The sequence below is a fragment of the Burkholderia crassaminum genome, assembly GCF_964265005.1.
Lineage (GTDB): Bacteria > Pseudomonadota > Gammaproteobacteria > Burkholderiales > Burkholderiaceae > Burkholderia.
This window is the reverse complement of the sequence record NZ_OZ183800.1, coordinates 3066840-3182182: the sequence shown is the minus strand read 5'-3', so window position 1 is coordinate 3182182 and position 115343 is coordinate 3066840. Positions and strand designations below refer to the sequence as shown.

Here is a 115343-nt window from a genome sequence, read left to right as displayed (position 1 = left end):
GCCGTCGCGATTCGCGACGGTGCCTTCGGCGCCAGGGTTCGGGTTCCCGATGTGGCCGAACAACGCGTGGGAATTCCACATGGCACGCGATATCGCGCGCGAGTAGCGCGGTCGTCACGCAGCGGGCGGCGCGTGCTGGTCGTGCGATGCCCGCTGACGGTGCGGCACACCCGACAGCCCTTTCACGCGCACATTCTTCCGATGACAGCCCTTCCCGACGTAACCCTTCGACTGACCGACACCGAGCAGCCTGCCGCACGCGACTTCATCAGCCGCAAACTCGGCGAATTCAATCACGCGATGACGGGGCGCGCCGACGCGGCCACGCTCGACGTGTACGTCACCGATCCCGCGACCGGCGAGATCGTGGGCGGCCTGACGGGGCGCACGTCGCTCGGTCTCTTCTTCATCGATCTGTTCTACCTGCCGGAATCGCTGCGCGGCGGCGGATTCGGCAGCCGGCTGCTGCGCGAGGCCGAAGCGGAAGCGAAACGACGCGGATGCGCGCGTGCGGTGCTCTACACGATCTCGTTCCAGGCGCCGGATTTCTACCGGAAGCAGGGTTACGAAGCATTCGGCGAAGTGCCGTGCGAACCGGAAGGGACGTCGCGCGTGTTCATGGTGAAGGTGCTTTGAACCGGTTCAGCCGGCTCGCGTCGCGCGGTCAGATTCTCTTGGCGATCGCCTTGGGCGCATAGCCGGCGTGAGTGGCCGGATCCACGAACCGGCCTCTGAAATGTCCTTCGCCGTTCTCGTCGGACTCGAACGTCAGGTTGGCCGGATCCAGCATGCGGCGCCAGAATCCGTTCCGGCGTTCGAGGTTGTCGATCGTTTGCTGCTTTCCGAGAATGGTGCCGGTCATCGTTGCATCCTTGTCGCTGAGCCTGCCGGTAAGCAGGAGCGAGAAGCCCGACGGAAGGGGAAGCGTTCGATGGATCTCCGACCAGCACAGCGTGCCGATGCCCCGGCAGCACAATTCCGGCGGCAGGATGAAGTCGCCGATGTGCATCTTGAACGACGATTCGTCCAGCGGAAACCATCTTCCGTCGAACGGGAATATCTTCACCCGAGTGGTCGATCCAAATCGCGATCCCGGGTATTCGAGTTCGACGGACACGCGACCGGAGCAGTAGCGATCGGGCAACTCGTCCAGCTTTTCGATTTCCTGCACGATCGTCATGGTCGCGATCGGTGCGCCTTGCAGATCGGTGATCCGGTACGGATGCCGTATGGTGCTCATGCTGTTGATCCTTGTGCGAGCACGTTTATGTGGCTCAAACGCCGGCATCCGGGCGCGGGTGGTGTCACTGAATGCCCGCTCCGCGCCGCGGCGGGAACTCCCCCCGTGCGACCGGCACGGGGCGCACGCCCCCCCGCGTCAGCAATGCTCCAGCGCGTACGACAGGTCGGCGATCAGGTCGTCCGGATGTTCGAGCCCGACCGACACGCGAATCAACCCTTCCGACACACCGGCCGCCGCGCGCGCATCGGCCGGCACGCCTGAATGCGTCGTCGACGCCGGATGGCAGATCAGAGACTCCGTGCCGCCGAGACTGACCGCGGACTTGAAGAGCGTCAGGTGGTTGATGAACCTGAACGCCTGCTCGCGGCCGCCGTCGAGGATGAACGCGAACGTCGAGCCGGGCCCGCTGCACTGGCGCTGGTAGACGGCCTGGTAGACCGGATCGTCGATGAGTTCGGGGTGCAGCACGCGCACCGGCCGATGCGGATTGCCGGCGAGCCAGCGGGCGACGTCGCTGCCGCTGCGCGCGGCCTGCTGCATGCGCAGCACGAGCGTTTCCATCGAGCGCGTGATCATCCACGACGAATGCGGATCGAGCTGCGAGCCGAGCGAGCTGCGGATCGAGCGGATCTTCGTGATCAGGTCGCGGGCGCCCGTGACGCCGCCGGCGACGAGGTCGCTATGTCCGCCGATGTATTTCGTCAGCGAGTACACGCTCAGGTCGATGCCTTGCCGCGACGGTTTCTGATACAGCGGCCCGAGCAGCGTGTTGTCGCAGACCGACAGCGGGCGATAGCCGTGGCGTGCCTCGAACGCATCGATCTCGCTGCGCAGCCCGTCGAGGTCGAACAGCGCGTTGGTCGGGTTCGCGGGCGTCTCGATGTAGCACATCCGCACGCGGCCCTTTTGCGCGGCCGCCTCGAGCGCGGCGCGGATTGCAACGGTGGACAGCCCGTCGGCGATGGCTTCGGAGCGAATGCCCCACTCGGGCAGGAACTTCGAGATCAGCGTTTCGGTGCCGCCATACAGCGGCACGGACTGGACGACGCAGTCGCCCGGCCGCAGGAACGTCAGCAGGATCGCCGCGATCGCGGACATGCCGCTCGATGTCACGACGGCGGCTTCGGAATCGTCGAGCAGCGCGAGGCGATCCTCGACGATCTCCAGGTTCGGGTGATTGAAACGGCTGTAGACGAGGCCCGCGCCTTCGCCTTCGGGCGCAGGCTTGCGTCCGGCCACGACGTCGAAGAATTCGGCGCCGTCCTCGGCCGTGCGGAACGCGAACGTCGACGTGAGGAACACGGGCGGCTTCACCGATCCTTCCGACAGGAAAGGATCGTAGCCGTACGACATCATCTGGGTTTCGGGATGGAGTTCCCGGTCTGCAATCTTGCGCTTGTGGTAGGTGCGATAGGCCATGCAGTGCTCCGTGCTGGGGTGGTGAGGAACAGCCGTTGCAGCGGTGGCGTGACGGGTGCGGCGCCGGGTAGGCACCGGCCGTCGCGACCGCGTGTGGCGATACTACCCCGAAGGCGCTGCTGCGTGACCCACCCCCTGACACTATCGTCAGGGTGCGGCCTGTTCGACGATCATGTCGTACAGCGCACGGGCGGCCGGCGACAGTTGCGCGCTCCTGCGCGTGACGAGCACGAGCGTGCGCGACACCGCCGGCTCGACGAGCTCGATCGTGCGGATCATCGGATACGCGTTCTTCTGGATCGCGAGCTTCGGCACCACGGCCGCGCCGAGCCCCTCCGCGACGAGCCCGAGCGCCGTCGAGCTGCGCTGCACTTCGTAGAACGAATGCAGCGACACGCCGCTCGTCTTCAGCGCGCCGTCGAGCAGCCCGCGATTGCCGCTCACTTCGCCGGCGAAGATCAGCGGATGCGGCTGCAGTGCGGCCCAGCGAATGCGCCGCCGCTTCGCGAGCGGATGATCGTCGCGGCACACCAGCACGTACGGATCGCTCGTCAGCGGGACGTTGACCAGTTCGGGATGCTGGTCGCCGGCGATGCCGATGCCGAACTCGGCCTCGCGATGCAGCACGGCCTGCAGCACCGACGCCGACGCATGATCGAGGATCTTCACGCGATCATGCGGCCGGTGCGCGGAGAATGCGCGCAGGATGCGGGGCAGGTATTGCACGCCGACCGTCGGCACGCACGCGATCGTGACGTCGCCGCGCTGGCTCAGGCCGGTCTCGCGAATTTCGGTGAGCGCGTCGGACAGCTCGTTCAGCAACCGGCGCGCTTGCGGCAGGAAGCGCCGGCCGATTTCGGTGAGTGTGGTGCGGCGCGTGGTGCGCTCGACGAGCGCGACGCCGAGAAAGGTTTCGAGCTTGCGCAGCCGCTGCGTGATGGCCGTCTGCGTGACGTGCAGCGTATCGGCTGCCTGCCGGAAGCTGCCGCCGTCGGCGATCGCGACGAAAGCCTGGACACCGAGCGTATCGATCTTCATCAGAATTTTGAATCAATCACGATATTAAATTCATTTTACTGAACTTCGTGACGATCGCAGAATGCTTCGCATCGACGGCCCCCCCGCATCGTGCACGCAGGCAGCTGCACGGCCGTCCACGCCGACCAGGAGGAACGACATGACGACCCCACTCGATCGATACGCCGCCCAGTACGTGCAATTCGAGGACGAACGCACGCGCCCGATCCGCGATCTGCTGGCCGCGGTGCCGCATACGCCGATCCATACCGCGATCGACATCGGCTGCGGGCCCGGCAATTCCACGGAGGCGCTGATCGCGCGTGCGCCGGACGCAACGGTCCACGGGATCGATGCATCGGCGGACATGATCGACGCCGCGCGCAAGCGCCTGCCGGACCTGCGTTTCGATGTCGTGGATATTTCCACATGGGCCGATCCCGGCGGCTACGACCTGATTCTCGCGAACGCGGTGCTGCAATGGGTGCCCGCGCACGCCACGCTGTTTCCGGCGCTCGTCGGCAGGCTTGCGCCGGGCGGCCATCTGGCGGTGCAGATGCCCGACAACCTCGACGAACCCGCGCATCGGCTGATGCGCGAGGTCGCCGCGGCCGGGCCGTGGGCGGACAAGCTGAAAGGCGCGGCACGCACCGAGCGGTTCGATGCGCGTTATTACCACGCGCTGCTGTCGCCACTGTGCTCGCGCGTGGACGTGTGGCGCACGACCTACTACCACCCGTTGCGCGGCGGTGCCGATGCGGTCGTCGAATGGTTCAAGGGTAGCGCGCTGCGGCCGTTCCTCGCGGCGCTCGACGACGGCGAACGCGCGGCGTTTCTCGCGCGGTATCGCGATGCGATCGCGGGCCCGGGTGGTTATCCGGCGCTTGCCGACGGCACCGTGCTGCTGCCGTTCCCGCGTCTGTTCATCGTGGCGACGCGGGCCTGACGCGGCAAAGACGCGCGCTCGGCGGCGCGTCAGCGCACCGGCCGCATCGATGCCGGGTCGACCGTGCGGATCCGCGCGGTCTGCCCGTCGCGCAGGTCCTTGTACCAGAACAGCGCGACTTCACCGGCGTTCTCGTCGTCCGCGTACAGCAGGCGATCGTGTCCGCCCAGCACGAAGCCCGAACGGGCATAGGTGCTGCACGCGGCGACATTGTTCGACTGCGTTTCAAGCCGCATGAAGCCGAACCCGTGGCTGCGCGCCCAGGATTCGGCGGCCGCCAGCAGCAACTGCCCGATGCCTTGCCGCCGGCTGTGGCGATCGACGGCCAGCTCCGCGATCTCTGCCATCCCGTTCCAGCTCTGCCCGATCGCCACGAACCCGGCGAGCCGGCTGCCGGCCGTCGCGCGAAAGAGCGCCGTCTTGCCGGTCGCCTCGTCCGCCCAGCCGGCCGGATCGAAGCCGTAATTCTTGCGGCGCGCCGGCAGCGCGCGCAGATCGAGCAAGTCCTGATACGGCGCGTTCAATTCCCACGCGATGTCGAACGAGAAGTCGCATCGATCCAGTTCGTCGGCGGGAAGCCCGCTCGTCTGTTCGATGCTGATGTGTTCGGCTCGGTCCATGTGTCGGTGTCCTGTCTTCTGCGGGATGGCGTGGTGTGGTCCGTGATGCGATCGGCGGCGTCGTGAGGTGCGCCGCATCGCGTTTGTGCTTGCTTCGATTTTTTGCCCCGGCACAATCCAGCGCGCGCGAGACCGGCACAGACTGGCTCCTTCCGTAACGGCGGAACGCGGGCAAGCCGTGAACCGGACGGCGACGCAAACGTGTGCGGGATTCGCACGCCGGCTACGACGCCTGTTCAACCGCCCGATTATGCTGGATTTCGGCGATAGCCCGTCGCCGGCATCGGTGCGATGCCGGACGCCGTACGTCGCGACGTCGATCCAGTCGACCGTCGTCCGCATGTGGATGAAAGACGACAGGAACCCGAATAATTGTTTACCGTTTCGTGACAACTCGATATATTTCGAAAAATATATCGAAAGTCGTGGCGTCGTCAGGCGCCACGTCGCCACCTGCTCCACGAAAGCCGGAAGAGATTCTGACCTGCATCGCCGGAGCAACGCGTCGTCGCAGCATGCGCAATCGGTGCGCACGCTTGCCGGCGCTGCAACATGAGCGGTCGCCCCGCGGCATGCCGCTTCAGCAAGCCCACACAGGCATCGAAACGGAACATCGTGCACGCGCATGAGGCAGGCGTGTGTGCGGCGATCCTGTGGCTTGCGCTCGTTCATCAGTCGGTTCGTCGTCAACACGCCGCGCGTCACGCTGCGACACAGGCGCGCGCGTCAACAACAAAAGGAAGGGAACATGAAAAAGACCATCGTGGCCGCGGCCGCACTCGGGATGTTCGGCACCGCCGCGCACGCGCAAAGCAGCGTCACGCTCTACGGGCTGATCGATGCGGGTATCACGTATTCGAACAAGGTCGCGACGTCGGGCGGGCACGGCAAGCTCGTCAAGTACGGTGACGGCGTTGCTTCGGGCAGCCGCTGGGGCATTCGCGGGACCGAGGATCTCGGCGGCGGGCTGAAGGCGCTGTTCGTGCTGGAAAACGGCTTCAGCAGCGGTGACGGCTCGATCGGCCAGGGCGGTGCGCTGTTCGGCCGGCAGGCGTTCGTCGGGCTGTCGAAGAACGGGATCGGCTCGCTGACGTTCGGCCGCCAGTACTCGTTCTCGACCGACTACATCGGCGCGAACTACACGATGGGCAGCCAGACGCCGGCCGGCAACTACGCGTATCACATCAACGATCTCGACCAGCTGACGTCAAGCCGCATCAACAACGCCGTGAAGTTCCAGAGCGCGAACTTTGCGGGCCTCACGTTCGGCGCGATGTACGGCTTCTCGAACTCGACGCAGTTCGCAGGTACGCCGACCACGACCGGCACGAACGGCTCGCAGGGTTCGTCGAGCGCGTACAGCTTCGGCGCGAACTATGCGCAGGGGCCGTTCGGCATCGGTGCCGCGTACACGAACATCCGCTTCCCGAACGGCGCGACGCCCGCGTTCGGCGTGAGCATCGCGAACATCAACACGCAGGGGCTGCGCGATCTTGAGACGGTCGGCGTCGGCGCGCGCTATGCGATCTCGGCGGCCCTCGTGTGGGCGAACTGGACGCATACGAAGTTCGTGCCGCTGTCGGGCGAATCGTCGAAGCTGAACAACTACGAAATCGGCGGCCGCTACGCGTTCACGCCGGCCCTGAGCGGCGGTCTCGGTTATACGTTCTCGAAGCTCGACGGCCGCTTCGACGGCAAGTGGCACCAGGTCAACGCCGCGGTCGACTATGCGCTGTCGAAGCGCACGGACGTCTATGTGAGCGCGGCCTACCAGAAGGCGTCGGGCAGCAACACGATGGGCGGCCGCGCGGTGCCGGTACAGGCAGAGATCGGCTCGTCGGGGTCGTTCATCGGCAACGCGGGCGCGAACACGCAGCTCGTCACGCGGATCGGCCTGCGTCACAAGTTCTGATCGACGAAGGAGGGCGGGCGTTGCCGATGCCGGCAGCACCCGTCGCGACGTCCGGAACCTGAGCCGGCACGACAACGGGCACTCCATCGGAGTGCCCGTTTTGCTGTGGGCGACACGATGACCCGGCAACGCGTCGGCCCGGAAAGCGATATATTCGATCATGCATATCGAAGCGACGGTCGATCGCGTCGCCCCACATTCACCCTCACGGGAGCCCCATCTTGAACTCGACGCAACGCGAAGCCGTCGGCGAAGCCTTTTCGCTCGACGCGATGCAGCACGCAAGAACCATGACATGGCAGGCCGTCGACGCGATCGCCGACGGCATCCGCCCCGGCATGCGGGAATCGGAGGCCAACGCGCTGGGGCTGAGTGTGCTGCAGGCGCTCGGGATGGACCGGATCTGGCATCCGGTGCTCGTCCGCTTCGGGGAAAACACGCTGCGCACGTTCAAGGAGCGCTCGGTGGCGGACCCGGTGCTCGCCGACGACGACATCTTCTTCATCGACCTGGGCGCGGTGTGGGCGAAGCATGAGGGCGACGCGGGTGCGACGTTCGTGTGCGGCGACGATCCGGACATGCATGCGTGTGCGCACGCGGCGCGCGTGATCTACGACGAAGTCGAGCATCACTGGCGCACCACCGGTTGCGCGGGCATCGCGCTGTACGAATTCGCCGCGCAACGCGCCGACGCACACGGCTTCCGGCTGAACGTCGACATCAAGGGGCACCGCGTCAGCGATTTTCCGCACGCGATCTACAAGGCCGGCAACCTCGGCGACTTCGATGCCGCGCCGGCCGCCGGGCTGTGGATCCTCGAAATCCAGATCGCGCATCCGACGCGGCCGTTCGGCGCGTTCTACGAGGATTTGCTTGTGTAGTGCTTGTCGTGCCCATAGCGCGTGCAGGCCGGCTGGAAAAACATTCGAGCGCAACGCGGCACGTCGCGCCCGAATGCGTGCCGGCCCCATACAGGCGGCCGGCACGGTCTGGCCATGCCGTCAGATGTTGATCGTGACGGGGCCCGCGAGCGGCGTGTAGCCGTCGTCGAACAGGTACCACGCATCGTACTGCCCCGACGCCAGCGTGCTGTTGGCCGTGGACGAGAACAGCAGCGAGCCGGTGCTCTTCGGCAGGTACGCCCACGACTTGTAGCTGCCCTTGGTCGGCTGCGCGCCATGCGCAAAGATGCCCACCCAGTTCTTCGGGCTGTGGCTCCACGGCGGCGCGACGTAGTCGAACCGCAGCGTGCCGAACGTCGAGCCCTGCGAAGCGAGCGACGCGACGAACTTCTTGCCGGTATTGCCGATCGCCGAATCCGTGAGCAGGAGGCCGGATTGCGTCTGCACGCAGCCGGCCACCCGGCGCAGGAAGTTCGGATCGTTCGCATCGCGGATGCTGGCGTCGTACCAGCCGCCGTCGCCGTACCACGTGACGGCTTGCGTCGCGCCGGCGGCGACGGTGACCGATTGCCGCGTGTTCATCCCGTATGCGTTGTCGGTGAGCTGGAACGTCGTCGCGCCGGAGCCGGCGGAGTTGTCGAGCGTGATCTGCACGTTGCCGTTGGCCACGTCGTAGCACAGGCTGATTTCGGCGGCCGATCCCGTGTTGCCGGACGAACCGACGCTGCCGCGGAACGTCTGCAGGAAGCCGTTCGGGCCGTAGACGGAATAGTCGTAGCTGCCGCCGGCATTCAGTGCGAGCGAATCCGACAGGTTCGCGCACTGGCTTGTGCCGGCCGCGATCGTGTAATGCCGGGGGATCGTGCTCGTGCCGTCGACCCACGCCTGCAGGTGTACGCCGGCGGTGCCGGTGTTGGTCATCGTCAGCGACAGCGCGTTGCCGGCGCGGTTGACCTTGCCTTGCACGAAGAACTCGTAGGGCAGGCGGCAGGCGGTGCTGCGGCCGGCCGTCTGCGCCGGCACCGCGGTGGTGGTCGGGTAGGGGATCAGGACGGCCGGGCCATTCGGGTTCATGTTGCTCGCCGGCGGCTGGATCGCGGGAACGGTCTGGTCGGCGTTCGAGAAATCGAAGGCCGACGTCAGGTCGCCGCAGACCGCGCGCCGCCACGGCGAGATATTGGTTTCCTGAAACCCGAAGCGCGCCTCCAGGAAGCGGACCACCGACGTGTGATCGAACACCTGCGAATTCACCTTGCCGCCCTTCGACCACGGCGAGATCACGAACATCGGCACGCGCGGCCCGAGCCCGATCGGCACGTCGCCGCTGGCCGAACCATCCGATGCGCTGCCGCTGCTGGCGACGAATTCCGCGGCCGTCGAGACGGTCGACTGCCCGGTGCCGGCCGCGGAGCTGGCCGGGACGGCGGGCGGGACGTGATCGAACAGGCCGTCGTTCTCGTCGTACATCACGAGCAGGACGGTGCTCGCCCAGACCTTCGGATTCGAGGTCAGCGCATTCAGCACGTTGCTCACGTACCATTCGCCGCCGCTCGCGGCCCACGACGGATGCTCGCAGTACGCGTAAGGCGCGGCAATCCACGACACTTGCGGCAAGGTGTCGTTCGCGACGTCGGCTTGCAGCTGGCTGAACAGGTTCGTGTCGTATTCCTTGCCGCCGCCGCTCGGGTCGATCTGCGTGCCGTTGATCGCGGGCGCCAGCGGATCGTTGGCGCCGAGGTTCTGGTACTGCTTGAAGTTGAGAACGATGTTGTCGCCGTAGTTCCCGTTCCACCAGAGCGTGCTGCCGGCGCTGTTGGAATTGCCGTACGCGTGGCCGGCATCCAGGCCGTTGCCTTTGTCCTGGTAGAACTTCCACGTGACGCCGGCCGCGTTCAGCCGTTCCGGCAAGGTCGTCCAGCCGGTGCCGGTCATCGTGTTGTCCGTGTACGGCGAATAGCCCGGCACGTTGCCGCAGCACCCGGTCCACAGATACAGCCGGTTCGGGTCGGTCGGGCCGAGCATCGAGCAGTGGTAGTCGTCGCACACCGTGAACGCGCTCGCCAGCGCGTAGTAGAACGGGATGTCTTTCTGCGTGAAGTAGTACATCGTGCCGCTGGTCTTCGCGTCGGCCCAGTTGTCGTAGCGGCCGTTGTTCCAGGCGCTGTGCGTGCCGGTCCAGCTGTGGTCCAGGTCGCCGTAGTACGTGTCGCCGTTCGCCATGCCGGAGGGCGGGGACGGGTTGAACGGAAACACGTAGGACAGCAGCCAGGGCTGGCGCCATACCGGATACCCGCTCGAAATCACGACCGGCCGCGGATCGCCGAAGCCGCGTGCGCCGCCGAGCGTGCCGAGATAGTGGTCGAACGAGCGGTTTTCCTGCATCAGGATCACGACGTGCTTCACGTCCTGGATCGTGCCGGTCACGGTGGCCGCCGGAATGGCCTGGGCGCGCGCGATGCTTTCGGGCAGCATGCCCGTGATCGCGGTCGCACCGGCGAGCTTCAACGCATCGGCGAGGAACTGGCGTCGTGTTGTGGGTTTGTTTTGCATGATCGCTCTCTGTCGTGGATGGCTGGCCTTGCGGCCTGCGTCGGTCAGTGGCACGCGCTCGCGCAGTGCAGGACGGGCGTGGACGCCGAACCCGGTGCGGCCGCGCGCGCGGCCGCCACGTTGGCCGCGGTGCCCGAGTCGCCATCGCCGCAAGCGGCCAGCGTGCACATCAGTGCGATCATGAAAACGCCGCGCCAGTGCGGAAAACGGCTTTCCGGCGGGCGCGACATGACGACATGCTTTCTATCCGATTCGAATCGGATTCCTGAACGATCGGGATTGTTGCTGCGTGCTCCGTATTTCATTACCCCTCCAGACATGAAAATGGACAGCAGAGAATATCGCCCGAATCAGAACAACTTCATGACAGGCCACCCGCGCGTGCCTGCCACTTGCAACAGCTTCGAGTCGGGATTGGTGGCGACCGGATGCGTGACGTAGTCCAGCAGCGGCACGTCGTTGATCGAATCGCTGTAGAAGTAGGTGCGTTCGAAATCGACCGGAGCGTAGCCGAGCGACTCCAGCCATGCGGTCGTGCGCACGATCTTCCCTTCGCGGAAGCTCGGCACGCCGGTGCTGCGCCCGGTAAACGCGCCGCCCGGCGTGCCGTCGTCGGTATCGAGTTCGATACCGAGCAGGTGCTCTATGCCGAATTCGGCCGCGATCGGCCGCGTGACGAACACGTTGGTCGCCGTCACGATGCAGCAGAGATCGCCGTTTTCCCGATGCCGGTCGACCAGGTCGCGCGCTTGCGGCGTAATCGCCGGACGGATCACCTCGTCCATGAACCGCGCATGCCAGCGTTCGAGCACCTTGCGCGGATAGCGGGTGAGCGGCGCAAGCGTCACCGCGAGATACGCGTTCATGTCGAGCGTGCCGGCCGCGTAATGACCGTAGTGCTCGTCGATCAGCGCGGCGTGCGCGTCGTCCTCGCGCCAGCCGACCCGCGAGATGAAGCGGGCCCAGGCCTGGTCGCTGTCGAGCGGCAGCAGCGTGTGGTCGAGATCGAACAGCGCGAGATTCTTGTACATGCGGGGTTCCTTGTCTTGCGGGCTTACGCGCCGATCAGCTTCTCGATCGCGTCTTTCGCGTTCTTTCCATCGATGGTCGTCACGCCGTCGAGCCACTTCGACAGCTCGCCGGGATGCTTCTTCGCCCATTCCCTGGCAACCGCGACCGGGTCCGCGTGATTCATGATCGGCACCATCAGCTGGTTCTCTTCGTCGGTCGTGAACTTCAGGTTGGTCAGCAGCCGGCCGACGTTCGGGCAGCGTTCGAGATAGCCGGGCGTGACGAGCGTGTAGACCTTCGCCGAGCCGTAGTTCGGGCCGAACACGGTGTCGCCGCCGTCGAGATAGGCGATCTTGTAGTTGATGTTCATCGGATGCGGCTCCCATGCAAGGAACACGATCATCCGGTGCTCCTGCACGGCGCGCGTCACCTGCACGAGCATCCCGGCCTCGCTCGATTCGACCAGCTTGAAGCCGCCGAGCCCGAATTCGTTCCTGTCGATCATCCGCTGGATCAGCGCGTTGCCGTTGTTGCCGGCGCCGATCCCGTAGATCTTGCCGTCGAGCTGGTCGCGGAATCTGGCGATATCGGCGAAGCTCTTGAGTCCCTTGTCGGACACGTATTGCGGCACGGCCAGCGTGTAGCGCGCGCCGACCAGGTTGGGCTGCGGTAATTGATGCACGGCGCCGGCGTCCACGAACGGCTTCACCGTCGGCGTCATGCTCGGATCCCAGTAGCCGAGGAACGCGTCGATCTGCGCCTTCTTCACGCCGGCCAGCACGATCGGCGGCGACGCGATCGTCTTGGTCGCCTCGTAGCCGAGCCCGTCGAGCAGCATCATCGCGACGCCGGTGGTGGCCGCGATGTCGCTCCAGCCGACATCGCCGAGCGTCACCTTTTTACAGACTTCGCCTTCCGATGCGTGAGCGGGGGCCGTCGCCAGCGCCGCCAGCAGCGTTGCTGCCAGCATCCATGCCTTCTTCATCATGTGGGTCTCCTAAGCAAGTGTTCCGGATCGTGTTGCCTGAATGGTCTGACGATTGATCGTGCTGATCGGATGAAACAAACGAACTTGGGTCTGGCTTTGTAGTTTTTCGTACCGTATATTAGAACGCACAAAATCGCAAGATCGCACAAAAATACAACTCGCCGGAAGCCGGATGCGGTTTCCGGCGGGGGAAGGCAGGAAGAATCGGGTGGTGGCCCGTGCGGGCCGCGCTTCACCAGGTGGATCAGGCAAAGCAAGGAGACCTCGAATGATCAGTCAGCTGGAAATCGTGTCCCGCCTGTTGCTGGCGGCATTGCTCGGCAGCATCGTGGGCATCGAGCGCGAACGCCTGTCGTGGGCGGCCGGATTGCGCACCCACATGCTGGTGGCCGTGGGCGCCGCGCTAGTGATGGTCGTGTCGGCGTTCGGCTTCGCGGATATCCAGAGCGCGAAGAACGTGTCGCTGGACCCGTCGCGCGTCGCTGCGCAGGTGGTGTCGGGCATCGGCTTCCTCGGCGCCGGTTCGATCATGCTGCGTGGCGAGATCATCCGCGGCCTGACGACCGCGGCGAGCCTGTGGGTCGTGGCGGCGGTCGGGTTGGCGGTGGGCGGCGGCATGTACGTGGCCGCGATTGCCGCGACGGCGATCGTGCTCGCGATCCTGGCCGGCCTGAAGCCGATCGAGAAGCGTTTCTTCGCCGCACGGCAGCGCTGGGGCGTGCGCATCCTCGCGAGCCGCGGCGCGGTGAAGCTGACGTCGTTGCAGGCGATGCCCGGCATCGACCAGGCGCGCATCGTCCAGTTCATCATCGAACAGGACGATGCCGCGCCGGACGACGACCGCATCCACGTGGTGTTTTCAAAGATGACGAGCAGCGAGGTCCAGGCGGTGCGTCAATCCCTGCAGACCCTCGTCGGCGTCAAAAAGATGGAGGAGAGCGCTGCGTAGTTCGTCGTTCGAATAATATTGACGTTCACTCCGAGGACATTCCATGTGGCAAGAAGAGCGATACCAGAGGATCCGGCTTCTGTTATCGAAGATGCAGCGCGTTTCCACCGACCGGATCATGGCCGACCTGAACGTGTCGCGGGAAACCGTGCGTCGCGATCTCGTCGATCTCGAAGCGCTCGGTGAACTGAAGCGCGTGCACGGCGGCGCGGTGCAGGTCGGCGACGAAGCGCCGATCGCCGAGCGCGCGCAGACCCACGTGAAGGCGAAGCTGGCGATCGCCCGCGCGGCGGCCAGGCTGGTCACGGGCTCGCAGACGCTGTTCATCGACGCGGGCACGACCACGACACTGCTGGCCGAAGAACTGGCGAAGCTGTCGGGCCTCACGATCGTCACGAACTCGATCGACGTCGCGCTGAAGATGCGGTCGGGCGATCCGGGGCAGGCGAGGAACGAGACGATCCTGCTTGGCGGGATGATCGGCAGCCGCGCGGCCGCGACCGTCGGCGACGGCACGGTCGCCGAAATCTTCCGCTATCGCGCCGACCTCGCGCTGCTGTCGCCGGTGGGCGTCGATGCCGTCCGCGGCGCGACCAACTACGACCGGATGGAAACCGAAGTGGCGCGCGCGATGGTGAGCAACGCGGCGGACGTCGCGATCCTGGCCGATTTCAGCAAGCTCGGCACGAACAGCCGGATCAGCTTCTGCGAGCCGGCGCGGATCGGCGCACTGGTGACGGACGCCAAGGCGGAATCGGTCGACAGCTTCAAGAGCCTGAAGAAGGCCATCAAGCACATCGTGCTGGCGTAGCGCCGGGCGGCGGGGGCACGATCGGCCGCCGTTATGCCGCCCATGCGGCGTGCATTCTGCCGGCCGGGCTTTTCCCGGCGTAATATATCCGCCGATACAGCGCAGGCACGCCCACCGGCGGGCCGTCATGGAGGCGGGCGATGGAGATGGCAGGGACGGCGGCGCCTTCGGCGCAACAGGAGCATCAGGCGCATCAGGCGCATCAGGCGGTGGCAGGCTCGATCGCGCTGACGGGCGCATTCGTGCGGCCGATGACGGTGACGCTCGATGATCTGCGCCGGCATGCGAGCGCGACGGCCGAGCCGTTCGACCTGCGCTGCTTCACGACGAACCGCTTCATCCGCTCGGTCGCGCCGTATCGCGGCGCGCGGCTGAAGGACCTGCTCGACGCGGCCGGGCTGCGCAACGACGCACCGGGCGACTTCAAGCGCATGGTGTTCATCGCGCATGCGCACGACGGCTACGCGGTCACGTTTTCCTGGCATGAACTGTTCAACACGCCCATCGGCGAACACGTGATCGTCGCGTTCGAATGCGGCGACGCGCCGCTGTCGATCGACGACGGCGCGCCGCTGCTGTTCTCCGGCGCCGACCTCCTGCCCGCGCCGCGCCACGTGAAGCGGCTGGCCGGCATCGTCGCCCGCGTGCTCGAGGTCTGAACGGGCGCGCAGGCGGCCGGCATGCGTCGCACCGGCCATCGTGTATGCTTGCCCGCATCGTTCAAAGGGCAGGACAACATGAAGACACCGGCACACCCCAAGCCTGAGGTGCGGTTCAGGATGCGGATCCAGCAGGCCGACACGATCGCGCTCGGCCCGGGCAAGGTCGCGCTGCTCGAAGCCGTGCGCGAGCACGGTTCGATTTCGGCGGCGGCGCGCAGCCTGAAGATGTCGTACCGGCGTGCGTGGTTGCTGATGGACGAACTGAACCGCTCGCTGAAGTCGCCGGCGACGGTGTCCGAGCATGGCGGGCAGAGTGGCGGCGGCAGCGTGCTCACGCCGGTCGGCGAGGAGATCATCCGTCTCTATCGCGGGATCGAGGCGCGTGCCTACGCCGCGTGCGCCGACGAAATCGCCGCGCTGACGAAAATGGTGCGGCGCTGAAAGGTGCGCTGCGCGAACGCTTGCCCGTGGCCTGCTCTTGCTGACGACGGGCTTGCACTGGCCTGCTGAAGGGCCGCGCGTAGAGAACGCGTCGAAGCGAATCGGGCCCTAGCCGTGCCGCAGGCAGAAACGCGGCGTGCCGCCCGCGGCGGCATCCGGCGCCATGACATCGCGTGCCTGCGCATCGAGCCGCCCGATCAGTTCGACGAAGCTGGCGACGCTGGCGGTCCGCAGCGGGTAGTACGCGATGTGGTGGCGTTCGCAGATGCGCTTGAGCAGGTTCATCGAATCGTGGTCGATACAGTCGACCGGGAACACGACCATGTGCGCGCCCGGTAGCGCAGCGGCCAACAGGCCCTTGCGATCCTCGATGCCGCCGTCGTGCAGCGTCACGTCACCGCCCGCCGCTTCGACGATCCGCCTGATCGCGCGGTTCGAGCCCGGGCGCCCGCCGACATACACCAGACGCATGCCCTGAAGGATCGACAGCGGATCGGCCACGTGTTCGGCAGGATCGTCGGCCGACGCCTGCACCGCCTGTTCGATCGCGCTCGCTTCGGCGCGCAGCGTCTTCACCATCGCCATCAGGTCGTCGAGCCGCGCGCGCATCGCGCGGGCGCTCGCCTGTTCCGCGGCGATCCGCTGCTCGGCCGCCTCGCGGCGGCTCGTGTGCAGCGCGAGTCGTTCGTCGCGCGCGGCCAGCGCTTCGCGCAGTTCGTGGACTTCGTCGCGCAAGACGCTTTCAGCCGCCAGCGGCTGCGCGTTCTGGCGCGCGGCGAGGGCATCCCGTTCCTGCAGCGCCGCATCGCGCTGCGCGCTCATTTCTTGCAGGCGCGCCTGCTGCCGGTCGATCTTCGCGTGCAGCGCCGCATTCTCTTCCTCCAGCGCGACCAGCCGACGGATATCGGCGCGATTGGCCGCGCCGACCAGGTGCGACAGCATGTGCAGGTCGCCGAACGCGGCCTGGCGCACGACCATCGTCGTGCGCGGATGCGTCATCAGCGCCCAGTAGGCAGGCGGGATGTCGCCGCTTTTCAGCGCTTCCTTCCAGCGCGCGAGGAGTTCGTCCGCGTCCTGTGCGCTGTCGAATGCGCGGATCGCGCCGGCGTAACGCTCGTCGAGCGCCTTGTGCAATGCCTTGGCGCCGGCCGTGCCGTCGATCGCGAGCTCGACGGCAGCGTGATGGATGTCGAGGTCGGTTGCGTGCTGGCGGTCGAGGTCGGTGAATTTCGGCACGAGCCTGCGCAGTTCGTGCGTTGTCAGGCAGGTGCCGATGATCGAGCAGTGCAGGTTCGCATCGAGCTCGGACAGGCGCGTGCGGCGCTTCAGCTCGGTCAGTTGCGCGCGCGACGGCGCGCAGCATGCGTCGACTCGCGTGCCGGTTGCCGCAGGCAGATTACCGCCGGGCGACGAGAGATCCGCCGTGCGGGCAAGGCGAAAGGGCGGAGCGTGCATGTTGACCTCTGTCCGGCGTGGTCGAGCCGGGGACGGATGCGCGAAAGATTCGCGAAATATACCACGGAATATAACGCGCGAAATTCCGGGGAAATCACGGAGTAACGCGGTGTGGCGCGGTCAGCAGAGTGCGGTCGAGCGGTCGGTATGCGGCAGTGCGGGCGGGGCCGATGCCGATGCAGATGCAGATGCCGCGGGCGAAACAGGGAGCGATGCCGGGGTGTGCCGTTCCATCACGTACTCGACGCACAATCCGACGAACAGCACGTCGACGCGCTCCAGCGCGGCGACCGCGTCGCGCATCGCGGCCGGGTCGTTGCTGAACGAATCGGAGAACACGTCGTCGCGTGTGCGTTCGAGACGGCGCGCATGGCCGATCGCCCGTTCGAGTTCGGGCAGGCGCGTGAAGCGGGCGGTGCGTGCGTCGTCTTCGAGCGTGGACAGCAGTTCACGAAAGCCCATCGCGGACAGCGCATCGTCCGGCGCGTCTTCAGCGTGCGTAGCCGAGAACATCCGGATGAAGCGCACGACGCTGCCGCGCAGGCGCCGGAACGCGTCGACGACATCCGTGACCTGCTGCGCGCGCGCGTCGCTCGACAGCGGCCTGAGCGCGCTGATCTTGCGCGCGAGCGGCTGTTCCCGTGCGACGCGCTGCGAGGCGCGATCCGTCGGCGTACGGGGCATGGTGAATCTCCGGAAGTGCAGGTATCGATATATTCTACGGAATATATCGAGTGCGCAGAAAAAACGGCACCGTGCGTGAGACATGGTGCCGTTAGCGGCCTGAACAACGGCCTGAACAACGGCTCGAACAACGGCTCGAACAACAGCTCGAACAACAGCTCGAACAACAGCTCGAACAACAGCTCGAACAACAGCTCGAACAACAGCTCGAACAACAGCTCGAACAACAGCTCGAACAACGGCCCGAACAACAGCTCGAACAACGGCTCGAACAACAGCTCGAACAACCGCCCAAACAACCACGCAAACAACCACCCGAACAACCACCCGAACAACCACCCGAACAACCACCCGAACAACCGCCTAAATAACCGCACGAGTCAGTCGATGTCGCGCCCGCCCGTCCCGAACGCGACCGTGAAGCCGAGGAAAACGCTGTCGCGCACGAGCATGCGCGAGGCGGCCGGGCACATCGCACACACCCCGCCCACGTTCGCGAATGCGCTCGCGCCTAATGCTGCCGCGTGAGCGCCGCCGGCAGCACGGCGGCCCGGGTGCCGGCCGATTCGTCCACGGGCGTCCTGCCGCCGTCCCGAAAGAACGCCTGCTCGGCGGCATTGTTCATCACGAGGATGCTGATGCGGCGATTGGTCGGCTCGTCCGCGACGTTCCTGTCGAGCGGCAGGACATCCGCGAGCCCGCGCACCTGGAGCAGCTTTTCTTCCCGCAATCCGCCCGCGACCAGCGCGCGCCGCGCGGCGTTCGCGCGATCGCTGGAGAGCTCCCAGTTCGAATAACCCGTGGGGCCGTCGGGATACGGCGTCGAATCGGTATGGCCTGCAATCGACACGCGGTTTTCGACATCGTCGAGTGCCGTACCGATCTGGGTGAGGATGGCGGTGGCATAACCTTCGGGTTGCGAACTGCCCGACGCGAACATCGGTCGCTTGAGCGAATCCACGATCTCGATGCGCAAGCCCTCGTGAGTGATCGCGATCCGGATCTGGTCCTGGTACGCGCGCAATGACGGGCTTTGTGCAATCGCCGCGCTCAGCTTCGCCTTCAGGCGTTCGAGCTTTTGCGTATCGACGATGTCGGCAAGTGCCGCGGGCGAGCTGGCCGGCACCGGTTGCGCTTTCTCGTCGATGGCCGGCGCCGGGTTCGACAGGTCGCGGCCGCCGCCTTGCACGACGCTCGGACGCGGCGCCTGGGCGTCTTTCCCGCCGGACAGCAGCGTCGACAGCGGCGTGTTGAAGTAATCCTCGATCCCTTGCTTGTCGTACTTGGACACCGAGCCGAGCAGCCACATCAGCAGGAAGAACGCCATCATCGCCGTGACGAAATCGGCGTAGGCGATTTTCCATGCGCCGCCGTGGTGGGCATCGTGGTCCTCGCCTTTCTTGCGGCGCACGACGACGCGCGATGCCGATGCGGACTGTTTCGACGGGTTGGAGCGACTGTCGGCCATGGCGCCTCCGTTACGCTGGCTTGGGCGACTTCGTCGCGCGGACGGCCTCGTCGAGCTCCTTGAAGCTCGGGCGATCGGCCGTGAACAGCACCTTGCGGCCGAATTCCACCGCCACCGCCGGCGCGTAGCCGCTCATCGACGCGAGCAGCACGGCCTTCACGCACTGGAACGGCTTGGCCGCGGCGCGGCCCTTCGCATTGAGCAGATCCGCGAGCGGACCGACGAAGCCATACGCGAGCAGGATGCCGAGGAACGTGCCGACGAGCGCGCCGGCGATCATCTTGCCGAGCACGGCCGGCGGCGCGCCGACCGAGCCCATCGTATGCACGACACCCATCACCGCCGCGACGATGCCGAACGCAGGCAGGCCGTCCGCCATCTTCTGGATCGCGTTGGCCGCGACCGACGCCTCCGCATGGTGCATATGCAGTTCTTCATCCATCAGGTCTTGCATTTCCAGCACGTTCACGTTGCCGCCCGACATCATCCGCAGATAATCGACGATGAAGTCGAGCAGGTGATGCTCTTCGAGCACATGCGAATACTTCTGGAACAGCGGGCTTTGCTCGGGCGCATCGACATCGGCCTCGAGCGCCATCATGCCGTCCTTGCGCGCCTTCTGCAGCAGCTCGTACAGCAGTGCGATCAGTTCTACGTATTGCTGTTTCGTATAGCTGCCGCCCTTGAAACAGGTCGGCAGGCTCTTGATCGTCTTCTTCAACGTCGTGACCGGATTGCTGACGACGAAGGCGCCCAGCGCGGCGCCGAAAATGCAAAGGAGTTCGAATGGTTGCAGCAAGGCCGGCAAATGGCCGCCCACGCCGACAAAGCTGCCGATCACCGACCCGATCACGACGATCCACCCGATGGCTACAAACATGATTACCTCTTGCGCGACTTGCGCTGCTGCATCTGTTGTCGAAAGGCGAGCGGGACATCCGGCCATACCGCTCCATGCCCGCGACGGCGCCGGATCGTTGTATGTGGGGTGCGATCCGGGCAGCCGTCCCGATGCGTCGCGACGCGATGCCGGTCGGCGGGTGTTGATGCAATAACGGCGATCGCCCGGACGACTGAACCCGTGATTCCACGTATCAAGCGGGATTCACGCCCGGCACACGTTTGCGAGCGCCGAGGTGCGCGATTTTCTTGATCGAAGTCAAAAAGTGCGCGGCCTTCGCGTTGATTTCCGTAGGGATGCGAACCGGAAACGGGGCGGCGCATGACGTAACCTTCCCCATGAAAGCTTCATCGCAGGATGCCGGGAACCGCGGCGCGCATCGTCGCCGAACGGCCGGGGCCGCGTGCCGGCAGGGTTTTCATCAGGACATACGGGGCGCCGCACGATCCATCATGGAGAAAGTACTGTTGCAGCCAACCGCAGGAGGGTGCACCGTGACGTCCGATTCCACTCCCTCGACCGCCTTCGTGTTCGCCGGCGGCGGCAGTCTTGGCGCGATCGAGGTCGGCATGCTCCGCGAACTGGTCGCGAGCGGCGAACGGCCCGATTGCGTCGTCGGTGCATCGGCCGGCGCGATCAATGCCGCCTATTTCGCCGGCCGGCCGGATGCGGACGGCGTCGCGATGCTCGCCGCGCTGTGGTGCAGGATCCGCCGCCAGGACGTCATGCCGTTCTCGATGCGCAGCATCGTCGCGATGCTGCTGCGCAACCGGCCGCATCTGGTCGAAGCCGACGCGCTGCGCCTGCTGCTGGAAAGGAACCTGCCGTACCGGCGGATCGAGCAGGCCGCGTTGCCGCTCCACATCGTCGCGACCGACGTGCTGAGCGGCCAGGAAGTCGTGCTGTCCGCCGGCCCGGTGGTGGATGCCGTGCAGGCCAGCGCGGCGATTCCCGGCGTGTTTCCGTCGGTCAGCATCGGCGGTGTGGAGCTGGTCGACGGCGGCGTCGCGAACAATACGCCGATCTCCGTGGCGATTGCGCTCGGCGTCAAGCGGATCGTCGTGCTGCCGGCCGGGTTTGCCTGTGCGTTGCGCGTACCGCCGCGCAGCGCGATCGCGCATGCGACGCACGCATTGACGCTCGTGATCGCGCGGCAACTGGTGCGCGATCTGGAGCTGTACGCGGCACGCGCGCAAATCCATGTCGTGCCGCCGCTTTGCCCGCTCGACGTGTCGTCATACGATTACTCGCAGTGTGCGCAACTGATCGACAAGGCCGCGGAACGTACGCGCACGTGGATCGACGCGGGCGGGCTCGCGGAGTGCGCGATTCCTGGCCCGCTGCGCGAGCACGATCATGCAGCGGCGTTGTCGCATTGAGGGTTGCTCGCGTGCCGTGCAAACTCATGAACGCCGAACGCCGAACGCCGAACGCCGAACGCCGAACGCCGAACGCCGAACGCCGAACGCCGAACGCCGAACGCCGAACGCCGACCGCCGACCGCCGACCGCCGACGGCAGAACGCGGAACGCCACGCTGCCTGCCCCTCTCCTCGAGAAAAAAAACGGCACCGTGCACGAGACACGGTGCCGCCAACGGCCTGAACGGCCGCACTGGTCAGTCGATCGCGCGCATCGCGTGGCGCAGTTCCTGATAGCTGCGCAGCCCCGCGACGCCGAGTTCGCGGCCGATCCCGCTGAGCCCGAACCCGCCCCAGCACACGTGCGGATAGATGAGCTGCGGTGCATTGATCCACACGAGCCCCGCGCGCACGCGCTGCTGGAATTGCTTTGCGATATCCGCATCGCGCGTCACGACGGTCGCGACGAGCCCGTAGCGCGTGTCGTTCGCGAGGGCAATCGCTTCGTCGTCGGTGCGGAACGATTTCACGCACGCGACGGGGCCGAACACTTCGTCGGTCCACAGCGGGTTGTCTGCCGCCGGCTCGGCGATCACGACGGGCGCCATGAAGAAGCCTGCACCGCCGGCATCCGTCACCCGGCCGCTGAAGGCGACGCGTGCGCCCGCATCGATGCCATGCTGGAGCATCGCTTCGACGCGGCTACGCTGCGCGGCCGAGATCAGCGGCCCCATCGCGACCTGCTCCGTGGCGGGCGGCGCGACGACGAGCGCACGCACGGCCGTCTCGAACGCGGCCATGAAGCTGCGGTACACGCTGTCGTGCACGAGGATGCGCGCGGTGGCCGAGCACATCTGGCCCGCGTTCGTGAACGCGCCCGCGACCGCGAGCGACACCGCGACGTCGAGATCGGCGTCGTCGCGCACGATCAGCGACGACTTGCCGCCGAGTTCGAGCGTCACGCGTTTCATGTCGACGGCGGCGGCCTGCATGACCTTGCGGCCGGCCGCCGTACTGCCGGTAAACGAAATCTTGTCGATCAGCGGATGCGCGGTCAGCGCCGCGCCGACCTCGGCGCCGCCGTTCACGACGTTGACGACGCCGGCCGGCACACCGGCCTCGACGATGATGTCGAGCAGCGCGTGCTCGGTCGGCGACGTGAGTTCGGACGGCTTCAGCACGACCGCGCAGCCGGCCGCGAGCGCGGGCGCGAGCTTCCACGCGGTCGTGACCATCGGGAAGTTCCACGGCATGACGAGTGCCGCGACGCCGACCGCGTCGTAAAACCGTTCGGCCGTGACCGCGTCACTCGGCAGCGCGACCGGTTCGGCCGCGAACAGCGCCGGGTCTTCGCACAGCTTCGCGTAGTACGCGAACGTCGCGGCGACGTCGCCGACATCGGCCTCGGCCTCGAACGGCGGCTTGCCGCTCACTTGCATCTGCAGCGCCGCAAGGCGATCGCGCGACGCTTCGACGCGCTCGGCGATCTTCGCGAGCACGCGGCCGCGTTCGGCCGGCGGCGTGTCGCGCCAGCCGGCGAATGCGTCGCGTGCGGCACGCACCGCGGCGTCGACATGCGCGGCCGTCGCGAATTCCTGCCAGCCGATCGCGTTACCGGTCGACGCATCGAAGATCGGCGCGCCAGCCGTGTCGGAATGCGTGTGCACGGGCTGGCCGGCGATGCGCGCGGCGGGCAGCACGAACGTCGCGGCGGAAGGGGAAAGCTCGGCGGTAGACATGAGGTTCATCCTGTCGAGGTCGGTCGGGTTAGCGGTAGGCGACGCCCGGCATCACGCAGAGCATCTCGAACGCGAGGTTCGCGCCCGTGAGCGCGGTGGTGCCGGTCGGATCGTACGGCGGCGCGACTTCGACGAGGTCCGCCCCGACGATGTTCAGGCCCTTCATCCCGCGGATGATTTCCAGGCCCTGCTGCACGGTGAGGCCGCCGATTTCCGGCGTGCCGGTGCCGGGCGCGAACGACGGATCGAGGCCGTCGATGTCGAAGCTCAGGTAGACCGGCGTGTCGCCGACGCGTTCGCGCACTTGCGCCATCAGCGGCACGAGCGACTTGTTCCAGCATTCCTCCGCCTGCACGACCGTGAAGCCCTGCTGGCGGCACCAGTCGAAATCGTCCGCGTGGTAGCCGGTGCCGCGCAGGCCGATCTGCGTGACCTTGTCGCATTGCAGCAGCCCGTCTTCCACCGCGCGGCGGAACGGCGTGCCGTGCGCGATCTTCTCGCCGAACATCGTGTCGTTCACGTCCGCATGCGCGTCGACGTGGACGACGGCGACCTTGCCGTACTTCTTGTGCAGCGCGCGCAGGATCGGCCACGCGATCGTGTGGTCGCCGCCGAGCGTGATCGGCCGGCAGCCGTTCGCGACGATCTCGTCGTACGCCTCTTCGATGCGGCGCACCGAGTCCTTCAGGTCGTACGGGTTGGTCGCGACGTCGCCGATGTCGGCCACCTGCAGCGAATCGAACGGTGCGGCGCGCGTGGCCATGTTGTACGGGCGCAGCAGCACGGATTCGGTGCGGATCTGGCGCGGGCCGAAGCGCGAGCCCGAGCGGTTCGACGTGCCGAGATCGAGCGGCACGCCGACGAAGCACACGTCGAGGCCGTCGGTCGTCAGGGCTTGCGGCAGGCGCATCATCGTGGCGATGCCGCCAAAGCGCGGCATCTCGTTGCCGCCCATCGGTTGATTCAGTTCGCGGGGCATGGGCCGTCTCCTTTTTTCTGAGGTAAAGCGATCGGCCGATGGTAGAGGAGAACGCCCGCGCGAAGATTTTGAAGTCGCAACGTTTACATCGACGGGTCTCGATGCGAGTGGCGCCGCCGCATCGACGAGGCGCAACCGAACGCGGCGGTGCGGCGAGGCCGGATCAGGTCAGCGCGAGAGGGACGGCGGCGTGGCGCCGTCGTGCGAACCCGAGGAAGGGAATGCGGTGGTTGCCGAACCCCATGCGGCGAGTTCGCGCTTCGTGCGCACGCCGAGCTTCGCGAACGCGCGCTTCACGTACGACTCGGCCGACGCGACGCGCACGCCGAGGATCTCGGCGGTTTCGGGCACGGTCTTGCCGGAGAGCAGGTGCTTGCAGGTTTCGTACTCGCGCTTCGACAGCTTCACGCCGTCGGCAGCGATGCGCGCGTCGAACTGCGCGAGCGGGTGGACTTCGGGTGTCGGATGCGCGACGCGCCGCACGGCCGTGGTCGACGCGTGCAGTTCGAGCAACGGGAACAGCACGTCGCTGATGCTGCGAAAGCGGTTCATCTCGGCGAGCGTGAACGGCGGCCGGTCGCGGCCGCGCTCCAGCGCGATCGAATGCTGCGAATAGCGCGTGCCGCGCGCGAGCACGCACTCGTGCCCGATCTGCACGTCGTCGAATATCCGCTGGCGGAATTCGCCGGGCGGGATCGCCGCGATGTCGCGCACGACGAGCATCGTGCCCGTCTTGCCGCGCAGCCCCGCGAACAGCGGGTCGCTGTCGAGAAAGCGCTCGTAGTAGAGCGTCATCACGTCGGAGACGTCGGCGCTCGCCGCGCCGATGCCGCTGCTGCCGATCCATTCGCATCGGTAGCCGGTGGGCATCGAGCCGTCGACGCGCGAGCGTTCGACATGCGCGACGTCGAGCGGCACCACTTCATTGAGCAGTTGCGTGAGGCGCGGCACGAAGTGCGGCGTGCCGACCGTCTCGATCAGCTCGCCCAGCGCCTTGAACGACACGTTGAAATGGTCGTTGTCGCGGTGGAAGGGGTTCACGTTGAGCAGCATGCGGTTCCCCGGTGAGAAGCGGGCGGATTGTAGCGTCGGCAACGAAAAACGTCATTAGGGGGAAATACCGGCAGGTGTCCTTGCGACCTGCCCGGCCCCGGAAAACACCGCTTGTCCCCCCCGGAGGGGGGCATACCGGGGCAGTGTAAATGAGTAACTTTGTCTCTGCTTTTTTCAATCAAGAGACGAAAGATTCTGATGACCAAACTGATCAAGGACATCCTGCCGCTCGGCGCAGGCATTGGCGAATTCACGAAGCTCGACTTCGGAATGGACGAAAGCGACTGGCGCGCGGCGGAAGGCAAGAGCGGCAACTACATCATCGGCTGGTGGGAAGGCAAGGTCGGCTCGGTGGAGTTTCCGGAAACCGCGGCCGACGAAGCGGTGTGGCTCGTCGAGGGCCGGATCGCGCTGACCGACGTCGAAGGCAACCGCAAGGAATTCACGTCGGGCCAGGGCTACCTGCTGCCGGCCGGCTTCGCGGGCCGCTGGGAGACGATCGAGGACGCGAAGAAGTTCTACGTGCTGCTCGAGAAGTCGTGATGGCCGAAGCCGCCGCCGTGGTGTCGTCGTCCGTGTGACGCGCACCCGGCGGCGGTTTCGTTTTTCGCGTGTGATGGCTGGGATCATGGAAATGGAAGTCAACGAAGCAAAACAGACCGCGCCGATGCAGGCGCACGCGCAGCGTGGCGCGCCGGTCGCACTGGGCGTCGAAGCGGCGCTCGCGAATACGAAGCTGTTCCCGTACTGGCTCGACAATCCGGCCGCGCCGGCCACCGAGCCGGAACTCGTCGGCGACGTGAGCGCCGATCTGCTGATCGTCGGCGGCGGCTTCACGGGGCTGTGGTCGGCCGTGCAGGCGAAGGAACAGATGCCGCACCTGAACGTGGTGCTGATCGAGGCCGGCAAGGTGGCGCACGGTGCATCGGGCCGCGCGGGCGGGATCATCTCGACGTCGGTGATGCACGGGCTGCCGAACGCGGTGCGCGTGTTCCCGAACGACATCGCAGAGCTCGAGACGTTTGGCCATCACAACCTCGACGGCTTCGAGGAAACGCTGAAGCGCTACGACATCGACGCCGACATCGAGTGGAACGGCGAGATGACCGTCGCGGTCGATCCCGAGCACATCGCACATTTGAAGGGCGATTACGACCTGCATCGCGAATACGGCCACGACGTCGTGCTGCTGAATCGCGAAGAGACACTCGAACAACTGAATTCGCCGATGTTCGCCGGTGCGCTGTGGTCGCGTAACCGCAGCGGCATCGTGCACCCGGCGAAGCTCGCGTGGGGGCTGAAGCGCGCGGCGCTGTCGCTCGGCGTGAAGCTGTACGAACACACGCCGCTCACGGCCGTGACCGACGAAGGCAGCACGGTGTTCGTGAAGACACCGAAGGGCAGCGTGCGCGCGCCGCGCGTGGTGTTCGGCAGCGGCACCGCGAAGGTCGGGATTCCCGACATCAACCGCCGCGTGATGCAGGTGCGCGACCACGTGCTCGCGACCGAGCCGCTCACCGACGAGCAGCTCGCGCGGATCGGCTGGAAGAATCGCCAGGGCGTGTACGACACACGCACGCAGCTCAACTATTTCCGGCTGACGAAGAACAACAACATCATCTTCGGCGGCCTCGTCAGTTATCACTTCGACGGCGATCCGGAACCGCATCAGGACGGCCAGCGCGAGACCTACTACCGGCTCGCGGAAGCGTTCTACCGCACGTTCCCGCAACTGTGCGACGTGCGTTTCTCGCACGCGTGGGGCGGACCGATCGACTACTGCTCGCGCGGTTCGGTGTTCGCGAAGCGCTATCTCGGCGACAAGGCCGTGTTCGTCGCCGGCTATACGGGCTTCGGCGTCGCGGCGAGCCGGTTCGGCGCGTTCATGGGGCTGAACATCCTGTTCGATCGCGACAGCCCCGAGCGCAAGCTCGACATCGCGAACCAGAGCCCGAGCTACATTCCGCCCGAACCGATGCGCTGGGTCGCCGCGAAGATCACGTTCCATGCGTTCGACGGCGCGGATGCGGAAGGCGGCTGGAAGCGCGCATGGATCAGCGGCCTCAAGGCGATGGGTTTCCCGATGTAAGCGACACGGCGGCCCGGGCCGGGCCGCCGCCATACCAAACTCCTTCGAGGAGACGGTCCGCGCAGCGGACACGGAGAGAGACATCTGATGAACGTAGTGAATCTGCAGGATGAAGCGCGACAGGAAAGCGCGCTGTTCGTTGTCGTGATGCTGCTGCTCGGCATCCTCGGGCCGACGGTTTTTCTCGGCCTGCCCGCGATCGTCGGGCAGGTCGAGCGTCATTGGGGCTTCGGCGAAGCGGCGCTCGGGCTGTCGAGCTTCGTCGAGGTGCTCGGCGAATCGACGGGCACGCTGCTCGTCGCGTTCGTGCTCGGCCGCCAGCCGGTGCGGTGGGTGCTCGCGGGCGCGGTGACGCTCGCGGCCGGCGCGAACCTCGGCACGCTCGCGACGCACGGGCTCGTCGCGTATTCCGCGTTGCAATTCATCGCGGGCGTCGGCTCGGGCGGGCTGAACGGGATCGCGCTGCGCTACCTGTCGTATTCGCGCGCGCCGGAACGCAATCTCGGGATCATGCTGATGGGACAGGTGACGTGGAGCATGGTGCTGCTTGCCTACATCTTCCCGATGCTGAGCGGTACATGGGGCGCGCACGGTGTGTTCGGCTTCGTCGCATGCGTGCTCGGCGTGTTCGTGCTCGCGGCGCCGCTGTTTCGCCGCGGCGAGACGCTGGCCGCGCCGGCACCGGCCGGCATCGCCGGCCGCATCGACCGGAAGGGCGCGATGCTCGTGCTGTGCGCGCAGCTTGCGTTGTATGGCGGCGTCGGCGTCGTGTGGACCTTCCTCGAGAAGATCGGTACCGATGCGGGCCTGAGCGGCAAGTCGGTATCGCTCGTGCTCGGCATCGCGAACGTCGCGAGCCTCGTGATCTGCGCGGCGATGCCGAAGCTCGGCGCGGGCGCGGGCCTGCGCCGCTGGGCGCTCGTGAACCTCGGCGGCTGCGCGGTCGCGGCCGTGCTGCTCGCGATGCCGGCATCGGCCGTGACGTTCACGCTCGGCGCGATCGTGTTCATCGGCTGCTGGACCGGCGGCGCGCTGCTGATCTACGCGACGATTCCGCAATACGACCTGGTCGGCAAGTCGGCGGCGCTGTCACCGGGCTGCGTCGCGCTCGGCTACGGCGTCGGTTCGGTCGCGGGCGGCTCGCTGATCGAGAGCGCAGGTACGCAGTCGGCGCTGATCGCGGCGATCGTGCTGTGCGCGGTGGCGTTCCTGTGCTACAGGCGGCTGCGGCCGGCCGTGTTCGGCATGGAACGCTCGCTCGCGGTGGCACCTGAATGACGGATGCGACTCGCGCCGCTGCCGATGGCGGCGCGTGTCCGGTTCGGTTCATCGGCGAAGGCGGCCGGCGTGGCGCGCGATGCGCGTCGTGCGGGCCCGGCAACGCCCACACGCACAAGCGGCTTGAAGCATGTTCTCGAATACCTCCGATCTCGATCTCCGGCTCATCCGGGTCTTTCTGGCCGTCGTTGACGCACGCGGCATCACGGCCGCCGAGGCGTCGCTCGGCGTGCGGCAGTCGACCATCAGCACGCAGCTGTCGGCGCTCGAGGCCCGCGTCGGCTTCAAGCTGTGCGATCGCGGGCGCGGCGGCTTTCGCCTGACGTCGAAGGGCGAACGTTTCGCGGCCACCGCGCGCACGCTCGTCGCGGCGACCTCCGAATTCGTCGCGCGCGTGCGCGACATCGACCGCAAGCTGGTCGGCACGCTGTCGATCGGCCTGATCGGCCAGGCGCCGCTCGTCGAGAACGCGCGCGTGGCCGATGCGATCGGCGCATTCCGCAAGCGCGACCAGGCCGTCACGTTCGCGATGAAGGTCGCGTCGCCGCAGGAGCTCGAGGAAAGCCTCGTCAACAACCAGCTCGATCTCGCGATCGGGTATTTCTGGCATCGCGTGCCGGGCCTGCTCTACACGCCGCTCTTCACCGAGCAGCAGGTGATCTACTGCGGGCGCGGGCATCCGCTGTTCCACGCGTCACGGCCCGTGACGGCGGACGACCTGCAGCTTCACGACTGGGTGTGGCGCACCTATCCGGTGCCGGAGGAGCAGTATCCGCTGCCCGAGCGGCGCGTGACCGCGAGCGCGGACAGTATCGAAGCCGCGACGATCCTGATCCTGTCGGGCGGCCATCTCGGCTACCTGCCCGCGCACTACGCGGAGCCGTTCGAGCAGCGCGGGCTCGTGAAGGCCGTCGGCCGCACGACGTTCAGCTTCGACGTGCCGCTGCATCTCGCGATGAAGCGCAGCACGAGCGACAAGCCGATCGTCGACGCGTTCTGCGAGGACTTGCTGCGCGCGTTCAATATCAAGGCGGCCGCGCTGGCCGCATAAGCCGGCGCTGCGCCTTCAGCAGTCGACCAGCACCCAGTCAAACAGCTCGCGGCGCGTGCGCACACCGAGCTTCGCGAACGCCCGCTTCACGTACGACTCGGCCGTCGACAGCTTCACGTCGAGCTGCTGCGCGGCCTCGGGCACCGAGCGCCCGCACAGCATCAGCCGGCAGATCTCGTGTTCGCGGCGCGACAACTGCACGTCCTGCCGTTCGAGGCGCGCGTCGAAGCTCGCCTGCGATTCGACATTCACCGACACCGCCGCCACGCGCCGCGCCGCGCAGGTGCGCGCATGCAGCTCGAACATCGGGAACAGCAGGTCGACCATCTGCCGGAAGTGGAACAGCTCGTCCGTGGTGAACGCGGCGCGCCCGACGGTGCGCGCGAGCCCGAGCGCGTACTGCAGGTGTGCGTTGCCGTGCACGAGCAGGCATTCCTGCCCGATGCCGGGTTCGTCGAAGATCCGCCGGCGGAATTCGCCTTGCGCGATGCCGTCGACATGGCGCTGCACGAGCAGCGTGCCGGCCTTGCCGCGCAGCGGCGCGACCAGCGGGTCGGCCTGGCAATAGTCCTGGTAGTAGACGTCCATCACGCGCAGCGTATCGGCCGCGAAACGCAGGCTGCCGCTGCCGAGCCATTCGACCACGAAGCCCGACGTGCTGCCCGCGTCCGCACGCCAGCGTTCGAGGTGCACGGCGTCGGCGTCGATGCTGTCGTTGACGAACTCCGTCACCGCGCCGACGAAATCCGGCGTGCCGACCGCGCGTAACGTCGCACCGAGCGAGTCGGGGCGCACGCCGATCAGGTAGTGGCCGCGGGCGGCAGGGTCGGGCTGGAGAAGTCGCATGGTCGGACGAAGGCGGTCGGGGGACAGCGCGACGTTACGCGAACGCCGTGCACGCGTCAGCCGGGAATTCACCGGATCAACCCCACGGATTTCGTACGTTGTCCCCAAAACGACGACAAGACCGTGCGCGCGGCGGCCGGAATTCGTCCAAGCCCCGGCGGCGGGGGGGCATACCGGCGCAAATCGTCTGCCTATAGTGAAAGCACTTCGAAAACCTGATGACCAGAAAGGACAGGCCATGCAGATGCAACCGACGCCCGCCGCCACGACGCCGGCGGATTTCGTTCTGACCAACGCGAAGGTCTATACCGTCGATCCGCACAAGCCGTGGGCACAGGCCGTCGCCGTGCGCGACGGCCGGATCGTCCATGTCGGCGACACGGCGGCCGTGCAGGCGTACGTCGGTGCGGGCACGAAGGTCGTCGACGCGGCCGGCCGGCTCGTGCTGCCGGGCTTCGTCGAATCGCACTGGCACTTCGAGACGACCGCGTTCGCGTTCCAGGCGTTCGTGAACTACGAGGACCCGCAGAAGGTGCTCGGCGCGTTGCGCGCCTATGTCGAATCGCATCCGGACGAGCCGGCGATCACCGGGATGGGCTGGGTGCAGGCGACGATTCCGCCCGCGCTGCTGCGCAAGGAGACGCTCGACGCGATCTGCGCGGATCGCCCCGTGTGCCTGCTGTCGACCGATTTCCATTCGATGTGGGTGAACTCGAAGGCGCTGGAGATCGCCGGCATCGACGCATCGACGCCGCCCGTGCAGGAAGGCGCGAGCTGGTTCGAGAAGGACGCCGTGACCGGCGAGCCGACCGGCCTGATCGTCGACGGCGCCGCGTATTCGCTGCTGATGCAGCGGATCAGCGCGGCCGGCCTGCTGCCGACCGGCATCGACCTTTACCTGAAGTCGATCCCGCCGTGGCAGAAGAAGCTGTGCGCGGCCGGCGTGACGACCGTGTTCGACGCGGGCTTCTTCGATCCGAGTGGCGACCAGTCGCTGCTGTACGAGACGCTGCAGACGATGGAGCGCGCGGGCGACCTGAAGCTGCGGGTGGTCGGCAGCGTCGCGGTGATCGGCGAGATCGACGATCCGGTCGGCACGCTCGTCAAATACCGCGAGCAGTACGATTCGCCGCTCGTGAAGGCGCGCGCGCTGAAGCTGTTCCTCGACGGCACCGAGGCGAACCACACCGCCTACCTGCTCGAACCGTACGCGGACCGCCCGGACACCTGCGGCGCGCCGACGATGCCGGCCGACACGTTCAACCGCTATCTCGTCGAAGCCGATCGGGCGAACGCGAACGTGATGGTCCACTGCGTCGGCGACGCGGCCGTGCGGATGGCGCTCGACGGCTTCGACGCGGTCAACCGCACGAACCCGCCGCGCGACCGCCGCCACGTGATCACGCACGCGTTCCTTACGCATCCGGACGACATCCCGCGCTTCCGCCGCGCGGGCGTGATGGCGAACACACAGTTGCAGTGGGGCGTGGTCGACGCGTACACCGAGCAGCTGCGCGACCACTACGGGCACGAGCGCTGGAGCAACATGTACAAGTTCCGCACGTTCCTCGACGAAGGCGTGACGGTGTCGATCGGCATGGACGGCCTGGCCTGCCAATGCCGCTGCCAGCACAAGCCGCTCGAACACATCGAGTCGGGCCACACGCGCCAGCTTGCGGGCGAGCCCGATGCGCCGGTGTTCCCGGACATCGCCGAGCGCCTGAGCATTCCGCAACTGATCGCCGCGTACACGATCCACGGCGCGTACCAGCTCGGGATGGAGCACGAGGTCGGGTCGCTCACGCCCGGCAAGCGCGCGGATCTCGTCGTGCTGGAAAACGACCTGTTCGAGGTCGGCCAGTACGACATCGGCCGCATCGACGTCGGGCTGACGATGATGGATGGCCGCATCACGCACGTGGGCGACGATTTCGGCGCGCGCACGGGTATGCAGGCATCCTGAGCGGTTTTCGGCTGACGAAGCGTTGACGGATGCTTTCAGATGGCTTCCGTTTTCGAGGATCGGCGCATCCGTCCGGAACCGGATGCCCCGATTGTGCAGCGTGTCCCCCTATTGGCAGGGCAGACCGGCCAATTTCCTCTGGCTACATTTTTCCGGACCGAAGCACACACCCGTTCATCGCGAGCGGATCATGATATCGACGGAGGAAACCATGGCAGGGGATTGGAGCAAGCATCTGAGAACGGCATGCGCGGCGCTCGCGCTGGGCGGCGTCCTGTGGGCCGGCGCGCCGGTTGCGCACGCGGCGGACGTCGTCAACGTGTACAACTGGGGCAACTCGATCGGCAAGGCGACGATCGCGAACTTCGAGAAGGCGACCGGCATCAAGGTCGTCTACCAGGAGTTCGATTCGAACGAGACGCTGCAGGCGAAGCTGCTGTCGGGCACGTCGGGCTATGACGTCGTCGTGCCGTCCGACATCTTCTGGGCGCGGCAGCTGCAAGCCGGCATCTATCGCAAGATCGACAAGAGCCAGGTACCTAACTATGGGCTGCTCGATCCGGAGATCATGAAGGTGCTCGCGAAGGACGATCCGGGCAACCAGTTCGGCATTCCGTGGACGTGGGGCACGGATGGCCTCGGGATGAACGTCGAGAAGGTGAAGGCCGCGCTCGGCAACGACGCGCCGCTCGACAGCTGGGCGCTGCTGTTCGACCCGAAGTACGCGCAGAAGCTGAGGAGCTGCGGCGTGTCGGTGCTCGATTCGCCGGTCGATGCGTTCGGGATGGCGCTGGTCTACCTGAAGAAGGATGCGAACACGACGAACCCGGCCGACTACCAGGCCGCGTACGAGCTGCTGAAGTCGGTGCGGCCGTACATCACGCAGTTCAATTCGAGCAGCTACATCAACGATCTCGCGGGCGGCGACATCTGCCTCGCGCTCGGCTGGTCGGGCGACGTGAACTCCGCGCGGATCGCGGCCGCTTCCGCGAAGAAGCCGTATCACATCAAGTACGTGATCCCCACCGAGGGCAGCGCGATGTGGTTCGACATGATGGCCGTGCCGAAGGATGCGCCGCACCCGGACGCCGCGCTGAAGTTCGTCAACTTCGTGCTGTCGGAGAAGGAGAGCGCGAACCTGACCAACGACACGTCGTACCCGTCGGCCGTGCCGTCGTCGAAGCGCCTCGTGCGTGCCGAAGTGACGAGCGATCCGGCCGTGTTCCCGCCCGCCGACGTGATCCGCAAGCTGAGCCTCAGCAAGCCGGTTCCGCCTGAGCTGATGCGTCTGCAGAACCGTCTCTGGACGAAGCTGAAGACCGAGTAAGCCGGCCGCAGCCCCCGACACTCCCGCATCCTTTTCGCGCGCCCCGCCGCCCACCGCGGCGGGCGGGGGCGCGCTCGTCCCGACGACCACCCAGAACATGAAAATCAAACACATGACGGCGCTGTGCCTGCTCGCATTCGAAGCGGCTTCGGCGATCGCACATACATCACCGCAAGCGACCGACGCCGGCAAGATGAAGGCGCTGCAGGCGCAGGTCACCGCGCTGCAGCAGCAGGTGAACGAGCTGCGCGCGAGCATGCTGGCGGCGAAGCCGGCCGGCGCCGCCACGACGGCCACTGCCGCATCGGGCAGCGCGAAGATCGGCACGATCAACACGGCGGCGGCTGCCGCGCCGGCAGCCGATTCCGCACCGGCGTTCACCAACGACGACCTGCAGCAGATGCGCGAGCAGATCGCGAACGCGTCGCTGAAGGTCGACTCGCTGCAGGAAGCCGCGACCACCGGCCCGCTCGCGGGCCTGAGCATCACCGGCTACGTCGATCCCGTGTACCTGTTCAACCGTGCGCAGCGCACGTCCGGCTTCCAGTTCCTGAACCACGATCCGGGCGCGTACGACTACTTCAACAGCACGATCGGCGACGTCTACCTCGATATCAAGAAGACCTTCGGCGTTGGCCCGATGGCGCCGGCGGCGGAGATCGTGATCCAGCCGAACCGCGGCTTCGGCAACGTGTTCAGCAATTCGCACGGCGGCGTCGGCAACAACATCGTCACGCAGGCCGTGGTGACCGTGCCGCTCAGCACGACGCGTACCTTCGAGATCGGGATGATGCCGAGCCTCGCCGGCTACGAGGTGCAGCCGTCGAACCAGATGCTGACGCTCACGCACGGGCTGCTGTACGACTTCAGCGAACCGGGCAACCTGATCGGCGTCGGGCTGAAGGGCTCCAACGCGGCGATGACGCGCTTCTGGCAGGTCGTGATCGGCAACGAGGTGCTGCGCACCGCCGGCGCGATCGCGAACGCGGCGAACAACACGACGAAGACCAACTGGACGCCGACGATCACCGCGCGCTTCGACAACGCGACGTCGACCGCCTTCGACTTCGGCATTTCCGGGATGCTGGGCCGGCAGTCGCTGTTCTCGCCGTGCGCGACGTCGGGCGGCTACGGCTACCAGTGCAACGGCTCGTCGCCGACCGGCCTCTACAAGTACGTGGAAGCCGACGTGACCTATACGCACGACAAGACGCAGGTCAACGCGCAGGTGGACTACGGCGAGCTGCAGAAGGGCGCATGGAACGGCGGCACCGCGCGCTGGTACGGGATGTCGCTGCTCGGCCATACGAAGTGGACGCAGGCGTGGGTCGGCCGCATGGGCGCGACGCTGCGCTTCGACTACCTGAACAACACGTCGAACGGCGGTGGCGGCACGAACATCCAGTACGGGCTCGCGGGCGGCAATCCGTCGGTGAACGGGTCGAGCGGCTTCGGCATCGATCCGGCGTGCTTCCAGGGTTCGTCGACGAACGGCACCGAGTGCAAGGGCGCGCAGCGCTACGCGATCACGGCCGACCTGTTGTTCTATCCGACGCAGCAGATCACCGTGAAGCTCGAATACCGCCACGACGCGGCGAACCATCCGGTGTTCCTGAAGAACAACGGCACGTACGCGCGCAGCAACGACCTGGCCGGGATGCAGTTCATCTATTCGTTCTGACCGCCCTGGCCGCCCTGGCCGTTCTCGTCGCTCAGGCCGGCGCGCGAGCCGGTCGAGCGGCTGCGCACTGCATCACGTTCCGGGCCGTGCGGGCCCGGAACGCATTCAACACAGGAGATTTGACCTTGAAGCTGCACACCTTCGTGACCGCCCTCACCGATCCGCGCGAGCGCGGCCGCCTGATCGGCGCGCGCTTCGCGCCGGAGATTCGCGAGACGGTCGCGCTTTACCTCGCGTTCTTCTCGAAGCTCGGCACCGAGCCGCAGCGTGCGCGGGAGATCGGCGAAGCGAGCCTGGCCGCGCTCGGGGCGTGGTGCCCGCGCCTCGCCGCCGAAGTCGAGGCGATCGCCGACGGCGTCGACCTGCCGCGCTGGCAGCTCGCGTGCCTGAACGCGCGCACCGAGATCCTCGCGACCGCGCCCGCATCGGCCGAAGGCGAGTGCTCGACGACCGTCTACGCGCCGGCCGGCCCGCACGCGCCGCGCACGCTGCAGACGTGGGACTGGCACGACAGCCTCGCGCCGCAGGGGCTGCTGACGCAGTTCGCGACGCCGCACGGCCGCACCGTCAAGCTGTTCTCCGAGTTCGGGATGCTGGCGAAGCTCGGCGTGAACAGCGCGGGGCTCGGGGTCCACTTCAACATCCTGCATCATGCGAGCGACAACGACAGCGCCGGCGTGCCCGTGCACGCGATCGCGCGGCGCCTGCTCGAAGATGCGACGACGGTGCAGGACGCGATCGAGCTCGCACGGTCCGCACGCGTGAGCGCGTCCACGGTGCTGACCGTGTTCACGCGGCATGACGCGAACCCGCGCGCGGCGAGCATCGAGCTGAGCCCGTCGGGTGTCGGGGTGGTCGTGCCGCGTCCGGACGGCTGGCTGCTGCATACGAACCACTTCCTCGATCGCGCGTTGAGCGGCGGCGAGTGCATGCCCGACAGCTCGACCACGCGCGAGCGGTTCGCGCACCTGAACGAGGTCGTGGCAGGCATGACGAGCGCCGACGTGCGCGAGCGCGCGGCGGCGATGTGCGGTGCGGCCGGCGACCAGGCCATTGTGTGTTTCCATCCGGACCTGTCGATGCCCGACACCGAGCGCTGGGAAACGCTGCTCACCGTCGGCATCGATACCGATGCGTGCGCGCTCGACTACGTGACCGGCAATCCTCACGATCTCGCGCGCGACGGGTTCATGCGGTTCTGACGCGGCACGCGGGCAGCGGCAAGGCCGGGCGGCACGCGCGTGCCGCCCTCGTGATGCTCATGCATCGATGCGTTCGACCTTGCCGACGAGCAACCCGTACGACAGGCTGCCCGCGAGCGCCATTGCGGCGATGTAGGTGATCGCGCGCGAGAAGTCCGCGCCGTTCACGAGCAGCCCGATCACGATCGGCGTCGCGATCGCGGACAGGTTGCCGATCAGGTTGAACACGCCGCCCGTGAGGCCGATCAGCCGCGCGGGCGCGAGCCCCGATACGAGCGACCACGTGATCGACGCGAAGCCGTTGCCGAAGAACGCAATCGTCATGAACGCGATCACCCAGCCGGTCGACGTGACGTAGTTCGCGCCGATGATGCAGGTCGAGATCAGCAGCCCCGAGATGATGGGCAGCTTGCGCGCGAAGCCCTGCGACGCGCCGCGACGCATCAGCCAGTCCGACAGCACGCCCGAGCACAGCACGCCGACGAACGCGGCGAGGAACGGCAGCGACGCGAGAAAGCCCGACTTGATGAAATCCATCCCGCGATACTTGACGAGATAGGTCGGGAACCATGTGAGGAAGAACCACAGCGTCGAGTTCAGCGCGAACTGGCCGAGATAGATGCCCCACAGCTTGCGCCGGCCGAGCACGACGCCGAGGTCGCGCCACGTCGACGGTGCGCGTTCGGTGCGCGCTGCGATACGGTCTTCGAGATCGACGAGGCCGCCGCCGTCGCGGATCAGCGCGATCTCGGCCGCGTTGACGCCGCGAAACGCGCGCGGCTCGCGATACACCGCATACCAGATCGCGGCCCATGCGATGCCGGCGAGGCCGGTCGCGACGAACACCATGTGCCAGCCGAGATGTACCTGCAGCCACGCGAGCACCGGCGTGAGGAATGCGAGGCCGACGAACTGGCCCGACGTGTAGCCGCCGATCGCGCTCGCGCGTTCGCGGGTCGGGAACCAGGTCGTCACCACGCGGTTGTTGATCGGGTAGGCCGGCGCTTCGAGCGCGCCCACAGCGAGACGCAGCACGATCAGTCCGACGAACGAACCGGCGAAGCCGAGCAGCAACGTCGCGGCCGACCACAGCGCGAGCGCACCTGCATACAGCACGCGCGGCGATACCTTGTCGACGAGCCAGCCGCCCGGCAATTGCATCAGCGCGTAGGTCCAGCCGAATGCCGAGAACACCAGGCCCGCGCGCACAGGATCGATGTTCAGTTCCTTGAACAAGGCGGGCGCGGCGATCGACAGGTTGCTGCGGTCGAGATAGTTGATCACGACCGTGACGAACAGCAGCGCGAGGATCAGCAGCCGCTTGCGGCTGGGTGGCGTTGCCTGCGCCGCGGCCGCACGGGCGGCGGAATCGGATGCGGTGCCGGCGTGTGCGTGTAACTGATCCGGCGGGTTGGCGTGGGTGCGCGACGCGGAATGGGCCACGGCTGTCTCCTGTGTTCTGTGCCCGGCCGTCACCCGCGAGTGGGGCGGCCGAATCGAATGGCGTTGGGGCGAACGTTAGAGCCGTGGCGGGAAGCGCGTCAACATTTGGACAGGTATCCCTATTGATGGGATGTGGCGCGTTCAATATGTGGGAAAGCGCGGCGCGCATCGTGAATCAGCCTGAAACGGGAGGCATATTTTTGAACCAGGCGCAAAGACACACTGGCTCAGCAGGCTATGCCAATCTCCGATCCGAAGAGCGACAGGAACGCGCTTTCCGCGCGTATCACTCGGGATGCGCGTCCTTTCGTGGATGCTGTCGTTACCACGGCGCGAGTTCGCCATTTCAGACGATTGCAATCCGTCTGTTTTTGTTAGCTATGCCTATAGATATCAGGGCGCAAGTCAATCAGACGAATCTGAAATTAGGAATTTGTCGTTTCCCGTCAACGGCTTGGCAATTGTTGACAGTCACCTTTCATTTGCTTCGATAAGCTTGCGTTCAATAAACCAACAAATGGACGCGAGCCGCGTCGGCGAGAATGAACAAGAATACGCATCGCTTGGTGTATTCCAGGCTTCGGGGGATGGTGGTCGCCGTCGCAGAGACGGCGACGGCCGAGGGGAAATCGGCAGCGGGTGAGGCGCGCGCGCGGAGGCGTTCATCGGCGTCCGGCACGCGCGCCGTTGCGGCGGGTGTCGCCGTGCTCGGCATGCTACCCATCCTGTCCGGTGCGCAGATCGTCCCGACGCCAGGTACCAGTACGCAGGTGATCCGGACGCCGAACGGCTTGCCTCAAGTCAACGTGGCGCGTCCGTCGAGCGCAGGCGTTTCGGTCAACACCTACAACCAGTTCGATGTACAGAAGGCTGGCGCGATCCTGAACAACTCGGCCACGATGGTTCAGACCCAGCAGGCGGGCTGGATCAACGGCAACCCGAATTACGGAGCCGGGCAGGCCGCGCGGATCATCGTCAATCAGGTCAACAGCCCGAACCCGTCCCAAATCCGGGGTACAGTCGAGATCGCAGGCGCCCGTGCGGAACTCGTCCTGGCTAACCCGTCCGGGATTTTTGTCGACGGCGGCGGCTTTCTCAATACCAGTCGCGCGACCCTGACAACCGGCGTGCCGTTCTATGATGCCGATGGGGCGCTTGCCGGCTACAACGTTAACCGCGGCCTCGTGACCGTCGCTGGCGCGGGCCTGAATGCAGCCAATATCGATCAGGTCGATCTGATTGCACGCGCGGTGCAGGTCAACGCGGCGGTCTATGCGAAGAATCTGAACGTGATCGCCGGCGCGAGCCAGGTCAACCACGACACGCTCGCCGCGACACCGCTCGCTGGCGACGGCCCCGCGCCGTCGGTCGCAATCGACGTGAGTCAGTTGGGCGGCATGTATAGCAATCGGATCTTCCTCGCCGCGAATGAGAACGGCGTGGGGGTGGCCAACGCCGGTACGATCGCGGCGCAGGCGGGCGATTTGACGCTGGAGTCGAACGGCCGGCTCGTGCTCACGGGCAAGACGACCGCGAGCGGCAACCTCGCGCTGTCGGCCGCAGGCGGCATCCAGAACAGCGGCACGACGTACGCGCAGCAATCACTGTCGGCCAGCACAAGCGCTGATCTCGCGAACAGCGGGACGCTCGCGGCTCAGCAGAATACGACAGTGCATGCCGGCAGCGTCAATTCGACCGGCACGCTCGGCGCGGGCGTGAACGACGACGGTTCGGTAGGCCATGGCGGCGATCTGAACTTGACGGCCTCGGGCCAGCTGAGCGCATCCGGCCAGAACGTAGCGGGCGGAAATGCGTCGCTGACCGGCGCCAACGTGAATCTTGCCGGCAGCCAGACGGCGGCAAACGGCAATCTCTCGCTGGACGCGACGACTGGCGACGTGAATCTCGCGAGCGCCACGACGAGCGCACAAGGTGCCGTTCAGGCGAATGCTTCCGGCACGGTGATCAACGATCATGGCAGCCTGTCGAGTGGCGGAGGCACGACGCTGACCGGCGGCGCCCTCTCGAACCAGAGCGGCAAGGTCTCGTCGCAGGGGCCGCTGTCGGTCGACGTAGCCGGCCAGATCGCTAACCAGTCCGGCGAACTGGTCTCCAAGGGCACGGCGGACATACATGGCGGCGTCATCGCGAACAACCAGGGCACCATCCAAAGCGCAGCCGGCATGACGATGGCCGGCGCGTCGCTGGATAACACGGCAGGACGGATCACCTCGCTCAACGGCGATGGCTTGTCGGTGACGACGAGCGGCCAATTGACCAACGCTGCGGGTGCGACAGCGAACGGTGCGCAAGGCGGTGTCATCGGCGGCAACGGCGATGTTTCGGTCCACGGCGCAAACGTTGTCAACCGCGGCGCGATCACTTCCAACACGAATCTCCACGTTGCGGGCCAGTCGGTCAACAACGGCGGTGGCACGCTGCAGGCTGCGCAGAACGTCGCGGTCGATGCCGGTGCACACCTGACGAACAGCGGCGGTTCCATCGTCGGCCGGACAGCAACGGTCAGCGCAACGACGCTCGACAACAGCGCCGGCACCGTGCAGGCCGGCCAGGTATCGTTGAATGCGACGGACCTCGTGAATCACGGCGGCACGATCACGCAGACCGGAACCGGCCCGATGGCCGTCAATGTGTCGCGCACGCTCGACAATTCCAATGGCGGCATGCTGCAAACCAACAGCACCGATCTGACGATCGCGCCGACGGCGATCGTCAACGACGGCGGCACGATCACACATGCCGGCAACGGCACACTGACGCTCGGAAGCGGTTCAGGCTCGGTGTTGAACGTGAGCGGTTCGATTGCGAGCAACGGACGCATCGTCGCGCAAGCCGGTGCGCTGAACAACACGTCGGGCTCGATCAACGCGCAGAACGGACTGACAGCAATCGTTGCCGGCACGCTGAACAATGCGAGCGGCAAGCTGTTGTCGAACACGGACGTGAGTGTCGCCAGCGGTACGCTGTCGAACGATGGCGGCCAGATCGGCGCGGGCACGAACGCGACAATCCACACAGGCGCGATGACGAACCAAGGCGGTTCGATCGTCGCGCCGAACCTGTCGGTCACGGCAGACTCGACGCTGGATAACAGCGGCGGCAAGCTCGAGACCAATCAGCTTGCGCTCACGGCCGCCAACCTCGTCAACCACGGCGGTGCGATCACGCAGTATGGGTCGTCAGCGATGGGCATGAATGTCAGCGGCACGCTCGACAACTCGGCCGGTGGTTTGATCCAGACCAACAGCACGGATCTGACGCTCAAGCCTGCCGAGCTGAACAACGCCGGCGGCACCATCACACATGCCGGCACGGGCACGCTGACGATCGCACCGGGTAATCCCCCAGGGGGACTTCCTTCGGGGCGTGGCGCCAGCGCGTTGAACAACGCATCAGGCACCATCGTGACGAAGGGGCAAGCCATCGTCAACGCGGCTTCCTGGAACAACGCAAGCGGTATCCTCGCCGCGCAGCGTGGCATCAACGCCACGATCGCGGGTGACGTCAACAACGCGCAGGGTTTGCTGCGATCGGACGCGTCGCTGTCATTGAAGAGCGGCGGCGCTTTGTCGAACCAAGGTGGCCACGTCCAGGCCGGGCAATCGGCTGCGGGCGACACCAGCACGCTCGACATTCAATCAGCCTCGATCGACAACGCGGACGGCGCGGTTGTCGACCTCGGTGCGGGCAAGATGACGGTGCAAGGCGGCAGCCAGATCGCGAACAGTCATGCTGGCGGTGTGTCGGGTATGGGTGCCATCACCGGTAACGGGGACGTGACGGTCAGCGCAGCGTCGATCAGCAACACGCAGGGCGGTCAGATCAGTGGTGCGTCGCTGCAAGTCCAGGGGAACTCGCTCGACAACAGTGGTGGCACCATCGGTAACGTCACGAATTCGAACGGCGACGTGAACGTCACGACGACTGGCGCGATCACGAACACGAACGGCCAGATCAGCTCGACGCACGACCTGTCGGTCGCAGCGGCCACGCTGCAAGGTGGTGGCACATACAGTGCGACGCATGACGCCAGCGTGAACCTGCAGGGCGATTACACGGCGGCATCCGGCACGCAGTTCAACGTCGGTCACGATCTCGCCTTCACGTTGCCCGGCACCTTTACGAACAACGCGAATCTGCAATCGGTCAACAACCTGAGCGTCAACGCGGGCAACATCCTCAACGCGGGCGCCTTGACGGCCGGCGGCTTGCTGCGCACGCAGTCGGCCGATTTGACCAATACGGGGGCGCTGGTCGGCGCCAGCGTATCGCTCAACGCGACGAATACGATCTCGAACCTTGGACCGACCGCGTTGATTGGCGGTTCAGACAGCAACGGTACGCTCGAGATACTCGCGCATGACATCGAGAACCGCGACGACACGACGGCCACCGATTCGATGGCGACGACGGCCATCTTCGGCATGGGCAAGGTCGTGCTGGCAGGTGGCAAGGACGCGAGCGGCAACTACACGAACTCGGCGTTGGTCAATAACGTGTCTGCGCTGATCCAGTCCGGCGGCGACATGGAATTGCATGCCGACAAGGTGACAAGCACGCGTCGCGTGATGAAGACTTCCACCAGCCAGATCGATCCGGCATCGCTTGCGCAGTTCGGCATTCCGATCAGCGGCCGCACGGGCCAGGTCGGCGTGAAGGATTCGGACAGCATCGGCGGCGTCTACACCGAGCCGCCTCATGGCGGTCAGTGGAACAGCACGTATCAGTTCACGACCTACTATGCGGACAGCGCGACGGCGACGACCGTAACGGACATCAGCCCGGCCGCCCAGATCGTGTCGGGCGGCAAGATCGATGCGTCGTCGGTCGGCACGCTGCAAAACTACTGGAGCAACATCGCGGCGGTCGGCGACATCAAGATGCCGGGGAACTACGATGCCGACGGCTGGACGGCGTCCGGTCAGAAACTGCCGGGCGTGTCGGTTTCCTACTCTGGGCAATATCACTACAACAATTACGATAATTCCGAATATGACTGGAAGCTGCCGTTCGGCAATGCGCCGTTTGTCGGCTCTCGGCCAGGTGGCTACACGCAGGCGGCGCCAGCATCGATCAAAGACTACAAGCTGCCGCGTTACGATTCGACGTTGAATTCGAACGGCACGATTTCGGGCACGGGAGTGAGTGTCAACAACACGGCTGGCAACGCATCGATTCCGTCGCTCGGCTTGCTGCCGGGACAGTCGGTGCCGGGTCTCACGCCCACCAATCTGAGTGGGAACGCGAGCGGTTCGAAATCTGGGGCGTCGTCCGTGCACGGTGGTGCGCCCGCGCCGGTCGACCCGATCATTGCCAGCGCGACTGCACTGAACGTGTTGAACAACCTGACGATTCCGCAGGGCGGATTGTTCAAGCCGACCACCGCGCCGAACGCGAGCTACGTGATCGAGACGAATCCGGCGTTCACGAATCAGAAGAATTTCATTTCGAGCGACTACTTCTTCAGTCAGATCGGCGTCGATCTTACGCACATCCCGAAGCGTCTCGGCGACGGTTTCTACGAACAGCAGCTCGTGCGCAACGAAGTCACGTCGTTGACCGGCAAGGCTGTGCTCGGGCCGTACGCCGACCTGGAGACGATGTATCAGTCGCTGATGGCGGCTGGCGCCGACCTGTCGAAGTCGCTTAATCTGCCGATCGGCGCGAGCCTGTCGGCCGATCAGGTATCGAAGCTGACCAGCAACGTGATCATGATGGAAACGCGGGTGGTCGACGGTCAGTCGGTGCTGGTGCCTGTCGTCTATCTTGCGAAGGCCAGCCAGCAAAACATCGACGGGCCGTTGATCAGCGCGACGAACATTGATTTCCAGAACGCGCAGTCATTCACGAATAGCGGCACGATCAAGGCGGACGACACACTCGCGATCCAGGGCAAGCAGATCGACAACGCATTCGGCGCGCTGCAAAGCGGCGGGCTGATGGCGCTGAAGACCGAGAACAACATCGACCTGACGTCGGCGAATGTGAAGGCCGGCAGCCTTCAGCTTGATGCCGGCAAGGACCTGATTCTCGATACGGCGACGAAGGCGAATACGCGCGTGAGTCGGGACGGCGCGACGAGCGTGGTGACGACACTCGGGCCGACCGCCAAGCTGGAGGTCGCGGGTGACGCGTCGATCGTCACCGGCGGCAACTTCCAGCAGAACGCGGGCAATCTGTCGGTCGGCGGCAACCTCGGCATGAGCGTCGGCGGCAACTGGGATCTCGGTGCGGTGCAGACCGGCGAGCACAAGATCGTGCAGCGGGCGAACGGCGTATCGAACACCGACATCAACAAGGTGGTCGGCGGCTCGGTGACGGTCGGTGGGCAGTCGAATGTCGTCGTGGGTGGTGATCTGACGGCGAAGGGCGCGCAGATCGACCTCGGACAAGGTGGGACGCTTGCCGCCAAGGGCAACGTGACGCTCGGCGCGGCGAGCGCAACGTCGACGGTGAACAGCAATAGTTCCGGTAGCGATAGCCATGGCAGCTACGCGGAAACGCTGCACACGTCGGATCAGGCGCTGACGGGCACGACGCTCAACGGCGGTGACACGGTCAATATCGTGTCGGGCAAGGACATTACGCTCTCCGGCAGCGCGATCAGTCTCGTCAAGGGCAACGCGAACCTGCTGGCGGCCGGCGATGTGAATATCGGAGCAGCAACCGAGACACACGAGCTGAATTCGCACGAAACGCATAGCCATAGCAACGTGGTGAGCGGTGCGAAGATCGCGAGCGGGATCGACCAGACCATGACGTTGAATCAGGGCAGTCTGGTGTCAGCGGATGGTGTGAACATCGTCAGCGGGAAGGACGTCAATGTTCAGGGCAGCACCATCGTCGGAACGAACGATGTCGCGCTCACTGCGGCACGCAACGTGACGGTTACGACGTCGCAGGATACCTTGCAGTCGTCGAGCTACTACGACAAGAAGGAATCGGGGCTGATGTCGGGCGGAGGCCTGTCGGTGTCGGTTGGCAGCAGTTCGCTGAAGACGACCAGTCAGTCGACCGAGGTGTCGAACAACGGCAGTACGATCGGCTCGCTGAAGGGCAACGTCAGCGTTACTGCTGGAAACGACTTGCACGTGACGGGAAGCGACCTGATCGCAGCGAAGAATCTTAGCGGTACGGGCGCGAACGTGACGATCGACTCGGCACGGGACACGAGCTATCGCGCGGAGACGCAGGAAGTGTCGAAGAGCGGCCTGACGCTGGCGCTGAAGGCGCCGGTGATCGACGCGGTGTCGAATGCCGTGGGTCAATCGCGTGCGACCGGCAATAGCCAGGACAGTCGCGCGGCAGCGTTGCACGGAATGGCGGCGGCGAGCGCTGCGTGGGATGCGAACATGGTTGCTGGCGATCTGGTCAGGACGCTGGGAGCGGGTGAGACACCGCAGTTCAAGGTTGAGGTCAGCGTCGGCAGCAGTCACAGCAAGAGCGCATTTAGCGAGAACAGCGTGACGAATCGCGGCTCGAACGTGAATGCAGGCGGGGCCGTAGCGTTTGCGGCAACGGGGAACGGGCAGCCAGGAAGCGGCAATGTGACGATCGCAGGCTCGAACGTGAACGCAAACGATGTGATATTGGCCGCGAAGAATCAGGTCAATATCATCAATACGACGGATACCGATTCGACGCGCAGCACGAACGAGTCGAAGAGCGCGAGTGTGGGCGTGTCGGTCGGCACGGGAGGCTTTGGCGTTTCGGCGGCAATGTCGAAGGCCAATGGCGACGGCAACAGCGATCTGGCCACGCAGAACAACAGCCATGTAAACGCAACAAACGGCGTGACGATCATCTCGGGTGGCGATACGAACATCATCGGCTCGAACGTGAAGGGCAATCAGGTGAATGCCGATGTGGGCGGGAATCTGAACATCGTCAGTGTGCAGGATGCGCTGACGAGCGCGGCGCATCAGTCGAGTTCGGGCGGTGGCTTCAGCATCAGTCAGGGCGGCGCCAGTGCGAGCTTCAGCCAAAGCAAGGGCAACGCGTCGGGCAGCTATGCGGGCGTCAATGAACAGGCAGGGATTCACGCGGGCGACGGCGGATTCAATATCAACGTCACTGGCAATACCGATCTGAAAGGCGGACTGATTGCGAGCGACGCGGATGCGTCGAAGAACGCGCTGACGACGGGTTCGCTCTCTTTCTCGGACATCCAGAACCAGTCGCACTACGATGCAAGTTCAAGCGGTTTCAGCGCGGGTGCGACGATTGGCGACGGCGGGATGAACTACAGCACGCACGGTAGCACGTCGGGCAAGAATGCCGGTGGCGCCGCGCCCATGCTCGGACAGAACGACAGCGGCAGTGATAGCGCGACGACGAAGAGCGGCGTAAGCGCGGGTGCGGTCACGATTACGGATTCGGCGAACCAGAAGCAGGATGTGGCGAGCTTGAACCGCGATACGACGAACACGAACGGCACGGTTGCCAAACTTCCCGACATGCAGAATCTCTTGAGCAATCAAGCGGACATGATGGCGGCGGCCAGCGCGGCTGGTGAAGCCGTGTCGCGCCGGATCGGGGACTACGCGGACGAGATGAAACGGCAAGCCGAGAAGAATGGTGACCAGGCAGGTGTCGACGCGTGGAAGGAAGGCGGAGCGAATCGCGCACTGATGCAAGGCGCGGGCGCGGCATTGGTGACGGGACTGGCAGGCGGCAACGCAGTAGGTGGCGCAGCCGGCGCGGCGATTGCATCGATCGCGTCCGGCAAGCTGAACGAACTGAGCAGCGCAATTGCAGGCAGCGATCCGACCGGCAACGCCAATATGAATCAGGCGCTGGGTAATATCGTGGCGAACGCACTTGCGACGGGGGCTGGAGCGGCAGTGGGCGGGGAATCGGGAGCGTTCTCGGGTTACAACGTTGACCGGTTCAATCGGCAGTTGCATCCGGACGAAAAGAAGGCTATCCAAGATAAGGCAAACGGCGACAAAGACGAGGAAAAGCGTCTTACGCGTGCCGCGTGTTATGCCGTGAAATGCTGGGCGGAATATCCCGCTGGCAGCGATGAACGAACAAAGAATTTTGTAAGCGAAGTTGAGGTGGCATCACTCACAAAGGAACTCGACTGGGTGAACCAACAGAAGAGTTCTGGTCTGTTTGAATATACTTTCCTGCAGAAAAGCGGCGACGCCATCAAGAACGACCCGGTGGGTGTGGCAAAAGATGCGACTAAAATCGCCCTTGGGGGAATGACGGCGAAAACTGGAGCGGCACTGTGTACAACTGGTATCGGATGTGTTGCCGGTGGCTGGATGACCACCTTCGGGCTGAGTGAGGTCTTGGAAGGCGGTAGTGGATTCTATAATCGCTATAATGGAATTAACGCGCCCGGAGACAATCCGCTGCGATGGGGATTTAATCAGATTCTCCCATCTGGATGGGGCAATGTTGCCTACGATGGATTGAATTTTGGCGCAGCAATTCTTACCTTGCGCGCACCCGTGCCTCTCAATATGGGCGTGGCTGATGGCTTGAATCGACCTGTATCAATGTTCGGAGCCACTGTGCCTAAGATTGATAATGTAAATTTGCTTCCGTTCATTAAGCAGCCGTGGCCATATGGGACGACTCAAGGATTCTTATTGTTCGGAGTCGGCACGAAAGGATTCACGTTGTTTAACGACGTTAAAAATACCGGAGGACACCAGTGAATTGGCGACGAGTATATGCAACATTTCAAATCTGGTTTGTTGTATCGCTTGCATCCGCGTTTGTGGCCGGTTGCAACACGGTCGTAGTGGTTGGGATTTGTAGATTGGCGTTGAAGTTAAGTGACGATGTGTCGGTATTTTGGATTGGAATTCCAGTGTTTTTGATTCAATTGCCGATATTTTTCAGGTATCTACAGAAGCCACTTCGAACTGCCGGGATGTTGAGCGATAACCCAGAAAGATTTGGGCCATGGTTTAAGTGACGGCATTTTTTGTCATGCCAGGAGTTGGGGGGCGCCCAATCGGCCAACCCGACTCCGGCGCTATGTGGAGAACAGTTCAACTGGCAGTTGCTTGTTGAAATTCCGATAAGCACACGACGTAGTCAATATTCACAATCACACGTCTAAAGATACATGAGAACTATTCGCCGGGGGAATTCTGCTGCGACAGCACTGCTGGTTGTCGTGTCCAGTGCGTCGGCACAGGAAGCTCCCCGCCTGGTCATTCCGGGCAACGACCAGCAAACACGACAGCAGGAAGAGGCGCGCGAGCGCGAACGGGCAGTCTCCGCACCCGGGGTGCGGTCGGAAGTGGTGGCGAGTGCTGAGTATCCAACGCTGCCTTCGGAGACGCCCTGCTTTCGGATCGAGCGTCTCATACTCGACGTACCCGATGCGCTGCCCGCTTCCCTTAAATCGCAAGGCGCATCGGCATTGCCGATGGATCGCTTCGCATTCGCGCGTGAATGGCTTGGGCACTATTCGGGCCAGTGCGTAGGCAAACAAGGGCTCGACATGCTCGTCAAGGGCCTGTCGCAAGCCATCCTGGCGCGCGGTTATGTCACGACGCGCGTGTTGCTGCCCGAACAGGATCTGTCGACTGGCACCCTCAAGTTTTCGCTGATCCCCGGCGTAATCCGCCATGTGCGTTTTGCCGACGAGAAGCTCCGCGGCACTTGGAAAACTGCCTTTCCGACTCGCGACGGCGAACTGCTGAACCTGCGTGACCTCGAGCAGGGTCTTGAGCAGATGAAGCGCGTGACGAGTCAGGACGTATCGATGCAGATCGTGCCGGCCGACGTGCCCGGCGAAAGCGACGTGGTGCTCGACGTGAAGCGCGGCAAACCGTGGACGGTCGTCGCTTCGATCGACAACTCGGGCACGCGCGCGACGGGCCGCCTTCAGGGCAACCTGTCCATCGGTATCGACAATCCCCTTGGCCTGAACGATATCTTCAACATCGGCGTGAGCCAGGATCTCGAATTTGGAGACAAGCGGCTCGGCTCGCACGGCTGGAACGGCTTCTATTCGATCCCGTGGGGCTACTGGACCGCGACGCTGTCTGCGTACACAAACACGTACTACCAGCAGATCGCCGGCGTGAATCAAACGTTCATCGCGAGCGGCAATTCGAAGACGGTCGATTTCAAGCTGAACCGCGTGCTGTCGCGTAGCCAGAACGACGCGTTCGGTGCGCAGTTCCGATTGTCGCGTCGGTTTGGCCAGAGCTTTATCGAAGACACCGAGATTCCTCAGCAGCGTCGCAACAACACGTTCGTTGAATTCGGACTGACTGATCGCCACTACTTTGGCAACGCGCAATTCGACGGCACGCTCGCATACCGGCAGGGGATCGGCGCGTTCGGCGCGCAGGACGACACCCTGTCGGCCGACGGCGGCCCGACCTACCGCTACAAGATGGCCGTGCTCGACGCGAATCTGTCGGTGCCGTTCGCAATCGCGCAGCAGCCGTTCCGCTACGTGACGACGTTCCACGGTCAGTACACGGGCAATACGCTGTACTACATCGACGACCTGACGATCGGCAGCCGTTACACGGTGCGCGGATTCGACGGGGAGACCATGCTGGCCGCCTCCCGTGGCTTCTATTGGCGCAACGAGTTGCAGGCACCTATCGGCCAAACCGGGCAGGCAGTATATGCCGGCATCGACTACGGCCGCGTGTGGGGCCCGCAGCCGATCACCCTCGTCGGCACGCAACTGGCGGGCGCCGTGATCGGCCTGAAGGGCAGTGTCGCGACCCGATTCGGAGCCTATGGTTACGACCTGTTTGCCGGCACACCGATCTACAAGCCGTCCGGGTTCCCGACGGCGCGAGTAACGGTTGGTTTTCAGGTCACGGCTCAGTTCTGATGGAGAGGCGCGATTCGATACTCGGCCCGCTGTCGTCGGAGATGATGTCGGCGAGGATCGGGAACTGACGGCCTTTCTGACGTCGCAGATCGCCGCGTTGTTGCCGGAGAGCCACGAGCCGCGGTCCCGATGTCCACGTTGCGGCAGCAGACATATCACGACGCGGGATTCAGAACACGCCCGATCGGCCGATTGCCGATGTTCGAATGCCAGGCGTGCCAGCGCTGTTTCGGCCGCACCGTCGACACGCCGCTGGGCGGAAAGCGCATCAAAAACTCGACCTGTTCGTGTGCCTGCTGTCGCGACCGACCTATCGGAGTCCTTGAGCTGCTTTAGCTGAAGAGCAAGGAAAGGGTTCCCGCTGGGTAAAACAAATTGCCCCTTGTCAGTCGCCCATCGCCTCCTTCGCACTAACCCAGCCCTGCACCACGCCCGCGTGCGGGTTGCGATACCGCACCTTCAGCCATTGGAAATCGGCGCTCGCGTCGATCACCTCCACCGTGTCGCCCGCGACGACGTAGCGGCGCGTGGGTGCGTCGGTCATCGCGTCGTGCAGCGGCAGGCGCGCCGGGCGCACCTTGAACGTGACGGTGCCGCCGCCGTAGGCGTCGGGGCGGCGCGACACGCGCTTGCCTTGTGCGTCGTAGATCAGCAGCATCGACGACGGGCCGTTGTCCGCGTCGAGCAGGTCGCGCAAGTCGTCCGGTATCGCTTCGCTGGATTGGTACAGGTACATCTTGCCGCCGGCATCGAAGCGATATGCATCGGTGTACCAGATCGGGCCGCCGCGGCACGAGCTGTACAGCGTGCGCTCCTTCGGCTTCGCCACCACATTGACCAGGTCGTCGCAATTGCCGTGTGGCATGTTGCTCGCCGGCATCCGCAGCGGCTCGAACTGCTGGCGCGCGGCGTTGTACAGGTAGATGCCGTAGCTGTCGTTGACCATGCCGAGCGTCGCGTGCATCGCGAGATCGCGGTGGCCGTCGAAGTTGTAGTCGTCCGACGCGAGGTGATAGTGGCCTTCCTCGTCGGCGGCGGTCACGTCGAGCGTTTGCGTCTTGCCGCTCGGCAGGAAGCGCACGGTGATGTGCTCGCTATCCGCCCGTTCGACGCGGGCCGTGACGGTGTCGTCGACCTTGAACGTGAGCAGCGGTTTGGCCGCGTGCGCGGCGGGCGCGAGCGATGCGCAGGCGACGAGCAGCATGGAGCCGTGGAGCCGCGCACGGAGTCGCGAGGGGCGCGTCATGGTCGGATCAGGCATGAAGGGCGTGGTGAGGATGGAAGCGGCCGGCCCCGGCTTCCGTTTGCCGCCAATGTACCGGCATCCGGTTTTTTTCGCGAGCGGCACTGACTTGGCTGGACGTTGCCGGGTAGTAGCGATACCGGTACCTTTGCCCGCCTTGTTCGGGATCGGCGCGATTGCAAGAATGTCCGTTCCATTCCTGTTTGCTGGTGAGGTTGACGATGACGACATTCAAGCCCGGTTTCGCCCTTTGCGTTGCGATGCTCGCTGTCGGTACGGCACGAGCGGGCGATTTCTCGATCGAAAGCGCGGAGCTCGCTGGCGGAGCGTTTGATCACGCACAGGTATCGGACAGCTTCGGCTGCCACGGTCAAAATATTTCGCCATCCATACAGTGGAGCGGTGCCCCGGAGGGAACGCAAAGCTACCTGCTGACGATGTTCGATGCCGACGCACCGACGGGTTCCGGATTCTGGCACTGGGTTGTCGCCGATATCCCGGCGTCGGCGCATGGCATCGCGCCCGGTTCGGGCAATGACGTTGCCGGACTGCCGCCGGGTGCCGTCCCGATGAAGAACGACACCGGCCGTGCCGGCTATCTTGGCCCGTGCCCGCCGCAGGGCGAGACACATCGCTACGTCATTGCGCTGACCGCGCTCAAGGTGGCGAAGCTGCCGGTCGAGCGTGACGCGACGCCGGCGGTCGTCGGCTTCACCGCTCACTACCAGGCCATCGCGAAGGCGACGATGACCGTGCGACTGAGCCGTTAGCCGCGCGTGCTGTCGTCCTGAAAACCGTTCTTGCCGACGAAGATCTCCTTCAACGCGGCGCGCAGCGCGACCGGATCGTACTGGCCGGGTGCGAGATGGATCACGTAGCGCGTCTGGCCATCGAGACGCGTGGCGATGCCGGGCTCGAGTTCGACGTCGATCGTGTCGTCCGTCAGTCGCACCGACAGATCCTTGACGCGCCAGTTGATCTGGTCGCGCACCATCACTTCGATCAGCGCGTCGTCCGGAAAGCGCGACAGCGCGAAGCAGTAGTCCTGCTCGGCGTCGTGACAGTAGATGTTGGCGAAGCTTTCGTCGTCGTCGAGATCGGACGTCGCCGCGCCGACGGTAGCGTGAAGTTCCATGAACGTAGGTTCCCGCGTAAGGGTTGTATGGGGTTATCGGGTGGAATGGAGGGCCGTTTCGATCGCGGCTGCCGCGCCGGGTGTCATGCCGGTATCGCACGACGCATCGGCATCGCGCGCCTTCAGCCACAGCCCGAATTCGCGCATGACCTCGACGACGGGCCGCAGCCGGTCGCCGTCGGCGGTCAGGTCGTACTCGACCCGCACCGGCACTTCCGGATAGACGGTGCGCCGCACGAGCCCCGCGTCTTCGAGCGCGCGCAGGTCGAGCGTCAGCATCCGTTGCGAGATGCCGGGCATGTCGCGGCGCAGGTCGCTGAAGCGTCGCGGCCCGTCGAGCAGATACGACACCAACAGCAGCCGCCAGCGGCCGCCGAGCAGGCGCATCGCTTCTTCAACGGAACATCCGGTCGCACTCGTTTTCATCGTGCTGAATCCTGGTCGGTAAATTTTTTGTGACTACGGCACAAACGACTGCCGTCTTCCCAGCCCTGCGCCGATGCGAGATATTAGCGCCCGCGTCGCGGCGAATCGATACATGGACAACCCACGAAGGAAACGCATGAAGCTCTATCACGCTCCCGGAAGCTGTTCGCAGGCGATCTGCATCGTGCTGCGCGAAGGCGGCATCGACGCGGAGGTCATCAAGGTCGACGCGCGCAAACACGTCATTGAAGACGGGCGCAATTACTACGATGTGACCGAACTCGGCTACGTGCCGCTGCTCGAACTCGACGACGGCACGCTGCTGCGCGAAGGCCCGGTGATCGCGCAGTATCTCGCGGATCTGTGCCCGGAAGCCGCGCTTGCGCCTGTATATGGCACGCTCGCCCGCTATCGGCTGATGGAATGGCTGAATTTTCTCACGGCGGAAATCCACAAGGGTTTCATTCCGCTGCTGTACGCGGTGCAGGCGGGGAAATACGTCGATCCGGCGAGAACGAAACTCGACAGCCGTTTTGCATGGATCGACCGTCAGCTCGACGGCAACGCGTTCTTGACGGGCGACACGTTCACGGTCGCCGATGCGTACCTGTTCGCGCTGACGGGGTGGGGCAAGGCCGACTGGATGCGGTCGGTGTACAACGCGGATATCGACCTGAGCGGGTACGAACACCTGCGGGCGTGGTACGAGCGGGTTCGGGCGCGGCCGGCGGTGCGGGCCGTGCTGGAGGCTGACGCGTTGGCGCGGTAGCGCGGTAGCGTGCGGCGGAGGCCGCGGCTACGGCTACGGCTACGGCTACGGCACGTCGTTCCGCCATATCGACGTGCCGCCACGCAGCAAAACCTCGCGCTATAATCGCCGCCATGAAATTCCTCCGGACCATCATCCTGCTGCTGCTTTGCGCGGTGCTGCCCATCAGCGGGCTGGCAGCCAGCGGGCTGACCGGGGAATGTCCGATGCAGCACACGATGTCGATGGAAGCGGACACGGGCATGAACATGGCCATGTCTGCCGACATGAGCGATTGCGATTCGATGAAGTCGTCATCCGCCGGCACCACGAAGGCCAAAGCGAAGGGCATGGCCTGCAAGGTGACGGCCCAATGCCAGTTCGGCAGTCTCTATCATCCGGCCTCTCGCGCCGAAGTCAGTCGCCCCGCTGCATTCGCCAGCACCGTCGCCTTCCACTACGCGCAAATCCTCCCGGTCCGCGACCCGAACGGGTTGTGGCGCCCTCCACGCATCAGCTGATCCCGATCCGATAGGTTCGCCGCATTCGCGGTGAGGTTCGTCCTGTGCGCAGGACGTGGAATCCCTATGGGGTTCCGCCGTTGGGGTTAAACCATGTCATTCCATTTCGGCACGCCGCTTGCGCGGCGTGCGCGCCGGCGCGCGCCCATGCTTTGGGCGGCGCTGCTGGTTGCGGGCGCGGTTCACGCGCAGCAACCGCCTTTCACGCTGGACGCCGCGTTGCAGTCCGCCACCGATCATTCCGCGTCGATGCAGGCCGCGCAGGCTTCGGTGCACGCGAGTTCGGAGGCGGCCGTGAAGGCCGGCCAGCTGCCCGACCCGATGCTCAAGGCCGGCATCGACAACCTGCCAGTCAATGGCGGCCAGCGCTTCACCGTCGGCCAGGACTTCATGACGATGCGTCGCATCGGCATCGAGCAGGAGTGGGTGTCCGGCGACAAGCGGCGCCTGCGATCGGCGCTGGCCGACGAGCAGGTCGGGCGCGAGCGCGCCGGCTATCTCGCGCAGCTCGCGAGCGTACGCCAGCAAACCGCAACGGCGTGGCTGAACGCCGTCTACGCGAAACAGGCGCTCGCGCTGCAGCAGGCGCTGCTCGATCACATGAACCATGAATTCGACGCGACGAAGGCGTCGTATCGCGGCGCGAAGGCAAGTGCGGCCGATGTCGTCCAGGCGCGGGCCATGCTCGCGCAGACGCAGGATCAATGGCTGAAAGCGCAGCAGGTCTACCAGACCGCGCTCATCGCGTTGTCGCGCTGGACCGCCGTGCCGGCGGCCGACGTCACGGGCACGCCGCCCGCGCCGGAATCGTTTGTGTCGTCGTTGCCGCCGGACGAGCTGCGCCTGTCGCAGCCGGCGCTGATCACGGCCGCCGACGATATTGCCGTCGCCGAAGCCGATACCGCCGTCGCGAACAGCGAACGCAGCCCGAACTGGACGTGGGAGGTTGCGTACCAGCAGCGTGGCGGCGCGTATTCGAACATGGTGTCCGTCGGCGTCACGATTCCGTTGCCGATCAACCGCAAGAACCGCCAGAACCGCGACGTCGCCGAGAAGGCCGAACTGGCGACGAAGGCGCGCCTGATGTACGAGGACACGCTGCGCCAGGTGCAGGCCGATATCCGCACGCAGTCCGAAACACTCGCGAGCGGCCGCGAACGCATCGCGAACCTGAGTGCATCGCTGTTGCCCGCTGCCGACCAGCGCGTGCAACTGGCCAATGCCGCCTACCGGGCCGGCGCGGGCTCACTTGCCGATACATTCGCCGCGCGGCGCGCGCAGCTGGACGCGCAGTTGCAGGTGCTCGATCTCAGGCGCGACGTGTCGCAGACCTGGGCGCAGCTCGAATATCAGGTCGTGCCGTCGACGATGGCTGCCGCACAGTGAAGGAGACCATCATGAAGAAGCAATCACTGGCGCGCGCGGTGTTGTTGACGTTCGCTGCCGCGGCGCTGCTCGGCGCCGGTTATGTCGCGGGCACGCGCCATGCGGCAGGCGGCGCGGCGACGGCCGCATCGGTCGCCGCGAACGGTGCAGCACCTGCCGGCAACACCAACCCGGGCACGGGCCGCAAGGTGCTGTACTGGCACGACCCGATGGTGCCGAACCAGCACTTCGACAAACCGGGCAAGTCGCCGTTCATGGACATGCAGTTGCAGCCCGTCTATGCGGACGAAGGCGGCGGCGCGTCCGGTATCCGGATCGATCCGGGCCTGCAGCAGAATCTCGGCATCCGCTATGCGACCGTGCACCGCCAGCAGACGGCGGCCGGCTTCGATGCGGTGGGCACCACGCAATTCGACGAATCGCGGGCGGACGTCGTCCAGTCTCGCGTCACCGGTTACATCGACCGTCTCTATGCGCGCGCACCGATGCAGCGCATCGCGAAGGGCGCGCCGGTGGCGTCGCTGTTCGTGCCCGACTGGCTCGCGCCGCAGGAGGAATACCTCGCGCTCAAGCGCGGCGGGATGGACGGCAGCCTGCTCGACGCGTCGCGCGCCCGGATGCGCGCGCTGTCGATTCCCGACGGCATGATCGCGAGCCTCGACCGCACCGGCCGCGCGCAGACGCACGTCGTGCTGACTGCACCGGAAACCGGCGTCGTCAGCGAGCTGAACGTGCGGGACGGCGCGATGGTCGCGCCCGGTCAGACGCTCGCGAAGATCGCGGGACTGTCGACGCTGTGGCTCATCGTCGAGGTGCCGGAAGCGCTTGCGCTGAACGTGCAGCCGGGGATGCCGGTCGACGCGACGTTCGCGGGCGATCCGGCGCAGCATTTCACCGGACGCATCCGCGAAGTGCTGCCGGGCATCAGCACGAGTAGCCGCACGCTGCAGGCGCGCGTGGAGCTCGACAACGCCGCGCTGAAGCTCACGCCCGGCATGCTGATGCGCGTGCGGGTTGCCGGGAAGGCGAGCGTGTCGCGCCTGCTCGTGCCGTCCGAGGCGGTGATCGCGACGGGCAAGCGCACGATCGTCATCGTGAAGAACGGTGAGGGCCGGCTTCAGCCGGTGCAGGTGACGACCGGCAACGACATCGGCGGCGACACGGAAGTGCTCGACGGGCTCAACGAAGGCGACACGGTCGTTGCATCGGGGCAGTTCCTGATCGATTCCGAGGCGAGCCTGAAGAGCGTGCTGCCGCGGCTGGAGAGCGACACCGGCGCAAGCGGCGCGAAGGCGACATCCGCGTCGGCACCGAAAGCGGCGGCGCCGATCTACGAAACCACCGGCAAGGTCGAACAGGTCACGGCCGACGACATCACGTTCTCGCATCAGCCCGTGCCGGCGCTCGGCTGGGGCGCGATGACGATGGCGTTCGGCAAGCCGTCGGCCACCGCGTTCCCTGACGTGAAGCCTGGCCAGACGGTGCGCTTCGCGTTCACGCAAAGCGACGACGGCTATCGGCTGACGAAGGTCGAACCGCAGGGAGGCGAACGATGATCGCGCGCGTCATTCTCTGGTCGGTCCGGAATCGCTTCCTCGTGTTGCTGGCTACCGTGCTGATCGCTGCGTGGGGCGTTCATTCGCTCCGGCAAACGCCGCTCGACGCATTGCCTGACCTGTCGGACACGCAGGTGATCGTCAAGGCGTCGTATCCAGGCAAGGCACCGCAGATCGTCGAGGATCAGGTGACCTATCCGTTGACGACCACGCTGCTCGGCGTGCCCGGTGCGAAAACCGTGCGCGCGTATTCGTCGTTCGGCGACGCGTTCGTCTACGTGCTGTTCGACGACCGCACCGATCCGTACTGGGCGCGCTCGCGCGTGCTCGAATACCTGAGCCAGGTGCAGAGCCGGCTGCCGGCCGGCGCGACCGTGTCGCTCGGGCCGGATGCGACCGGCGTCGGCTGGGTGTACGAGTACGCGCTCGTCGATCGCACCGGGCATCACGATCTCGGGCAACTGCGCGCGCTCAACGACTGGTTCCTGAAGTTCGAGCTGAAGGCCGTGCCGGACGTCTCGGAAGTCGCGAGCGTCGGCGGCATGGTGCAGCAGTACCAGGTCGTGCTCGATCCGGACAAGCTGCGCGCGTACGGCATCACGCAGGCGGAGATCGCGAACGCGCTCGGCAACGCGAACCAGGCGTCCGGCGGCTCGGTGGTCGAGCTGGCCGAGTCGGAGTACATGGTGCGCTCGACCGGCTACCTGCGCACGCTCGACGATTTCCGGCACGTGGTGCTGCGCACGAACGACGCCGGTACGCCGGTGCTGCTCGGCGACGTCGCGCGCATCCAGGTCGGCCCCGCGATGCGGCGCGGGATCGCGGAGCTGAACGGGCAGGGCGAGGTGACGGGCGGCGTCGTGGTGATGCGCTCGGGCAAGAATGCGCTCACGACGATCGACGCGGTGAAGGCGAAGCTGGCCGACCTGAAGCGTTCGTTGCCGCCCGGCGTCGAGATCGTCACGACCTACGATCGTTCGCAACTGATCGAGCGCGCGGTGGGCAACCTGAAGGACAAGCTGATCGAGGAATTCGTGATCGTCGGCATTGTCTGCGCGGTGTTCCTGTTCCATCTGCGCAGCGCGTTCGTCGCGATCCTGTCGCTGCCGCTCGGCGTGCTGGCCGCGTTCATCGTGATGCGCTACCAGGGCGTCAACGCGAACCTGATGTCGCTCGGCGGGATCGCGATCGCGATCGGCGCGATGATCGACGCGGCGATCGTGATGATCGAGAACGCGCACAAGCATCTTGAAGCGTACGACCACGCGCATCCCGGCGAACCGATCACGTCCGCGCGACGTTGGGAGCTCGTCGCGACGTCGGCTGCGGAGGTCGGGCCCGCACTGTTCTTCTCGCTGCTGATCATCACGCTGTCGTTCATCCCGGTGTTTTCGCTGGAAGGTCAGGAAGGCAAACTGTTCGCGCCGCTGGCGTTCACGAAGACCTACACGATTGCCGCCGCCGCCGGGCTGTCGGTCACGCTGGTGCCGGTGCTGATGGGCTATCTCGTGCGCGGCCGCATTCCGCACGAGCACGCGAACCCGATCAACCGCGTGCTGATCCGCGTATACCGGCCGCTGCTCGAAGCGACGCTGCGGCGCCCGTGGTTCGCGATCGGCGTCGCGGTCGTCGCGCTGTTACTGACGGCCGTGCCGGTGTCGCGGCTCGGCGGCGAATTCATGCCGCCGCTCGACGAAGGCGACCTGCTGTACATGCCGACCGCGCTGCCGGGCATTTCCGCCGACAAGGCGAGCGAGCTGCTGCAGCAGACCGACCGGCTGATCAAGACCGTGCCCGAGGTCGACACGGTGTTCGGCAAATCGGGCCGCGCCGATACCGCGACCGATCCCGCGCCGCTCGAGATGTTCGAGACGACGATCCGGTTCAAGCCGCGCAGCGCATGGCGGCCCGGCATGACACCGGAGAAGCTCGTCGACGAACTCGATCGCACGGTGAAGGTGCCGGGCCTGTCGAACGTGTGGGTGCCGCCGATCCGCAACCGGCTCGACATGCTGTCCACCGGCATCAAGACGCCGGTCGGCGTGAAGATTTCCGGGCCTGACCTGGCCGGCATCGACGCGATCGCGAAGCAGGTCGAGGCAGCGGTGAAGCCCGTGCCGGGTGTCACGTCCGCGCTCGCGGAGCGGCTGAACGGCGGCCGCTATATCGACGTCGACATCGACCGGCTCGCCGCCGCGCGCTACGGGCTGTCGGTGGCCGATATCCAGTCGGTCGTGTCGTCGGCGGTCGGCGGTGACGATGTCGGCGAAGTGATCGCGGGGCGCGAGCGCTTCCCGATCAACATCCGCTACCCGCGCGAGGTGCGCGATTCGGTCGAGAACCTGCGGCAACTGCCGGTCGTCACCGCGCGCGGCGCGCAGATCCGCCTGGGCGACGTCGCGCGCATCGCGATCGCCGACGGGCCGCCGATGATCCGCAGCGAGAACGCGCGATTGTCCGGCTACGTGTACGTCGACATCCGCGGCACCGATCTGCAGAGCGCCGTGCGCGCGATGCAGCAGGCCGTCGCGCAACAGGTCGCGTTGCCGCCCGGCTACTCGATCGCGTGGTCGGGGCAGTTCGAGTATCTCGAACGCGCGGCGGCCAAGCTGCGTACCGTCGTGCCGGTCACGCTCGTGGTGATCTTCGTGCTGCTGTTTCTCACGTTCGGCTCGGCGGCCGATGCGCTGCTGCTGATGTCGACGGTGCCGTTCGCGCTGATCGGCGGCTTCTGGCTCGTGTGGGCGCTCGGCCATGCGGTGTCGGTCGCGACGTCGGTGGGCTTCATCGCGCTCGCGGGCGTGGCCGCCGAGTTCGGCGTCGTGATGCTGCTGTACCTGAAGGGCGCGCTGCAGCGCCGGCTCGACGCCGGCGAACCGCTGACCGATGCGTTGCTGCTCGACGCGATCCGCGAAGGCGCGGTGCTGCGCGTGCGGCCGAAGGCGATGACGGTCGCCGTCGTGCTCGCCGGCCTCGTGCCGATCATGGTCGGGCACGGCGCCGGTTCCGAAGTGATGCAGCGCATCGCCGCGCCGATGGTCGGCGGCATGGTCACGGCGCCGCTGCTGTCGATGTTCGTCATTCCCGCCGCCTGGCTCCTGCTTCAGCGCCGTCGTGCGCGAAGCATGGGCCGCGTGCGGCATTCCGATGCAGTTCCTCACGGCACGAACGTGCCATCCATCCCAACCGGAGAATCACGATGAAGAAGTGGATCACTGTCACCACCACCGCAGCCGTTCTCGCGACCGGCGCTTTCACCGCGCCCGCCTTTGCCGCCGGCGACATGGCCGGCATGGACATGTCGGGCATGAAGATGTCGTCGGGCGGCGCGGCCGACTCGAATGCCGCGCTGACCGATGCCGAAGTGAAGAAGGTCGATGCCGCGAGCGGCAAGATCACGCTGAAGCACGGCGCGCTCGACAACGTCGGGATGCCCCCGATGACGATGGCGTTCAAGGCGAAGGACGCGGCGATGCTCGACCACGCGCATGCGGGCGACAAGGTCAAGGTGCGGATCGAGAAGGTCGACGGCACGCTGACGATCGTCAAGCTGGTGAAGGCGTCCTGACCTGAGTTCGCGCCGGTGCATCGCCCGCCCGTGAAGCGGGGCGGCGGCTGCACCGGCACGCGCATATCGGGCCGGATGCGGCTCGTGCGGCTGCGTTTGATGGTGTGCGACGGGTGGGGTGCAGCCCGCCAGTGCCGTACGGCAGGGGATCGGCACCTACATTTCAACAATACTTGAAATGTCGAAATGAAGACGCTATCCTTCGCGCCATGGACTCCAATCTCGTCGTGCGCGCCCTGGGCGCGCTTGCTCATGAAGCGCGCCTCGCCATCTTTCGCGCGCTGGTCGTGGCCGGCCCGCAAGGGCTGCCGGCCGGCGCGATCGCCCAGCAGATCGGGCTGTCGCCATCGAGCCTGTCGTTCCATCTGAAGGATTTGTCGCATGCGGATCTGGTCACTGCGCGTCAGGACGGCCGGTTCATCTATTACGCGGCGAATTTCGAATCGATGAGCGGGCTCATCGGGTTCCTGACCGAGAACTGCTGCGAGGGCGCCGCGTGCGGCGTGCCGGCGGCGCCGGCCTGCTGCGGGGATCGCCCATGACCGGCTCGAACGTGGCCCCGTCGCAAGCCGTGGCGCTCAAGCCCGCCATCGGCTTCTTCGAGCGCTACCTGACCGTCTGGGTGGCGCTTTGCATCGTGCTCGGCATCGCGCTGGGCCTGGCGCTGCCGGGGCTCTTCCAGCGCATCGGCCGCATGGAATACGCCCAGGTCAACCTGCCCGTCGGGCTGTTGATCTGGGTGATGATCGTGCCGATGCTCGTCAAGGTCGACTTCGGTGCGTTGCATGAGGTTCGGCAGCATGTGCGGGGGATCGGCGTCACGCTCGTCGTGAACTGGCTCGTCAAACCGTTTTCGATGGCGTTGCTCGGCTGGCTGTTCATCCGGCAGCTGTTCGCGCCGATGCTGCCGGCCGACCAGATCGACAGCTATATCGCCGGCCTGATCCTGCTGGCCGCCGCGCCGTGCACGGCGATGGTGTTCGTGTGGAGCCGGCTGACCGGCGGCGACCCGCTGTTCACGCTGTCGCAGGTTGCGCTGAACGACAGCATCATGGTGATCGCGTTCGCGCCGCTGGTCGGCCTGCTGCTGGGGATGTCCGCCATCACGGTGCCCTGGGCGACGCTGCTCACGTCGGTGGTGCTGTACATCGTCATTCCGGTGATCCTCGCGCAAGTGTGGCGCAGGCTGTTGCTCGCCAGGGGGCAGGCGGCGTTCGACCGTGCGATGGCGAAGATCGGCCCGTGGTCCATCGCCGCGCTGCTGGCCACGCTCGTGCTGCTGTTCGCGTTCCAGGGCGAGGCGATCCTGAAGCAACCGCTGGTGATCGCGCTGCTCGCGGTGCCGATCCTGATCCAGGTGTTCTTCAACGCAGCGCTCGCCTATGGGCTCAATCGCATCGTCGGCGAGAAACACAGCATCGCGTGCCCGTCGGCGCTGATCGGCGCGTCCAATTTCTTCGAACTGGCCGTGGCGGCTGCCATCAGCCTGTTCGGCTTCCACTCGGGCGCCGCGCTCGCGACCGTCGTCGGCGTGCTCATCGAGGTGCCGGTCATGCTGCTCGTCGTGCGCATCGTCAACCGCTCGAAGGGCTGGTACGAGCGCGCATGAAACCATTCAGGAATCCGGAAATGACCGACATCACGATCTATCACAACCCCGATTGCGGCACGTCGCGCAACACGCTGGCCATGATTCGCAACTCCGGCGTCGAGCCTCGCGTCGTGCTGTACCTCGAAACGCCGCCGGGCCAGGAGGAATTGCGCGCGCTGATCGCCGCGATGGGCATCCCCGTTCGCGACGTGCTGCGTCGCAAGGGCACACCGTATGAAGCGCTCGATCTCGACAATCCGAAATGGAGCGACGACGATCTGATCGGCTTCATGGTCGCGCATCCGCTCCTGATCAATCGCCCGATCGTCGTCACCCCGCTCGGCACGCGGCTGTGCCGCCCGTCCGAACAGGTGCTCGAGATCCTGCCCGATCCGCAGAAGGGGCCGTATGCGAAGGAAGACGGCGAAATCGTGATCGACGCGGAGGGCAAGCGTGTCTGACAGCCTGAACGATCTGCCGCAACTCGATGCCACGCTCTTTCGCGTACCGGACGCGAGCGCACTGCAGCCCGCGCGGCCGTCGACGCACCCGCCACGCATCGTGCTGCTCTACGGGTCATTGCGCGCGCGTTCGTTCAGCCGGCTGCTGGTCGAGGAGGCGGCGCGGTTGCTGACGGCCATGGGCGCCGATGTCAGGATCTTCAATCCGGCCGGATTGCCGTTGCCTGACGATGCGCCCGAGCATCACCCGAAAGTGGCGGAGTTGCGCGAGCTCGTGCAATGGTCGGAGGGCATGGTGTGGTGCTCCCCCGAGCGGCACGGCGCGATGACCGGCGTGATGAAAGCGCAGATCGACTGGATTCCGTTGTCGGTCGGCGCGGTACGGCCGACGCAGGGCAAGACGCTGGCGGTCATGCAGGTCAGCGGCGGATCGCAATCGTTCAACGCGGTCAACCAGATGCGGGTGCTCGGGCGCTGGATGCGCATGCTGACCATTCCGAACCAGTCGTCCGTCGCGAAGGCATTCATGGAATTCGGCGACGACGACAGGATGAAGCCGTCCGCGTATTTCGACCGGGTCGTGGACGTCATGGAGGAACTGGTCAAGTTCACGCTGCTCACGCGCGACGTCGGCACGTACCTGACCGACCGGTACAGCGAGCGCAAGGAAAGCGCCGAACAACTGTCGCAGCGTGTGAACCAGGCGCGCATCTGAACCCCGCGCGGGCAAGCGGCGCGGGGGGGGCATCGTTCGCGCCGGGGCAGGGCAGCGGGATCTGACCGTGTGAGTCAGATCATCGAGCCAGTGTCAGGAACAGATACCCTGCGTAACCCGCGCCGTTCGCCAGCAATGCCCAGATCGCAAGCCCGCGCGTGCGCGCATTGAAGCGCAGCCATGCCGCCGCCGCGAGCGTGATGATCACACCGGTCAACACTTCGGGGCGCGGCTCCCACGGCGTCAGCATGATGCCGATCGCCGGCAGCAGCGTGCCCTGGAACACCATCGCGCCGGTGATGTTGCCGAACGCGAGCGTGTCCTTCCTGCGGCGGATCCACAGCACGCTGTTGACCTTCTCGGGCAGCTCCGTCGCGATCGGCACGATGATCAGCGACAGCAGCAGTGCCGATACGCCGAGCACGTGCGACACACCTTCCACGCCGTGAATGAAACCCTTCGCACCGCCGACCAGCAGCGCGAGGCCGATCAGCAGCTGCAGCGCGATGGTCGCCAGGTTGGTCGGCACACCCAGGCGCGACAGGAACATCGTGTGCGGCGCTTCGGTGCCATGCCCGGCATCGACGAGCTGGTTCGACGCACGGAACGTCATCACGACATACATCACGTAGATCCCGACCAGCATCGCGGCGAGCAGCGCGCGCACGGCCCCGTTGTGATGCGGGACGAACATCGCGGCGGTAGCCAGCGAGAACGCGGCGAGAAAGTAGTTCAGGTCGCGCACGAAGCCCGTCCGTTCGGGCGCGATCGTGCCGCGCAGCCCGCGCGAGCGGATCACCGCGATCGTCATCAGGAACGTGGTGAGCGTGGCGAGCATCAGCGGCGCGCCGAGAATCGCGCCGACACCGATCTCCTCGTTCACGGCCTGGTTTGCCGTGCCGCCGGCGAGTGCGAGCAGCGGCACCATTGTTTCGGGCAGCGCGGTGCCGACGGCGGCGAACAGCGAACCGGTGACGCCTTCGGAAATCTTCAGGCGTTCGCCGAGATGTTCGAGCGCATTGGTGAAGACCTCGGCGGCGACGAGGATGACGATCAGCATGACCGCCAGTTCGACAAACATGAAGGTCATGCGGCACCTCCGCAGGCATGGGTGCGGACGGCGGCGAAACGCGGGGAGACGGCGGCGGGGAACATGGGGACTCCGTGGTCGGACGCTGACGAACCATGGCGCATCCGCCGACGTCCGACCAGGAACGACGCGATGCGCCCATGGTCTCGCCAGGCCGATCAGGCTGAACGCGCCACGGCCGCAGGCCGAGTGTGTTGACGCGTTCGCTTTCCGGGGAAGGAAAGCAGGCTACTCCCCAAAGACGAAGGGCAGTCTAGCCGAGCGGATTTCTTTCGACAAGCCTTCATCTCAAAAAAATATACCCCTCTCCCCTATAGGGGAAGCTTTCCGGAGATATACTCCCCCTCCCTATACAGGAGCCCGTCATCGATGAGCCATACCGTTCGTGAAAAACAGAAGCTGCTGAACCGCGTGCGTCGTATCAAGGGCCAGGTCGAGGCCATCGAGCGCGCGCTCGGGGACGAGCACGGCTGCAACGAGGTCCTGCAATTGATCACGAGTTGCCGCGGCGCGATGAACGGCTTGCTGGCCGTCGTGCTGGAAGACCACATTCGCGAGCATCTGGTCGATGCGCACGCACCTGACGCACACGAAGGCAGCGCGACCGAGCAGCTGATCGACGTGGTGCACAGCTATTTCAAGTAATCGGGGCAGGACATGAATACTTTCCAGGATGACGCGTTCGGCGCGGGGCATGACCATATCTTCCTCGGCGATGCGCACGAGCAGAACGAACGGAAGACGTGGATGGTCATCGGCCTGTGCTCGGCGATGATGGTGGCCGAGATCGTCGGCGGCACGCTGTTCGGGTCGCTCGCGCTCGTCGCCGACGGGTTGCACATGTCGACGCACGCCGGCGCGATGTTGATCGCCGCGCTGGCCTATACCTATGCGCGCAAGCATGCGGACGATCCGCGCTTCGTGTTCGGCACCGGCAAGCTGGGCGACCTGGCCGGCTTCACGAGCGCGATCGTGCTCGCGATGATCGCGATCCTGATCGGCTACGAGGCGGTTGCGCGTCTGCTGGCTCCGGTGCCCATTCACTTCGGCGAAGCGATTCCGATTGCCGTGCTGGGGCTCGCGGTGAACCTCGCCAGCGTGTGGCTGCTGAGCGGCGGCCATCACCACGGCCATCACCACGGGCATGACCATGGGCACGGCCATCATCATGGGCACGACCACGATCATGATCACGACGATGATGACCATCACGCACATCACGATCACGGTTCGCAAACGGCAGCCCATCGCGACCACAACATCCGCTCGGCCTACGTTCACGTGATCGCCGATGCGGCCGTGTCGGTGCTGGCCATCGTCGGCCTGCTGCTCGCACGTGCGTTCGGTTGGGTCTGGATGGATCCCGTTGCGGGCATCATCGGCGCACTCGTGATCGCGAACTGGTCGTACGGGCTGATGCGCGATACGGGCGGCATCCTGCTCGACGTCAACGTCGATCGCAAGCTGGCGGCGCGCGTACGTCACGCGATCGAGGCGCTTGGCGACAAGGTCAACGATCTGCACGTGTGGCGCGTCGGCCCCGGCCACATGAGCGCGATCGTGTCGGTCGAGACGGTCGATACGGTGCGCGACGCGCGTTTCTACCATGCGCTGATCGAGGGCTTCGACGGCGTGTCGCACGTGACCGTCGAAGTGATGACGCCTGCGAAGGCGGCCTGACCGTGGCCGTGAAATCGCCCTGTATCGACCTGTGTGCGTTTGACGGCCGAACGGGCTTTTGTGTCGGCTGCCTGCGCACACGCGACGAGGCGCGGGACTGGAGGAAGATGACCGACCATCGCCGCCACCAGATACTGAACGACCGCAATCGCCGCCAGGCGAAAATCCGGCGCGAGCCGGGGGAGTGAAGGCGCTCGTCGGCGGGTGCGGTCGTGCTTCGTCGCGCGTCGCATCGGCCGGCATGCCGATGCGACAGACAAAGCGACAGACAAAGCGACAGGCAATGCGACAGGCAATGCGACAGGCAATGCGCGGCAAGCGGCTTACCCTTCGGTGCCGCGCGGAAAATAAAGCGCGAACGTCGTGCGCCCGTCGCGGCTCGCGACCTCGACCTTGCCGCGATGCAGCTCCATGATCGACTTCACGATCGCGAGCCCGAGCCCCGCGTTGCGCGCCGCGCCGTGCCGCGACGAATCGATGCGGTAGAAGCGCTCGAAGATCCGTTCGACCTGTTCGGGCGGAATCGCGGCGCCGCGATTCGTGACTTCGACGATCGCGTAATTCCCTTGCGCCGAAACGGCCAGCTCGATCGTCGACGCGGCTTCCGCGTGTTCGAGCGCATTCGACGCGAGATTGCTCACCGCGCGGCGGAACAGCGTAGCGTCCGCGACGACCGGCGCTTCGCCGCGCACGTCGATGCGCACACCGGCTTCGTCGGCGAGCGCCTGGAAATACGACGCAAGCCGGCGCAGTTCGCTGCCCGCGTCGAGTTCGGCGGTCTTCAGGTACTGCCGGGCATTATCGGTGCGCGCGAGAAACAGCATGTTCTCGATCATCCGCTGCAGCCGTTCGCATTCCTCGATGTTCGAATCGATCAGCGCTTCGTATTCCTCGGTCGTGCGCGCGCGCGACAGCGTGACCTGCGACGCGCTGATCACGTTCGCGAGCGGCGTGCGCATGTCGTGCGCGAGATCGGACGAGAACTGCGACAGCCGAACGAACGCGCGTTCGAGGCGGTCGAGCATCCGGTTGACCGACGTCGCGAGTTCGTGCAGCTCGACCGGGCCGCCGCGCGCGTCGAGCCGCGCGTTCAGGTTGTGCGCCTCGATGCGTGACGTCTGGCGCCCGAGGCTCTCGACCGGGCGCAGGCCGCGCGACGCGACCGCGTAGCCGAGCGCGCCGACCAGCAGCGCGCCCACGGCCGCCGCGAGCCAGATGTCCACACGATAGCTTTCCAGCAGCGACTGGCGATCGGTCGCCGTGCGTGCAAGCGCGACCTGAATTGCATCGCCGGACGGCAGTGTGGCGCGGGCATACACGCAGCGCGACGTGCCGATGCCGGGCGGTGAGCACGTGAACGGGCTGCTGCTTCCGCCTGCGTTGCCCGCCGGATGCGGTGCGGTGATGACCGATACGAGTGTGTTGCCCGCCTCGTCGGAATGTTCGACCAGTGGCCGGTTCTGCGCGTCGTAGATGCCGAGATAGACGCCCGGATGCGACAGCAGCACTTCATGAAACACGGCCGGATCGGCGCGCAGCGCGGCAGCCGAGCCGCTCGCGTGCGCCAGCTGCAGGAACTGGTTGAGCTTGCCGGAGATCTCGATATCGTCGCGCCGCGTCAGCTCGGCGGACAGCGAGCGATACAGGTACGCGCCGGTCAGCGCGAACACGAGCGCGGCGACGACGGCGAACGCCAGCGTCAGGCGCCGCAGCAGCGAATACGAGCCGGGGCTGCGCGTCACGAACGATCCTCGAGCACGTAGCCCATTCCGCGGATCGTGTGGATCAGCTTCTTCTCATGGGCGTTGTCGATCTTCGCGCGCAGGCGCTTGATCGCCGCATCGACGACGTTCGTGTCGCTGTCGAAATTCATGTCCCAGATCTGCGACGTGATGAAGGTGCGCGTCAGCACTTCCCCTTCGCGTTCGGCGAGCAGTTGCAGCAGCGCGAATTCCTGCGCGGTCAGGTCGATGCGGGTGTCGGCGCGGCGCACGCGGCGGCGGATCAGGTCGACTTCGAGATCGGCGACATGCAGGATGTCGCGCACGTTGCGCGGCGCGCGCCGCAGCAGCGAGCGGATGCGCGCGAGAAACTCGGCATACGCGAACGGCTTGAGCAGGTAGTCGTCGGCACCGAGTTCGAGCCCGGCGACTTTGTCCTCGATCGCCTCGCGCGCCGTGAGCAGCAGCACGGGCGTCTGCTTCTGCGCGCGCAGGCGCCGGAGCACCTCGAAGCCATCCAGTTCCGGCAGCATCACGTCGAGCACGACGAGGTCGAAATCCTCGTGCAGTGCGAGGAACAGCCCGTCCTTGCCGTTTTCCGCGACGTCGACCGTGTAGCTCGCCTCCATCAGCCCCTTCCGGAGGTACGACGCCATCTTGGGTTCGTCTTCGACTATCAGTATCCGCATGGTGAGGCAGGCTGTCCGTGATTCCAGCCGGTCAGTGTAACGCGTGAGCTTACGGCGCCGCGCGTGCGCGAAGGATGACCGCCGGATGACGGAATTGTCATGAAACGCATACGCCGCGTCGCCCGCGTTTCGTGAAAATTCGGTCATGTTTCGACCATGTCGTCGTCACCGCGGCGGCGATAAGCTTCGGCCGTCGTGTCTCCGGAGCGCGCCGTCACGGCGCCGCGCCGGCCCATCCGGTCGTTGCCTGCCTGATTCCGCATCCATGTCGTACTGGCGCAAGTTCATCCTCGTCGTGCTGCTGGCGCTGAGCCTGCCGATCCAGTCGTTCGCGACCGTGTCGAGGGCATGCGCGGTCGCAGTCGTGGCCATGCCGCACATGGAAGACGGGGCAAGTGCTGTTGAGGCCGCGCCGCATGCAATGCCGAGCGCGCAGGGTGACCCGCATCAGCACGCGCACGACGATCATGCGCGACATGCACAGCCGTGCTCCGCGTGCGGGTCTTGCTGCCTCGGCACCGGCATGGCGGATCTTCCTGCGATGTCCGTTACGTCGGGTATCGGCGTCGCGATCGTTGCTTTCGCTCCAGCCCCGGTCGTCGTGTCGTTCCTGACCGGCGGCATCGAAAGGCCGCCGCGCCGGCTTCTCGTCTAGACCCTGCCCGCGGTCCCGACCGGCCGCGCTCTGCAATCTGCTCCGGCGGCGGTATCCGTGCCGCCGGACGACTCACGACGAGACCCATTCATGCGATTGATTACTGCGGCGCTGCTTGGCGCGGCGGCCCTCGTGCCGTCGCTCGCGCCTGCGCAAACCCCGCTGCCCGATCCGGCGGATGCCACCGTGGCCGTGCCGGACGTCACCGTGCCGTCCGCATTCGACGGCTACCGGCCGTATCGCGACGACGAAGGCCCGGGCTGGAAACAACTGAACCGGGACGTGATGGAACGGCCCGCGAAAGAACGCACGACGGGTCACGTGAAGCCCGGCAACCTGGCTGGCAGCGGCGGCGCCCATTCGATGCACGGAGGGGCCGCGCAATGAAGCACCTGGCGATATCGCCGCGGATCGGCGCGGCTGCGGTCGTGCTGGCGTTCCTCGCGGGCTGCACGACGTTTTCGAAGGACGGCGGCTTCGACGCCGTGTCGTCCACCGCGTCCGAGCGGATCGGGAAAGACGCCGTCGTCGTCCGCACCGATGCCGACCGCGAAGCCGTCGACAAGCGGACCAAGGAGTTGCTCGCGAAACCGCTGTCGATGGACGACGCGGTGCAGGTCGCGCTGCTGAACAACCGTGGCCTGCAGGCGTCGTACGCCGAACTCGGGCTGTCGGAGGCCGATCTCGTCCAGGCGGGCCGGCTGCCGAACCCGAGCTTCTCGTTCAGCCGCACACGCGCCGGCGATGGCGAGCTGACCCTCGGCCGCACGTTCTCCGCGAACGTGTTCGCGCTGCTGACGATGCCGCTCGCGACGAACATCGAACGCCGCCGCTTCGAGCAGACCAAACTCGAAACGGCCGACGCGATGCTGAAGGTGGCCGCCGACGCGCGCCGCGCGTATGTCGAGGCCGTCGCCGCCGAGCAGGCCGCGAACTATGCAGGGCAGGTGCGTGATGCCGCGAGTGCGGCCGCCGAACTCGCGCAGCGCATGCGGCAGGCCGGCAACTTCAGCCGCCTCGACTACGCGCGGGAACAGGCGTTCCATGCCGACGCGGTCGCGCAGCATGCGAAGGCGCGCCAGCAGGCCGTGGCCGCGCGCGAGAAGCTCACGCGTGCGATGGGGCTGTGGGGCGAACGCACGCAGTACGCGCTGCCCGAGCGCTTGCCCGACCTGCCGAAAGCGCGACCGGACCTGCCCGATCTCGAACGTTTCGCGATGAGCAACCGCCTCGACATCCGGGCCGCGAAGCTGCAGACGCAGGGTGTCGCGTCGTCGCTTGGCCTGAGCAAGGCCACGCGCTTCGTCAACGCGGTGGATCTCGGCTACGTGAACAACTACGAGACCGGCAAGGGTCATGAGCACGGCTTCGAGATCAGCGTCGAGATTCCGCTGTTCGACTGGGGCGGCGCGAAGGTCGCGCGGGCGGAGGCCGTCTACATGCAGTCGGCGAACCGGCTCGCGAAAACGGCTATCGATGCGCGTTCCGAGGTGCGTGAATCGTATGCGGCCTACGTGACGAGCTACGACGTCGCCACCCACTATCGCGACGAAGTCGTGCCGCTGCGCAAGACGATCTCGGACGAGCTGATGTTGCGCTACAACGGGATGCTCGCGAGCGTGTTCGAGCTGCTGGCCGATGCGCGCGAACAGGTCGGCGCAGTGAACGGCTACATCGACGCGCTGAAGGACTACTGGCTCGCCGAAACCGATCTGCAGATGGCCGTTGGCGGCCGGTTGCCGTCGTCAGGTGCTGCGCCGCGCGCGACGCATTCCGCCGAACCGGAACCCGAATCCACTTCCAACGCCGACGCTGCACCGCAGCCGGCTTCCACCCCCGCGGCGCAACCGGCGCCCGCGACACAAACGCATCCGGAAGGTCATTGACATGGTGTCCCGTCGACAATTTCTCAGCGGCTCGGGCGCCGCGCTGCTCGGTGCGGCGATGGTCAGCAAGGCCGGCGCCGCGTCGTTGCCCGAAGCGCCCACGATGGCGAAAACCGCCACGCAGCCGCCGCTCGTGCCGCCGAACGGCCGGCCGTACACGCCCGTCGCGACGCTGAACGGCTGGACGCTGCCGTGGCGGATGAAGAACGGCTGGAAGGAGTTCCACCTGACGGCCGAGCCCGTCGTGCGCGAGATGGCGCCCGGCATGAACGCGAACCTGTGGGGCTACAACGGCCAGTCGCCGGGCCCGACGATCGAGGCCGTCGAAGGCGACAAGGTGCGCATCTTCGTGACCAACCGGCTGCCCGAGCACACGACGATCCACTGGCACGGGCTGCGGTTGCCGAACGGGATGGATGGCGTCGGCGGCCTTACGCAGCCGCACATCCCGCCCGGCAAGACCTTCGTCTACGAGTTCCAGCTCGAGGCGCACGGCACGTTCATGTATCACCCGCACGCCGACGAGATGGTGCAGATGGCGATGGGGATGATGGGCATGTTCATCGTGCACCCGAAGGATCGCGGCACGATGCCGGTCGATCGCGATTTCGTGTTCCTGCTCGCCGCGTACGACATCGATCCGGGCAGCTACACGCCGCGCGTGAACGAGATGACGGACTTCAACATGTGGACGTTCAATTCGCGCGTGTTCCCGGGCATCGATCCGCTGCCGGTGCGCGCGGGCGACCGCGTGCGGATTCGTTTCGGCAACCTGACGATGACGAACCATCCGATCCACCTGCACGGCTACAGCTTCGAAGTCGCCGGCACCGACGGCGGCTGGATTCCGCCGGCGGCGCGCTGGCCGGAAGTGACGGCCGATGTCGCAGTGGGGCAGATGCGCGCGATCGAGTTCACCGCCGATCGCCCGGGCGACTGGGCATTCCATTGCCACAAGTCGCATCACACGATGAATGCGATGGGCCACCAGGTGCCGAACCTGATCGGCGTGCCGCAGAAGGATCTCGCGAAACGGATCGGCAAGCTCGTGCCCGACTACATGGCGATGGGCAGCACGGGCGGTGCGATGGGCGGCATGGAGATGCCGCTGCCCGACAACACGCTGCCGATGATGACGGGCACAGGCCCGTTCGGGCCGCTGGAGATGGGCGGCATGTTCACGGTCTGCAAGGTGCGGCAGGGGCTTGGCCGCAACGACTATCGCGATCCGGGCTGGTTCAGGCATCCGAAGGGCACCGTTGCCTACGAATACACCGGCGAATTGCCGGACGGTTGAGACCGAGCAGCAGCACGCGGCGGCCGCGCCGATGCGGCCGCCGGTTTCATTTCACTCACACGGGAGTCGACACGATGAAGAAGGGACTGGTTTTGATGGCAACGGGTTGCGCGCTGGCGTTTTCCGCCGCGACGTACGCGGCCGGCGACATGGCCGGCATGGACATGGGCGGCGGCGCGAAGCAGGGCGCCGACGCGGCGCAGCGCATGTCGCACGGTGAAATCCGCAAGGTCGATACGGCTGCCGGCAAGCTGACGATCAAGCACGGCCCGCTGGAGAACCTCGGGATGGACGCGATGACGATGGTGTTCAAGGTGAAGGACCCGGCGATGCTGTCGCAGGTCAAGACCGGCGACAAGATCGACTTCGTCGCGGAAGAAGTGAACGGCGCGCTGACCGTCGTCGAACTGAAGAAGCCGTGACGCGGAGCGTGAACATGAAGATCACGACACTCGCGCGGCTGGCCGCGTTCGCCGCGGCCGGTGCGATCCTCGCGGCCGCACCGGTCGCGGCCTCGGCGCACGGCAAGCTCGAAAGCGCTACACCGGCGACGGGCAGCACGGTCGACACGGCGCCCGACACGCTGCGGCTCACCTTCAACGAAGACCTCGAACCGGCATTCAGCTCGGTGAAGGTGTCGGATGCGAACGGCAACGCCGTCACGCAGGACAAGGCGAAGGTCGATGCGGCGAACCCACGCGTGATGACCCTCGCGATGCCGACGCTCGTGCCCGGCGCGTACACGGTGCAGTGGGCCGCGATGACGGCCGATGCGCATCGCACGAAGGGCACCTATACGTTCAGGGTGAAAGGGTGAACGACGGCTTCGTCGGTCTCCTGCGGCTCGTGTCGGTGGCGATCCAGAACGCCGGGTTCGCCGTCGTCGTCGGTGCGCTGCTCGGCAACCACTGGCTCGCGCGTGGCGCGTCGGCGTGGCAGCACGGCGTCGGGCGGCGGCTCGTCACGACGCTGCGCGTCGCGTCCGTCGTATCGCTGGCCGCGAGCGTCACCGCGTTCTGGGCGCACTGCGCGCTGATGAGCGAAGTGTCGTTGCTCGAAGCGGGGCCGGCCGTCCACTCGATGCTCGCGGGCACCGGGTTCGGTCATGCGTGGCTGGCCGGAGCCGTATTCATGCTCGTCGTCGTGCTGCTGTCGTTCGTCAGGCGCGCGAACGACACGCGCATTCCGTTCGCGATCTGGGCCGCGCTTGCCTGCGTCGCGCTCGCGCGCAGCAATGGCGGGCATCCGGTGGATGCGGGCTGGTTCAGCGTGCCGGTGTGGATCGACTGGTTGCATCTGCTGGCGATCAGCGCATGGGTCGGGCTCGTTCTCGTGACGGTATTCGGTGTGATGCCGCGGCTCACCGCGATGCCCGCGAGCGAGCGCACGACCGGCGCATCGTTCGTGCAGTCGCTTTCCGATGCGTCGACCTACGCATTGATCGTGCTGTTCGCGACCGGTGCGTACAACGGCTGGCGCGGGGTCGATACACCCGCCAACCTGCTCGCATCGACGTACGGGCAGATCCTGCTGCTGAAGCTCTCACTCGTGCTGATCGCCGCGGCGCTCGGCGGACACAACCGCTTCTTCGGGATGCCGAAGTTGCTGGCCGCGCTGAAGGATCCGGCTGCCGCGATGCCGGCTGTTTCGATGAAACGGTTCGGCACGGTGTTGCGGATCGAGGCGGTTGTGCTCGGTGGCGTGCTGATGGTGGCGGCCGTGCTCGTGTCGAGTGCGTTGCCGGGGACGGTGTAGCACGACGCCGCGGTGGCGCGGCGGCGCAGGCACGCGGGGCGATCGTCATTGGGACAACGGACTTTCGTCAGACGATTTCCCCGCTTTTTCAGGCACAAACGCGCACTGGATGGCGATCGCAGCGCGATAACGACAATTACATCAGCCTGTCTGTCGATTACCAAAAACTGTCATTGAGCGCCGCTAAGCTTTCGCCACCCTCACAACCGGGATTCCCCGTCATGCGCTCGACAATCCGCCTCATCACCCCGCTATTGCTGCTCCCGACGCTCGCCGCGCCGGTTTTCGCCGCCACCGCCGCGCCCGTCAGCCCGAACTGCGGCGGCAGCACGACGCCGATCGCCGAGATCCAGGGGCCGGGCGCGCCGTCGCCGCTCGCCGGCCAGAACGTATCGATCGAAGCCGTCGTCACCGCCGATTTCGGCGGCACGGACGGCTTCGGCGGCTTCTTCGTCCAGCAGGCCGACGCGCAGCGCCGCAACCAGCCGGGCGTGTCCGAAGGCCTGTTCGTCTACGCGCCGAAAGTGCGGGCGAAAGCGGGCGATCTCGTGCACGTGACGGGCAAGGTCGAGGAGAAATACGGACAGACGCAGCTCACGCAGTCGGGCGCGATCGCGGTGTGCGCGAACGGCCAGACCGTCACGCCCGCGACGCTCACGCTGCCGGTCGACAGCCCGAACGCGTTCGCCGCGTATGAAGGGATGCTGGTGCGCCTGCCGCAGACGCTGAACGTCACCGACAACTACGAGCTCGGCCGCTACGGCAGCGTGATGCTCAGCAACGGCCGCCTGCGCACGCCGACGAGCGTCGTGCCGCCCGCGCAGGCACAGACGCAGATCGATGTGAACGCACGCAACCGCCTCGTCCTCGACGACGGCTCGAACAAGCAGAACCCCGCGACCGTGCCGTATCCGGCGCCGGGCCTGTCGGCCGCGAATACGCTGCGTGCGGGCTACACGGTGCGCGACATCGAAGGCGTGCTCGAGGTGCGTTACGGCGCATGGCGCGTGCAGCCGCTGCCCGGCGCGGCCGTGCCGGCATTCGAAGCGCGCACGAACCCGCGCACCAACGCGCCCGCGCGCGATCCGAAATCGAACCTGCGCGTCGCGTCGTTCAACGTCCTCAACTACTTCAACGGCAACGGTCTCGGCGGCGGCTTCGACGATCCGAACAACCGCGGCGCAAAGAACTTCCAGGAATTCCAGCGCCAGGAAGCGAAGATCGTCAGCGCGCTGAAGTCGATCGACGCCGATGTGATCGGCCTGATGGAAATCCAGAACAACGGCTACGGCGAACTGAGCGCGGTGCGCCAGCTCGCGGCGAAGCTCGGCAACAATTGGCGCGTGGTCGATCCGGGCGTGTCGCGCCTCGGCGGCGATGCGATCACCGTCGCGATGATCTACGACAGCCGCAAGGTCGAACCGGTCGGCCGCGCGGCCACGCTCGCGATCGACGACAAGAACCGCCAGCCGCTCGCGCAGTCGTTCCGGCTGGTTGGCGGCAACAAGCAGTCGCTGACGGTGGCCGTCAACCACCTGAAGTCGAAGAACTGCCCGGACGCCGCGAACGACGATCTCGACCAGGGTGACGGCCAGGGCTGCTGGAACCCGACGCGCACGCGCGCGGCGGCGAAGGTGGCGGACTGGCTCGCCGGCAACCCGACGGGCGTCGCGGGCCAGGGCGTGCTGCTGATCGGCGACTTCAACAGCTACACGTATGAAGACCCGATCCGCACGCTCGAATCGCGCGGCTACCGCAACCTCGTCGCGCGCTGGATCGGCGCGAATGCGTACAGCTACGTGTACAACGGCGAAGCCGGCTATCTCGATCACGCGCTCGCGTCGCTGCCGCTCGCGTCGCACGTGAAGGCCGTGCACGAATGGCACATCAACGCGGACGAGCCGCTCGCGCTGCAGTACACGCTCGCCTACAAATCGGCGGAGCAGCAGAAGACGTTCTACGCGCCGGATGCATATCGTTCGTCGGATCACGACCCGGTGCTGATCGATATCGCGCTGCCGGGCGGCGGGCATTGATGGCGGGTTGAACGCGGATTGAACGCAGGTGAGGCGCGGCGTGCGGCGAGGCTGCACGCCGCGCCTCGTTTCTTCCGGAACGGCCGGCCGGTGCAAGGGTAAATAATTCCGCAGAAATCGTCGCGAATTAACGTAATCGGTATTTTATGGATGACGCGATGCGGATAAGCGTATCGATTGAAGAATGGCTGAAGTGAATCGAATCATTGAATGATGGACTGCACGTGCCGTCATATCGCATTAATCGATCTCCGATAATTAAAATGAAAGAAAAATTCCGGCGATCTGAAGGCTTTCGAGGCGCTGCGTCAACTCGGGAAAGGATTCCTGGTTGTGCGAGAAAAGCAGGATATTCGGCGGATTATTGCCGGTGAGGCGCGCAATGCACAAATAATCCCGTTTTCTTTCAATTGCCAGACACTGTCCGCCGTTAGCATCATTGCGGGATTTTTAATATCCGAATGATCTTTGACAACGCGGCGCAGCACCGCATATTTTGTCGATGTCGTAAATTCAAGTAATCAGAAAAGAAGTCCAAACTGCAGGGGGCGGTTCAAGCACGATTCTCGCCAGCAGTTTGCTGTGTCTGTATCACGTTCAGTCTCTTGAAGCAGTCCGATCCCAACCGCCTTTTGTGCGAGTGGCGGGTGTTGCTGCGCGTCTCGCCGGCGAAGGCGGCCTTTGTGAAGTGGTATCCGAACCAAATCAAAGGGCAGAGATGAAACCAGACAGGAGCTGTACCGGTAGCCGCCGTGCCCGTCGCGGCCGGATGGCCGGGCTAGGCGCATTGACCGCCATGACACTGGCGCTCGCAGCGTGCGGCGGCGACGATTCGTCGTCCGTCGGCGCGTCGAGCCTGGCGCAGACGACCGCCAGCCAGCAGGCCAGCGCACAAGCGGCCAGCAGTCAGGCGCCGGCGGCCAACCAGCCTTACGTCGACCAGGTCGCCTATTCGATGAATGCGACCGACGGCCTCGCCGCCGCGCAGGTGTCCGAGAAAGCGGCCGTCATGCATTACCAGTGGAAAAACGGCGGCACGGCCGTCAACTACACGACGACCACCGGCCACCTGACCGCGCAGGACGCGAACGGCAATGCGGAAGCGTCGATGTCGTATGTCGCGTACACCGCGCCGAGCACCAACGGCAAGCCGCGCCCTGTCACGTTCGTCTATAACGGCGGCCCCGGCTCGTCGTCGATCTGGCTGCGGCTCGGCTCGTTCGCGCCGACCCGCGTGGCCACGCCCGATCCGGGGTTCGGCAGCAACTGGCCGAACTATCCGCTCGTCGACAACGCCGACAGCCTGATCGACACCACCGACCTCGTGTTCATCGACCCGCCCGGAACCGGGCTGTCGGAAGCCGTGTTGCCGAACACCAACCAGAAGTACTGGGGTTCCGATGCGGACGTGAACATCATGCGCGACTTCATCCAGCGCTACCTGAACGTCAACAGCCGCAGCACGTCGCCGATCTACCTGTACGGCGAATCGTACGGCACGCCGCGTACCGACATGCTCGCGCTGGCGCTCGAATCGGCCGGCGTGCACCTGACGGGCATCGTGCTGCAGTCGTCGATCCTGAACTACTTCGCGGATGCGGTGGAAGCCGTGGCGATCACGCAGTCGACGGAGGGGCTGCTGCTTCAGACCGACACCGTGGCCGGTTACCTGCCCGGCTATGCGGCGGTCGCGGCGTATTTCAACCAGGTTTCGCCGGCACCGGTGAACCAGGATCTGTACGCACTGCAGACGGAACTGTTCACGACGCTGATCTACAACCAGCTGCAGAAGTATTCGCAGTCGTGGGTGTTGAGCCAGCTCGGCATTCCGGATGCGCTCGGCACGCCGGTGTTCCCGAGCAATGCGACGCTCAAGCTGTGGGGGATACCGTCGAGCCTGACGCTGCAGGCGCTGCAGGGCTACTTCAACGCGAACCCGTTCGGCACGAGCCTGCTGCCCGGAACGACGATCGGCCGGTATGACGGACGCGTGTCGTTGCCGAACTCCGATCCGCGGCTGCAGAACGACGGCGACCCGTCCGACATCCTGATTTCGCAGCCGTTCACGAACGCGCTCGCGACGCAGATGCCGGATTACCTCGGCTATACCGCACCGAACGCGACCTACCTGCCGCTGAACGACAACATCATCGGCGTCTGGGACTTCACGCACGACGGCCAGCCGATGCCCGACACGATCCCCGATCTGCTCGGTGCGCTGCAGCTCAACCCGAAGCTTCGTGTGCTCGCGGAGAACGGCTTCCACGATCTCGCGACGCCGTTCTTCAACACCGAGAAGCAACTCGCGCGGCTGCAGACGGTGAAGGGCTTCAATCCGAAGCTGCAGGTGAACTTCTTCCAGGGCGGTCACATGATCTACCTGGACGACGTCGCCCGTCCGCAGATGAAGCGGGACCTGAAGACGTTCTACAAGGGCGCGCGGATTCCGACGGCACTGACGCTGCACACGCTGCCGCCGCCGTGGCCGGATGAAAACCCGCCCAGCGTACCGACCGGCAGCATCCCGGGCGCGACGGCCGCGACGACACTGGCGGCGGCCCCTTGAGCGGGACTCCTTGTCAAAGGAACCCTCTATTCATCCATTGAATGCGAGTGATCATGTCCCTAATCAAATTGATGCGGCGTATGTCTCCGTTGATCGTCCTCGGTGCCGTGATGAGCAGTGCTTACGCGTTGCCGCCGCAGTCGGTGGCGCCCGTGAAACTGCCGCACGGCGGGCGCGGTGTCGACGGTCCGTTCTTTCCTGCCACGCGGGCGGTACCGGTGCTGCCGTCGACCGGCGCGACGCTGCAGCAGCAGGCGCAGCAGCGCGTCGACGCGCGGCTCGGCGCCAATACGGTGCTGAGTAACGGCGCGGCCGTGACGAAGGCGCAGGCGCAGAGCAGCGGTCTGGGCTTCGTGTCGAAGCACTTCGACGAGATCGATGCGAAGCACACCGGCCGTGTGACGATGAGCGATGTGCGGCAGTTCATCCAGCAACGGCAGGTGCAGGCGCAGCAGGAACAGCAGGACGAGTGACGTAGCAGGCAGGGCGGCGGCCGGTGCACGATGCGCGCCGGCCGCCGGTTGAACACGGCGGGATGCGGGCGTTGCCGAGAACGCGACGTTCCGGAGCAACGATGACTGTGTCGCCGGGGCGGCGCGACTATCGCGCGAACCGCTCCTGCGTCGCGCTGCCGTACACGGCATGGATCGAGCCGGCCAGCATGGCGAGAATCAGGCCGATGCTGATGGCCACGCGATAGACGCTGGTGATGTCGACGTAATGCTGCAGGCCGGGCACGCCGATCTGCACATAGATCCAGCCGACCAGCGGCACGATCGCGTAGAAGCTCGGCAGTGCCAGCACGCAGAGGATCGAGAACAGGCTCCATTCCTTGACGAGCGCGTCGCGCCCGCGCATCACGCCCCACAGCAGCAGCGCCGCGAAAAACAGTTCGAACGAACCGTTCATCTGGAACGGCGTGCCGCCCGATGACGTCGTCGCGGTCGGGCTGCCCAGCAACTGCCCCCAGTACAGCAACGCGGCACCGTTCACCGCGGTCAGCACGGCCGTCGCGGCGGCGAGCGGCCGCATCCGCTGCGGTTGCGGCTTGCCGCCGAAGGCGGCGCGGAGCAGGGCCGGCGCCAGCGCGCACACGCCGATCGCGCTCAGTGCGTAGATCCACCGCGAAACCGGCGCCGCACCGAGCACGCTGCTCTGGAACGCGGCGAGGCCGGCGGGAATCCAGCGCTTGCCGGCTTCGAACCGGTCGAGCCCCGGCGCCACCAGGTAATGGTCGGCCACGATGACGAGGCCGGCGATGCAGAGTGCCGACAGCACGGGCACGCCGATCCTGGCCGCGGCTTGCGTCCACGCGGGCGGCAGCGCCGGCTTCGCGTGGGCCGCTGCCGGGCGGGCCTTCTGGAACCACCGGTTCATGCACAGCAGCAGATAGCCGAACAGCATGCATTGCGCGATCAGCACTGCCACCGCCGCAAAGTTCGACGTGTTCTGGTCGACGTCCGGATAGACCATGCCGGCCCAGATCCAGTCGATGCGCGTGAAGGGCGCGGTCAGCAGGAATCCGTAATTGATCGCCATGTAGGCCTGATGCTGCGCGATGTCCCGGCGCACCAGGTGATAGATCGACATCCACAGCGACGCCGTCACGCCCAGCGCGAGGAACCACAGGCCGGTGGCGAACGTCAGTGTGTCGTACATCATCGCGACGGGCGTGCGCACCATGTAGGTCATCGCGCCGATCATCGCGATCTGCGACGAGACCATGTAGATCACGCCGGCCGAGCGATGCCAGCGCGGATGGTCGCGGCGCAGCGCCGGCCAGAACTGCAGTGCGCCGAGCAGCATGCACGTGCCGCCCATGATGTTGTGCAGCGACAGGATGACGATGTTGGCCTTCGGCATCTGCGCGTAGTAGAGCACGGTGTCGTAGAAGCCGTTCTCGCCGAACATGAGCCGTGCGGACGTCAGCCGGGCCGCGATCCAGATGAACGGATCGTCGGTGCCGAGGATCTGGCTCCACGCCGGATTGCCGCCGGCCGTCGACAGCGCACGCAGTTGCTCGCGCGCATGCAGCAGGCTGTCACCGGAGATCGCGCCGAAATTGGCCTGTCCGGTGGCGATCGCGATCAGGCCGTACAGGATCGTGACCCCGGCGAACAGCAGGAACGTCGCGGTCGCCCACGATCGCAGGCGTCCGCTTGCGGCCTCGCCGGGCGGGGCCGCGCTTGTCGCGGGGGTTCCGATTGCATTCGGTCGTGCCATTGTTGTTTCTCCCTGGGTCGTTCGTGTCGTGGGCGACGCACTCAAAGCCATGCCATGCCTTGCCGGACCGAGTCGTGCGCATGCTCGGTCAGCGGATCGCCGTGCGCCAGCGCGACGCGCTCGAACGGCCATTCCAGCAGCCTGTCGACGCAGGCGCGGGCCACGCGTCGATCCCGGTACACCACGCGCAGCAGCGGATGCCAGCCGACGTGGCCCAGGAGGCCGCCCATACGCAGGTAATGGCGGGTCAGCCAGTGCGGCGACTGGTGGAAGTTCTCGACCAGGTCGCAGGCAATCAGCGTGCGCGTGGCCGGGTGGTAGAACACCGTTTCGCCCAGCAGGCAGCCTTCGATCGTCAGCAGTTCCAGATCGCCTCGCCACTCCGGATGCGGCGTATCGGTCAGCACCGCGCCGAAGTGCAGGTCCCGGCGTTTGCGGTGCAGCGCGGCCGGGCCATGCAGCACCGCATGCGGATACGCAGCCGCGGCCTCGCCGGCATAGGTGTGGTGAAACAGGTTCGGGCAGACGAGATGCGCGACTTCCCCGAGCGCGTCGAGGTCGGCACGCAGCCGGCTGTCCAGCGGCACCGGCGAATGCAGCAACAGCCGGCCCGACGACAGCCGGATGACGGTCATGCGCGTGCCGACGTGCAGGCCTATGAAAGAATGGGCGGCCGACACCGTCCAGATATCCTTCGCCAGGGATTCGAGTGCAGACATCGCCAGATCCGACAATGTTTGGGTTGCAAACATTGTTGACCGTTACATTGAACACTGTCAAATGAGTGAAAACCCCCGGAATCGCAAGGCGAGCTACCACCACGGCAATCTGCGGCAGGCCGTGCTGGATCTGGCCCTGACAACGCTGGCGCAGTCCAGCGCACATGAATTGAGCGTGCGGAATCTGGCGACGCAACTCGGCGTGTCGGACTCCGCCGTCTATCGCCACTTCGTCAACAAGGATGCGCTGCTGCTGGCGCTGGTGGTCGAGGGGTTCCGGCGCCTGACCCAGGCGCAGGTCGACGCGTTCGCCGCCGGGATCGCGCGCGGCGCGTCGGCACGCGACGCGTTTCGCGCTGGCGGCCTGGCCTACGTGAAGTTCGCCCGCGCCCACGCCGAACTGTTCCGGCTCATGTTCGGCGGCTTCACGGATCCGCAGCAGGACAACGGCGAACTCGCGCGCGCCCGCCGCGAAAACAGCGACGTGACGGCGGAAGCGATCCGGCGAATGATCGGGCCGCTCGCCGATGACGCACAGCTACGGACGTACAGCGTCGGCGTGCGCAGCTTCGTGCACGGTTTCGCGATGCTGTGGATCGACGGTCACCTGGACGGCGACGAAACCGATATCGAGGCACTGGCGGAATCCGCACTCGCATTCTCGATGGACGCGCTGCCGGCCGAGCGTCGCGGGTAGAGCGGATCGATCGGGCGGGTGCGGCAGGAACAGCAGGACGCGGCGTAACGGGCCGCGCGCCGGCCGCCGGACCGCAAACCGGCATTCAGATTGCGTGGCGCGCGTAGCGTCGAGCCGTGGCCGACGGCAATTCGCCGAACATCGCGCGATAGTCCTGCGCGAAGCTGCTCAGGTGCCAGAAGCCCCATTTGGTGGCGGCGGACGTCACGGATTCGCCGAGCCGCAGCTCGCGGCGTGCGTGATTCAGGCGGACGGCTCGCAGGTACGCGATGGGATTCAGGTTGAGCGCGTCGTGGAACGCGTACTGTGCGGTACGCCGGCTGATGCCGAGCTGCACGCACAGTTCGGCGATCGACAGCGGGCAGGTCGACGCATCCTGCAGCCGCTCCTGCACGGCGTTGACGAGCGACCAGTACTTCGTCGGGCGCGCGGCTTGCGCGCCGGCCTCTGGCGCGGTGGCCGTCAGCACCTCGGAGATCGCGTACAGCACGGTGCGCTCCAGCAGTTCGATCCGGTCCTGTGTCGTCACGTCTGCGATGGCGGTACTTTTCGCCGCGGCGGCCAGCGTCCGGCGCAGCAGGTCGCGCAGGTTGTCCGCGACATAGGTGGCCATCGGAATCAGCGGCGCGAGGGGGCGTGCGCGCAGCGACGCGGCAACCGTGCGCATCGCCTCGGTCGACAGCTTGCCGGGTTCGATTTCGACGTTCACGAGCAGGTGCCGGTCGGGCGAGTAGAACTCGAATTCCGGCAGGCTCGAGAACACGTGCAGGCTGTCGCGCCCGCTCTTCTCGCCGCACATGCGCGCATGGCCTTCCAGCTCCAGCGGCACGGCCACGGCGATCCGGTCCGACGGCACCGCGCCGCGCTGCAGGATGACCTTGTCGAGATCCTCGACCAGCAGCTTGATGCCGCCCAGCGACACGATCGACGACGAGCCATGAAACAGGCCGCCCGAGATCTGCGTGTAATTCAGGTCCCAGCCTTCGAACGAGCGCGCCTGTTCCTCCACGTCGGTGAACGCGCAGAACGCCACCGTTCGCGCGAACAGCGGGGCGCCAGAGAAATCGCTCGGGTGGGCAGACGGCGTCATCGGGGCAGGAGGGGCGGGCCGGGTCGGGTCATTGTAGCCGCACGGCGGGCCGGTCAAAAAGCGCCGCCTCGTGGAAACCCTCGCTTGCCGAAATCCGATAGTGGAAAGCGTTTCGGCACCCTACCTTTGGCATGAATACGATGCAACGGCCGGGCGCCCGGGGACGTCCCCCGGCACGCGAACGAGGACCAGCCGCCCGCCGGCATGCGCGCGCTGCCGGGCGCCTGAGCGGACCTGAAAGAGGCGTACCCGCGCGCGTCGTGTTTTACCGAGCGGCTCGGCAGGGCGGTGGGGCGGTGGGGCGGCCATCCGCCATCCGCCATCCGCCATCCGCCATCCGCGAACCCGCCGAGCCATGCCGACAACGCACCGTGGTGCCTATCTGGAGAGACGTTGATGGAACTTCCCCGTGGCGGATTCTGGAGAAACTGGGTCGGCAATCAGTCGTGCGTGGCCGCGCACCTGGCGTCGCCGGCCAGCGAGGCCGAGATCGCGGAGCTGGTGCACACCGCGACGCGGCAAGGCAAGCATGTCCGGTGCTCGGGGTCGGGGCACTCGTTTACGCCCGTCGTCGCGACGAGCGGGCTGCTGCTGTCGCTGCAGGATTACCAAGGCATCGTCGATGTCGATCAGGGCCGCAAGCGCGTGACGGTGAAGGCCGGCACCAAACTGAATGCGGTGACGCGCCACCTGAAGGAGGTCGGCCTGTCGCTCGTCAACCAGGGCGACATCGATTCGCAGGCGATCGCCGGCGCGCTCGCCACCGGCACGCACGGCACCGGGACGACGCTCGCCAACCTGTCGTCGCAGGTCGTCGGGATGCGCATCGTGCGGCCCGACGGCTCGATCATGACAGTGAGCGACCGGCAGGACCTCGACCTGCTGCACGCGACCCAGGTGAACATCGGGATGTTCGGCGTGGTGTCGGAGCTGACGCTGCAGGTGACCGATGCGTTTTGGCTGCACGACCGCGTGTGGCGCGAGGACTTCGAAGCGTTGATGGAGCAGTACGACGAGCTGGCCGCGAAGCATCGGCATTTCGGCTTCTTCTGGTGCCCGACGTCCGCCAGCCGCGATCTCTACTGCCTGCCCGACACCGGCAAGGTGTCGAACTCGAAGAAGGACTACGACGTGTGCGAGATCAAGGTGATGGACGTCACCGACGAACGCACATTCTACGAAGGCGAGCACGAGAAGATCGCGTACAGCTCCGAGGTGTACGCGATCCACTACGTGCCGAACTTCCACGAACTCGAGTACGCGGTGCCCGCGCAACACGGCAAGGAGGCACTGCGCCGGGTGCGCGACCTCATCCTCGCGAAACACCGCGACTGCATTTTCCCGGTCGAGTACCGCTTCACGAAGGGCGATCCGGCGTGGATCAGCCCGTTCAACCACCAGGACAGCGTCACCATTTCATGCTCGGGCGGCCCGAACGGCGTCGACTACTGGCCGTTCCTGAAGGACGTCGACACGATCCTGCGCGACTACGGCTCGCGTCCGCACTGGGGCAAGCTGCATTTCACGAACCGTGACGACGTGGACCGCTGGTTCCCCAAGGCCGAAGCGTTCCGCGCATTGCGCCGCAGTGTGGACCCAGAAGGTTATTTCCTCAACGATCACCTGCGGACGCTGTTCAGTTAAGCAGACCGAACGAACCAGACTGGAGAACGACACATGAATGTCAAGATTGACGGCCGCCTGGCCGGCAAGGTCGCCATCGTGAGCGGCGGCGCCGGCGGCTGCGGCGGCGCGGCGTCCGAACTGTTCGCCGCGCAGGGCGCGAAGGTCGCGATCATCGACCGCGACGGCGACGCAGCCGAAACGCTCGCGTCCCGGCTGCGCGATGCGGGCCTGCAGGCGATCGGCCTCGGCGCCGACGTGTCGAAGCAGGCGGAGGTGCGGCAGGCCGTCGACGCGGCGCGGCAGCAGTACGGCAACGCGGACATCCTGTTCAATCATGCCGGCACGCTGATCGTCAAACCGTTCCTCGACATCGAGGAGTCGGAATGGGACTGGCTGATGGGCGTGAACGTGAAGAGCATGTTCCTGATGACGCAGGCGGTGCTGCCGCAGATGCTGGAAAAGGGGCGCGGCAGCATCGTCTGCACGTCGTCGATTTCCGCGGTCTGCGCGACGCCGGGCGAGGTGCTGTACGACGCGACCAAGGGCGCTTGCCACATGTTCGCGCGGGCGATTGCGGTCGAGTATCGCGATCGCGGCATTCGTTGCAACGCGCTCGCGCCGGGGTTCATCCGCACGCCGCACGGGATGCGCGAACTCAAGGATCTGCAGGCGATGGGTGTCGATGCGACCGAAGCGGCGATCGCGATTCAGCAAGGCCGGCTGTGCGAGCCGTCGGAAGTCGCGGCGGCCGCGCTGTTCCTTGCTTCCGACGAGTCGAGTTTCGTCAACGGCACCCATCTGTTCGTCGACAACTGCTTTTCCGCCGTCTGATCTGCGAGGTTCCCGGGCTCGCGGGTTCGGTTTCGAAGCTACGCGACATGCGACGCTAATCGTGCTGGCCAAGGCGAAAGACGCTGCGCAATTCGTCGTGGTTGTGGACGTTGAGCTTGCGGTAGATCTTTCGTACGTGATCGACGACGGTGCTGTCGCGCAGCGCGAGGCAGCGCGCTATTGCGGTTTGCGAGTGGCCGAGGACGAGTAACGAGCAGAGCTGCCGTTGCCGTTCCGTCAGACCGAACTCGAAACCGAGACGTTCGATTTCCAGTTCGTGCGGGAGGAAATGCTCGATGTAGATCACGATCGCCTGTTCGCAGTGCATTGCGCTCGCGTGCGCAAAGCGATACGCCTTGAACTGGAAGCGGCCGGCCGCATTGCGGCGTTCCATTGTGGCGGGTGCCACCGGGAGGCCGCACCAGATGCGATTGACATTCGTCAGCAGCGGCGCAAGCCAGTTCGGAAAGCAGTCGCGACGATAGAACGCAAGCGGTTCGCCGGATGCGAGCGCCAGCATTCTGGTGCTGTCCTCGCTCTGCAGCAGGAGCTTCCCGGTGTTGTCGATGACCATGATCGCCGACTGGCTGCCTTCCGCTTCGCGCAGTGGCTGATGGTTCGGGCACGAAAGCGCATGCGCGATATGTCGCGCGAAGGGCGCGATGTCCCGATGGTTCTTTTCCGAGAACGGGCGACTGCCGGGCGCACGGCACAATTTCAGGCTTCCCCAGCCACGGGTGCCATCGGTCGCCGTCAACTCGAGACAATGTCGCATCCCGACCGGCCGCCACAGCTCCGCATACATTGCACTTTCCAGCAGCGCTGCGTCGTAACGGGCGCTGTTTTCGAATCCGCGGCCGCGGCGCATCGCATCGGAGAACGTGACGCCGAGCACTTCCTGTTTTTCGGTGTTGTGGACGTCGGCAAAGTAGGTGGGCAGGACTTGATAGACGGCGTCGTTTTCGCTGTATACGTCCGACACGGCGTAGTGCTCGTCGGTATAGAAGAACATGCCCCAATCGGCGCCCACGATGCGCCGCGTCGCTTCAACCACATGAGGAATGACGAGGCGCGGTTCGATGCCAAACGAACACAGTCGCCGGATGTGGCCCGCTAGCGCGACATATTTGTCGGACATGGTGCATCCCTTGACCTGCGACGGGCTTGCATGCGACGGCGGCGCAACGCGGGCCGCCCGAGCCTTGCGCCTACGGTGTCCAGTCTAGGTCGGCAAGTCGACGAATTCCACAATTGCCCCCTCGTCAGGGGGCGTTAAACCGGCGGGCTGATTTCTATCATTAATCCATTCCTGCTGGTTGCCCTGCCTGGTGCGCAGTGGCTCGAAGCGCGAGATCCGCCCAGTCGCGGGAGCGCTGCAGGCACGTTCGATCCGCGTTGCGGCACGATGCGCAGGCAAACGCATGCACGAGGCCGCAGCGAGGCAATATCGCGTATTCGGATGCGAATGCGCTGGCCCGGGGGAAGTCACTGGAGGACGCGAAGGTCGCTCGATGGAACCTCGAACGTGCGAAGCCGACGATGGCTGGCGCGACGCAGTGGAATGCTCGCGATTCGCGAGGCGCGGCGCATGCCGTCAGGGCCGACGTTGTCGCATCGGCGAGGTGTGTCGAATCGCGCGGACGGCCGGATCCCGGCTCCGTTCCCGCGTACGAGTCGCAATGTCTTTTCATATGAGGTGCCACGATGAAGACGGTTTATAAGGCGGCGCTGGCCGCCGTGTGCGTGCTGGGTGCGGCGGGGCTTGCCCGTGCGGACGGCGGAGCCGACGAGAGCCCCGGCACACCCTCGGATGCCGCGATCAGCGCCACCGCAGTAGGCTCCATGCCCAGTGCCGGGTCGCAGGCGGGCGGCCCCGCAGTGATCACGCGCGCTCAGGTGAAGGAGGAACTGATGCGCGCGCGGAAGTCGGGCGAGCTCGAGCGGATGAATCAGTTCTACGGCGGCGGGCAATAGGGGCGTGTGACGAACCGGCGCGGCCGCCCGGACCATCGGTGGCCGCGTGGTTGGTGCCGGGGTTGCATGCGAGGACTTTTGTGAGCGGCAATGCGACCCTCGCGACGATCACGGCCATGGCCGTCAGGCGAGTGATCGACGGCCAGAAGCGTTGGAGTGCCGGATCGAGGTCGTTCCGCATCGATGTCGAAAGAAACCGACTCGCGGCATCGAGCCAGCGAGTCGGTTTTTCAGTGTGCCTGATGATGCTTCAGACAGACGGATCGACGTTCGCCTCGAGTTCGCGGATGCGATCGAGATTGCGCGTGTCCTTCAGCACCGGCGGCCCCGCGAACGAGTTGCGCACGCCGAAGCCGTACCAGATCACCATCAGCACCACCACGAAGCCGACCAGCACGTACAGCACCTTTTCGTTCGGCGGCTGGATGCCGACATACGCGAGCACACAGGCGCCGACCAGCGCGAGCAACGCACACGGCTTCGACCAGATCCCCAGTTGAAACGGGCCCTTGTCGGTCCACGTACGGCCTTCGGCCAGCATCCCGGAGCCGATCGGCATCGCATACGAGATGAACAGGAACACCGCGCTGCCGGCGCTCAGCACCGAGAACGCGTCGCCGTACAGCGTGACGACGATCGCGAGCACCGCACACGTCCAGATCGCGGGCCCGGGCGTCCGGTGGGCCGGACTTACGCTGCGCAGCAGCTTCGACGCCGGCAGGCCGCCGTCGCGTGCGAATGCGTACACCATCCGCGATGTCGACATGATCGCGGCGAGCCCGCACACGTAGTTGATGAAGAACATCGCGAGTTCCAGGCTGACGCGCAGCGTCTTCGGAATCGGCGCGAGGATCGCTTCGAAGAAGCCCGTGCCCTGCTTCATGCCGGCGGTCAGGTCGGGCATCACCAGCACGAACGCGCACACCATCACGTAGCCGAACACCGCGGACCAGAACACCGAGCCGATGATGCCGCGCGGCACGTTCCTGGCCGCGTCATGCGTCTCTTCGGACGTGTGGGCGGAAGCATCGAAGCCGGTGATCGTGTAGGTCACGAGCAGCAGGCCGGACAGGAACGCGAGCGGCGTGGCCTGCTTCGGCCATGCACCGCCATCGACGCCGGTGAAGTTGGTGAACGTCACCAGCCGATGCACATCGAACGCGACCGGCGAGTAGTAGAGCAGCGACACCACCAGCGCGATCGTCACCACGAAAATCAGGTAGCCCGACAGGTCGGTGATCTTGCTCGCGATCCTGATGCCGCGTGCATTCAGGATCGCCTGCGAGATCGTGATGAACGCGATGAACCCTGTCTGGTGCCACCAGGTCAGGCTGTCCGGACTGACACCGAACATCGGCGCGATCAGCGTCTTGAAGAACGGGTCGTAGGTGCCGAAATTGATCGCGGCGATCACGAAGATGAGCCCGATCAGGTTGAGCCACGCCGTCATCCACCCCCACTTCTTGCCGCCGAGGATCGCGCCCCAGTGATAGAGGCCGCCGGCCGTCGGAAACGCGGACGCGATTTGCGACATCGACACGGCGACGATCAGTGCGAACAGCGAGCCCAATGGCCAGCCGAGGCCGACCGACGCGCCGCCGGTGGCGGAAAACGCGAGCTGGAACGCGGTAATGCCGCCCGACAGGATGCAGATCACCGAAAACGACACGGCGAAGTTCGAGAAACCGCTCATACGTCTCGACAGTTCCTGCGCATAGCCCATCTTGTGCAGCAGGCTTACGTCACTGTCGGTGCCTGAATCAGGCTGGAATTTTGCATCCATGGTCGCTCCGTCACGAATGTCCTGCGTGGCAGGACCGTCATCGCCGCCCGGGCCGTGCAATCCGGCCCGCTCCTGGGATTCGTCGGCGGCTCGCGATGCCGGGGTCGAGCGGCAATCGCTTTCCAGTCCGATGCGTGAACGGTATGAAATCAAATCTCCCGGCTCTATCAGATTTCGGCAACGTAGTGAAAATCCGGAGGGATGCACCATTCGAGGGCGGTGGGCGGTGGGCGGCGGGCTGGGGGCGGCGGCGGTCGCGGGAAGCGCGAACGGTGACACGCGAACGGTGACACGCGAGCCCGCGTGGCGGCGGGTTGCGTCAACGGCGGGCGATCCGTCTGCGTGGTCGGCCGGTTGGCGGCCTACGCGATCCGCGGCCTGTCGGGTTGCACGCCGAAGCGTGCGCGATAGTCGCGCGGCGAAACGCCGACCTGCTTCGCGAACGCGCGCTGCAACGCGTCGACGCTGCCGAACCCTGACCGCTCGGCGATGCGTTCGAGCGGCCAGTCGGCCCGCTCGAGCAGCGCCTTCGCGCGCTCGACGCGTGCTGCCAGGACGAACTGCGCGGGCGATCGCCCGGTTTCCTTGAGGAAGTTGCGTGCAAACGTGCGTTCGCTCATGTGCATCCGTGCGGCCAGCGTGGCGACGCCGAGATCGCCGGTCGGATCGTCGGCGATCCCGGTGAGCAGCGTCCGCATGCGCGGCGTCGCGTTGGCCTGGATATCGAGCCCGACGCTGAACTGTGCCTGTCCGCCGGGACGGTGCACGAACAGCACGAGTTCGCGTGCGACCGCGAGCGCGGTCGGCGCACCGCAGTCCGCCTCGACGAGTGCAAGACACAGATCGATGCCGGCCGTCACGCCGGCCGACGTATGAAATGGCGGATCGCTCACGTAGATCGCGTCCGGTTCGATCCGCGCGTCGGGGCAGAGCGCCTGCAGCGTCGAACACTGGTTCCAGTGCGTGGTCGCGCGCTTGCCGTCCAGCCATCCGCCCGCGGCGAGCACGAACGCCCCCGTGCAGATGCTCGCGATTCGCCGCGTGTTGGCGATGCGTGCGCGCAGCCACGGCAGCACGCCGGCTTCCGACGCGGCGTGTCGCAGCGCCGCTTCATCGCCGCCGGCGACGACGATCGTGTCGATCCGTCCCGGCAGTGCCGCCAGCGCGGCCGTACCGGCAAGGCGCAGGCCCGCGTGCGTGACGATGTCGCCCCCGTGTTGCGACGCGAGCGTGAGCCGGTACGGCACCGCGTGGACGGGAAGGTGGCGGTTCGCGACCGCGAACACTTCCATCGGGCCCGTGATGTCGAGCGACTGGACGCCTTCGAAGCCGACGACAACGACGTCGCGTGCCGAACAGGTTGACTGGGACATGGCGGAAAGTGCGGTGGAGTTGTCCTTGTGACCGCGAGCATGATCCTTGTAATTTTCCGGACGTGCAATCGACTGATGCGGGTGAATGATGCGGGTACGGAAGACAGGCGGGGCAGTGCTGTTCGTGTGTGCGATGCTGGGCGCGTGTGTGGTGGGGCGGCCGGCACCGGCGATGGCGGAGGACGCACTGCCGGTCGCAGGCGCGCTGACGATCGGCGCGCCGAAGGCGGGCCGCGCGCGGCCGCTCGTGGCGATCGTCGCGGACAACGCTGGAACGGAGACGACCGATTTCATCGTTCCGTACGCGATTCTGAAGACGTCCGGTGTGGCCGATGTCGTCGCCGTGTCGGCCGACGCAGGCGAGGTCGAACTGATGCCCGCGCTGCGCATGCTGGCCGACACGACCTTCGACCGCTTCGACGCGACCGTTCCCGCCGGGGCGGATGTCGTGATCGTACCCGCGCTGCATCGCGCCGACCGGCCGGCGGTGCTGGCGTGGTTGCGCAAGCAGGCCATTGCCGGCGCGACGATGGTGGCGATCTGCGATGGCGCGGAAGTCCTCGCGAACGCAGGCCTGCTTCAGCATCGCACGGCGACGTCCCACTGGTATTCGCGCGACGGCCTGCGTCGCCGCTTTACCGGGACGACGTGGGTCGACGATCGCCGCTATGTGATGGACCGCGACGTCATGACGACGACCGGCGTGTCGGCGTCGATTCCCGCTTCGCTGGCATTGGTGAGTGCGCTGGCCGGGCCGGCAGCGGCGCGCGAGACTGCGCGGAGCATCGGCGCGCAGGCATGGGGCGACGTTCACGACGGTAGCCGGTTCGCGTTGACTGCGCGTTCGGTCGCGGTCGCGTTGACGAACCGCCTCGCGTTCTGGCGGCACGAGACGTTCGATCTTCCGGTCGAAGGCGGGTTTGACGAGCTTCCGGTTGCATTGACCGCCGACGCATGGGCGCGGACCTGGCGCAGTGACGTCGTCGCGACGGCAGACGCGCGCGTGATCGAGTCGAGGCACGGGCTGCGGCTGCTGGCGCAGCCGGCGAATGTCCGTCACGCGCGCGTGACGATGCCGGCCGGGCGGCGTGGCGAGTCGGTGCTGCCGGGTGTGCTCGGAGACATCGCGGCACGCTATGGCAACGCGACATCGGGCTGGGTCGCACTGCAACTGGAGTATCCGGAGTAGCGGGCGTCGTGCGCGCTTACTTCACCAACCCTGCGAGCTCGGGATCGGGATAGGGCAGGAGGTCTCGCGACTCGGTGGGCTCGGCCACCCATTTCTTCCCGTTCCAGTGAAAATCGGCCTGCGTTTCCGACCCGTGGCCGTTCGAGCGGATGGCCACGGTGCAGGCGGCCTGGCCCGGGTAAGTCGGGTTCTTGGCGCCGATGCAGGACCCGAGAAACACCATGACGTCGCCGAGGCCGAATCGCTCCTGCATCGCGTAGGTCGCGTCGAGGTCCGAGAGCCGGTCCGGTACCGGCGTCGCGTCACACGCAGCGACGCTCGCGGCAAGCAGCAGCACGGTGGCCCGGCTGGCCCGCCGCCGGTTGCACGGGCTGTCGGCAGAAGGTGCGTCAGCGTCGGCGCGCTTCCACGCGCGGGAATGTGACGGGCAGGGCATTGGGGTTTCGGGGGACGGACACGACGGCCATTGTGCCGGATTTCACCGGCACCCGGGCTTGCCCGATCGAAGCCTGATCGTGTGCCGCTTTCCTGGCGGTGAAGTCGCGGCGTGGGGATTCAGGATGCGCGACGGGAGTCGCGTTGAGCTCGATCCGGGTGAATCTGCACTGCTGACGTTCTCGACGCCACCGCCCGGCAGCGCATCGAAGCATCGAAGCATCGACGCTTCAGCTTCGCACGCGAACGCGGGGCGGTGCCGCATCACGCGGCGGTGCGCGGGTTCAGGCCGAGACCGGGGCCGTGCGCCGGGCGGACAGACGATTCCACAGCATGCCGGCCCGGCTGCCGCTTCCGCAGTACGCGAGCACCGGCTTTGGCAGTGTATCGATCAGCGCACCGAATGCATCGACTTCCGCATCGCCGATGCGGTCGCGCTCGACCGGCAGATAGCGCGCTTCGAGGCCCAGTTCGCGGGCCGCCGCGGCGATCTCGTCGAACGCCGGCTGGTCGACGCCTTCGCCGTCGGGACGGTTGCAGATCACCGAGCGGAAGCCGGCATTGCGGATCGCCTTCAGGTCGGCCGCCGTGATCTGCCGCGAAGCGGAAAACCCGCTCGCGGCCGTCGCGCGACACTGCTCGATCGCCTGGCGGAAACAGGCGATCGCGAACTCGACGTCCTGCTCCGTCGTAAAGCGGCCGAAGCTCACGCGCACGGTGCGGCCCGCCGTTTCCGCATCGAGGCCCATCGCGGTCAGCACGTGCGACGGTGCACCGCTGGCCGAGTTGCACGCGGAGGTCGACGACACGGCAAGCGCTTCGTCGAGCATGAACGGGAAGAAGCCAGGCGCATTGACCGTCAGGCTCAGCGTATGCGGGATGCGGCGCGCCGTGGCCGCGTTCTGCGTGACATCGCCGAGCGCGGCCAGCGCGCTCGTCAGGCGCGCGGCGAGTGCCGCGATCCGTGCGGCTTCGCCGTCGAGTTTTTCCGCGGCCAGTTCGCATGCCACGCCCATGCCGACGATCTGATGCGTCGCGAGCGTGCCCGAGCGCAGGCCGCGCTCGTGCCCGCCGCCGTGAATCTGAGGCGCGATCCGGGCCGCGATGTCGCGGCGGACGAACAGCGCGCCGATGCCCTTCGGGCCGTACACCTTGTGCGCGGACATCGACAGCATGTCGATGCCGAGCGCGCGCACGTCGATCGGCGTCTTGCCGAGCGCCTGCGCGGCGTCGACGTGGAGCAGCGCGCCTGCGGCATGCACGACGCGGGAGATGGCGCCGATGTCGGTCAGTGTGCCGAGCTCGTTGTTCACGAGCATCAGCGACACGAGGCCCGTATCGGGGCCGATGGCGGCAGCGACGGCGTCGGCGGTGATCTCGCCGTCGCGCGTGGGTGTCAGGAACGTGACCGACATGCCGTGCTTCGACAGGTTCGCCATCGTGTCGAGAATGGCCTTGTGCTCGATGCGGCTCGTGAGCAGGTGGCGCTGGTCGGTTGCGTTTTCCGCATAACCCTTCAGCGCGAGGTTGTTCGATTCGGTGGCCCCCGACGTCCAGACGATCTCGTCGGCATCCGCGCCGATCAGCGCGGCGACTTGCGCGCGTGCCTGCTCGACCTTGTCTTTCGCCAGCCGGCCGGCGGCGTGCGAGCTCGATGCGGGATTGCCGAAGATGCCGTCGAAGCCGAGGCAGGCCGTCATCGCTTCGATCACGCGGGGATCGGCGGGCGTCGTGGCCGCGTAGTCGAGGTAGTGCAGCGTGGTGGGTTGGCTCATGTCCGTCTCTTGCTCTGTTCTTTCAGAATGGGAGAAATGATACGGGGGGCAGGAGGGAAAAAGGATCCAAAGTTGGTCGCTGATACCGCTTTATATGGAATAACGTTTTCTTCATATGTGGAATGGGGGAAATTGTTTCCATGCGAGTCCGGCAGGGCGCAGCCGCCCACGAACGCGGGGCCAGGCCCGCTGCGGATGCAGCGCGGGGGCGGGAATCGCCCCTGTCTATGAGGGAATCCCCCCGAGCAACGTGCGTGAACGCCACTTCAACGCCGCGGCCGTTCGCGCCGCGCCTGCGCGCCGCCCCTTCCCGGCACCGCCCCCGATTATTTGCGTTTCGCGAATGACGCGTTCGCCGGTTGTTCCATACCCGACCGACGGTGTTCCACCTATCGTGGTGGCGTCGGCTGATTGAACTCAACGCGTCGCACCGGAACGGCGGCCGGCACTTCCTCGCGATTCGCGTCGCACACAAAAGACATCGGACCTGGCTCATGCGCAGGCGCTCCGGCGCGCGCAGGCGAACCTGTGTCCACGGAGACGGAAATGAAAGCAAACGAGTGGGATACCTCCTATGAGTGGAAGGCGGTCACGCTGCTGGCGCTCGGCTTCGGGCTGGTCGGCCTCGACCGCTGGCTGATCGCGCCGCTGTTCCCTTCGATCATGAAGGACCTCAACCTGACCGCGCAGGACGTCGGCAACTGCATCGGCGTGCTCGGCCTGTCGTGGGGCATCTTCGCGGCGCTGATGGGCGGCATCTCCGACAAGATCGGCCGCAGGAAGGTGCTGATTCCGGCCATCATCGCGTTCTCGCTGCTGTCGGGCTTCTCGGGGCTCGCGGGCGGGCTGCTCGGCCTGATCGCGATTCGCGGCCTGATGGGTGTCGCGGAGGGCTCGTTCTGCCCGACGAGCTTTGCCGCGACGGCCGACGCGTCGCATCCGCGGCGGCGCGGGCTGAACCTCGGCCTGCAGCAAAGCGGCTTCGCGCTGTTCGGGCTCGCGCTGTCGCCGATCATCGCGACGCAGCTGCTCGGTTTCGTGTCGTGGCGCTGGGTCTTTGCACTCGTGGCCGTTCCCGGCCTGATCCTCGGCGCGCTCATGTTCTTCGTCATCCGTGAGCCGAAGGTGACGAAGGCCGTCGCGTCGGAGCATGCTCCGGCGTCGCTCGGCCATGTGCTCAGGAGCCGCAACATCCTCGTGGCGATGGCCGCACTGTGCTGCGCGATGACGGGCGTATTCGTGCTCGGCGCACTGCTGCCGCTGTACCTGACCGATTACCTGGCGCTCGGCACGCAGAAGATGGGCCTCGTCGTGTCGGCGATCGGCTTCGGCGGCTTTCTCGGGCAGTTCGGGTTGCCGGGCCTGTCCGACCTGGTCGGGCGCCGCCTCGCAAGCATCGTCGGCTTCACGGGGACGGCCGTGATGCTCTATCTTTTCCGCGGCCTCGGCCCGCAGCCGTTCGCGCTGTTCGGGGTCCTGTTCGTCGCGTCGTTCTTCACGCTCGGCCTGGTGTCGCTGCTGTCCGGCCCGGTGGCGACGGAGGCCGCGCCCGTCGGGCTCGTGTCGACGTCGATCGGCGTGGTGGTCGGCGTCGGCGAGATCTTCGGCGGCGGCATCGCGCCGGCGATGGGCGGCTACGTCGCTGCACACTTTGGCATCCAGAACATTCTGTGGCTGCCGATGGGCGCGGTCGTGCTGGGCATCCTGGTCAGCCTGCTGCTGAAGGAAACCGCGCCGGCCGTGCTGCAGCGTCGCGTGGCCGTGCAACCGGAACTGGCGGCCGGCGAGCAATCACGGTAAGGCCTGCGCGGGCAGGGCGGCGCAGGCGGCGCGCGGTGCGATCGGCGATTGACATCGATTGGATGACACAGTGACGCCTTCCGCATGACACAGCCCGACATTCGCACGGGTAGACTGCCGGTTTCGCTGTCGAAAAAGGGCGCGGCATGGACCGGTTTCTGAGCATCGAGGCATTCGTCAGGGTGGCGGAGGCGAGCAGCTTCGCCGAGGCGGCGCGGCAGCTCGGCGTGACCAGCTCGGTCGTGACGAACCGCATCCAGCAGCTCGAGAAGTTCGTCAACGCGCCGCTGTTCCATCGCAGCACCCGCCACGTGCGCCTGTCGGAAGTGGGCGAGGCGTTTTATCGCGAGTGCGCGGAGGTGGTGGGGCGCGTCAACGAGTTGACGGACCAGATGCGCGAGCTTCGCGCCACGCCCACCGGGCGGCTGCGCATCCAGATGCTGCCCGGTTTCGCGCTCGATCACTTCGGCGCGCCGCTGATGGAATTCAACCGGCGCTACCCGGGCATCCAGCTCGACGTGATCGTCAATGACCGTGTCGTGGACCCTGTCGAGGAAGGGTTCGACATCGCGTTCCAGATCTTTCCGCCGATCTCCGAGTCGCTGATCGAACGGCGGCTGTTCACCGTCAGGCGCCTCTTCTGCGCGTCGCCCGCCTACCTCGACGCGCATGGTGCGCCACAACATCCGCGCGACCTGCTGCAGCATACGACCGCGCTGTATTCGGGCTATCCGTCGCGCAACCGCTGGACGATGACGCGCGGCGACGAGGTCGTCGAAATGGAGCTGCCGGGAATGATCCGCTCGAACTCCGTGCACCTGCTGCGTGAGTACGCGCTGACCGGTGGCGGCGTCGTTTGCCTGCCCACGCTCGTGGCGAGCGACGCGCTAGTCGCGGGCCGCCTGGTCCCGATCCTGACCGACTATCAGCTCGCGCCGCTGAGTTTTGCCGCCGTTTATCCCGCAACGCAGCGACAGGCGCTGAAGGTGAAGGCGCTGGTCGAATTCCTCGCGGACTATATCGGCGACGAATCCCCGTGGGATGTTCCCCTTCTGGCGCGCGGCTGGGTGCGTTGAACCGCGCGGATTATTCGCGAAACGCAAATGCCGTAATCGCCGTCCGTTGCCTTGTTGCTGCTGTTCGTTGCCCCTAGAGTTGAATCCAACAAGCAGTTCAACTCAGGAGACAGCAATGACCGACACGGCATTCCACACCGTCTTTGGCTCGCTCGACAGTTACCGGAAGGGCGAGATCGAAATCACCAGCGGCAGCGCGCAGCACTACGCGTTCTCGAACGTGTTCGAGGTCGCATCGAAGTCGGCCCCTTATGAAAAGGTCGTCGCCGGCAAGAATCTCGAATACGTGATCGAAGTGCTGAGGACCGACGGCCAGTCGCCGTGGTTCGCCTGCGCACACGACGAGTTCGTGATCCAGATGGATGGCGAAGTCCGGATCGAATTCATCAAGCTCGATACGCCGCCGAAATCGGGGCGCGGCACCGTGAGCGCCGGCGCTCAGCCGGCAGGCCGAAAGATGGGGTACGTCGTGCTGTGCAAGGGCCATCAGGCGCTGCTGCCGGCCGGCAGTGCCTACCGCTTCACCGCGAGCCAGCCGGGCGTCGCGCTCGTGCAGACCGTCCTTGGCGAGCTGTCCGTGGAGAAGTGGGCCGAGATCTGCCTGCACTGATTCGACCGACCTCATTCGACACTTCCAGGAGACACGTTATGGCCACCCTCGACACCCTCGACCTTTCCACGGGCTTTGCCGCCGATCTGGTGCGATCGACCGACGCCGATGCCGTCACCGGCTACCGCCGCTTCCAGCTCGGCGAATTCGAATTCCAGCGCGATGAATATTTCGTGAAGATCAGCTGGCCCGCGAAAGGCCAGATGCGCACGCATGCGATGCCGGCGGACGCGTTCTTGCGCGCGATGATGCGCGACGTCGCATGGGGCTTCTTCTACGGCTGGGTGAATTTCGACCACGTGTTCGGCACGCGCAATCACTACGGCAAGGTCGACATGTATGCAGGCACCTTCAACGGCATCCTGAAGGACGCCGGGGTCGACTACACCGAGACCTTTGAAACGCCCACGATCATGGCGACCTTCAAGGCGATGCTGCACGACTGGACGAACGAAGGCTTCGATCCGTTCGCGGCGCCGCAGGAAACGGGCACGGCGTTCGGGCGCAAGCACGGCGAGAACGGCGCGGCGATCGAGCGCACGCGCATCGCCACGCGCCGCATGCCGGGCCTCGAAGGCGACTCGCCGCTGCGCAACGAGCTGCCGGTCAACCGCGCGTTCCTCGACGTCGCGCAGGACGAACCGGAAGTGCATGTCGAGCCGGGTTTCGAAGGCGAACTGCACGCGTTCAACCTGTTCAAGTACCTGTCGCGCTCGGACGTGACGTGGAATCCGTCGGTCACGTCGGTGTGCGGGCGCAGCCTGTTCTGCCCGACCACCGAGGAATTCATCCTGCCGGTGTTCCATGGCAATGACCGCGTCGAATGGTTCCTGCAACTGTCCGACGAAATCGTGTGGGACATCGGCGACAAGAACACCGGCGCACCGCGCGCACGCGTCACGATGCGCGCCGGCGATATCTGCGCGATGCCCGCCGACATCCGGCATCAGGGTTATTCCACGAAGCGGTCGATGCTGCTCGTCTGGGAAAACGCGACGCCGGACCTGCCGCAACGCTACGAGAGCGGCGAGCTCGCGCCGTATCCGATCGCGTTCTGAGCGGCGCGTCAGCGACTGCTTCAGCTTCAGCCCTACACCGAGGACGATTCATGCAAACCCAACTCTTCATCGACGGGCGCTTCGTTGACGCCGTCGACCGCGGCACGATCGACGTGCTGAACCCGCACGACGGCTCCGTCATCACGAAGATCGCGGCAGCCACCGCGGCGGATGTCGATCTCGCCGTCGAAGCCGCTACGCGTGCATTCCCCAAATGGTCGGCCCTGCCGGCCGCCGAGCGCGGCCGGTTGCTGCTGCGCCTCGCCGACGCGATCGAGGCCAACACGGAGGAGCTGGCGCAGCTCGAGTCGCTGGACACCGGCCACCCGATCCGCGATTCGCGTGCGCTCGACGTGCCGCGCACGGCCGCCTGCTTCCGCTACTTCGGCGGCATGGCCGACAAGCTGCAAGGCTCGGTGATTCCCGTCGAAACCGGCTTCCTGAACTACGTGCAGCGCGCGCCGATCGGCGTCGTCGGCCAGATCGTGCCGTGGAATTTTCCGCTGATGTTCACGAGCTGGAAGATGGGCCCGGCGCTCGCCGCCGGCAACACCGTGGTGCTCAAGCCGTCGGAAATCACGCCGCTGTCGACGTTGCGCATCGTCGAACTGATGGCCGAGGTCGGGTTCCCCGCCGGTGTCGTCAATATCGTCCCCGGCTACGGGCATACGGCCGGCCAGCGGCTCGCGGAACATCCGGGCGTCGGCAAGATCGCGTTCACGGGGTCGACGGCCACCGGCCGCCGGATCGTCGAGGCGTCGCAGGGCAACCTGAAGCGCGTGCAGCTCGAACTGGGCGGCAAGGGCGCCAACATCGTGTTCGACGATGCCGACCTCGACGCGGCCATCAACGGCGCCGCATGGGCGATCTTCCACAACCAGGGGCAGGCGTGCATCGCCGGCTCGCGTCTCGTGCTGCACGAGCGCATCGCGGATGCGTTCCTCGAGCGATTCGTCGCGCTCGCGTCGTCGATCCGCATCGGCAACCCGCTCGACGCCGATACCGAGATGGGGCCGCTGACCTCGAAGCAGCACCTCGAGCGCGTGCTGTCGTTCGTCGATGTCGCGCGCGAGCAGGGCGGCCGTGTTCTGACGGGCGGCAGCGCGCCGCAGGATCCGGCGCTCGCGAACGGCTATTACGTGCGCCCGACGGTCATCGAGGCGAAGAGCGCGGCCGATCGCGTCGCGCAGGAGGAAGTGTTCGGCCCGTTCGTCACGGTGCTGCGCTTCGGCAGCGACGACGAAGCGCTGGCCATTGCCAACGCAACGGAATACGGGCTGGGCAGCGGCCTCTGGACGAAGGATCTCTCGCGTGCACACCGGATGGCATCGAAGATCGACGCGGGCATGTGCTGGATCAACTGCTACAAGCGCGTCAATCCGGGCAGCCCGTTCGGTGGCGTCGGCAAGTCGGGCTACGGCCGCGAGATGGGCTTCGAGGCCATGCACGACTACACCGAAGCGCGGTCGGTGTGGGTCAACGTCGACGGCAACGTGCCGCCGCATTTCAAGCGCTGAGGTTTTCCATGGATCGCTTCGTCTATCAGGGCACCCCTTCCCGTGTGGTGTTCGAATGGGGCGCACTCGCCAGGCTGCCGGACGAGTTGTCGACGCTCGGCGCCCGCCGCGCGCTCATCCTGTGCACGCCCGAGCAGCGGCCGCTCGCCGAGCGCGTGGCGGCGATCCTGGGCGAGCGTGCGGCCGGCATCTGTGCGCAGGCGGTCATGCACGTGCCGGTCGAGGTCGCGCATGCGGCTCGCGAGATGGCCGGCGAGCTGGACGCGGACTGCTGCGTCGCGATCGGCGGCGGCTCGACGATCGGGCTGGGCAAGGCCATTGCGCTCGAGTCGGTGTTGCCGATCCTGGCCGTGCCGACGACGTACGCCGGCTCGGAGATGACACCGATCTTCGGGCTCACGGAAGGCCGGCTGAAGCGCACCGGGCGCGACGCGCGTGTGCTGCCGCGTACGGTGCTCTACGATCCGTCGCTGACGGTGTCGCTGCCGCCGGACATTTCGGCGGCCTCGGGTATCAATGCAATGGCGCATGCGGTCGAGGCGCTCTACGCGGAAGACGCGAACCCGGTGATCAGCCTGATGGCGGAAGAATCGATCCGCGCACTCGGTGAAGCGCTGCCCGTGATCGTGCGCGATCCGGAGCACCGTGCGATGCGCAGCCGCGCGCTGTACGGCGCGTGGCTCGCCGGAACTTGCCTGGGCGCGGTCGGCATGGCGCTGCACCACAAGCTGTGCCACACGCTCGGCGGCACCTTCAACCTGCCGCACGCGCAGACGCATGCGGCGATGCTGCCGCACACCGCGCACTACAACCATGCCGCCGCGCCCGATGCGCTGCGCCGCGTGGCGCGCGCATTGGGCGGGAACGATGCAGCCGAAGCCGGCCCGCTGCTGTTCGCGCTGAACGCGCGGCTCGGCATCGCGCCGGCGCTCGCCGAAATCGGGATGCCGGAGAGCGGTCTCGACGAAGCGGCCGACCTCGCCTGTCGCAACCCGTATGCGAATCCGCGGCCGATCGAACGCACGGCGATTCGCACGCTGCTTCAGCACGCATGGGAAGGGCGCGCGCCGCAATGAGCGGCTCGACGCGTCAATGGAGACAGACATGAGCCATGACCACCATGACGGTGATGCCTGGTTGACCGGGCAGATTGCCGCTGGCTTCGAGGGTATGCCGGGCTCGGGCCTGAACACGAGCCTGAGCCCGAGCCTGAGCCCGAGCCTGAGCCCGAGCCCGAGCCCGAGCCCGAGCCCGAGCCCGAGTGCGAGTGCGAGTGCGAGTGCGAGTGTGAGTGTGAGCGTGCGGATGCGGCGCCTCGAACCGCATTTTCACGCGTTCGCCCTAGACCGGAGCTGACCGCCATGGCGCGATTTTTCGCGGTGTTTGCGACGGACCAGCCGGGCATGCGCGACGTGCGCGACCGCGTGCGGCCGATTCATCGAACCTATCTGCGTTCGGTAGACCAGCACGGTGTGGTCGTGCGGCTCGGCGGCCCGACGCTGGACCCGCACGGCGACGCGATGAATGGAACGCTGCTCGTCGTGGAGGCGGACGACATTCATGCCGTGATGCAGTTCGTCGGCAACGATCCGTACGTGAAGGAAGGGTTGTTTTCGCACGTGGAAGTGCGGCCGTGGGACTGGAGTCTCGGCAACCCCGAGCAGAGGGTGTGAGACATGGAAGCACGACAACTCTGCCGCTTTTCCGATGTGCCCGACGGCGGCGCGCGGGTCGTCGACGAGGCCTGCATCGGACGTCCGGTGATCGTCGTGAGACGCGGCGAGCAGGTGTGGGCCTATGTGAATCGGTGCCCGCACTTCTCGGTGCCGCTTGATTTCGTGCCGGGCAGCGTGTCCTGTTACCGGTCGCAGGTATTGATGTGTGCCCATCACAGCGCGCTGTTCCGGTTCGACGATGGCGTGTGTATCGATGGGCCTTGCTCGGGATCGGCGCTGGAGGCCGTGACTGTCGAGGTGGATGCCGCTGCGTGGGTCATCTGTCGCGGCGCTTGATTCGAGCGATTCGATCATTACGAGCGGGGCCGGTTGATGCGGCGATCGTCGAATTTATCAATCAGTAAAACTAATCGTGTTTCGGGCGCCGCTGCATCAGCCTGAATGAAGGTGATTTCTTGTGAAGTACCAAGCGAGCACCCGCCACGTAGCGGGTGGCGGCCTCGCATTTTCATAAAAAAGACGGAGACGGAATGAAACTCAGGTTTGGAGCAGTGGTGATGCTTGCCGTGGCGCAGGGCGCATGGGCGCAGAGCAGCGTGACGATGTTCGGTCTGATCGACGCCGGCGTCTCTTATGTCAGCAACGAGGGCGGCGGCAAGAACGTCAAGTTCGACGACGGCATCTTCGCGCCCAATCTCTTCGGCTTGCGCGGGACGGAAGACCTCGGCGGCGGGTATCGCGCGACGTTCGCGCTCGTGAACCAGTTCTCGATGGCGAACGGCAGTATCGTCGGGACGGGGATATTCGGACGCAACGCGTATGTGGGCCTCGAAAGCAACCGGTTCGGCAGCATCACGCTGGGCAATCAGTACGACTTCATGGTCGATTCGCTCTTTTCAAAGGGCAATGCAATCTCGCGGGATATCTCGGGGCTGTACGGCTTTCGCAATGGCCCGTTCCAGCGTCTCGCGCTTCCCGGTAATCCGACCGGCGCGTTCGATTGGGATCGCACGGCAGGCAGCAAGCCGATCGCGAATTCCGTCAAGTACAGTTCGCCGACGGTCGCGGGGTTTTCCGGTGGCGTGATGTATGCGTTCGGCGGAGTGGCGGGCTCGGTCGGCGCGGACAACGCGGTCAGCGCCGGGGTGAACTACGAGATGGGGCCGTTCGGTGTCGGTGCGGCCTACACGAACGAGAAGTACGGTCCCGCGCCTGGCGTGCCGTCCACCAGCGTGCGCAACTGGGGTGTCGGGATGCACTACGACTTCGGTGTCGTGACCGCGAGTGCGCTGGTGACCACCGTGCACAACGCGTTCAACGATGCCGGCGTGTGGATGGCGGAAACCGGCGGGTTGTGGCACATCAGGCCGGATGTCGTGCTGGGTGCGAAGTACATGTACATGAAGGGCAACGAAGCGGTGAACGACAACCACGCGCATCAGGTCAGTGTTGCGCTGCAGTACCTGTTTTCGAAGCGGACGATGGTTTATGTGTCGGCCGATTATCAGCGCGCGAACCGCGGCGCGAATGCGCAGGTCAACGGCGTGCTGGATCCGAACGGGGCGTCGAGTTCAGCGAGCCAGACGGTGGCGCGGGTGGGGTTGCATACGGTGTTTTGACGAGGTGGCGGGCGGATCCGATGTCAAGATCAGCCCGCCAATGGGCTAGCTCGCCGCTGCGGCTGCTTCTTTGGCCTTGTCCTGTTCCGCCGCCAGTGCCGCATCTGCCGCCTGCGCGCGCTGGATCGCCGGGCGCGCAAGCACGCGATCGATATAGGCGCGAATGCGCGGCGTCTCGGGCACCAGCTTGAACATCGTGGTCCAGTTCAGCGCCGAGCCCCACAGCACATCCACTGCGGTAAAGCGCTCGCCCAGCAGGTAAGGCCCCTTGGCCAGTTGCGCATCGATTGCGTTGACGACGGTATCGAAGTCGCCGTAGGGCGATGTCGAGTAGGCCGCGGGCGGGCGATTCATCGATCGGTCGACGATGGCCGGCTCGAGGCACGAGCCATAGAACGTCATCCAGCTCAGATAGGGGCCGCGAAGTGAATCGCCCGGCGCCGGCGACAGGCCGGCTTCCGGATACAGCTCCGCCGCATACATGTAGACGGCCGCCTGCTCGGTGACGATCACGTCGCCGTGACGCAACGCTGGAACCTTGCCCAGCGGATTGATGCGCAGATATTCGGCTTCGTGGTGTTTTCCGGTGGAGAGATCGAACGCGTGGAGTTCATAGTCGGCGCCCAGTTCCTCGAGCAGCATCCGCGCGCCGGCCGAGCGGCTGCGCGGCGAGTGGAACAGGGTCAGGTGACGGTCTTGCGGCATGATGGGCTCCGGTGGGTGCGGTCGTGGGCAGGGATTCAAATGTAGGACGGTTGCGCACGCTCGTCTTGGAAAAATCCGCTGTGGCGGTGCATCATCGCGCCATCACCTCAACGGTTTCCGACCATGGCCGACCTGCGTAACGTGACCGACACGCCCAAAGGCGTGGTCGGCCCGAAAGCGATCAATCAGCGCTTCCGCCTCAATCGCTATCACCCGCGTGCCGAACTGGCCGGTGTGCTGGATCACCACTGGATCGTCGAATGGGATCTGCGCGACCAGCCGCCTTTTGTGCAGCGCACACTGCCGTATCCGTGCGTGAACGTGGTGTTCGATCGGCGGCAGACGGGGATCTTCGGTGTGGTGTCGGGCGCGTTCGAGACGACGCTCGCCGGCGCCGGCAGGGTGATCGGTTTGCGGTTCCGGCCGGGCGCGTTTCGGGCGTTTTTCGGCAAACCGGTGCATTTGATGACCGACAAGGTGCTACCGGTGTCGACGCTGCTCGACTGCGCCGATGCGCAAGCCGAAGAGGCCGTGCTCGGCGCCGGGGATGATGCCGGAATGGTGGCGGCGGCCGAGGCGCTGCTGTTGCGGGTGCTGCCGCCGGCCGATCCGCAGGTCGAGCGTATTCATCGTATTTTGCAGATGCTGCAGCAGGACATCGGGCTCACGCAGGTGCGGGACCTGGCCGAGCGAGCGGGGTTGAGCGAACGCACGTTGCAGCAGCTCTTTTCCAACCATGTCGGGGTGACACCCAAATGGGTGATCTGTCGTTATCGCCTGCACGAGGCCGCGGACAAGCTCGCGGGCGGCGAGGCGGTCGATCTCGCGGCGCTGGCTCAGGCGTTGGGGTATTTCGATCAGGCGCACTTCACGCGCGACTTTCGGAAGCTGGTGGGGAAGGCACCGGCGGAGTATCGGCGGGAGGACGGGCAGGGGTGAGTTTGCGGATTCTTGGCGGGCGCTGCTGCTCGCTTCCTGTCGGTCGTTGTCGCCCGGGCAACACGGTAGTGTGCCCATTGACCTGCAGCCGGGCCGACGATGAACTTATGATGGGCGCGCCGGCCATCGGTGAACTTCAAACGGTGGGTGCGTTGCCGATCATTCCACCCTATAGTGCTCGTCGTTGATCGATCTGCAAGCAAATCAGGAGTTCGTCGTGTTTCACCGGGAATCCAAATTGGGTCGTTCGAACTTTGCGTGCATCGTCGCCCTGACGATGATGCTGGCGCCAGTCGCGGCGCATGCAGGGGCGGAGGCTGTCGAAGGTACGACGCGCATCGCGTCGGCCGTCAATCACGACACGTCACCGGCACGACCGATTGTCGGCGACGACCCGGTTGCAATCCGGGATGCGCTGCAGAAGCTGCACATCAGTACCCTCTCGCCTTCGTTGCGCGACCGGGTTCGCGGCCTGGTTTCCAGCGCTGCCGACCGGCATGACACGAATCCCGACCTGGCGGCCGTCGATCTGGATCGTGACGTGACGTTCGTGGTGCCGGTGCGGTACGGGTTGAGGTACTCGTCACGGCGGCACCTGTTGACGCTGGACGTCGACCTGTTCGACGCAGAGCGCGACGACCGGGCGGGCATCCTGCTCAGAAAGGTCACGACGGGGCCACGCGGGCGCGGGCTCGTGATTGCACCTGAAGCGAAGGCGAAAGGGTATATCCAGCACGTCGACATCATCGAACTCGAGTCCGGGCAAGGCAAAAAGACCACGATCCGCAGCCGCATGCGGCTTTCGCCCGCCGAGCACGCCCGAGCGAATGGCGACTACGCACTCGTTTTTACCGGGCGCCTGGTACGGCCTTACCTGACCGAACAAACCGAGCATGCCGATCCGAGTATCGAGGAGCCGACGGACATTACGACGCGGACCTCCACGCTGCACATGGATATCCATGACATCTCGCTGGTGAGTCCGTCGAGCGGCATCGTGGTGTCGAAGAAGCTGCGGTTGTCGAAGTAGCGGGTTTCTCGTGGGGGGAGCGAGGGCACCCCGGCCCTCATGTAAGATGCGCACAGCTTCGCCCGGCCTTGAGAGGGGCCGGTTCTCGCGACACAACGGCAATCAGCCGCACAACAACAAGGAAGCCACGAGATATGCCGGGGATTCCCACTGAAGCCTTTACTGTCTGGCACACGATCCTGTCCGTGGCCCGACACGCACCGTCGCCGCACAACGTCCAGCCGTGGCGTGTGCAACTGATCTCGGACGATTACGCCGAGCTGTTCATCGACGGCACGCGCACGCTGCCGAAAGAAGACACGACCGGTGCGTTCCTGTTGTCCGCGATGGGCATGTTCATCGACGCGATCGATCTGCTCGCGGCACCGCATGGCCTGCGTATCGAATGGCAACTGCATCGCCCGGTGCAGGAATTCGCGGCCATCCTGTCCCGGCCGACACCTCCGGGGTTGATTCCGTTCGCTGCGTTGCGACTCGTCGCCAACCCCAACGCGGACGCATCGCGCGACGATCCATCTGCGCTGATGCTAGCGCGCCGCACGTCGCGCATTTCGATGGATCCGACACCGGTGCCGGATGCAGCCGTCACGCAACTCGCGGCGCTGGCTGACGAATGGGGGCATCGATATACGCACCTGTCGGGTGCGGAGCGGATCGAGCCGATTATCGCGGCGAACATCGACGCCGTGTTCCATGACATGAACGTCGCGGACTACCACGACGAAATCACTTCATGGTTTCGTTTCACGGATCGCTCGACCGCTCGACATCGCGACGGCCTCGACTGGCGCTGCATGAACCTGTCGCGCGCGGAGTTCTGGATGTCTGCGCGTCTGTCGAAGATCCTGATGTTCAAGCCGACGCGCTTCTATTTCAAGCGCCGGTACCGGTCGCAACTGGGCCACGTGCCGGCGATCGGCGTGTTGAGCGGCGATTTCTTCAATCCGGAGAATGCGATCGAGTCGGGCCGTTTCCTGCTGCGCTTCTGGCTGGCACTGACGAGCCTCGGCCTGTACCTGCACCCGTACGGCAACCTGGTCACGAACCCCGACGCCGCCGCGTGGTTCAGCGCGCATGCCGGCGTCGACCGCGCATGGCTCGTGTTCAAGGTCGGCTACTCGCGTACGCCGCCGCAAAGCCAACGCAGGGCGCTTGCCGACATCCTCGTCGATGCGCCGGCTTCGTCCTATTCGCCGGAATCCGCATGAACACGCTCATTCGCCTCTTTCTCGAAGCCATTCTCTGGACGCTCTGGTTCCTTCGTCGCGTGATCAGCGTCGACGGACGTCTCTACGTGTTCCTCAACGCGCCGATTTTTCAGCCGTATCTGACCTTTGTCGGCCGCATGCGCGCCCGCGTCGCGTTCCTCAAGGCGAGCACGTCGTGCCCGGCGTACATCGAATTCCTGAAGGCCGAAGGTTACAAGGCGGGCGGCAAATGGCGGCTGGCCGACCTGCCCGCCATGACCAAGGAGAATTACATCAAGCGCTATTCGATCGAGCAGCGCTGCTACGGCGGAGCCATTCCGAAGTCGGGTGTCGTCATCGACGAATCGTCGGGGTCGACGGGGCAGCCGAACAACTGGGTGCGCAGCGCGGCCGAACGCAGCGACGTCAAGCGCATCCTGCAACTGAACTATCAGCTGGTGTTTCGCGACTCCGGCAAGATGCTGCTGAACTGCTTCGCGCTGGGGCCGTGGGCGACCGGCATGAACGTGTCGATGTCGCTCGTCGACGTCGGCATCATGAAGTCGATCGGCCCGGACAAGGCCAAGCTGATCAACACGCTGAAGCTGTTCGGGCCGAAATACCAGTACCTGATATTCGGCTACCCGCCGTTTATCCGCTCGGTGGTCGACGAATGCGATCTCGACCTGAGCGCTTACCACATCGATTTCATCGTCGGCGGGGAAGGGTTGTCGGAAGCGTTGCGCGACCATCTGCTGCGCAAGGCGAGCACGGTGATCTCGTCGTATGGCGCGTCGGACCTCGAGATCAACATCGGCGTCGAAACGCCGACGACGATCGGCTTGCGGCGCGCGTTGCTCGCACGGCCCGAGTTGTGCCGCGAGGTGTTCGGGCGCGATACGCCGCCGATGATCTTCCAGTACAACGCGCTCGATTACGTGATCGAAACGAATGACGATGGCGAACTGCTGGTGACGATCGGGCGGCAGTCGGGCGCGGCGCCGAAGATCCGGTACAACATTCGCGATTCGGGCGGGACGTATACGTTCCGCGAGCTGAACAAGCGTCTGTCGGCACATGGCATGCGCCTCACGGACTTTGCATCGCGGACCAGCCATTTCCCGTTCTTGTTCGTGTACGGCCGTAATGATTCGAGCGTGCCGTTCTATGGCGCGAAAGTGTTCCCGTCCGATATCGAGCAGGTTCTGTCCGCTTCGCCGGTGCTGCATGACGCGATCAGCACGTTCCAGCTCGCCACGACCGAGGATGCGCAGTTGACGAGTTTCCTGCATCTCCATCTCGAACGGGCGTTGGGCGGTGTGCCGATGCGGCTCGACGATGCGGCGCTGCATGGGGAGATGTTCGAAGGCATGAAGCGCGTGAATCAGGATTTCCGCGAGGTGTCGAGGCTGTTCGATCCGAAGCAGGTGATCGTGCATGTGCATGATCATGATACGGGGCCGTTTCAGGGGCGGGATATTCGGATCAAGAACAGGTATATCGCGTGAAGGCGTCGTTTTCGGTGCGCTTGGGCGAGTGTGGTCGGAGGGGCGGTGAGTGAGGAATAAAACGACTGGCGGCTTGCTACTGAACGGATTTTATGTGTTCACGGGACGTTGCATTGGTTGAGTGAGAGGGGTGCATGAAAAACAAGAAGAATGTTCTCCGGCGCCTGTGGAGTTATTTGAGACGGGAGATCTCGAGGACAGGTTGGTGGCGGGTGTGTTGGTTGATATTTGTTGGCTTGTGTGTGCTGGTGGTCGTAAAGCCATTCTCGATGGCAGTTGGCACTGATTTGGGTGTGCTTTCAAACTTTGCCGGGGTGACGCTGATTCTCATCGGTACGGGCGTTTCGCTACTTCCGGTATTTGGCGGTGTGTCGAGGAAGCGTAAAGCCGGATGTGACCATGAAAATGCGAGTGGCGGGAGATCACGCCCGGAAGCGGCGAGTCACGGGAGCGCCGGAGGGGCGAAGACCCATGTTCTGGTCAAAGAGAAAAACAAAAAGCCTCACTGGCTGATACGCGTACGTCAATTGGTTTTTCCAGATATCTCCAGTAAGGCGGAAATTTTCGCTCTGAAGGAGGATCTTGGCGGGGTGGAGGAGCGACTCAGGCGTCAATCAAGACGGTTGCGGAGGCGCCTGGCGGAAATGAAACTCCAGCAAAGGGAGGCCGCGAAGGACGCCAAATTATGGGCGTTCATCGCCATGCTGCTCATTGGTACCGGCACATTGTTTTGTGCGGTGGGGCTGGATGCAATATTGCATCCCCCTAAACCGGCGTCAGTAGATGACAAGGATCGTTTTGCCGAGAAAGTGTTCGTAGAGAGTCGGCTGAGAGGGGCGGAGTTTCAAATACAGGAGCTGCAAGAGACCATGCGAGAAATGTCGCAGTGTTCGACGCTCAAGACGCCGGCAACATATCGAGCATGTATTGCAAAATCCCGGACCCTGATGGCCTTCCGGACGAAATCGTCTCAGCCGGACGATACGGGGCTACCACCTCCACGTGGTGCGCCGAAAAAATAGAAAGTCTCGGGATCTGTATGCCGGGAATGGCTGATGTCGGGTAGCGCCGGTCGAGTCAGCCGGCCATTCCGCGCACTGACCTCATGCATGTTCGACCGCCGTTTTTCGAGCAGCAGGTCATTCGGCGCGGCCGCAATCACCGGTATCTAGTTGCTCAGCCGTGCCAGCGACCACGCCTCAGGTCCGCCGCCGGATGAGCCTCCGCGCGAGGATACGAAATCTCCTGCCTCTGCTGGCCGTCCGCGAACTTAACCACCCACGCGCTTCCCCCAGTACCAGGGCCGGATCGGTGGTGCCATCCGGCGGAAGTGCCGCTCCCCGACACTTCTTGCGCTACGCCTGCTTTTCGATATAATGAACCATCGTTCGGAATGTCGAACGAGAGAAGTCAAGCATCCAGAGTCGGGTTATCCGACGCCAACCTGCCCTCCCGGGCAAGGTGGACGCCCTTGAGGCGATGCGGCCGATTTACGGCAACGAAACGGGAGCAGCATGGCTGGCACCGGTTCGATAACCACTCAACCGGAGCAATCATGCGCCAAGTTACCTCTGCTTCCCGCCAGACCGTCTGTGAAGACTGGTCGCACCTCCTTCCCGGTTTCACGCTCACGCATACGGTTCATCTCGTTTCGGGATTGAATCCGGGCATTGTCTCGACAGCGGCTGCCGTACTCGAAGGCGAAACAGCCACGGTTGACCGTTGGGCCATCGCCCGCTGTGGTGATGTTCTCGAGCAGAAAATCGTGCTCGGGGAAATGACGGAAGGGCAAGCGGTTCGACTGCGCGATCGACTTGCCGCGCTCGATGGCGTGCTGCGCACGAGGATGGAGCATCATTTTGTTCGGGCTGGGTCGGCTGCCTCCGGGGATTGATCGGAAGGTGGTCGCGCGTCGCATCATAGGTCTTACCCACTATGCCGAGCACCGCAAGCCTTTCAGCGCTTGCCGTGACCTCGGCTTGCTTCGCGGCTTCGATATCCTTTTGTTTTTGCACGTCCGGTTTAGCGTTGCCCGGCGCCACAGCAGACCCTGAAACTGGAAGAGGTAACGGCTACTGGAAACCTGCCGCCCAGTCTCCTTGTCGAGTTCCAGAATAGCCGTGGATGCGATGTCTTCGCCGGTCCACTGCCCGCCACCCGGGAAGACCCAAGGGCCACGCTCCCGAGCAATCAGTAGTACGGTGCGCGCGCTGGCAAAGCTCGACAAGCAGGCCCGAGCGAATCCCGAGCATGCGGTCACGCGCGCGGCGGAGGGTTTCATCACGAAGGAACGCCTGCTCACTTTGCTCGAGTAGTTTCATCAAGAGCGGTCGCGGCACAAAAACAGATTCGCCGGAACGGCGCCGGTCAGGAATTGGTCTTCAACGAAGGAAAATGACGGTCTGCCTGCGTTCAACGCAGTTGAAGTCGGGCCAACCGCCCAGCGCGGGCCCGCTCGTAAGAGCGACTGTCCACAAATCCACACATCGTGTCGTCTATGGCGAGCGGAAAGCGCCCTGTCTATCGAATGCGAAATAGCGGTGCGTCGGTTGGATTCGGACAGGGCGTTGTTGAGGCGGAGTCGATGTAGCATCATTCGTTGACGACCGTTACCGAGATAGTGCACATGACCCAGCGCCAGCACGCGACCCTCCAGCATGACCAGCCGCAGGTGGAGAATGACCTATACGGTCGAAAGTCGTTTGCCGAGCTCGTTGGAAACCTGCTAGTCCAGCCACCCGATAGCCCCGGAATCGTGATTGGCATCGAGGGAGCATGGGGCTCTGGCAAGACGACAGTCGTGCGGTATATCGTAGAAGCGCTCAAACGCACACCCACCAAAGCCCCCATCATTGTCGAGTTCAATCCATGGATGCTTGCCGGCGCAGATGCACTCGTTGAGGCGCTACTCACTGAGCTTGCCGCAGGTATCGGCGCGGGCGCGCATAAGAAGAAAGCCAAGAAGTATCTTGAAGTGACCGGGAAAATCTTGGGGTACGCAGGCCTTCTGCGACACATGAAGTATCTCAAGTATGTCCCCGGTGTCAGCTTTGCAGGGCTCGCCGCGGAAGACGTAGGAAATGCGTTGCATAAGGCTGGCGAGATGGCCACCACGGCGGCCACGAGAGCGGATGACGCCAAGAAGGTCGTCGAGGAAGCGGAAAAACTCGTTGCAGTGAAGTCAGGGCTCGCGGCGCGCAAGAAGGAGGTGGTCCGCGCCCTCAAGAAGCTCGACCGAAGCATCGTTGTGGTCGTTGATGACCTTGACCGGTTGACCCCGGACGAGATTAAGGCGGTTTTTCGTACCATCAAGGCCGTTGCCGACTTCCCTCGGGTAGCCTATCTGCTCGCGTATGACCGCAGCGTTGTGAGCGAGAGCCTGGGCGGCGGCCCGGTTGCCGGCGGCGACGCCTATATTGAAAAAATCGTTCAGGTTGCCTACCCCATCTCGCCTGCGTTTCCGTGGCTGCTCCGCGACCATTTCACCGAGGACTTAGAAGACCTCCTGTCTAGGCTGGGCCGCCAGCTTAAGCCCTTCGAAGCGGAGCTGCTGGGAACGGCAACGGCACTTGTATGCAGTCTCTGCCGTTATCCGAGAGACATTGTCCGGCTGATGAACCGGCTAACTGTTAGTCTGGCGAGCACCGAGCATGAAGTGAACGCCGCGGACGTCGTGGTTGCAGAGGCATTGTTTCAGCGATTTCCGAAGCTTCGTGAATCTATAATTCGTAATCCTGAGCAGTTTACCGGACGGTACTGGTCGGTCGAGAGCGAAGTGGTCTCCACTGACTGGAGTATGTATTTCCGGCATTCAAAGGAAGAAGCTCGTACTGCTTGGCAAGCGCACTTGCCAACGGACGAGAGCGAGAGAAGTCAGGCTGCTGCTTCTTTGAAATTCCTGTTCCCGATTACGCATAGCGACAGTTCCAATCGAGCGGTGAGTCACCTCCGAATTTCCGATTTAACGCGCCTCATCCGGTTTATGGGGCGGACCTCGGTCGATGGTGTGCATGAGGTGGCGGGTCTCCATGCGATGCTGGCGAAGCCGGCAGACTTGTCGCGGATATTGAGTAGCCTCGACTATCAGGAAGGGGCATCTACGCTCAGGCATCTGATTGCTTATTTCGACACCGCGGGAAGTGTTGATGGTCCTGGCGTTGTGCGTGAGTTGATTCGCGCCAGCTCAGTGCAGAAGTCGATGACATATCACGCCAGGGACTATCGACGAGCAGTCGGTCTGTTGGCGGCAACTTGCCTGCAGTGTTGTGGAAGCGATAGCCGCGACATCGCAATTGAGTTCGTCAAGGAGACGCCGGTACCGTATGGCATCGACTTTTTGAGCGAACTGGGTATGCGGTGTGGACAGGTTCGCGGCGCCAGTCAATACCAGGTTAGCAATAGCATTGAGTCTTTGGGCGACTCGTCGGCCGTGTCGTCCGCCGTTGACGCGTGGAGGGCGCGCGCAGAAAGGGAAGTGACGTCTGGCACGATAATGGCAGGTGGAGACCTTCTCTCCACGCTGTTTGGTCTGTCCCATATCGGAAAGAGTTCAAAGGATTCCGACGCAATCAAGGCGTTTCGATGCTTCTGTGAGAAGGTGCATGGTGGCGTCGAGTTCTTCTTGGACGAGGCGGCTCCGTACCACGAGACTCAGCGCGATGTGTTCTTTCTTTATGTTTGGGATGCAGAGGAAATGGCCACGCTCGTTGAGGCATCTGGGAGGGCATCAGAATTCTCGTGGTACGTGAGCGACCTGCGGGACGATTTGACCGTGAAACAGTTCATTTCTCAGCGAAACGCGGAGTGACCTTGGCTTCGCTCCACATGCGAGCGGTGTTCGCCCAGAGCTACAGTTCCGCAACCATAAGAGCGGAGCCTATCCGAATCTTTGTGTGTGAGGCATAAACTGACGGCCAGGGAGTCACTTTATGCTACGCAAACGCAAGGAAGAAGTGATGATTGAACCGGGCAAGGGCTTGAACCTGGACCCGGAACTGATCAAGCAACTGGTACCCGGAACGCTGGATCGGGCGACGATCAACGAGCAGCTCGCCGCGCTCAAGAAGGTGATCTTCGAGCGCGCTGGGCGGCGAACTGACCCACCACCTGGGTTACGAGAAGGGCGAAGCCAAGCCGGTAGACCGCACAAACCACCGCAACGGCACCAGCCGCAAGCGCATCACGACCGACGATGACCTGCTCGACGTCGAGATTCCGCGCGACCGCGAAGGCACCTTCGATCCGGTGCTGATCGCCAAGGGCGAGCGACGCTTCACCGGCTTCGACGACAAGATCATCGCGATGTACGCACGCGGCATGAGCGTGCGGGAGATTCAGGGTTTCCTGCTGGAGATGTACGGCACCGAGGTGTCGCCAGACTTCATCAGCACGGTGACCGATGCCGTGATCGACGAGGTGCGCGAATGGCAGCAGCGGCCGCTTGAGCCGATGTACCCGGTCGTGTTCTTCGATGCCTTGCGAGTCAAGATCCGCGACGAAGGCGTCGTGCGCAACAAGGCGATCTATCTGGCGCTGGGCGTACGCCGCGATGGCACGCGCGACGTGCTCGGCCTTTGGATCGAGCAGACCGAGGGGGCCAAGTTCTGGTTGCGGGTGGTGAACGACCTGAAGCTGCGCGGCGTGCAGGACATCCTGATCGCCGTGGTCGACGGCTTGAAGGGCTTCCCGGAAGCGATCAACACGGTGTTCCCGGAAACGACGGTCCAGACCTGCATCGTGCATCTGATCCGAAACTCGCTGGACTTCGCCAGCTGGAAAGACAGGAAATCGGTCGCGGCGGCGCTCAAGGAGATCTACCGGGCACCGTCGGCTGAAGCCGCCGCCGTGGCGCTAGATGCGTTCGATACGAGCCCGTGGGGCACGAAATACCCCCCGATTGCCGCACTCTGGCGCCGGGCCTGGGATCAGGTGATTCCGTTCTATGCCTTCGCGCCTGACATCCGGAAAATTGTATATACGACCAACGCGATCGAGTCGCTGCACATGCAGCTTCGGAAGATCATCAAGGCGCGCGGTCACTTCCCATCGGACGAGGCCGCGCTGAAGTTGATCTGGCTGGCACTGCGCAACGTCGTTGCCAAATGGACCGGCTCCCGACAAGATTGGAAGAGCGCGATGACGCAGTTTGCACTGCTTTACCCGGAACGATTCAACATTGGAGTCTGAATCTCAACCCGCCTCACACACGAAATTCCGGATACCTCACGACAGATTCCTGCTTACGAATCCCGTCACACCACTGTTGGCAAAAGGACTGTCCAGCTTGGCATCCCGATACGACGACAAGTCATTTCAGCACATCGGGACCATCGGGTCCCGT

The 115343-nt window shown here is 65.3% G+C and carries 99 protein-coding genes, 2 pseudogenes and 2 riboswitches (1 of these 103 only partly in view); of the genes and pseudogenes, 69 read left to right on the top strand and 32 right to left on the bottom strand.

Going from position 1 to position 115343, the window contains the following annotated elements:
• On the top strand, positions 1 to 106 hold the final stretch of the coding sequence (locus ACPTTF_RS31300) for a hypothetical protein (RefSeq protein WP_423369555.1). The gene continues 740 nt to the left of window position 1, outside the view; 106 of the gene's 846 nt are visible here — the last part of the coding sequence; the start codon falls outside the window, past its left edge; its stop codon occupies positions 104 to 106.
• Between the two features lie 95 nt (positions 107 to 201).
• Positions 202 to 636, top strand: coding sequence for a GNAT family N-acetyltransferase (locus tag ACPTTF_RS31295; protein ID WP_166955211.1), 435 nt, complete (start codon positions 202 to 204; stop codon positions 634 to 636).
• Positions 637 to 664: 28 nt separating this feature from the next.
• On the opposite strand, the gene ACPTTF_RS31290 is transcribed toward ACPTTF_RS31295, so the two are convergent.
• The 3 genes from ACPTTF_RS31290 to ACPTTF_RS31280 form a co-directional block, all read right to left on the bottom strand.
• Positions 665 to 1240 (bottom strand): hypothetical protein, encoded by a 576-nt coding sequence (locus tag ACPTTF_RS31290; protein WP_423369554.1) that lies wholly within the window; start codon positions 1238 to 1240, stop codon positions 665 to 667.
• A gap of 138 nt (positions 1241 to 1378) precedes the next feature.
• On the bottom strand, positions 1379 to 2662 hold the full coding sequence (locus tag ACPTTF_RS31285) for a cystathionine gamma-synthase family protein (RefSeq protein WP_423369553.1): 1284 nt from the start codon (positions 2660 to 2662) through the stop codon (positions 1379 to 1381).
• 147 nt (positions 2663 to 2809) lie between these two features.
• Positions 2810 to 3700 carry a LysR substrate-binding domain-containing protein gene (locus ACPTTF_RS31280; RefSeq protein ID WP_423369552.1) on the bottom strand — a complete coding sequence of 297 codons (891 nt, stop codon included), beginning with the start codon at positions 3698 to 3700 and terminating at the stop codon, positions 2810 to 2812.
• A 139-nt stretch (positions 3701 to 3839) separates the two neighbouring features.
• Here ACPTTF_RS31280 and tam point away from each other — a divergent pair, with 139 nt between their 5' ends.
• Positions 3840 to 4625, top strand: a complete 786-nt coding sequence (gene tam / locus ACPTTF_RS31275; RefSeq protein WP_423369551.1) for a trans-aconitate 2-methyltransferase — start codon at positions 3840 to 3842, stop codon at positions 4623 to 4625.
• Positions 4626 to 4654: 29 nt separating this feature from the next.
• On the opposite strand, the gene ACPTTF_RS31270 is transcribed toward tam, so the two are convergent.
• On the bottom strand, positions 4655 to 5245 hold the full coding sequence (locus ACPTTF_RS31270) for a GNAT family N-acetyltransferase (protein ID WP_166955201.1): 591 nt from the start codon (positions 5243 to 5245) through the stop codon (positions 4655 to 4657).
• Positions 5246 to 5993: 748 nt separating this feature from the next.
• Here ACPTTF_RS31270 and ACPTTF_RS31265 point away from each other — a divergent pair.
• Together ACPTTF_RS31265 and ACPTTF_RS31260 are read left to right on the top strand one after the other, a co-directional pair.
• Positions 5994 to 7157 (top strand): porin, encoded by a 1164-nt coding sequence (locus tag ACPTTF_RS31265; RefSeq protein WP_423369550.1) that lies wholly within the window; start codon positions 5994 to 5996, stop codon positions 7155 to 7157.
• Between the two features lie 221 nt (positions 7158 to 7378).
• On the top strand, positions 7379 to 8038 hold the full coding sequence (locus ACPTTF_RS31260) for a M24 family metallopeptidase (RefSeq protein ID WP_423369549.1): 660 nt from the start codon (positions 7379 to 7381) through the stop codon (positions 8036 to 8038).
• A 120-nt stretch (positions 8039 to 8158) separates the two neighbouring features.
• On the opposite strand, the gene ACPTTF_RS31255 is transcribed toward ACPTTF_RS31260, so the two are convergent.
• From ACPTTF_RS31255 to ACPTTF_RS31240, 4 genes are all read right to left on the bottom strand, one after another.
• Entirely contained in the window at positions 8159 to 10609 is a 2451-nt protein-coding gene (locus ACPTTF_RS31255; RefSeq protein ID WP_423369548.1) for a phosphocholine-specific phospholipase C, read from the bottom strand.
• A 44-nt stretch (positions 10610 to 10653) separates the two neighbouring features.
• The gene (locus ACPTTF_RS31250; RefSeq protein WP_243771593.1) at positions 10654 to 10791 is read right to left on the bottom strand and encodes a hypothetical protein; all 138 of its coding nucleotides are present in this window, start codon (positions 10789 to 10791) and stop codon (positions 10654 to 10656) included.
• Between the two features lie 168 nt (positions 10792 to 10959).
• Entirely contained in the window at positions 10960 to 11640 is a 681-nt protein-coding gene (locus tag ACPTTF_RS31245; protein WP_423369547.1) for an HAD family hydrolase, read from the bottom strand.
• Between the two features lie 23 nt (positions 11641 to 11663).
• Positions 11664 to 12608, bottom strand: coding sequence for a choline ABC transporter substrate-binding protein (locus tag ACPTTF_RS31240; RefSeq protein WP_423369546.1), 945 nt, complete (start codon positions 12606 to 12608; stop codon positions 11664 to 11666).
• A gap of 268 nt (positions 12609 to 12876) precedes the next feature.
• Here ACPTTF_RS31240 and ACPTTF_RS31235 point away from each other — a divergent pair, with 268 nt between their 5' ends.
• The 4 genes from ACPTTF_RS31235 (at position 12877) to ACPTTF_RS31220 (ending at position 15471) form a co-directional block, all read left to right on the top strand.
• A complete protein-coding gene (locus ACPTTF_RS31235; RefSeq protein ID WP_423369545.1) occupies positions 12877 to 13557 on the top strand; it encodes an MgtC/SapB family protein in 681 nt (226 codons plus the stop codon).
• A 43-nt stretch (positions 13558 to 13600) separates the two neighbouring features.
• Complete coding sequence (locus ACPTTF_RS31230) at positions 13601 to 14368, top strand: DeoR/GlpR family DNA-binding transcription regulator (protein ID WP_423369544.1); 768 nt, start codon at positions 13601 to 13603, stop codon at positions 14366 to 14368.
• Between the two features lie 140 nt (positions 14369 to 14508).
• Positions 14509 to 15027: a molybdopterin-dependent oxidoreductase gene (locus ACPTTF_RS31225; protein ID WP_423369543.1), complete on the top strand. Its 519-nt coding sequence runs from the start codon at positions 14509 to 14511 to the stop codon at positions 15025 to 15027.
• 78 nt (positions 15028 to 15105) lie between these two features.
• Positions 15106 to 15471 carry a winged helix-turn-helix domain-containing protein gene (locus tag ACPTTF_RS31220; protein ID WP_230950191.1) on the top strand — a complete coding sequence of 122 codons (366 nt, stop codon included), beginning with the start codon at positions 15106 to 15108 and terminating at the stop codon, positions 15469 to 15471.
• A gap of 108 nt (positions 15472 to 15579) precedes the next feature.
• Here the strand turns inward: ACPTTF_RS31220 and ACPTTF_RS31215 are convergent, their stop codons facing one another.
• Together ACPTTF_RS31215 and ACPTTF_RS31210 are read right to left on the bottom strand one after the other, a co-directional pair.
• Positions 15580 to 16926: a DUF2325 domain-containing protein gene (locus tag ACPTTF_RS31215; protein ID WP_423369542.1), complete on the bottom strand. Its 1347-nt coding sequence runs from the start codon at positions 16924 to 16926 to the stop codon at positions 15580 to 15582.
• A gap of 120 nt (positions 16927 to 17046) precedes the next feature.
• Positions 17047 to 17610 (bottom strand): hypothetical protein, encoded by a 564-nt coding sequence (locus tag ACPTTF_RS31210; RefSeq protein WP_423369541.1) that lies wholly within the window; start codon positions 17608 to 17610, stop codon positions 17047 to 17049.
• Between the two features lie 75 nt (positions 17611 to 17685).
• Here ACPTTF_RS31210 and ACPTTF_RS31205 point away from each other — a divergent pair, with 75 nt between their 5' ends.
• Positions 17686 to 18138: a hypothetical protein gene (locus ACPTTF_RS31205; RefSeq protein ID WP_423369540.1), complete on the top strand. Its 453-nt coding sequence runs from the start codon at positions 17686 to 17688 to the stop codon at positions 18136 to 18138.
• Here the strand turns inward: ACPTTF_RS31205 and motB are convergent.
• Together motB and motA are read right to left on the bottom strand one after the other, a co-directional pair.
• Positions 18122 to 19078 (bottom strand): flagellar motor protein MotB, encoded by a 957-nt coding sequence (motB, locus tag ACPTTF_RS31200; protein ID WP_423369539.1) that lies wholly within the window; start codon positions 19076 to 19078, stop codon positions 18122 to 18124. The two genes, ACPTTF_RS31205 and motB, sit on opposite strands and share 17 nt — an antisense overlap.
• A gap of 10 nt (positions 19079 to 19088) precedes the next feature.
• A complete protein-coding gene (gene motA, locus ACPTTF_RS31195) occupies positions 19089 to 19958 on the bottom strand; it encodes a flagellar motor stator protein MotA (protein ID WP_423369538.1) in 870 nt (289 codons plus the stop codon).
• A 473-nt stretch (positions 19959 to 20431) separates the two neighbouring features.
• Here motA and ACPTTF_RS31190 point away from each other — a divergent pair, with 473 nt between their 5' ends.
• On the top strand, positions 20432 to 21358 hold the full coding sequence (locus tag ACPTTF_RS31190; RefSeq protein WP_423369537.1) for a patatin-like phospholipase family protein: 927 nt from the start codon (positions 20432 to 20434) through the stop codon (positions 21356 to 21358).
• A gap of 238 nt (positions 21359 to 21596) precedes the next feature.
• Here ACPTTF_RS31190 and ACPTTF_RS31185 read toward each other — a convergent pair whose 3' ends face one another.
• From ACPTTF_RS31185 to ACPTTF_RS31175, 3 genes are all read right to left on the bottom strand, one after another.
• Complete coding sequence (locus ACPTTF_RS31185; protein WP_423369536.1) at positions 21597 to 23078, bottom strand: aldehyde dehydrogenase family protein; 1482 nt, start codon at positions 23076 to 23078, stop codon at positions 21597 to 21599.
• A 28-nt stretch (positions 23079 to 23106) separates the two neighbouring features.
• Positions 23107 to 24057: an agmatinase gene (gene speB / locus ACPTTF_RS31180; protein ID WP_423369535.1), complete on the bottom strand. Its 951-nt coding sequence runs from the start codon at positions 24055 to 24057 to the stop codon at positions 23107 to 23109.
• A gap of 168 nt (positions 24058 to 24225) precedes the next feature.
• Complete coding sequence (locus tag ACPTTF_RS31175; RefSeq protein WP_423369534.1) at positions 24226 to 25110, bottom strand: helix-turn-helix transcriptional regulator; 885 nt, start codon at positions 25108 to 25110, stop codon at positions 24226 to 24228.
• A 198-nt stretch (positions 25111 to 25308) separates the two neighbouring features.
• Between ACPTTF_RS31175 and ACPTTF_RS31170 the strand changes: the two genes are divergently transcribed.
• The 4 genes from ACPTTF_RS31170 (at position 25309) to ACPTTF_RS31155 (ending at position 29528) form a co-directional block, all read left to right on the top strand.
• The gene (locus ACPTTF_RS31170; RefSeq protein ID WP_423369533.1) at positions 25309 to 25653 is read left to right on the top strand and encodes a cupin domain-containing protein; all 345 of its coding nucleotides are present in this window, start codon (positions 25309 to 25311) and stop codon (positions 25651 to 25653) included.
• Positions 25654 to 25738: 85 nt separating this feature from the next.
• Positions 25739 to 27199, top strand: a complete 1461-nt coding sequence (locus ACPTTF_RS31165; protein ID WP_423369532.1) for an NAD(P)/FAD-dependent oxidoreductase — start codon at positions 25739 to 25741, stop codon at positions 27197 to 27199.
• An 87-nt stretch (positions 27200 to 27286) separates the two neighbouring features.
• Entirely contained in the window at positions 27287 to 28477 is a 1191-nt protein-coding gene (locus ACPTTF_RS31160; protein ID WP_423369531.1) for an MFS transporter, read from the top strand.
• A gap of 130 nt (positions 28478 to 28607) precedes the next feature.
• Positions 28608 to 29528 (top strand): LysR family transcriptional regulator, encoded by a 921-nt coding sequence (locus ACPTTF_RS31155; RefSeq protein WP_166955163.1) that lies wholly within the window; start codon positions 28608 to 28610, stop codon positions 29526 to 29528.
• 15 nt (positions 29529 to 29543) lie between these two features.
• Here ACPTTF_RS31155 and ACPTTF_RS31150 read toward each other — a convergent pair whose 3' ends face one another.
• A complete protein-coding gene (locus ACPTTF_RS31150) occupies positions 29544 to 30374 on the bottom strand; it encodes a helix-turn-helix transcriptional regulator (RefSeq protein WP_423369530.1) in 831 nt (276 codons plus the stop codon).
• Positions 30375 to 30612: 238 nt separating this feature from the next.
• Between ACPTTF_RS31150 and ACPTTF_RS31145 the strand changes: the two genes are divergently transcribed.
• From ACPTTF_RS31145 to ACPTTF_RS31130, 4 genes are all read left to right on the top strand, one after another.
• On the top strand, positions 30613 to 32337 hold the full coding sequence (locus ACPTTF_RS31145) for an amidohydrolase (protein WP_423369529.1): 1725 nt from the start codon (positions 30613 to 30615) through the stop codon (positions 32335 to 32337).
• Positions 32338 to 32548: 211 nt separating this feature from the next.
• Positions 32549 to 33664: a polyamine ABC transporter substrate-binding protein gene (locus ACPTTF_RS31140; protein WP_423369528.1), complete on the top strand. Its 1116-nt coding sequence runs from the start codon at positions 32549 to 32551 to the stop codon at positions 33662 to 33664.
• Between the two features lie 97 nt (positions 33665 to 33761).
• Positions 33762 to 35345, top strand: coding sequence for a DUF3138 family protein (locus tag ACPTTF_RS31135; RefSeq protein WP_423369527.1), 1584 nt, complete (start codon positions 33762 to 33764; stop codon positions 35343 to 35345).
• A 125-nt stretch (positions 35346 to 35470) separates the two neighbouring features.
• The gene (locus ACPTTF_RS31130; protein ID WP_423369526.1) at positions 35471 to 36547 is read left to right on the top strand and encodes a C45 family autoproteolytic acyltransferase/hydolase; all 1077 of its coding nucleotides are present in this window, start codon (positions 35471 to 35473) and stop codon (positions 36545 to 36547) included.
• Positions 36548 to 36604: 57 nt separating this feature from the next.
• Here the strand turns inward: ACPTTF_RS31130 and ACPTTF_RS31125 are convergent, their stop codons facing one another.
• Positions 36605 to 37990, bottom strand: a complete 1386-nt coding sequence (locus ACPTTF_RS31125) for an MFS transporter (protein WP_423369525.1) — start codon at positions 37988 to 37990, stop codon at positions 36605 to 36607.
• A gap of 542 nt (positions 37991 to 38532) precedes the next feature.
• Between ACPTTF_RS31125 and ACPTTF_RS31120 the strand changes: the two genes are divergently transcribed.
• The 3 genes and pseudogenes from ACPTTF_RS31120 to ACPTTF_RS31110 form a co-directional block, all read left to right on the top strand.
• Positions 38533 to 47682, top strand: coding sequence for a hemagglutinin repeat-containing protein (locus tag ACPTTF_RS31120; RefSeq protein WP_423369524.1), 9150 nt, complete (start codon positions 38533 to 38535; stop codon positions 47680 to 47682).
• Positions 47683 to 48098: 416 nt separating this feature from the next.
• Positions 48099 to 49838 (top strand): ShlB/FhaC/HecB family hemolysin secretion/activation protein, encoded by a 1740-nt coding sequence (locus tag ACPTTF_RS31115; RefSeq protein WP_423369523.1) that lies wholly within the window; start codon positions 48099 to 48101, stop codon positions 49836 to 49838.
• Positions 49810 to 50146 (top strand): annotated as a pseudogene (locus ACPTTF_RS31110) (hypothetical protein); the annotation flags it as partial. The gene ACPTTF_RS31115 and the pseudogene ACPTTF_RS31110, both read left to right, overlap by 29 nt.
• A gap of 77 nt (positions 50147 to 50223) precedes the next feature.
• On the opposite strand, the gene ACPTTF_RS31105 reads toward ACPTTF_RS31110, so the two are convergent.
• Positions 50224 to 51084, bottom strand: coding sequence for an XAC2610-related protein (locus ACPTTF_RS31105; protein ID WP_423369522.1), 861 nt, complete (start codon positions 51082 to 51084; stop codon positions 50224 to 50226).
• Positions 51085 to 51302: 218 nt separating this feature from the next.
• Here ACPTTF_RS31105 and ACPTTF_RS31100 point away from each other — a divergent pair, with 218 nt between their 5' ends.
• The gene (locus ACPTTF_RS31100; protein ID WP_423369521.1) at positions 51303 to 51851 is read left to right on the top strand and encodes a YbhB/YbcL family Raf kinase inhibitor-like protein; all 549 of its coding nucleotides are present in this window, start codon (positions 51303 to 51305) and stop codon (positions 51849 to 51851) included.
• On the opposite strand, the gene ACPTTF_RS31095 is transcribed toward ACPTTF_RS31100, so the two are convergent.
• Both ACPTTF_RS31095 and ACPTTF_RS31090 read right to left on the bottom strand, forming a co-directional pair.
• On the bottom strand, positions 51848 to 52216 hold the full coding sequence (locus ACPTTF_RS31095; protein ID WP_423369520.1) for a hypothetical protein: 369 nt from the start codon (positions 52214 to 52216) through the stop codon (positions 51848 to 51850). The two genes, ACPTTF_RS31100 and ACPTTF_RS31095, sit on opposite strands and share 4 nt — an antisense overlap.
• Positions 52217 to 52249: 33 nt before the next feature.
• The gene (locus ACPTTF_RS31090; RefSeq protein ID WP_423369519.1) at positions 52250 to 52642 is read right to left on the bottom strand and encodes a winged helix-turn-helix transcriptional regulator; all 393 of its coding nucleotides are present in this window, start codon (positions 52640 to 52642) and stop codon (positions 52250 to 52252) included.
• 136 nt (positions 52643 to 52778) lie between these two features.
• On the opposite strand from ACPTTF_RS31090, the gene ACPTTF_RS31085 reads away from it, so the two are divergent.
• From ACPTTF_RS31085 to arsH, 10 genes are all read left to right on the top strand, one after another.
• Positions 52779 to 53411, top strand: a complete 633-nt coding sequence (locus ACPTTF_RS31085) for a glutathione binding-like protein (protein ID WP_423369518.1) — start codon at positions 52779 to 52781, stop codon at positions 53409 to 53411.
• Positions 53412 to 53524: 113 nt separating this feature from the next.
• On the top strand, positions 53525 to 53911 hold the full coding sequence (locus tag ACPTTF_RS31080; RefSeq protein WP_423369517.1) for a hypothetical protein: 387 nt from the start codon (positions 53525 to 53527) through the stop codon (positions 53909 to 53911).
• Positions 53912 to 54004: 93 nt separating this feature from the next.
• Entirely contained in the window at positions 54005 to 55297 is a 1293-nt protein-coding gene (locus ACPTTF_RS31075) for a TolC family protein (protein ID WP_423369516.1), read from the top strand.
• Between the two features lie 11 nt (positions 55298 to 55308).
• Complete coding sequence (locus ACPTTF_RS31070; RefSeq protein ID WP_423369515.1) at positions 55309 to 56853, top strand: efflux RND transporter periplasmic adaptor subunit; 1545 nt, start codon at positions 55309 to 55311, stop codon at positions 56851 to 56853.
• Entirely contained in the window at positions 56850 to 60056 is a 3207-nt protein-coding gene (locus tag ACPTTF_RS31065) for an efflux RND transporter permease subunit (RefSeq protein WP_423369514.1), read from the top strand. Before ACPTTF_RS31070 ends, ACPTTF_RS31065 begins: the two co-directional genes overlap by 4 nt.
• Positions 60053 to 60421 carry a copper-binding protein gene (locus ACPTTF_RS31060; RefSeq protein ID WP_423369513.1) on the top strand — a complete coding sequence of 123 codons (369 nt, stop codon included), beginning with the start codon at positions 60053 to 60055 and terminating at the stop codon, positions 60419 to 60421. Before ACPTTF_RS31065 ends, ACPTTF_RS31060 begins: the two co-directional genes overlap by 4 nt.
• A 209-nt stretch (positions 60422 to 60630) precedes the next feature.
• Positions 60631 to 60963 (top strand): ArsR/SmtB family transcription factor, encoded by a 333-nt coding sequence (locus ACPTTF_RS31055; RefSeq protein ID WP_166955132.1) that lies wholly within the window; start codon positions 60631 to 60633, stop codon positions 60961 to 60963.
• A complete protein-coding gene (gene arsB, locus ACPTTF_RS31050; protein WP_423369512.1) occupies positions 60960 to 62030 on the top strand; it encodes an ACR3 family arsenite efflux transporter in 1071 nt (356 codons plus the stop codon). Before ACPTTF_RS31055 ends, arsB begins: the two co-directional genes overlap by 4 nt.
• 20 nt (positions 62031 to 62050) lie before the next feature.
• Positions 62051 to 62473, top strand: a complete 423-nt coding sequence (gene arsC, locus ACPTTF_RS31045; protein WP_423369915.1) for an arsenate reductase (glutaredoxin) — start codon at positions 62051 to 62053, stop codon at positions 62471 to 62473.
• On the top strand, positions 62466 to 63188 hold the full coding sequence (gene arsH, locus ACPTTF_RS31040) for an arsenical resistance protein ArsH (RefSeq protein WP_423369511.1): 723 nt from the start codon (positions 62466 to 62468) through the stop codon (positions 63186 to 63188). Before arsC ends, arsH begins: the two co-directional genes overlap by 8 nt.
• Positions 63189 to 63267: 79 nt before the next feature.
• Here the strand turns inward: arsH and ACPTTF_RS31035 are convergent, their stop codons facing one another.
• Positions 63268 to 64278: a sodium:calcium antiporter gene (locus tag ACPTTF_RS31035; RefSeq protein WP_423369510.1), complete on the bottom strand. Its 1011-nt coding sequence runs from the start codon at positions 64276 to 64278 to the stop codon at positions 63268 to 63270.
• 74 nt (positions 64279 to 64352) lie between these two features.
• A riboswitch (yybP-ykoY riboswitch) is annotated at positions 64353 to 64527 on the bottom strand.
• Between the two features lie 120 nt (positions 64528 to 64647).
• Here ACPTTF_RS31035 and ACPTTF_RS31030 point away from each other — a divergent pair.
• From ACPTTF_RS31030 to ACPTTF_RS31020, 3 genes are read left to right on the top strand one after another with little or no spacing between them, the layout of a single operon-like run.
• Positions 64648 to 64923: a metal/formaldehyde-sensitive transcriptional repressor gene (locus ACPTTF_RS31030; RefSeq protein WP_423369509.1), complete on the top strand. Its 276-nt coding sequence runs from the start codon at positions 64648 to 64650 to the stop codon at positions 64921 to 64923.
• A 12-nt stretch (positions 64924 to 64935) separates the two neighbouring features.
• Positions 64936 to 65958: a CDF family Co(II)/Ni(II) efflux transporter DmeF gene (dmeF, locus tag ACPTTF_RS31025; RefSeq protein ID WP_423369508.1), complete on the top strand. Its 1023-nt coding sequence runs from the start codon at positions 64936 to 64938 to the stop codon at positions 65956 to 65958.
• 2 nt (positions 65959 to 65960) lie between these two features.
• The gene (locus ACPTTF_RS31020; RefSeq protein ID WP_423369507.1) at positions 65961 to 66146 is read left to right on the top strand and encodes a DUF1289 domain-containing protein; all 186 of its coding nucleotides are present in this window, start codon (positions 65961 to 65963) and stop codon (positions 66144 to 66146) included.
• A gap of 135 nt (positions 66147 to 66281) precedes the next feature.
• Here ACPTTF_RS31020 and ACPTTF_RS31015 read toward each other — a convergent pair whose 3' ends face one another.
• Both ACPTTF_RS31015 and ACPTTF_RS31010 read right to left on the bottom strand, forming a co-directional pair.
• A complete protein-coding gene (locus ACPTTF_RS31015) occupies positions 66282 to 67700 on the bottom strand; it encodes a heavy metal sensor histidine kinase (RefSeq protein ID WP_423369506.1) in 1419 nt (472 codons plus the stop codon).
• Positions 67697 to 68368: a heavy metal response regulator transcription factor gene (locus ACPTTF_RS31010; RefSeq protein ID WP_423369505.1), complete on the bottom strand. Its 672-nt coding sequence runs from the start codon at positions 68366 to 68368 to the stop codon at positions 67697 to 67699. Before ACPTTF_RS31010 ends, ACPTTF_RS31015 begins: the two co-directional genes overlap by 4 nt.
• A 295-nt stretch (positions 68369 to 68663) precedes the next feature.
• Between ACPTTF_RS31010 and ACPTTF_RS31005 the strand changes: the two genes are divergently transcribed.
• The 10 genes from ACPTTF_RS31005 (at position 68664) to ACPTTF_RS30960 (ending at position 79036) form a co-directional block, all read left to right on the top strand.
• Positions 68664 to 69023: a hypothetical protein gene (locus tag ACPTTF_RS31005; protein ID WP_423369504.1), complete on the top strand. Its 360-nt coding sequence runs from the start codon at positions 68664 to 68666 to the stop codon at positions 69021 to 69023.
• Between the two features lie 90 nt (positions 69024 to 69113).
• Positions 69114 to 69410: a hypothetical protein gene (locus tag ACPTTF_RS31000; protein ID WP_423369503.1), complete on the top strand. Its 297-nt coding sequence runs from the start codon at positions 69114 to 69116 to the stop codon at positions 69408 to 69410.
• Complete coding sequence (locus tag ACPTTF_RS30995; protein ID WP_423369502.1) at positions 69407 to 70909, top strand: TolC family protein; 1503 nt, start codon at positions 69407 to 69409, stop codon at positions 70907 to 70909. Before ACPTTF_RS31000 ends, ACPTTF_RS30995 begins: the two co-directional genes overlap by 4 nt.
• Position 70910: 1 nt before the next feature.
• Positions 70911 to 72206 carry a multicopper oxidase family protein gene (locus ACPTTF_RS30990; RefSeq protein WP_069250682.1) on the top strand — a complete coding sequence of 432 codons (1296 nt, stop codon included), beginning with the start codon at positions 70911 to 70913 and terminating at the stop codon, positions 72204 to 72206.
• Positions 72207 to 72280: 74 nt separating this feature from the next.
• The gene (locus tag ACPTTF_RS30985; RefSeq protein ID WP_423369501.1) at positions 72281 to 72628 is read left to right on the top strand and encodes a copper-binding protein; all 348 of its coding nucleotides are present in this window, start codon (positions 72281 to 72283) and stop codon (positions 72626 to 72628) included.
• A gap of 14 nt (positions 72629 to 72642) precedes the next feature.
• Positions 72643 to 73023 carry a copper homeostasis periplasmic binding protein CopC gene (copC, locus tag ACPTTF_RS30980; RefSeq protein WP_423369500.1) on the top strand — a complete coding sequence of 127 codons (381 nt, stop codon included), beginning with the start codon at positions 72643 to 72645 and terminating at the stop codon, positions 73021 to 73023.
• Complete coding sequence (locus tag ACPTTF_RS30975; RefSeq protein ID WP_423369499.1) at positions 73020 to 73961, top strand: CopD family protein; 942 nt, start codon at positions 73020 to 73022, stop codon at positions 73959 to 73961. The genes copC and ACPTTF_RS30975 overlap by 4 nt, the downstream gene beginning before the upstream one ends.
• Before the next feature lie 221 nt (positions 73962 to 74182).
• On the top strand, positions 74183 to 75997 hold the full coding sequence (locus ACPTTF_RS30970) for an ExeM/NucH family extracellular endonuclease (protein WP_423369498.1): 1815 nt from the start codon (positions 74183 to 74185) through the stop codon (positions 75995 to 75997).
• Between the two features lie 718 nt (positions 75998 to 76715).
• On the top strand, positions 76716 to 78563 hold the full coding sequence (locus ACPTTF_RS30965; RefSeq protein WP_423369497.1) for a S10 family serine carboxypeptidase-like protein: 1848 nt from the start codon (positions 76716 to 76718) through the stop codon (positions 78561 to 78563).
• 41 nt (positions 78564 to 78604) lie between these two features.
• On the top strand, positions 78605 to 79036 hold the full coding sequence (locus ACPTTF_RS30960; RefSeq protein ID WP_423391196.1) for a 2-oxoglutarate dehydrogenase: 432 nt from the start codon (positions 78605 to 78607) through the stop codon (positions 79034 to 79036).
• 127 nt (positions 79037 to 79163) lie between these two features.
• Here the strand turns inward: ACPTTF_RS30960 and ACPTTF_RS30955 are convergent, their stop codons facing one another.
• Both ACPTTF_RS30955 and ACPTTF_RS30950 read right to left on the bottom strand, forming a co-directional pair.
• Positions 79164 to 80786 carry a DUF2306 domain-containing protein gene (locus tag ACPTTF_RS30955; RefSeq protein ID WP_423369495.1) on the bottom strand — a complete coding sequence of 541 codons (1623 nt, stop codon included), beginning with the start codon at positions 80784 to 80786 and terminating at the stop codon, positions 79164 to 79166.
• A 41-nt stretch (positions 80787 to 80827) separates the two neighbouring features.
• Positions 80828 to 81421 carry a DUF4336 domain-containing protein gene (locus ACPTTF_RS30950; protein WP_243771591.1) on the bottom strand — a complete coding sequence of 198 codons (594 nt, stop codon included), beginning with the start codon at positions 81419 to 81421 and terminating at the stop codon, positions 80828 to 80830.
• Between the two features lie 22 nt (positions 81422 to 81443).
• On the opposite strand from ACPTTF_RS30950, the gene ACPTTF_RS30945 reads away from it, so the two are divergent.
• Entirely contained in the window at positions 81444 to 82202 is a 759-nt protein-coding gene (locus ACPTTF_RS30945) for a TetR/AcrR family transcriptional regulator (protein ID WP_423369494.1), read from the top strand.
• Between the two features lie 85 nt (positions 82203 to 82287).
• Here the strand turns inward: ACPTTF_RS30945 and ACPTTF_RS30940 are convergent, their stop codons facing one another.
• Positions 82288 to 83292 (bottom strand): helix-turn-helix domain-containing protein, encoded by a 1005-nt coding sequence (locus ACPTTF_RS30940; protein WP_423369493.1) that lies wholly within the window; start codon positions 83290 to 83292, stop codon positions 82288 to 82290.
• A 396-nt stretch (positions 83293 to 83688) separates the two neighbouring features.
• Between ACPTTF_RS30940 and ACPTTF_RS30935 the strand changes: the two genes are divergently transcribed.
• The gene (locus ACPTTF_RS30935) at positions 83689 to 84936 is read left to right on the top strand and encodes a D-arabinono-1,4-lactone oxidase (RefSeq protein ID WP_423369492.1); all 1248 of its coding nucleotides are present in this window, start codon (positions 83689 to 83691) and stop codon (positions 84934 to 84936) included.
• Positions 84937 to 84969: 33 nt separating this feature from the next.
• Positions 84970 to 85749 (top strand): SDR family NAD(P)-dependent oxidoreductase, encoded by a 780-nt coding sequence (locus tag ACPTTF_RS30930; RefSeq protein ID WP_423369491.1) that lies wholly within the window; start codon positions 84970 to 84972, stop codon positions 85747 to 85749.
• A gap of 55 nt (positions 85750 to 85804) precedes the next feature.
• On the opposite strand, the gene ACPTTF_RS30925 is transcribed toward ACPTTF_RS30930, so the two are convergent.
• Positions 85805 to 86887 carry a helix-turn-helix transcriptional regulator gene (locus ACPTTF_RS30925; protein ID WP_423369490.1) on the bottom strand — a complete coding sequence of 361 codons (1083 nt, stop codon included), beginning with the start codon at positions 86885 to 86887 and terminating at the stop codon, positions 85805 to 85807.
• Between the two features lie 566 nt (positions 86888 to 87453).
• On the opposite strand from ACPTTF_RS30925, the gene ACPTTF_RS30920 reads away from it, so the two are divergent.
• Positions 87454 to 87723, top strand: a complete 270-nt coding sequence (locus tag ACPTTF_RS30920) for a DUF4148 domain-containing protein (RefSeq protein WP_166955076.1) — start codon at positions 87454 to 87456, stop codon at positions 87721 to 87723.
• A gap of 250 nt (positions 87724 to 87973) precedes the next feature.
• On the opposite strand, the gene ACPTTF_RS30915 is transcribed toward ACPTTF_RS30920, so the two are convergent.
• Both ACPTTF_RS30915 and ACPTTF_RS30910 read right to left on the bottom strand, forming a co-directional pair.
• Complete coding sequence (locus tag ACPTTF_RS30915) at positions 87974 to 89506, bottom strand: amino acid permease (protein ID WP_423369489.1); 1533 nt, start codon at positions 89504 to 89506, stop codon at positions 87974 to 87976.
• Between the two features lie 362 nt (positions 89507 to 89868).
• Entirely contained in the window at positions 89869 to 90879 is a 1011-nt protein-coding gene (locus tag ACPTTF_RS30910; protein ID WP_423369488.1) for a GlxA family transcriptional regulator, read from the bottom strand.
• Positions 90880 to 90967: 88 nt separating this feature from the next.
• On the opposite strand from ACPTTF_RS30910, the gene ACPTTF_RS30905 reads away from it, so the two are divergent.
• Positions 90968 to 92068, top strand: coding sequence for a DJ-1/PfpI family protein (locus tag ACPTTF_RS30905; RefSeq protein ID WP_423369914.1), 1101 nt, complete (start codon positions 90968 to 90970; stop codon positions 92066 to 92068).
• A gap of 16 nt (positions 92069 to 92084) precedes the next feature.
• Here ACPTTF_RS30905 and ACPTTF_RS30900 read toward each other — a convergent pair whose 3' ends face one another.
• Positions 92085 to 92405 (bottom strand): hypothetical protein, encoded by a 321-nt coding sequence (locus tag ACPTTF_RS30900; RefSeq protein WP_423369487.1) that lies wholly within the window; start codon positions 92403 to 92405, stop codon positions 92085 to 92087.
• Between the two features lie 382 nt (positions 92406 to 92787).
• Entirely contained in the window at positions 92788 to 94278 is a 1491-nt protein-coding gene (locus tag ACPTTF_RS30895) for an aminotransferase class V-fold PLP-dependent enzyme (protein ID WP_423369486.1), read from the bottom strand.
• A gap of 546 nt (positions 94279 to 94824) precedes the next feature.
• Here ACPTTF_RS30895 and ACPTTF_RS30890 point away from each other — a divergent pair.
• The 10 genes from ACPTTF_RS30890 (at position 94825) to ACPTTF_RS30845 (ending at position 103634) form a co-directional block, all read left to right on the top strand.
• On the top strand, positions 94825 to 96078 hold the full coding sequence (locus ACPTTF_RS30890) for an MFS transporter (protein WP_423369485.1): 1254 nt from the start codon (positions 94825 to 94827) through the stop codon (positions 96076 to 96078).
• Positions 96079 to 96224: 146 nt separating this feature from the next.
• The gene (locus tag ACPTTF_RS30885; protein WP_166955063.1) at positions 96225 to 97154 is read left to right on the top strand and encodes a LysR family transcriptional regulator; all 930 of its coding nucleotides are present in this window, start codon (positions 96225 to 96227) and stop codon (positions 97152 to 97154) included.
• 115 nt (positions 97155 to 97269) lie between these two features.
• Positions 97270 to 97764 carry a hydroxyquinol 1,2-dioxygenase gene (locus ACPTTF_RS30880; protein WP_423369484.1) on the top strand — a complete coding sequence of 165 codons (495 nt, stop codon included), beginning with the start codon at positions 97270 to 97272 and terminating at the stop codon, positions 97762 to 97764.
• A 38-nt stretch (positions 97765 to 97802) separates the two neighbouring features.
• Positions 97803 to 98822 carry a hydroxyquinol 1,2-dioxygenase gene (locus tag ACPTTF_RS30875; RefSeq protein WP_423369483.1) on the top strand — a complete coding sequence of 340 codons (1020 nt, stop codon included), beginning with the start codon at positions 97803 to 97805 and terminating at the stop codon, positions 98820 to 98822.
• Between the two features lie 50 nt (positions 98823 to 98872).
• On the top strand, positions 98873 to 100339 hold the full coding sequence (locus ACPTTF_RS30870) for an aldehyde dehydrogenase family protein (RefSeq protein WP_166955058.1): 1467 nt from the start codon (positions 98873 to 98875) through the stop codon (positions 100337 to 100339).
• An 8-nt stretch (positions 100340 to 100347) separates the two neighbouring features.
• A complete protein-coding gene (locus ACPTTF_RS30865) occupies positions 100348 to 101415 on the top strand; it encodes a maleylacetate reductase (RefSeq protein WP_423369482.1) in 1068 nt (355 codons plus the stop codon).
• Positions 101416 to 101443: 28 nt separating this feature from the next.
• A complete protein-coding gene (locus ACPTTF_RS30860) occupies positions 101444 to 101695 on the top strand; it encodes a hypothetical protein (protein ID WP_423391195.1) in 252 nt (83 codons plus the stop codon).
• 5 nt (positions 101696 to 101700) lie between these two features.
• Positions 101701 to 102012, top strand: a complete 312-nt coding sequence (locus ACPTTF_RS30855; RefSeq protein ID WP_423369480.1) for a YciI family protein — start codon at positions 101701 to 101703, stop codon at positions 102010 to 102012.
• Between the two features lie 3 nt (positions 102013 to 102015).
• Entirely contained in the window at positions 102016 to 102351 is a 336-nt protein-coding gene (locus ACPTTF_RS30850) for a Rieske (2Fe-2S) protein (RefSeq protein ID WP_423369479.1), read from the top strand.
• Between the two features lie 194 nt (positions 102352 to 102545).
• Positions 102546 to 103634: a porin gene (locus ACPTTF_RS30845; RefSeq protein WP_423369478.1), complete on the top strand. Its 1089-nt coding sequence runs from the start codon at positions 102546 to 102548 to the stop codon at positions 103632 to 103634.
• 45 nt (positions 103635 to 103679) lie between these two features.
• Here the strand turns inward: ACPTTF_RS30845 and ACPTTF_RS30840 are convergent, their stop codons facing one another.
• On the bottom strand, positions 103680 to 104339 hold the full coding sequence (locus ACPTTF_RS30840) for a glutathione S-transferase family protein (protein WP_423369477.1): 660 nt from the start codon (positions 104337 to 104339) through the stop codon (positions 103680 to 103682).
• A 123-nt stretch (positions 104340 to 104462) separates the two neighbouring features.
• On the opposite strand from ACPTTF_RS30840, the gene ACPTTF_RS30835 reads away from it, so the two are divergent.
• From ACPTTF_RS30835 to ACPTTF_RS30800, 8 genes and pseudogenes are all read left to right on the top strand, one after another.
• Positions 104463 to 105278, top strand: coding sequence for a DUF6597 domain-containing transcriptional factor (locus tag ACPTTF_RS30835; RefSeq protein WP_423369476.1), 816 nt, complete (start codon positions 104463 to 104465; stop codon positions 105276 to 105278).
• A 217-nt stretch (positions 105279 to 105495) separates the two neighbouring features.
• Complete coding sequence (locus ACPTTF_RS30830; RefSeq protein WP_423369913.1) at positions 105496 to 106308, top strand: hypothetical protein; 813 nt, start codon at positions 105496 to 105498, stop codon at positions 106306 to 106308.
• A gap of 185 nt (positions 106309 to 106493) precedes the next feature.
• Positions 106494 to 107516, top strand: coding sequence for a hypothetical protein (locus ACPTTF_RS30825; RefSeq protein ID WP_423369475.1), 1023 nt, complete (start codon positions 106494 to 106496; stop codon positions 107514 to 107516).
• Positions 107513 to 109003 (top strand): phenylacetate--CoA ligase family protein, encoded by a 1491-nt coding sequence (locus ACPTTF_RS30820; protein ID WP_423369474.1) that lies wholly within the window; start codon positions 107513 to 107515, stop codon positions 109001 to 109003. The genes ACPTTF_RS30825 and ACPTTF_RS30820 overlap by 4 nt, the downstream gene beginning before the upstream one ends.
• Before the next feature lie 134 nt (positions 109004 to 109137).
• Positions 109138 to 110025 carry a hypothetical protein gene (locus tag ACPTTF_RS30815; RefSeq protein ID WP_423369473.1) on the top strand — a complete coding sequence of 296 codons (888 nt, stop codon included), beginning with the start codon at positions 109138 to 109140 and terminating at the stop codon, positions 110023 to 110025.
• A gap of 387 nt (positions 110026 to 110412) precedes the next feature.
• A riboswitch (SAM-I-IV-variant riboswitch) is annotated at positions 110413 to 110516 on the top strand.
• A 42-nt stretch (positions 110517 to 110558) separates the two neighbouring features.
• Positions 110559 to 110897, top strand: a complete 339-nt coding sequence (locus ACPTTF_RS30810) for a hypothetical protein (RefSeq protein WP_423369472.1) — start codon at positions 110559 to 110561, stop codon at positions 110895 to 110897.
• Positions 110898 to 111629: 732 nt separating this feature from the next.
• A complete protein-coding gene (locus ACPTTF_RS30805; RefSeq protein WP_423369471.1) occupies positions 111630 to 113810 on the top strand; it encodes a KAP family P-loop NTPase fold protein in 2181 nt (726 codons plus the stop codon).
• 121 nt (positions 113811 to 113931) lie between these two features.
• A pseudogene (locus tag ACPTTF_RS30800) lies at positions 113932 to 115189 on the top strand (IS256 family transposase).
• Positions 115190 to 115343 lie beyond the last annotated feature (154 nt).

Coding starts and splice junctions, on each gene's coding strand:
- ACPTTF_RS31295 (WP_166955211.1), top strand. CDS start 202: ATGACAGCCCTTCCCGACGTAACCCTTCGACTGACCGACACCGAGCAG.
- ACPTTF_RS31290 (WP_423369554.1), bottom strand. CDS start 1,240: ATGAGCACCATACGGCATCCGTACCGGATCACCGATCTGCAAGGCGCA.
- ACPTTF_RS31285 (WP_423369553.1), bottom strand. CDS start 2,662: ATGGCCTATCGCACCTACCACAAGCGCAAGATTGCAGACCGGGAACTC.
- ACPTTF_RS31280 (WP_423369552.1), bottom strand. CDS start 3,700: ATGAAGATCGATACGCTCGGTGTCCAGGCTTTCGTCGCGATCGCCGAC.
- tam (WP_423369551.1), top strand. CDS start 3,840: ATGACGACCCCACTCGATCGATACGCCGCCCAGTACGTGCAATTCGAG.
- ACPTTF_RS31270 (WP_166955201.1), bottom strand. CDS start 5,245: ATGGACCGAGCCGAACACATCAGCATCGAACAGACGAGCGGGCTTCCC.
- ACPTTF_RS31265 (WP_423369550.1), top strand. CDS start 5,994: ATGAAAAAGACCATCGTGGCCGCGGCCGCACTCGGGATGTTCGGCACC.
- ACPTTF_RS31255 (WP_423369548.1), bottom strand. CDS start 10,609: ATGCAAAACAAACCCACAACACGACGCCAGTTCCTCGCCGATGCGTTG.
- ACPTTF_RS31250 (WP_243771593.1), bottom strand. CDS start 10,791: ATGATCGCACTGATGTGCACGCTGGCCGCTTGCGGCGATGGCGACTCG.
- ACPTTF_RS31245 (WP_423369547.1), bottom strand. CDS start 11,640: ATGTACAAGAATCTCGCGCTGTTCGATCTCGACCACACGCTGCTGCCG.
- ACPTTF_RS31240 (WP_423369546.1), bottom strand. CDS start 12,608: ATGATGAAGAAGGCATGGATGCTGGCAGCAACGCTGCTGGCGGCGCTG.
- ACPTTF_RS31235 (WP_423369545.1), top strand. CDS start 12,877: ATGATCAGTCAGCTGGAAATCGTGTCCCGCCTGTTGCTGGCGGCATTG.
- ACPTTF_RS31230 (WP_423369544.1), top strand. CDS start 13,601: ATGTGGCAAGAAGAGCGATACCAGAGGATCCGGCTTCTGTTATCGAAG.
- ACPTTF_RS31225 (WP_423369543.1), top strand. CDS start 14,509: ATGGAGATGGCAGGGACGGCGGCGCCTTCGGCGCAACAGGAGCATCAG.
- ACPTTF_RS31220 (WP_230950191.1), top strand. CDS start 15,106: ATGAAGACACCGGCACACCCCAAGCCTGAGGTGCGGTTCAGGATGCGG.
- ACPTTF_RS31215 (WP_423369542.1), bottom strand. CDS start 16,926: ATGCACGCTCCGCCCTTTCGCCTTGCCCGCACGGCGGATCTCTCGTCG.
- ACPTTF_RS31210 (WP_423369541.1), bottom strand. CDS start 17,610: ATGCCCCGTACGCCGACGGATCGCGCCTCGCAGCGCGTCGCACGGGAA.
- motB (WP_423369539.1), bottom strand. CDS start 19,078: ATGGCCGACAGTCGCTCCAACCCGTCGAAACAGTCCGCATCGGCATCG.
- motA (WP_423369538.1), bottom strand. CDS start 19,958: ATGTTTGTAGCCATCGGGTGGATCGTCGTGATCGGGTCGGTGATCGGC.
- ACPTTF_RS31190 (WP_423369537.1), top strand. CDS start 20,432: ATGGAGAAAGTACTGTTGCAGCCAACCGCAGGAGGGTGCACCGTGACG.
- ACPTTF_RS31185 (WP_423369536.1), bottom strand. CDS start 23,078: ATGTCTACCGCCGAGCTTTCCCCTTCCGCCGCGACGTTCGTGCTGCCC.
- speB (WP_423369535.1), bottom strand. CDS start 24,057: ATGCCCCGCGAACTGAATCAACCGATGGGCGGCAACGAGATGCCGCGC.
- ACPTTF_RS31175 (WP_423369534.1), bottom strand. CDS start 25,110: ATGCTGCTCAACGTGAACCCCTTCCACCGCGACAACGACCATTTCAAC.
- ACPTTF_RS31170 (WP_423369533.1), top strand. CDS start 25,309: ATGACCAAACTGATCAAGGACATCCTGCCGCTCGGCGCAGGCATTGGC.
- ACPTTF_RS31165 (WP_423369532.1), top strand. CDS start 25,739: ATGGAAATGGAAGTCAACGAAGCAAAACAGACCGCGCCGATGCAGGCG.
- ACPTTF_RS31160 (WP_423369531.1), top strand. CDS start 27,287: ATGAACGTAGTGAATCTGCAGGATGAAGCGCGACAGGAAAGCGCGCTG.
- ACPTTF_RS31155 (WP_166955163.1), top strand. CDS start 28,608: ATGTTCTCGAATACCTCCGATCTCGATCTCCGGCTCATCCGGGTCTTT.
- ACPTTF_RS31150 (WP_423369530.1), bottom strand. CDS start 30,374: ATGCGACTTCTCCAGCCCGACCCTGCCGCCCGCGGCCACTACCTGATC.
- ACPTTF_RS31145 (WP_423369529.1), top strand. CDS start 30,613: ATGCAGATGCAACCGACGCCCGCCGCCACGACGCCGGCGGATTTCGTT.
- ACPTTF_RS31140 (WP_423369528.1), top strand. CDS start 32,549: ATGGCAGGGGATTGGAGCAAGCATCTGAGAACGGCATGCGCGGCGCTC.
- ACPTTF_RS31135 (WP_423369527.1), top strand. CDS start 33,762: ATGAAAATCAAACACATGACGGCGCTGTGCCTGCTCGCATTCGAAGCG.
- ACPTTF_RS31120 (WP_423369524.1), top strand. CDS start 38,533: ATGAACAAGAATACGCATCGCTTGGTGTATTCCAGGCTTCGGGGGATG.
- ACPTTF_RS31115 (WP_423369523.1), top strand. CDS start 48,099: ATGAGAACTATTCGCCGGGGGAATTCTGCTGCGACAGCACTGCTGGTT.
- ACPTTF_RS31105 (WP_423369522.1), bottom strand. CDS start 51,084: ATGACGCGCCCCTCGCGACTCCGTGCGCGGCTCCACGGCTCCATGCTG.
- ACPTTF_RS31100 (WP_423369521.1), top strand. CDS start 51,303: ATGACGACATTCAAGCCCGGTTTCGCCCTTTGCGTTGCGATGCTCGCT.
- ACPTTF_RS31095 (WP_423369520.1), bottom strand. CDS start 52,216: ATGGAACTTCACGCTACCGTCGGCGCGGCGACGTCCGATCTCGACGAC.
- ACPTTF_RS31090 (WP_423369519.1), bottom strand. CDS start 52,642: ATGAAAACGAGTGCGACCGGATGTTCCGTTGAAGAAGCGATGCGCCTG.
- ACPTTF_RS31085 (WP_423369518.1), top strand. CDS start 52,779: ATGAAGCTCTATCACGCTCCCGGAAGCTGTTCGCAGGCGATCTGCATC.
- ACPTTF_RS31080 (WP_423369517.1), top strand. CDS start 53,525: ATGAAATTCCTCCGGACCATCATCCTGCTGCTGCTTTGCGCGGTGCTG.
- ACPTTF_RS31075 (WP_423369516.1), top strand. CDS start 54,005: ATGTCATTCCATTTCGGCACGCCGCTTGCGCGGCGTGCGCGCCGGCGC.
- ACPTTF_RS31070 (WP_423369515.1), top strand. CDS start 55,309: ATGAAGAAGCAATCACTGGCGCGCGCGGTGTTGTTGACGTTCGCTGCC.
- ACPTTF_RS31065 (WP_423369514.1), top strand. CDS start 56,850: ATGATCGCGCGCGTCATTCTCTGGTCGGTCCGGAATCGCTTCCTCGTG.
- ACPTTF_RS31060 (WP_423369513.1), top strand. CDS start 60,053: ATGAAGAAGTGGATCACTGTCACCACCACCGCAGCCGTTCTCGCGACC.
- ACPTTF_RS31055 (WP_166955132.1), top strand. CDS start 60,631: ATGGACTCCAATCTCGTCGTGCGCGCCCTGGGCGCGCTTGCTCATGAA.
- arsB (WP_423369512.1), top strand. CDS start 60,960: ATGACCGGCTCGAACGTGGCCCCGTCGCAAGCCGTGGCGCTCAAGCCC.
- arsC (WP_423369915.1), top strand. CDS start 62,051: ATGACCGACATCACGATCTATCACAACCCCGATTGCGGCACGTCGCGC.
- ACPTTF_RS31035 (WP_423369510.1), bottom strand. CDS start 64,278: ATGACCTTCATGTTTGTCGAACTGGCGGTCATGCTGATCGTCATCCTC.
- ACPTTF_RS31030 (WP_423369509.1), top strand. CDS start 64,648: ATGAGCCATACCGTTCGTGAAAAACAGAAGCTGCTGAACCGCGTGCGT.
- dmeF (WP_423369508.1), top strand. CDS start 64,936: ATGAATACTTTCCAGGATGACGCGTTCGGCGCGGGGCATGACCATATC.
- ACPTTF_RS31010 (WP_423369505.1), bottom strand. CDS start 68,368: ATGCGGATACTGATAGTCGAAGACGAACCCAAGATGGCGTCGTACCTC.
- ACPTTF_RS31000 (WP_423369503.1), top strand. CDS start 69,114: ATGCGATTGATTACTGCGGCGCTGCTTGGCGCGGCGGCCCTCGTGCCG.
- ACPTTF_RS30995 (WP_423369502.1), top strand. CDS start 69,407: ATGAAGCACCTGGCGATATCGCCGCGGATCGGCGCGGCTGCGGTCGTG.
- ACPTTF_RS30990 (WP_069250682.1), top strand. CDS start 70,911: ATGGTGTCCCGTCGACAATTTCTCAGCGGCTCGGGCGCCGCGCTGCTC.
- ACPTTF_RS30985 (WP_423369501.1), top strand. CDS start 72,281: ATGAAGAAGGGACTGGTTTTGATGGCAACGGGTTGCGCGCTGGCGTTT.
- copC (WP_423369500.1), top strand. CDS start 72,643: ATGAAGATCACGACACTCGCGCGGCTGGCCGCGTTCGCCGCGGCCGGT.
- ACPTTF_RS30970 (WP_423369498.1), top strand. CDS start 74,183: ATGCGCTCGACAATCCGCCTCATCACCCCGCTATTGCTGCTCCCGACG.
- ACPTTF_RS30965 (WP_423369497.1), top strand. CDS start 76,716: ATGAAACCAGACAGGAGCTGTACCGGTAGCCGCCGTGCCCGTCGCGGC.
- ACPTTF_RS30960 (WP_423391196.1), top strand. CDS start 78,605: ATGCGAGTGATCATGTCCCTAATCAAATTGATGCGGCGTATGTCTCCG.
- ACPTTF_RS30955 (WP_423369495.1), bottom strand. CDS start 80,786: ATGGCACGACCGAATGCAATCGGAACCCCCGCGACAAGCGCGGCCCCG.
- ACPTTF_RS30950 (WP_243771591.1), bottom strand. CDS start 81,421: ATGACCGTCATCCGGCTGTCGTCGGGCCGGCTGTTGCTGCATTCGCCG.
- ACPTTF_RS30945 (WP_423369494.1), top strand. CDS start 81,444: ATGAAAGAATGGGCGGCCGACACCGTCCAGATATCCTTCGCCAGGGAT.
- ACPTTF_RS30940 (WP_423369493.1), bottom strand. CDS start 83,292: ATGACGCCGTCTGCCCACCCGAGCGATTTCTCTGGCGCCCCGCTGTTC.
- ACPTTF_RS30935 (WP_423369492.1), top strand. CDS start 83,689: ATGGAACTTCCCCGTGGCGGATTCTGGAGAAACTGGGTCGGCAATCAG.
- ACPTTF_RS30930 (WP_423369491.1), top strand. CDS start 84,970: ATGAATGTCAAGATTGACGGCCGCCTGGCCGGCAAGGTCGCCATCGTG.
- ACPTTF_RS30925 (WP_423369490.1), bottom strand. CDS start 86,887: ATGTCCGACAAATATGTCGCGCTAGCGGGCCACATCCGGCGACTGTGT.
- ACPTTF_RS30920 (WP_166955076.1), top strand. CDS start 87,454: ATGAAGACGGTTTATAAGGCGGCGCTGGCCGCCGTGTGCGTGCTGGGT.
- ACPTTF_RS30915 (WP_423369489.1), bottom strand. CDS start 89,506: ATGGATGCAAAATTCCAGCCTGATTCAGGCACCGACAGTGACGTAAGC.
- ACPTTF_RS30910 (WP_423369488.1), bottom strand. CDS start 90,879: ATGTCCCAGTCAACCTGTTCGGCACGCGACGTCGTTGTCGTCGGCTTC.
- ACPTTF_RS30905 (WP_423369914.1), top strand. CDS start 90,968: ATGCGGGTACGGAAGACAGGCGGGGCAGTGCTGTTCGTGTGTGCGATG.
- ACPTTF_RS30895 (WP_423369486.1), bottom strand. CDS start 94,278: ATGAGCCAACCCACCACGCTGCACTACCTCGACTACGCGGCCACGACG.
- ACPTTF_RS30890 (WP_423369485.1), top strand. CDS start 94,825: ATGAAAGCAAACGAGTGGGATACCTCCTATGAGTGGAAGGCGGTCACG.
- ACPTTF_RS30885 (WP_166955063.1), top strand. CDS start 96,225: ATGGACCGGTTTCTGAGCATCGAGGCATTCGTCAGGGTGGCGGAGGCG.
- ACPTTF_RS30880 (WP_423369484.1), top strand. CDS start 97,270: ATGACCGACACGGCATTCCACACCGTCTTTGGCTCGCTCGACAGTTAC.
- ACPTTF_RS30875 (WP_423369483.1), top strand. CDS start 97,803: ATGGCCACCCTCGACACCCTCGACCTTTCCACGGGCTTTGCCGCCGAT.
- ACPTTF_RS30870 (WP_166955058.1), top strand. CDS start 98,873: ATGCAAACCCAACTCTTCATCGACGGGCGCTTCGTTGACGCCGTCGAC.
- ACPTTF_RS30865 (WP_423369482.1), top strand. CDS start 100,348: ATGGATCGCTTCGTCTATCAGGGCACCCCTTCCCGTGTGGTGTTCGAA.
- ACPTTF_RS30860 (WP_423391195.1), top strand. CDS start 101,444: ATGAGCCATGACCACCATGACGGTGATGCCTGGTTGACCGGGCAGATT.
- ACPTTF_RS30855 (WP_423369480.1), top strand. CDS start 101,701: ATGGCGCGATTTTTCGCGGTGTTTGCGACGGACCAGCCGGGCATGCGC.
- ACPTTF_RS30850 (WP_423369479.1), top strand. CDS start 102,016: ATGGAAGCACGACAACTCTGCCGCTTTTCCGATGTGCCCGACGGCGGC.
- ACPTTF_RS30845 (WP_423369478.1), top strand. CDS start 102,546: ATGAAACTCAGGTTTGGAGCAGTGGTGATGCTTGCCGTGGCGCAGGGC.
- ACPTTF_RS30840 (WP_423369477.1), bottom strand. CDS start 104,339: ATGCCGCAAGACCGTCACCTGACCCTGTTCCACTCGCCGCGCAGCCGC.
- ACPTTF_RS30835 (WP_423369476.1), top strand. CDS start 104,463: ATGGCCGACCTGCGTAACGTGACCGACACGCCCAAAGGCGTGGTCGGC.
- ACPTTF_RS30820 (WP_423369474.1), top strand. CDS start 107,513: ATGAACACGCTCATTCGCCTCTTTCTCGAAGCCATTCTCTGGACGCTC.
- ACPTTF_RS30815 (WP_423369473.1), top strand. CDS start 109,138: ATGAAAAACAAGAAGAATGTTCTCCGGCGCCTGTGGAGTTATTTGAGA.
- ACPTTF_RS30810 (WP_423369472.1), top strand. CDS start 110,559: ATGCGCCAAGTTACCTCTGCTTCCCGCCAGACCGTCTGTGAAGACTGG.
- ACPTTF_RS30805 (WP_423369471.1), top strand. CDS start 111,630: ATGACCCAGCGCCAGCACGCGACCCTCCAGCATGACCAGCCGCAGGTG.